The organism is Cellulomonas sp. P2_B4 (genome assembly GCF_056404795.1).
In genome coordinates this window covers 1-113793 of record NZ_JBFUDI010000009.1, presented here as the reverse complement: position 1 = coordinate 113793, position 113793 = coordinate 1, and the positions used below count along the sequence as shown (strand labels likewise).

Annotated in this window: 98 protein-coding genes and 3 tRNA genes; 46 read left to right on the top strand and 55 right to left on the bottom strand. The window is 71.2% G+C overall.

Annotation, left to right across the window (positions count from 1 at the left end; translation table 11 throughout):
- Positions 1 to 42 precede the first annotated feature (42 nt).
- From AC1DZC_RS15510 to AC1DZC_RS15500, 3 genes are all read right to left on the bottom strand, one after another.
- Positions 43 to 561 (bottom strand): amino-acid N-acetyltransferase, encoded by a 519-nt coding sequence (locus AC1DZC_RS15510; RefSeq protein WP_477040641.1) that lies wholly within the window; start codon positions 559 to 561, stop codon positions 43 to 45.
- Between the two features lie 19 nt (positions 562 to 580).
- Positions 581 to 1096, bottom strand: coding sequence for a MarR family winged helix-turn-helix transcriptional regulator (locus tag AC1DZC_RS15505; RefSeq protein ID WP_477040642.1), 516 nt, complete (start codon positions 1094 to 1096; stop codon positions 581 to 583).
- 194 nt (positions 1097 to 1290) lie between these two features.
- Positions 1291 to 2274, bottom strand: coding sequence for a sugar-binding transcriptional regulator (locus AC1DZC_RS15500; RefSeq protein WP_477040643.1), 984 nt, complete (start codon positions 2272 to 2274; stop codon positions 1291 to 1293).
- Between the two features lie 157 nt (positions 2275 to 2431).
- On the opposite strand from AC1DZC_RS15500, the gene AC1DZC_RS15495 reads away from it, so the two are divergent.
- The 9 genes from AC1DZC_RS15495 to AC1DZC_RS15455 all read left to right on the top strand — a co-directional run bounded on the left by AC1DZC_RS15495 (position 2432) and on the right by AC1DZC_RS15455 (position 13197).
- The gene (locus tag AC1DZC_RS15495; RefSeq protein WP_477043893.1) at positions 2432 to 4252 is read left to right on the top strand and encodes a glycerol-3-phosphate dehydrogenase/oxidase; all 1821 of its coding nucleotides are present in this window, start codon (positions 2432 to 2434) and stop codon (positions 4250 to 4252) included.
- 74 nt (positions 4253 to 4326) lie between these two features.
- Positions 4327 to 5052, top strand: coding sequence for an MIP/aquaporin family protein (locus tag AC1DZC_RS15490; protein ID WP_477040645.1), 726 nt, complete (start codon positions 4327 to 4329; stop codon positions 5050 to 5052).
- Positions 5053 to 5159: 107 nt separating this feature from the next.
- Positions 5160 to 6683 (top strand): glycerol kinase GlpK, encoded by a 1524-nt coding sequence (gene glpK, locus AC1DZC_RS15485; protein ID WP_477040646.1) that lies wholly within the window; start codon positions 5160 to 5162, stop codon positions 6681 to 6683.
- Positions 6684 to 6914: 231 nt separating this feature from the next.
- A complete protein-coding gene (locus AC1DZC_RS15480; RefSeq protein WP_477040647.1) occupies positions 6915 to 7532 on the top strand; it encodes a TetR/AcrR family transcriptional regulator in 618 nt (205 codons plus the stop codon).
- A 33-nt stretch (positions 7533 to 7565) separates the two neighbouring features.
- Positions 7566 to 8357 carry an exodeoxyribonuclease III gene (locus tag AC1DZC_RS15475; RefSeq protein ID WP_477043892.1) on the top strand — a complete coding sequence of 264 codons (792 nt, stop codon included), beginning with the start codon at positions 7566 to 7568 and terminating at the stop codon, positions 8355 to 8357.
- A gap of 66 nt (positions 8358 to 8423) precedes the next feature.
- The gene (locus AC1DZC_RS15470) at positions 8424 to 9641 is read left to right on the top strand and encodes a DUF4190 domain-containing protein (RefSeq protein WP_477043891.1); all 1218 of its coding nucleotides are present in this window, start codon (positions 8424 to 8426) and stop codon (positions 9639 to 9641) included.
- A 65-nt stretch (positions 9642 to 9706) separates the two neighbouring features.
- A complete protein-coding gene (locus AC1DZC_RS15465; protein WP_477043890.1) occupies positions 9707 to 10303 on the top strand; it encodes a DUF4190 domain-containing protein in 597 nt (198 codons plus the stop codon).
- An 84-nt stretch (positions 10304 to 10387) separates the two neighbouring features.
- The gene (locus tag AC1DZC_RS15460; RefSeq protein ID WP_477043889.1) at positions 10388 to 12613 is read left to right on the top strand and encodes an aryl-beta-d-glycosidase; all 2226 of its coding nucleotides are present in this window, start codon (positions 10388 to 10390) and stop codon (positions 12611 to 12613) included.
- Positions 12614 to 12639: 26 nt separating this feature from the next.
- On the top strand, positions 12640 to 13197 hold the full coding sequence (locus AC1DZC_RS15455) for a hypothetical protein (protein ID WP_477043888.1): 558 nt from the start codon (positions 12640 to 12642) through the stop codon (positions 13195 to 13197).
- A 7-nt stretch (positions 13198 to 13204) separates the two neighbouring features.
- On the opposite strand, the gene AC1DZC_RS15450 is transcribed toward AC1DZC_RS15455, so the two are convergent.
- The 4 genes from AC1DZC_RS15450 to AC1DZC_RS15435 all read right to left on the bottom strand — a co-directional run bounded on the left by AC1DZC_RS15450 (position 13205) and on the right by AC1DZC_RS15435 (position 17680).
- Positions 13205 to 13861, bottom strand: coding sequence for a TetR/AcrR family transcriptional regulator (locus AC1DZC_RS15450; protein ID WP_477043887.1), 657 nt, complete (start codon positions 13859 to 13861; stop codon positions 13205 to 13207).
- A 198-nt stretch (positions 13862 to 14059) separates the two neighbouring features.
- Positions 14060 to 16654, bottom strand: coding sequence for an ATP-dependent chaperone ClpB (gene clpB / locus AC1DZC_RS15445; RefSeq protein WP_477040654.1), 2595 nt, complete (start codon positions 16652 to 16654; stop codon positions 14060 to 14062).
- 76 nt (positions 16655 to 16730) lie between these two features.
- Positions 16731 to 17219, bottom strand: coding sequence for a hypothetical protein (locus AC1DZC_RS15440; RefSeq protein ID WP_477043886.1), 489 nt, complete (start codon positions 17217 to 17219; stop codon positions 16731 to 16733).
- Positions 17216 to 17680: an RNA polymerase sigma factor gene (locus AC1DZC_RS15435; protein ID WP_477043885.1), complete on the bottom strand. Its 465-nt coding sequence runs from the start codon at positions 17678 to 17680 to the stop codon at positions 17216 to 17218. Before AC1DZC_RS15435 ends, AC1DZC_RS15440 begins: the two co-directional genes overlap by 4 nt.
- A 100-nt stretch (positions 17681 to 17780) precedes the next feature.
- On the opposite strand from AC1DZC_RS15435, the gene AC1DZC_RS15430 reads away from it, so the two are divergent.
- Both AC1DZC_RS15430 and AC1DZC_RS15425 read left to right on the top strand, forming a co-directional pair.
- Positions 17781 to 18737 (top strand): alpha/beta hydrolase, encoded by a 957-nt coding sequence (locus tag AC1DZC_RS15430; protein WP_477040657.1) that lies wholly within the window; start codon positions 17781 to 17783, stop codon positions 18735 to 18737.
- Positions 18734 to 19681, top strand: coding sequence for a YhjD/YihY/BrkB family envelope integrity protein (locus tag AC1DZC_RS15425; RefSeq protein WP_477040658.1), 948 nt, complete (start codon positions 18734 to 18736; stop codon positions 19679 to 19681). Before AC1DZC_RS15430 ends, AC1DZC_RS15425 begins: the two co-directional genes overlap by 4 nt.
- On the opposite strand, the gene AC1DZC_RS15420 is transcribed toward AC1DZC_RS15425, so the two are convergent.
- From AC1DZC_RS15420 to AC1DZC_RS15405, 4 genes are all read right to left on the bottom strand, one after another.
- Positions 19638 to 20756, bottom strand: a complete 1119-nt coding sequence (locus AC1DZC_RS15420) for a hypothetical protein (RefSeq protein ID WP_477043884.1) — start codon at positions 20754 to 20756, stop codon at positions 19638 to 19640. The two genes, AC1DZC_RS15425 and AC1DZC_RS15420, sit on opposite strands and share 44 nt — an antisense overlap.
- 79 nt (positions 20757 to 20835) lie before the next feature.
- On the bottom strand, positions 20836 to 22116 hold the full coding sequence (locus AC1DZC_RS15415; protein WP_477040660.1) for an ion channel protein: 1281 nt from the start codon (positions 22114 to 22116) through the stop codon (positions 20836 to 20838).
- The gene (locus AC1DZC_RS15410; protein WP_477043883.1) at positions 22113 to 22553 is read right to left on the bottom strand and encodes a hypothetical protein; all 441 of its coding nucleotides are present in this window, start codon (positions 22551 to 22553) and stop codon (positions 22113 to 22115) included. Before AC1DZC_RS15410 ends, AC1DZC_RS15415 begins: the two co-directional genes overlap by 4 nt.
- Entirely contained in the window at positions 22550 to 23539 is a 990-nt protein-coding gene (locus AC1DZC_RS15405) for a cation diffusion facilitator family transporter (protein ID WP_477043882.1), read from the bottom strand. The genes AC1DZC_RS15410 and AC1DZC_RS15405 overlap by 4 nt, the downstream gene beginning before the upstream one ends.
- Before the next feature lie 76 nt (positions 23540 to 23615).
- Between AC1DZC_RS15405 and AC1DZC_RS15400 the strand changes: the two genes are divergently transcribed.
- From AC1DZC_RS15400 to AC1DZC_RS15390, 3 genes are read left to right on the top strand one after another with little or no spacing between them, the layout of a single operon-like run.
- Positions 23616 to 24392, top strand: a complete 777-nt coding sequence (locus tag AC1DZC_RS15400; protein WP_477043881.1) for a VOC family protein — start codon at positions 23616 to 23618, stop codon at positions 24390 to 24392.
- Positions 24393 to 24416: 24 nt separating this feature from the next.
- Positions 24417 to 25139, top strand: a complete 723-nt coding sequence (gene trmB, locus AC1DZC_RS15395; protein ID WP_477040664.1) for a tRNA (guanosine(46)-N7)-methyltransferase TrmB — start codon at positions 24417 to 24419, stop codon at positions 25137 to 25139.
- A complete protein-coding gene (locus AC1DZC_RS15390) occupies positions 25136 to 25858 on the top strand; it encodes a LysR substrate-binding domain-containing protein (RefSeq protein WP_477043880.1) in 723 nt (240 codons plus the stop codon). Before trmB ends, AC1DZC_RS15390 begins: the two co-directional genes overlap by 4 nt.
- Positions 25859 to 25874: 16 nt before the next feature.
- Here AC1DZC_RS15390 and AC1DZC_RS15385 read toward each other — a convergent pair whose 3' ends face one another.
- Positions 25875 to 26270, bottom strand: coding sequence for a DUF5997 family protein (locus tag AC1DZC_RS15385; protein WP_477040701.1), 396 nt, complete (start codon positions 26268 to 26270; stop codon positions 25875 to 25877).
- 86 nt (positions 26271 to 26356) lie between these two features.
- A complete protein-coding gene (locus AC1DZC_RS15380) occupies positions 26357 to 28828 on the bottom strand; it encodes a glycogen/starch/alpha-glucan phosphorylase (RefSeq protein WP_477040666.1) in 2472 nt (823 codons plus the stop codon).
- Between the two features lie 173 nt (positions 28829 to 29001).
- Here AC1DZC_RS15380 and AC1DZC_RS15375 point away from each other — a divergent pair, with 173 nt between their 5' ends.
- A complete protein-coding gene (locus AC1DZC_RS15375; protein WP_477043879.1) occupies positions 29002 to 29388 on the top strand; it encodes a phage holin family protein in 387 nt (128 codons plus the stop codon).
- On the opposite strand, the gene AC1DZC_RS15370 is transcribed toward AC1DZC_RS15375, so the two are convergent.
- Positions 29357 to 30409: a hypothetical protein gene (locus AC1DZC_RS15370; RefSeq protein WP_477043878.1), complete on the bottom strand. Its 1053-nt coding sequence runs from the start codon at positions 30407 to 30409 to the stop codon at positions 29357 to 29359. The two genes, AC1DZC_RS15375 and AC1DZC_RS15370, sit on opposite strands and share 32 nt — an antisense overlap.
- A gap of 115 nt (positions 30410 to 30524) precedes the next feature.
- On the bottom strand, positions 30525 to 31109 hold the full coding sequence (locus AC1DZC_RS15365) for a DoxX family protein (protein ID WP_477040669.1): 585 nt from the start codon (positions 31107 to 31109) through the stop codon (positions 30525 to 30527).
- Positions 31110 to 31352: 243 nt separating this feature from the next.
- Between AC1DZC_RS15365 and AC1DZC_RS15360 the strand changes: the two genes are divergently transcribed.
- On the top strand, positions 31353 to 32228 hold the full coding sequence (locus tag AC1DZC_RS15360; protein WP_477043877.1) for a universal stress protein: 876 nt from the start codon (positions 31353 to 31355) through the stop codon (positions 32226 to 32228).
- A gap of 2 nt (positions 32229 to 32230) precedes the next feature.
- On the opposite strand, the gene AC1DZC_RS15355 is transcribed toward AC1DZC_RS15360, so the two are convergent.
- A complete protein-coding gene (locus AC1DZC_RS15355; protein WP_477040671.1) occupies positions 32231 to 33763 on the bottom strand; it encodes a GAF domain-containing sensor histidine kinase in 1533 nt (510 codons plus the stop codon).
- Positions 33764 to 33856: 93 nt separating this feature from the next.
- Here AC1DZC_RS15355 and AC1DZC_RS15350 point away from each other — a divergent pair, with 93 nt between their 5' ends.
- Complete coding sequence (locus AC1DZC_RS15350) at positions 33857 to 34381, top strand: flavodoxin family protein (protein WP_477043876.1); 525 nt, start codon at positions 33857 to 33859, stop codon at positions 34379 to 34381.
- Here AC1DZC_RS15350 and AC1DZC_RS15345 read toward each other — a convergent pair.
- Together AC1DZC_RS15345 and lysX are read right to left on the bottom strand one after the other, a co-directional pair.
- Entirely contained in the window at positions 34347 to 34988 is a 642-nt protein-coding gene (locus AC1DZC_RS15345; RefSeq protein ID WP_477040673.1) for a response regulator, read from the bottom strand. The two genes, AC1DZC_RS15350 and AC1DZC_RS15345, sit on opposite strands and share 35 nt — an antisense overlap.
- Before the next feature lie 66 nt (positions 34989 to 35054).
- Positions 35055 to 38414: a bifunctional lysylphosphatidylglycerol synthetase/lysine--tRNA ligase LysX gene (gene lysX / locus AC1DZC_RS15340; RefSeq protein ID WP_477043875.1), complete on the bottom strand. Its 3360-nt coding sequence runs from the start codon at positions 38412 to 38414 to the stop codon at positions 35055 to 35057.
- Between the two features lie 234 nt (positions 38415 to 38648).
- Here lysX and AC1DZC_RS15335 point away from each other — a divergent pair, with 234 nt between their 5' ends.
- Complete coding sequence (locus tag AC1DZC_RS15335) at positions 38649 to 39104, top strand: DUF6325 family protein (protein WP_477040675.1); 456 nt, start codon at positions 38649 to 38651, stop codon at positions 39102 to 39104.
- A gap of 2 nt (positions 39105 to 39106) precedes the next feature.
- Positions 39107 to 39280, top strand: coding sequence for a hypothetical protein (locus AC1DZC_RS15330; RefSeq protein ID WP_196804642.1), 174 nt, complete (start codon positions 39107 to 39109; stop codon positions 39278 to 39280).
- 278 nt (positions 39281 to 39558) lie between these two features.
- On the opposite strand, the gene AC1DZC_RS15325 is transcribed toward AC1DZC_RS15330, so the two are convergent.
- A tRNA-Arg gene (locus AC1DZC_RS15325) sits at positions 39559 to 39631 on the bottom strand.
- Between the two features lie 79 nt (positions 39632 to 39710).
- Between AC1DZC_RS15325 and AC1DZC_RS15320 the strand changes: the two genes are divergently transcribed.
- Entirely contained in the window at positions 39711 to 40940 is a 1230-nt protein-coding gene (locus AC1DZC_RS15320) for a low temperature requirement protein A (protein ID WP_477043874.1), read from the top strand.
- A gap of 50 nt (positions 40941 to 40990) precedes the next feature.
- On the opposite strand, the gene AC1DZC_RS15315 is transcribed toward AC1DZC_RS15320, so the two are convergent.
- Positions 40991 to 41082, bottom strand: a tRNA-Ser gene (locus AC1DZC_RS15315).
- Between the two features lie 338 nt (positions 41083 to 41420).
- Between AC1DZC_RS15315 and AC1DZC_RS15310 the strand changes: the two genes are divergently transcribed.
- Entirely contained in the window at positions 41421 to 42962 is a 1542-nt protein-coding gene (locus tag AC1DZC_RS15310) for an MFS transporter (protein WP_477043873.1), read from the top strand.
- A gap of 71 nt (positions 42963 to 43033) precedes the next feature.
- Here the strand turns inward: AC1DZC_RS15310 and AC1DZC_RS15305 are convergent, their stop codons facing one another.
- From AC1DZC_RS15305 to AC1DZC_RS15290, 4 genes are read right to left on the bottom strand one after another with little or no spacing between them, the layout of a single operon-like run.
- On the bottom strand, positions 43034 to 43270 hold the full coding sequence (locus AC1DZC_RS15305) for a hypothetical protein (protein WP_477040678.1): 237 nt from the start codon (positions 43268 to 43270) through the stop codon (positions 43034 to 43036).
- Between the two features lie 42 nt (positions 43271 to 43312).
- Positions 43313 to 43897 carry a YdeI/OmpD-associated family protein gene (locus tag AC1DZC_RS15300; RefSeq protein ID WP_477043872.1) on the bottom strand — a complete coding sequence of 195 codons (585 nt, stop codon included), beginning with the start codon at positions 43895 to 43897 and terminating at the stop codon, positions 43313 to 43315.
- Complete coding sequence (locus AC1DZC_RS15295) at positions 43894 to 44898, bottom strand: hypothetical protein (RefSeq protein ID WP_477043871.1); 1005 nt, start codon at positions 44896 to 44898, stop codon at positions 43894 to 43896. Before AC1DZC_RS15295 ends, AC1DZC_RS15300 begins: the two co-directional genes overlap by 4 nt.
- Positions 44898 to 46364 carry an RNB domain-containing ribonuclease gene (locus tag AC1DZC_RS15290; RefSeq protein ID WP_477043870.1) on the bottom strand — a complete coding sequence of 489 codons (1467 nt, stop codon included), beginning with the start codon at positions 46362 to 46364 and terminating at the stop codon, positions 44898 to 44900. The genes AC1DZC_RS15295 and AC1DZC_RS15290 overlap by 1 nt, the downstream gene beginning before the upstream one ends.
- Positions 46365 to 46482: 118 nt before the next feature.
- On the opposite strand from AC1DZC_RS15290, the gene ppk2 reads away from it, so the two are divergent.
- The gene (gene ppk2, locus AC1DZC_RS15285) at positions 46483 to 47412 is read left to right on the top strand and encodes a polyphosphate kinase 2 (RefSeq protein ID WP_477040682.1); all 930 of its coding nucleotides are present in this window, start codon (positions 46483 to 46485) and stop codon (positions 47410 to 47412) included.
- Positions 47413 to 47453: 41 nt separating this feature from the next.
- The gene (locus AC1DZC_RS15280) at positions 47454 to 48353 is read left to right on the top strand and encodes a ketopantoate reductase family protein (protein WP_477043869.1); all 900 of its coding nucleotides are present in this window, start codon (positions 47454 to 47456) and stop codon (positions 48351 to 48353) included.
- Between the two features lie 17 nt (positions 48354 to 48370).
- Here AC1DZC_RS15280 and AC1DZC_RS15275 read toward each other — a convergent pair.
- From AC1DZC_RS15275 to AC1DZC_RS15245, 7 genes are all read right to left on the bottom strand, one after another.
- Positions 48371 to 48462, bottom strand: a tRNA-Ser gene (locus AC1DZC_RS15275).
- A gap of 59 nt (positions 48463 to 48521) precedes the next feature.
- The gene (locus tag AC1DZC_RS15270; RefSeq protein WP_477043868.1) at positions 48522 to 50000 is read right to left on the bottom strand and encodes a DUF2252 domain-containing protein; all 1479 of its coding nucleotides are present in this window, start codon (positions 49998 to 50000) and stop codon (positions 48522 to 48524) included.
- A 46-nt stretch (positions 50001 to 50046) separates the two neighbouring features.
- Positions 50047 to 50832: a type II toxin-antitoxin system VapC family toxin gene (locus AC1DZC_RS15265; protein WP_477043867.1), complete on the bottom strand. Its 786-nt coding sequence runs from the start codon at positions 50830 to 50832 to the stop codon at positions 50047 to 50049.
- A 104-nt stretch (positions 50833 to 50936) separates the two neighbouring features.
- On the bottom strand, positions 50937 to 51548 hold the full coding sequence (locus AC1DZC_RS15260; RefSeq protein WP_028046055.1) for a GTP-binding protein: 612 nt from the start codon (positions 51546 to 51548) through the stop codon (positions 50937 to 50939).
- A complete protein-coding gene (locus tag AC1DZC_RS15255; RefSeq protein ID WP_477040686.1) occupies positions 51529 to 51906 on the bottom strand; it encodes a DUF742 domain-containing protein in 378 nt (125 codons plus the stop codon). Before AC1DZC_RS15255 ends, AC1DZC_RS15260 begins: the two co-directional genes overlap by 20 nt.
- Before the next feature lie 18 nt (positions 51907 to 51924).
- Complete coding sequence (locus tag AC1DZC_RS15250; RefSeq protein ID WP_028051268.1) at positions 51925 to 52374, bottom strand: roadblock/LC7 domain-containing protein; 450 nt, start codon at positions 52372 to 52374, stop codon at positions 51925 to 51927.
- A 97-nt stretch (positions 52375 to 52471) separates the two neighbouring features.
- Positions 52472 to 57358, bottom strand: a complete 4887-nt coding sequence (locus AC1DZC_RS15245) for a HAMP domain-containing sensor histidine kinase (protein ID WP_477043866.1) — start codon at positions 57356 to 57358, stop codon at positions 52472 to 52474.
- A 319-nt stretch (positions 57359 to 57677) separates the two neighbouring features.
- Here AC1DZC_RS15245 and AC1DZC_RS15240 point away from each other — a divergent pair, with 319 nt between their 5' ends.
- Entirely contained in the window at positions 57678 to 58658 is a 981-nt protein-coding gene (locus AC1DZC_RS15240; protein ID WP_477043865.1) for an NAD(P)H-quinone oxidoreductase, read from the top strand.
- Positions 58659 to 58748: 90 nt separating this feature from the next.
- On the opposite strand, the gene AC1DZC_RS15235 is transcribed toward AC1DZC_RS15240, so the two are convergent.
- On the bottom strand, positions 58749 to 59978 hold the full coding sequence (locus tag AC1DZC_RS15235; protein ID WP_477043864.1) for an AGE family epimerase/isomerase: 1230 nt from the start codon (positions 59976 to 59978) through the stop codon (positions 58749 to 58751).
- A gap of 119 nt (positions 59979 to 60097) precedes the next feature.
- Here AC1DZC_RS15235 and AC1DZC_RS15230 point away from each other — a divergent pair, with 119 nt between their 5' ends.
- Positions 60098 to 60616: a bacterial proteasome activator family protein gene (locus AC1DZC_RS15230; protein WP_477040690.1), complete on the top strand. Its 519-nt coding sequence runs from the start codon at positions 60098 to 60100 to the stop codon at positions 60614 to 60616.
- A gap of 73 nt (positions 60617 to 60689) precedes the next feature.
- Here AC1DZC_RS15230 and AC1DZC_RS15225 read toward each other — a convergent pair whose 3' ends face one another.
- From AC1DZC_RS15225 to serS, 3 genes are all read right to left on the bottom strand, one after another.
- Positions 60690 to 61559, bottom strand: a complete 870-nt coding sequence (locus tag AC1DZC_RS15225; protein ID WP_477040691.1) for an EamA family transporter — start codon at positions 61557 to 61559, stop codon at positions 60690 to 60692.
- A gap of 71 nt (positions 61560 to 61630) precedes the next feature.
- The gene (locus AC1DZC_RS15220) at positions 61631 to 62440 is read right to left on the bottom strand and encodes an HAD family hydrolase (RefSeq protein WP_477043863.1); all 810 of its coding nucleotides are present in this window, start codon (positions 62438 to 62440) and stop codon (positions 61631 to 61633) included.
- Positions 62437 to 63720, bottom strand: coding sequence for a serine--tRNA ligase (gene serS / locus AC1DZC_RS15215; protein ID WP_477043862.1), 1284 nt, complete (start codon positions 63718 to 63720; stop codon positions 62437 to 62439). The genes AC1DZC_RS15220 and serS overlap by 4 nt, the downstream gene beginning before the upstream one ends.
- A 107-nt stretch (positions 63721 to 63827) precedes the next feature.
- Here serS and AC1DZC_RS15210 point away from each other — a divergent pair, with 107 nt between their 5' ends.
- Together AC1DZC_RS15210 and AC1DZC_RS15205 are read left to right on the top strand one after the other, a co-directional pair.
- Positions 63828 to 64970, top strand: coding sequence for a diacylglycerol/lipid kinase family protein (locus AC1DZC_RS15210; protein ID WP_477040694.1), 1143 nt, complete (start codon positions 63828 to 63830; stop codon positions 64968 to 64970).
- A 99-nt stretch (positions 64971 to 65069) separates the two neighbouring features.
- A complete protein-coding gene (locus AC1DZC_RS15205; protein ID WP_477043861.1) occupies positions 65070 to 66905 on the top strand; it encodes a M48 family metalloprotease in 1836 nt (611 codons plus the stop codon).
- Between the two features lie 2 nt (positions 66906 to 66907).
- Here AC1DZC_RS15205 and pheA read toward each other — a convergent pair whose 3' ends face one another.
- Positions 66908 to 67855, bottom strand: coding sequence for a prephenate dehydratase (pheA, locus tag AC1DZC_RS15200; RefSeq protein ID WP_477043860.1), 948 nt, complete (start codon positions 67853 to 67855; stop codon positions 66908 to 66910).
- Positions 67856 to 67980: 125 nt separating this feature from the next.
- On the opposite strand from pheA, the gene AC1DZC_RS15195 reads away from it, so the two are divergent.
- Positions 67981 to 70389 carry a hypothetical protein gene (locus tag AC1DZC_RS15195; RefSeq protein WP_477043859.1) on the top strand — a complete coding sequence of 803 codons (2409 nt, stop codon included), beginning with the start codon at positions 67981 to 67983 and terminating at the stop codon, positions 70387 to 70389.
- A gap of 185 nt (positions 70390 to 70574) precedes the next feature.
- Here the strand turns inward: AC1DZC_RS15195 and AC1DZC_RS15190 are convergent, their stop codons facing one another.
- Together AC1DZC_RS15190 and AC1DZC_RS15185 are read right to left on the bottom strand one after the other, a co-directional pair.
- Complete coding sequence (locus AC1DZC_RS15190) at positions 70575 to 71321, bottom strand: glycosyltransferase family 2 protein (protein WP_477040702.1); 747 nt, start codon at positions 71319 to 71321, stop codon at positions 70575 to 70577.
- A gap of 347 nt (positions 71322 to 71668) precedes the next feature.
- Complete coding sequence (locus AC1DZC_RS15185) at positions 71669 to 72493, bottom strand: DUF5926 family protein (protein ID WP_477040698.1); 825 nt, start codon at positions 72491 to 72493, stop codon at positions 71669 to 71671.
- Positions 72494 to 72746: 253 nt separating this feature from the next.
- On the opposite strand from AC1DZC_RS15185, the gene pgm reads away from it, so the two are divergent.
- The gene (gene pgm / locus AC1DZC_RS15180) at positions 72747 to 74420 is read left to right on the top strand and encodes a phosphoglucomutase (alpha-D-glucose-1,6-bisphosphate-dependent) (RefSeq protein ID WP_477043858.1); all 1674 of its coding nucleotides are present in this window, start codon (positions 72747 to 72749) and stop codon (positions 74418 to 74420) included.
- 158 nt (positions 74421 to 74578) lie between these two features.
- Here the strand turns inward: pgm and AC1DZC_RS15175 are convergent, their stop codons facing one another.
- The 4 genes from AC1DZC_RS15175 to AC1DZC_RS15160 form a co-directional block, all read right to left on the bottom strand.
- A complete protein-coding gene (locus tag AC1DZC_RS15175) occupies positions 74579 to 75913 on the bottom strand; it encodes a UDP-glucose dehydrogenase family protein (protein ID WP_477043930.1) in 1335 nt (444 codons plus the stop codon).
- A 224-nt stretch (positions 75914 to 76137) separates the two neighbouring features.
- Positions 76138 to 77865, bottom strand: a complete 1728-nt coding sequence (locus AC1DZC_RS15170; protein ID WP_477043857.1) for a glycoside hydrolase family 26 protein — start codon at positions 77863 to 77865, stop codon at positions 76138 to 76140.
- Entirely contained in the window at positions 77858 to 79348 is a 1491-nt protein-coding gene (locus tag AC1DZC_RS15165; RefSeq protein ID WP_477043856.1) for a glycosyltransferase family 2 protein, read from the bottom strand. Before AC1DZC_RS15165 ends, AC1DZC_RS15170 begins: the two co-directional genes overlap by 8 nt.
- Before the next feature lie 289 nt (positions 79349 to 79637).
- Positions 79638 to 79934, bottom strand: a complete 297-nt coding sequence (locus tag AC1DZC_RS15160) for a GNAT family N-acetyltransferase (protein ID WP_477043855.1) — start codon at positions 79932 to 79934, stop codon at positions 79638 to 79640.
- Between the two features lie 59 nt (positions 79935 to 79993).
- Between AC1DZC_RS15160 and AC1DZC_RS15155 the strand changes: the two genes are divergently transcribed.
- The 4 genes from AC1DZC_RS15155 to AC1DZC_RS15140 all read left to right on the top strand — a co-directional run bounded on the left by AC1DZC_RS15155 (position 79994) and on the right by AC1DZC_RS15140 (position 84561).
- Positions 79994 to 81313 carry an MFS transporter gene (locus tag AC1DZC_RS15155; RefSeq protein WP_477043854.1) on the top strand — a complete coding sequence of 440 codons (1320 nt, stop codon included), beginning with the start codon at positions 79994 to 79996 and terminating at the stop codon, positions 81311 to 81313.
- A 102-nt stretch (positions 81314 to 81415) separates the two neighbouring features.
- Positions 81416 to 83173 carry a pyruvate dehydrogenase gene (locus AC1DZC_RS15150; protein WP_477043853.1) on the top strand — a complete coding sequence of 586 codons (1758 nt, stop codon included), beginning with the start codon at positions 81416 to 81418 and terminating at the stop codon, positions 83171 to 83173.
- Between the two features lie 58 nt (positions 83174 to 83231).
- Positions 83232 to 83843 carry an ArsR/SmtB family transcription factor gene (locus AC1DZC_RS15145; RefSeq protein ID WP_477043852.1) on the top strand — a complete coding sequence of 204 codons (612 nt, stop codon included), beginning with the start codon at positions 83232 to 83234 and terminating at the stop codon, positions 83841 to 83843.
- 1 nt (position 83844) lies between these two features.
- The gene (locus tag AC1DZC_RS15140; protein WP_477043851.1) at positions 83845 to 84561 is read left to right on the top strand and encodes an SRPBCC family protein; all 717 of its coding nucleotides are present in this window, start codon (positions 83845 to 83847) and stop codon (positions 84559 to 84561) included.
- Between the two features lie 111 nt (positions 84562 to 84672).
- Here AC1DZC_RS15140 and AC1DZC_RS15135 read toward each other — a convergent pair whose 3' ends face one another.
- Positions 84673 to 85950: an MFS transporter gene (locus tag AC1DZC_RS15135; protein ID WP_477037847.1), complete on the bottom strand. Its 1278-nt coding sequence runs from the start codon at positions 85948 to 85950 to the stop codon at positions 84673 to 84675.
- Between the two features lie 91 nt (positions 85951 to 86041).
- Between AC1DZC_RS15135 and AC1DZC_RS15130 the strand changes: the two genes are divergently transcribed.
- The gene (locus AC1DZC_RS15130; RefSeq protein WP_477043850.1) at positions 86042 to 86554 is read left to right on the top strand and encodes a gluconokinase; all 513 of its coding nucleotides are present in this window, start codon (positions 86042 to 86044) and stop codon (positions 86552 to 86554) included.
- 61 nt (positions 86555 to 86615) lie between these two features.
- Here AC1DZC_RS15130 and AC1DZC_RS15125 read toward each other — a convergent pair whose 3' ends face one another.
- Genes AC1DZC_RS15125 through AC1DZC_RS15115 form a run of 3 tightly spaced genes read right to left on the bottom strand, consistent with a single transcriptional unit; the run spans position 86616 to position 88256 of the window.
- Positions 86616 to 87443 carry an ArsR/SmtB family transcription factor gene (locus tag AC1DZC_RS15125; protein ID WP_477043849.1) on the bottom strand — a complete coding sequence of 276 codons (828 nt, stop codon included), beginning with the start codon at positions 87441 to 87443 and terminating at the stop codon, positions 86616 to 86618.
- Positions 87444 to 87484: 41 nt separating this feature from the next.
- Positions 87485 to 87979, bottom strand: a complete 495-nt coding sequence (locus tag AC1DZC_RS15120; protein ID WP_477037845.1) for a DUF427 domain-containing protein — start codon at positions 87977 to 87979, stop codon at positions 87485 to 87487.
- Positions 87939 to 88256, bottom strand: a complete 318-nt coding sequence (locus AC1DZC_RS15115) for a YtxH domain-containing protein (protein WP_477037844.1) — start codon at positions 88254 to 88256, stop codon at positions 87939 to 87941. The genes AC1DZC_RS15120 and AC1DZC_RS15115 overlap by 41 nt, the downstream gene beginning before the upstream one ends.
- Before the next feature lie 145 nt (positions 88257 to 88401).
- Here AC1DZC_RS15115 and AC1DZC_RS15110 point away from each other — a divergent pair, with 145 nt between their 5' ends.
- The 9 genes from AC1DZC_RS15110 (at position 88402) to AC1DZC_RS15070 (ending at position 97996) form a co-directional block, all read left to right on the top strand.
- Positions 88402 to 89313: an NAD-dependent epimerase/dehydratase family protein gene (locus AC1DZC_RS15110; RefSeq protein WP_477043848.1), complete on the top strand. Its 912-nt coding sequence runs from the start codon at positions 88402 to 88404 to the stop codon at positions 89311 to 89313.
- Positions 89313 to 90242 (top strand): RNA polymerase sigma-70 factor, encoded by a 930-nt coding sequence (locus tag AC1DZC_RS15105; RefSeq protein WP_477037842.1) that lies wholly within the window; start codon positions 89313 to 89315, stop codon positions 90240 to 90242. Before AC1DZC_RS15110 ends, AC1DZC_RS15105 begins: the two co-directional genes overlap by 1 nt.
- Positions 90243 to 90355: 113 nt before the next feature.
- A complete protein-coding gene (locus AC1DZC_RS15100; RefSeq protein WP_477043847.1) occupies positions 90356 to 90964 on the top strand; it encodes a hypothetical protein in 609 nt (202 codons plus the stop codon).
- A gap of 22 nt (positions 90965 to 90986) precedes the next feature.
- Positions 90987 to 91814: an SDR family NAD(P)-dependent oxidoreductase gene (locus AC1DZC_RS15095; protein ID WP_477043846.1), complete on the top strand. Its 828-nt coding sequence runs from the start codon at positions 90987 to 90989 to the stop codon at positions 91812 to 91814.
- An 80-nt stretch (positions 91815 to 91894) separates the two neighbouring features.
- Positions 91895 to 92488 carry a M15 family metallopeptidase gene (locus AC1DZC_RS15090; RefSeq protein WP_477043845.1) on the top strand — a complete coding sequence of 198 codons (594 nt, stop codon included), beginning with the start codon at positions 91895 to 91897 and terminating at the stop codon, positions 92486 to 92488.
- 210 nt (positions 92489 to 92698) lie between these two features.
- Positions 92699 to 95443, top strand: a complete 2745-nt coding sequence (locus tag AC1DZC_RS15085; protein WP_477043844.1) for an ATP-binding protein — start codon at positions 92699 to 92701, stop codon at positions 95441 to 95443.
- Positions 95444 to 95495: 52 nt separating this feature from the next.
- Complete coding sequence (locus AC1DZC_RS15080) at positions 95496 to 96272, top strand: SDR family NAD(P)-dependent oxidoreductase (protein WP_477043843.1); 777 nt, start codon at positions 95496 to 95498, stop codon at positions 96270 to 96272.
- A 24-nt stretch (positions 96273 to 96296) separates the two neighbouring features.
- Complete coding sequence (locus AC1DZC_RS15075) at positions 96297 to 97109, top strand: alpha/beta fold hydrolase (RefSeq protein WP_477043842.1); 813 nt, start codon at positions 96297 to 96299, stop codon at positions 97107 to 97109.
- A 53-nt stretch (positions 97110 to 97162) separates the two neighbouring features.
- The gene (locus tag AC1DZC_RS15070; RefSeq protein ID WP_477043841.1) at positions 97163 to 97996 is read left to right on the top strand and encodes an alpha/beta hydrolase; all 834 of its coding nucleotides are present in this window, start codon (positions 97163 to 97165) and stop codon (positions 97994 to 97996) included.
- A 160-nt stretch (positions 97997 to 98156) separates the two neighbouring features.
- Here the strand turns inward: AC1DZC_RS15070 and AC1DZC_RS15065 are convergent, their stop codons facing one another.
- Complete coding sequence (locus AC1DZC_RS15065) at positions 98157 to 98918, bottom strand: carboxymuconolactone decarboxylase family protein (RefSeq protein WP_477037834.1); 762 nt, start codon at positions 98916 to 98918, stop codon at positions 98157 to 98159.
- 101 nt (positions 98919 to 99019) lie between these two features.
- On the opposite strand from AC1DZC_RS15065, the gene AC1DZC_RS15060 reads away from it, so the two are divergent.
- Complete coding sequence (locus AC1DZC_RS15060; protein WP_477043840.1) at positions 99020 to 99904, top strand: helix-turn-helix transcriptional regulator; 885 nt, start codon at positions 99020 to 99022, stop codon at positions 99902 to 99904.
- On the top strand, positions 99904 to 100305 hold the full coding sequence (locus tag AC1DZC_RS15055; RefSeq protein ID WP_477037832.1) for a (R)-mandelonitrile lyase: 402 nt from the start codon (positions 99904 to 99906) through the stop codon (positions 100303 to 100305). Before AC1DZC_RS15060 ends, AC1DZC_RS15055 begins: the two co-directional genes overlap by 1 nt.
- Positions 100306 to 100543: 238 nt before the next feature.
- Here AC1DZC_RS15055 and AC1DZC_RS15050 read toward each other — a convergent pair whose 3' ends face one another.
- The 5 genes from AC1DZC_RS15050 to AC1DZC_RS15030 are packed head-to-tail and all read right to left on the bottom strand — an operon-like array spanning position 100544 to position 107407.
- Positions 100544 to 101878, bottom strand: coding sequence for a TniQ family protein (locus AC1DZC_RS15050; protein WP_477043839.1), 1335 nt, complete (start codon positions 101876 to 101878; stop codon positions 100544 to 100546).
- Positions 101856 to 103391, bottom strand: coding sequence for a TniQ family protein (locus AC1DZC_RS15045; protein ID WP_477043838.1), 1536 nt, complete (start codon positions 103389 to 103391; stop codon positions 101856 to 101858). Before AC1DZC_RS15045 ends, AC1DZC_RS15050 begins: the two co-directional genes overlap by 23 nt.
- Positions 103384 to 104472, bottom strand: a complete 1089-nt coding sequence (locus AC1DZC_RS15040) for an AAA family ATPase (protein WP_477043837.1) — start codon at positions 104470 to 104472, stop codon at positions 103384 to 103386. Before AC1DZC_RS15040 ends, AC1DZC_RS15045 begins: the two co-directional genes overlap by 8 nt.
- On the bottom strand, positions 104463 to 106673 hold the full coding sequence (locus tag AC1DZC_RS15035; RefSeq protein ID WP_477043836.1) for a hypothetical protein: 2211 nt from the start codon (positions 106671 to 106673) through the stop codon (positions 104463 to 104465). The genes AC1DZC_RS15040 and AC1DZC_RS15035 overlap by 10 nt, the downstream gene beginning before the upstream one ends.
- Positions 106670 to 107407: a hypothetical protein gene (locus tag AC1DZC_RS15030; protein ID WP_477043835.1), complete on the bottom strand. Its 738-nt coding sequence runs from the start codon at positions 107405 to 107407 to the stop codon at positions 106670 to 106672. The genes AC1DZC_RS15035 and AC1DZC_RS15030 overlap by 4 nt, the downstream gene beginning before the upstream one ends.
- A 754-nt stretch (positions 107408 to 108161) precedes the next feature.
- On the opposite strand from AC1DZC_RS15030, the gene AC1DZC_RS15025 reads away from it, so the two are divergent.
- Complete coding sequence (locus AC1DZC_RS15025; RefSeq protein WP_477043834.1) at positions 108162 to 108554, top strand: hypothetical protein; 393 nt, start codon at positions 108162 to 108164, stop codon at positions 108552 to 108554.
- Between the two features lie 362 nt (positions 108555 to 108916).
- On the opposite strand, the gene brxL is transcribed toward AC1DZC_RS15025, so the two are convergent.
- The 3 genes from brxL to AC1DZC_RS15010 all read right to left on the bottom strand — a co-directional run.
- The gene (gene brxL / locus AC1DZC_RS15020; RefSeq protein WP_477043833.1) at positions 108917 to 111112 is read right to left on the bottom strand and encodes a BREX system Lon protease-like protein BrxL; all 2196 of its coding nucleotides are present in this window, start codon (positions 111110 to 111112) and stop codon (positions 108917 to 108919) included.
- A 12-nt stretch (positions 111113 to 111124) separates the two neighbouring features.
- Positions 111125 to 113620 carry a BREX-1 system phosphatase PglZ type A gene (pglZ, locus tag AC1DZC_RS15015; RefSeq protein ID WP_477043832.1) on the bottom strand — a complete coding sequence of 832 codons (2496 nt, stop codon included), beginning with the start codon at positions 113618 to 113620 and terminating at the stop codon, positions 111125 to 111127.
- The coding region (locus AC1DZC_RS15010) for a hypothetical protein (protein ID WP_477043831.1) at positions 113613 to 113793 on the bottom strand (181 nt) is incomplete at its 5' end. The genes AC1DZC_RS15010 and pglZ, both read right to left, overlap by 8 nt.

Genomic DNA, 113793 nt, shown 5'->3' with positions numbered 1-113793 from the left:
CGACGTCCGAGCGAAGCGCCCCCTGGCGTCGGCCGGCGAGCCTCAGAGCTCGATGAGCATCCGCGTGTTGCCGAGCGTGTTCGGCTTCACGCGCGCGAGGTCGAGGAACTCGGCGACGCCGTCGTCGTGCGACCGAAGCAGCTCGAGGTAGACCTCCGGGGTCACGGGCGTCCCCTCGATGACGTGGAAGCCGTGCGCCTCGAAGAACTCGACCTCGAACGTCAGGCAGAACACCCGGCGCAGACCCAGGTCGCGGGCGCGCTGCAGGAGCGCGTCGAGCAGCGCGTGCCCGACGCCCGCCCCGCGCCAGTCCCTGGAGGCGGCCAGGGTGCGGATCTCGGCCAGGTCCTGCCACATGACGTGCAGGGCCCCGCAGCCGACGACGGTCCCGGCGCCGGGCTCGGAGACCGCCTCGGCGACGAGGAACTCCTGCACCCCCTCGTAGTACCCGACCCACTCCTTGGCCAGCAGGATCCGCTGCTGCGCGTAGGGCTCGACCAGGTCGCGGATGTAGCGCACGTCGGCCGGCAGCGCCGGGCGGACGCGGATGTCGGAAGGCACGTGGGAGAGGGTAGACGCCTCAGGAGAGGGTCGACGGAGGCGCCGACCGCCACGCGGCGAACCGGCGGTCGAGGGCCAGACCGTCGCGGGTGCCGCGCAGGAAGTCGCGCAGCACGCCGGCGAGCAGCGCACGCTGCGACGGGTCGAGCCGGTCCGCGGTCAGGGCGTCCATCTCGCGCTCGATCTCGTGCAGCGTCGGCACCAGCGCGCGCGCCGCGGGCGTCAGGTCGAGCAGGACCGCACGCCGGTCGCGCGGGTCCGACTGCCGCTCGACCATCTCCCGCTGGACCAGGGCGTCGACCACACGGCTCGGGCTGCCGGCCTCGCAGACGATCATGCCGCCGAGGTCACGCAGGCTCAGCGGCCCGAACTCCGAGAGGACGACGAGGATCTCGGCCTGCGACGGGGTGAGTCCCGCATCCCCGAGCAGCCGGGCGAACACGCGGTTGCCCTCCCGCTGCGTCGCGAGGATCAAGTACCGCAGCTCGGTGGGCGCAAGGCCCGAAGTGGTGCCGGTCAGACTGTCCTCGGTCACGCGTCCCCATCGGTCGTCGGGGGTCGATCCGCGGCGGGGGACCCTCTTCTGACGGGTGCCCACGACGTCCGTCGGCACCCACGCCCCCTGCGTAGGCATTGATACTCCCTGATGTCGGCCTGACCAGGTAGTGCAAAGACTGACCTTTTTTCTCACAGGAGGGGGTAGGACCCTGTGCGATCTTCGGCGCCGGGTCAGCGCCGGACGCGGCGGCGGTGCGGAGGCTCGGCGGCCTCCAGCAGCCCGGTGGCCGTAATCTCGTCGACGACGAGGTCGGTGACCACCCCGGCGCGCAGGGCTGCGAGCAGCGGCGCGACCTTGTTGTCGCCCGCGACGACGCACACGCGACGTGGGATGCGCTGGAGCTCGACGGGCGTCGGCCCGGTCGCGCGCTCGTTCAGGTGCACGTCCTGCCAGGACCCGTCGGCCCGCAGGAAGACCGTGCACACGTCGCCGACGACGCCCTCGTCGTGCAGGTTCTTCACATCGGAGTCGTCGAGGTAGCCGGCCGAGTACACGTGCGACGGGACCGCCCCCGCGACCGCGCCCACCGAGAACACCGCGATGTCCGCGCGGCGCTGCATGTCGAGCACGCGCCGCACCGACCGCTCCCGCCACATCGCGGCCTTGGTGTCGGGGTAGTCGAAGAACGCGGGCACAGAGAAGTGGTGGACGGCGGCGGCGAACGCGGTGCCGAACGTCGAGATCAGGTCGCTGGCGTACTCGATGCCGCTGGTCCGCATGTTCGCGGCGCCGTTCAGCTGGACCACCGCGGAGCCGCGCGTGGGCTTCGGCGCCAGGTACCGGGAGACCGACGCCAGCGTGGTCCCCCACGCGACGCCGAGCACCATGTCGGAGTCGAACCACGACGACAGCAGACGTGCGGCGGTGATCGAGACCTGGTCCAGCCGCTCGATGTGGCTGGCGGAGTCGGGCACGGGGACCACATAGGTATCGATGCCGAACGTCGCGGCGATCGTCCGGCCGAGACCCGGTGCACGGGTGCTCGCCGGTCGGAGCGTGATCTCGACCAGACCGGACTCCCGGGCACGCTTGATCAGTCGGGACACCGTGGACCGCGAGGTGCCGAGGTGCCGCGCGATGACCTCCATCTTGATGTCCTGCAGGTAGTACATGGACGCGGCCCGGAGCACGTCCTGCTCCCGTTCGACGTACATCTGACCCCCGTCCCGCCCGATGACGCGGCGTGCACATATGTGCACCCAGGTTGCGCGTTCGTTCGCTCCGTGACGACGATAGCCAAGGGCCCGGTAACGGGCGAACGGGACGAAGTGGTCCACAGCAAGGAATCTGGCGACACGAGGGGCAAGGCATATGCGAACGGCGCCGTTGACGGCCCAGGCACGACAGGACGCGCTCGACGCTCTGCGATCGAGCGCCGAGCGCGGGAACGAGCTCGACGTCCTCGTGATCGGCGGCGGTGTCACCGGCGCAGGCATCGCGCTCGACGCGGTCAGCAGGGGCCTGTCGACGGCGATCGTCGAGGCGCAGGACTGGGCCAGCGGCACGTCGAGCCGGTCGAGCAAGCTCGTGCACGGCGGTCTGCGCTACCTGCAGATGCTCGACTTCCACCTGGTGCGCGAGGCGCTCACCGAGCGCGACCTGCTGATCAACAGCCTCGCCCCGCACCTGGTGAAGCCCGTCAGCTTCCTGTACCCGCTCGAGAACCGCGTGTGGGAGCGGGCCTATGTCGGCGCCGGCGTGGCGCTGTACGACACGCTCGCGTCGGTCAACGGTGGGAAGCGGGCGCTGCCCATCCACCGGCACCTGACGCGCAAGGGCATGGAGCGGCTCTTCCCCGACCTGCGCCACGACGCGGCGATCGGCGCGGTCCGGTACTGGGACGCGGCAGTCGACGACGCACGCCTGGTCGAGACCCTCGTCCGCACGGCCGTCTCCTACGGGGCGCGCGCCGCCAGCCGCACCCAGGTGCAGGACCTGCAGACGACCTCCGGCGGAGCCGTCACCGGTGCCGAGCTGGTGGACCTGGAGACGGGCGAGCACATCGACGTCCGCGCCCGGCACATCATCAACGCCACCGGAGTCTGGACCGAGCAGACCGAGTCGCTCGCCGGCTCCGAGGGTGGCCTGCGGGTGCTGGCCAGCAAGGGCATCCACATCGTCGTCCCGCGCAGCCGCATCGCCGGCGAGGTCGGGCTGATCCTGCAGACCGAGAAGTCGGTGCTGTTCATCATCCCGTGGTCCCGGTACTGGGTGATCGGCACCACCGACACCCCGTGGGTGCAGGAGCTGACGCACCCCGTCGCGACGAGCGCCGACATCGACTACGTGATCGAGCACGCCAACGCGGTCCTGTCCCGACCGCTCACCCGCGACGACATCATCGGCACGTGGGCCGGTCTGCGACCGCTGCTGCAGCCGCAGGTCAAGGCCGGCACCAGCTCGGCCAAGGTCTCCCGCGAGCACACCGTCGCCTCCCCGGCGCCGGGGTTCACCGTCATCGCGGGCGGCAAGCTGACCACCTACCGCGTGATGGCCAAGGACGCCGTCGACTTCGCGATCGGGTCACGCGCCACGACGCTGCCGTCGATCACGCACAACCTCCCGCTCGTCGGCGCCGAGGGCCTGCAGGTGTTCCAGCGGCAGTCGCGGGCGATCGCGCAGAAGTACGGCTGGAGCCGGCCGCGGATGGACCACCTGCTGCACCGGTACGGGTCGCTGCTCGGCGAGCTGATCGACCTGGTCGAGGCGGACCCGGCCCTGGCCGAGCCGCTGAAGAACGCCGACGCGTACATCGGCGCCGAGATCGTCTACGCCGCCAGCCACGAGGGCGCGCTGCACCTGGACGACGTGCTGATGCACCGGACGCGGCTCAACTACGAGCAGGCCGACAAGGGGGTCGGTGCGCTCGACGAGATCGCCGACCTCGTCGGACCCGTCCTGGGCTGGGACGACGCCACCCGCAGCAAGGAGATCGCGGCGTACGTCGCCCGCGCCGAGGCGGAGGACGCCGCGGCGCAGGAGACCGACGACTCGTCGGCCGAGAAGGTGCGCCTGCGTGCGGCAGACCTCGCGCCCATGCTCGGGGTCGACGACGCCAAGGAGAAGGTCGACGCCGGCACCAAGCCGCGCTCGCCCGCCGGGAGGGGCTCCTCCGGTCCTGTCGGGACCTAAGAACTCCTCGCGGTCCTCCGCGAGGTGAACGTGACAACGACGTCCGTCAGAAAGGGTCGACTGTGGACTACACAATGACAGATGCCTTCTGGTCCGAGGTGATGGGGACCGGGCTGCTCGTGCTGCTCGGTACAGGTGTCGTCGCGAACGTCATCCTGCCGAAGAACAAGGGCTTCAACGGTGGCTGGCTCCTCATCAACTTCGGATGGGGCTTCGCGGTCATGGCCGGTGTGTACGCCGCCTTCAAGTCCGGCGCACACCTCAACCCCGCGGTGACGATCGGCATCTGGGCCAGCGGTGCGGAGGAGTTCGCACCGGGCATTCCCGTCACGGCGGCCAACGGGTTCTACTACGTGACCGCACAGATGCTCGGCGCTGCGATAGGCGCCCTGATCTGCTTCCTCGCCTACAAGAAGCACTTCGACGAGGACGCCGACGGCGCCACCAAGCTCGCGGTCTTCTCGACCGGTCCGGCCATCCGGACCTACGGATGGAACTTCATCACTGAGGTCGTCGGCACCTTCGTCCTGGTGTTCGTCATCCTCTGCTTCGCCAAGAACCCCGCAGCCCTCGGGCCGCTACCCGTGGCGTTCCTCGTGGTCGGCATCGGTGCCAGCCTCGGTGGCCCGACGGGCTACGCCATCAACCCGGCCCGTGACCTCGGCCCGCGCATCGCGCACGCCCTCCTGCCCATCAAGGGCAAGGGCTCGAGCGACTGGTCCTACTCCTGGGTCCCCGTCCTCGGACCGCTCGTCGGCGGCGTCATCGGCGGTCTCGTCGCCGGTGCCTACGTCGTATGACGGCTCGCTGACTCAGCCCCCCAGCGTCCGGACGGCGCCACTGGCCCCCTGGTCGGCGTCGTCCGGACCTCGTATCGCACCGCACGACCTTCGGAGGAATTCGCACCATGCCCGACACCCAGTACATCCTTGCCATCGACCAGGGCACCACGAGCTCGCGCGCCATCGTCTTCGACCACTCCGGGCACATCGTCGAGTCCGGCCAGCTCGAGCACGAGCAGATCTTCCCGCGCGCAGGGTGGGTGGAGCACGACGCCGCGGAGATCTGGAAGAACACCCGCGAGGTCGTCGGCCTCGCCCTGACGCGCGCCAACCTCACCTACAAGGACATCGCCGCCGTCGGCATCACCAACCAGCGCGAGACGGCCGTCGTCTGGGACCGGACCACGGGCGAGCCGGTCTACAACGCGATCGTCTGGCAGGACACCCGCACGCAGAAGATCGCCGAGGAGCTGGGGGCGCTCGGCGGTGGGGCGGACCGCTACAAGGACAAGGTCGGCCTGCCGCTGGCCACATACTTCTCCGGCCCGAAGATCAAGTGGATCCTCGACAACGTCGAGGGCGCCCGCGCCAAGGCCGAGGCCGGCCAGCTCGCGTTCGGCAACACCGACTCGTGGGTGGTGTGGAACATGACCGGCGGCGTGGACGGCGGCGTGCACGTCACCGACCCGACCAACGCCTCGCGCACCATGCTGATGAACCTCGACACGCTCACGTGGAACGAGGACATCGCGAACGACATGGGCATCCCGCTGTCGATGCTGCCCGAGATCCGCTCCTCGTCCGAGGTGTACGGCACCGGCCGCGAGGGCGGCATGGTCCCCGGAGTGCCGATCGCGGGCATCCTCGGAGACCAGCAGGCCGCCACCTTCGGGCAGGCGTGCTTCGAGGTCGGCATGGCCAAGAACACCTACGGCACCGGCAACTTCATGCTCATCAACACGGGCACGTCGCCGGTCCCGTCGAAGAACGGCCTGCTCACCACCGTCTGCTACAAGATCGGCGACCAGCCGACCGTGTACGCGCTCGAGGGGTCGATCGCCGTCAGCGGCTCGCTGATCCAGTGGCTGCGCGACAACCTGGGGATCATCTCGACGGCACCGGAGATCGAGGAGCTCGCCAAGACGGTCGACGACAACGGTGGCGCGTACTTCGTGCCGGCGTTCTCCGGCCTGTTCGCCCCGTACTGGCGTTCCGACGCCCGCGGCGCGCTCGTCGGTCTGACGCGGTACGTCAACAAGGGCCACATCGCCCGCGCCGCCCTGGAGGCCACCGCCTTCCAGACGCGCGAGGTGCTGGACGCCATGAACGCGGACTCGGGCGTGAACCTGACCGAGCTCAAGGTGGACGGCGGCATGGTCCAGGACGAGCTGCTCATGCAGTTCCAGGCGGACATCCTCGGCGTCCCCGTGGTGCGTCCGCAGGTCGCCGAGACCACCGCGCTGGGCGCCGCGTACGCGGCCGGCATCGCGGTCGGCTACTGGAACGGCGAGCAGGACGTCATCGACAACTGGGCCGAGGACAAGCGCTGGGAGCCGAGCATGGCCGACGACGAGCGCGACCGTCAGTACCGCCTCTGGAAGAAGGCCGTCACCAAGACCTTCGACTGGGTGGACGACGACGTGGTCTGAGCAAGCGGCTGAGCTGCGGCCGTGTGCGGGAGCACGGCTACAGCAGGGGGACGGAGCTGGGCGGCGGTCTGCGCCGCGAGCCCGCCCGTCACACACGAGACCCGGGCCGTCGGAGGGGGCGACCCGGGTCTCGTCATGCCTGCGTCCGAGGTCGTCGGGCATCGTCGCCATCTTCGACGTTTCGGCATGTGGACTGAACCCGACAGGCGTTGCGTAGCTACAGTGGGGCGCATGACGGGCAATGACGGCCGTGTGCGGGTGGACCCGCGGGTGCTGCGCACGCGCCGGCTCCTGCAGGACGCCCTGCTGTCGCTGGCCCACGAGAAGACGCTCACGGACATCACCGTCGCCGACGTCACGGACCGCGCGACGGTCAACCGGAGCACGTTCTACCAGCACTACCCGGACACGGACACGCTGCTGGCCGACGCCCTGGACACCCAGGCGTCGCAGTTCGGCATGGAGACCGTCTCGGTCGATGCCGCCCGGCCCTCGGACGAGCCACCGGTCACCCTGGTGCGGTACGCGCGCCTGATCGCGGAGAACGTGGACCTCTACCGCGACGCGCTCGGCTCGCACGGGTCCCTCGTCGCGATGAACCGGCTGCACGAACGGTTCAAGCGGCTCGCCGTCGACACGATGCGAGCGAACGGTTCCGAGCCGATCACCGAGATGCCGCTCGACGTCTTCGCCGCCGGGATCTCCGGCTCGGTGATCGCCGTCTACAGCGCCTGGCTGCGGATGGACCCGCTCCCGCCGCCGGAGGACGTGGCGCGGTGGGCGTGGTCGCTGGTCGTGGGACGCACGACGCCCGCCCCCGTGGACCACGCGCACGACGCGTACGGCTAGGCGAACCGTCGGCGCCCGGTAACGTCTCGCCCCATGCGTCTGGCCACCTGGAACATCAACTCGATCCGCGCGCGCACCGATCGTGCCCTCGCCTTCCTGGAGCGCACCGGGGTCGAGGTGCTCGCCCTGCAGGAGACCAAGTGCAAGGACGACCAGTTCCCGCGCGAGGCGTTCGAGGCCCTCGGCTACGAGGTCGTGACCAGCGGCTTCAGCCAGTGGAACGGGGTCGCGATCGTCTCCAAGGTGGGGATCGAGGACGTGGAGGTCGGGTTCCCCGGCATGCCGACGTGGGGGGACCCCGCGGTCGCGGAGGCGCGTGCGCTCGGGGCGACGTGCGGCGGCGTCCGGCTGTGGAGCCTGTACGTGCCGAACGGCCGCGAGGTGGACGACCCGCACTTCGCCTACAAGCTCGACTGGCTCGCCCGGCTGCGGGACGCCGCCCGAGGGTGGCTCGAGGCCGACCCGCAGGCGCAGGTCGCGCTCGTCGGCGACTGGAACATCGCGCCGCTCGACACCGACGTCTGGGACATGGCCTGGTTCGCCGGCCGCACGCACGTCACCCCGGCGGAGCGTGACGCCTTCCGGGCGATCGCGGAGGTCGGCTACACGGAGGTGTCGCGTACGCACCAGCCCGCCGAGCACACCTACACGTACTGGGACTACCAGCAGCTGCGGTTCCCCCGGAACGAGGGCATGCGCATCGACCTCACGTACGCCACGCCCGCGCTGGCCGCCCGCGTGACCGGTGTGCAGATCGATCGGAACGAGCGCAAGGGCAAGGCACCGTCGGACCACGTCCCCGTGATCCTGCAGATCGCCGACTGAACCGCATGCGGGTGATCTGACGGAGCGGTCGATGACGCCCGGCGCCCGCTGCACTAGGTTGCGCGCATGAGCAACGAGCCTGGGGGGCCGGCTCCGCTGCCCGACCCGTACACCGTGCCCGGTGGCTACGAGAGCGACCGCGGACCTGTACCTCCACCGCCGAGCGGCTACGAGGCCGTCCTGCCGCCGCCCGCGCCGTACGCGGCACCGGCCCGCCCCGACGCCGCGCCGACGGCGCCGCTCAGCCCGGCCGTCGAGGCGAGCAACCCGTTCTCCCCGCCCCCCGCGGGTGGCACGCCCCTGTACGGGACCCCGCCCCAGGCGTCCTACGGCCCTCCGCCGACCGGTACGCCCTACGGTCAGCCGACTCCCTACGGTCAGCCGTCGCCGTACGGCCAGCCGTCGCCGTACGGGCCGGCCCCGGCGTACGGCCAGGCAGCGGGCTGCGGGCAGGCACCGGGCTACGGGCAGGCACCGCCGCCCTTCGGCGCACCCAACGGCACGGCCTACGGACCGTCGCCCTACGGACCCGGGTACTACGCGCCGCAACCGGCCTCCAACGAGCCGCTGGCGATCGCGTCGATGGTGACCGGACTGGCGGGCCTCGTCGTGCTCAGCGGCCTGCCCGGGCCTGTCGCGCTCGGGCTCGGGATCGCGGCGCTGCGGCGGATCCGCAGGAACGGCAAGAACGGCCGCGGCATGGCGATCGCCGGGGTCGTCCTCGGCTCGGTGGGCATCGTCTACATGCTCGCCGTGGTCGGGTTCATCGTCGCGCTGGTGACGAGCGACACCGGAGAGCCCTACGCCGCCGACCCGTACGACTACGGGAGCGGGGACGGCTCGACGGACAGCGGCGGCGACGAGTACGCCGCCGACCCCTTGCCGGACTACACGCTGCGCACCGACCTCCAGCTGGGCGACTGCCTCGACGTCTACGCCTACTCCTACGACATGAGCGACACGTCCGTGGTCGACTGCGGCACCACGCACGAGGGCGAGGTCGTGGCGATGTCGTACCTGGTCGAGCCGACGAGCAGCGACCTGAGCGCCGACGACCCGGTGTGGACCAACGCCTGGGACCAGTGCGTCGCCGATGCCGAGACGATCCTCCCGGACGGGTACCAGGACCACGGCGAGCTCGTGCTGTTCACCCCGCACCCCGACGACTTCGACTCGCTCGACGGCGGCACCGGGTACTGCACGTTCTTCACCTACGACGACGAGCCCATCACCGGATCGGCGGTCCAGCACACGCTCACGTTCACCGCCGGGAGCCTCACCTGAGCACCGACGCCTACCGCAACCCGGAGCCGTACTACGCGGCGGGCTGGCCGACGCCGCGCGCACGCGTGGAGCCGCTGGCCGTCTGGTCGCTGGTCACGGGCATCCTGCTGCTCGGACCGGTGGCGCTCGTGCTCGCGGTCCTGGCGCTGCGCCGCATCGCCCGCGGAGGCACGCGCGGCAAGGGGATGGCGATCGCCGGTGCCGTGCTCGGGGTCGTCGGCACCCTGGCCCTCGTCGCCGCGGTCACGGCCGGGGTGCTCACGGCGGTCGCGACGCGGCCCCTGCCTGCGGACGTCTCGTCGGCCCGGACCGCGCACGCCCAGCAGCTCGTCACCGGCAACTGCCTGCAGACCCTCCCGGCGGACGGGCGCGTCGACATCGTCCGGGTGGTGCCGTGCGTCGACCCGCACGAGGCCCAGGTCGTCACGGTGTACGAGTTCTCCGGCGACGCCGTCTGGCCGGGACAACGGGTCGCCGATTCGCGCGTCGCCCGCTCGTGCGTGCTCGACCAGGCCGAGCTGGACGCCGGCGTCACCCCCGTCACCTGGGCGCCGACCGAGCGGTCGTGGGCCCGCGGCGACCGGGTGGGGCTGTGCCTGGCCGTCGTCGCGGGCGGCGGGGTCACGGGCTCCTTCCTGGACGACTCGGCACAGCTTCCCTAAGACTCTTACCACTTGGTAGGGAATGGGCTACTGTCGGTGCGTACGGTTCTGTACCGATAAACCCGCACAAGGAGATTGCCCGCGATGACGCAGGTCTTCGATGTCGAGCGCGTCCTGGCTCAGCTCACCCTCGAGGAGAAGGCGTCGCTGACGTCCGGCTCCGACTTCTGGCACACGCAGCCGGTCGAGCGCGCGGGAGTCCCCGCGATCATGGTCACCGACGGCCCGCACGGCCTGCGCAAGCAGGCCGAGGAGGCGGACCACCTGGGCATCGGCAACTCCGTGCCGGCCACCTGCTTCCCGCCCGCGGCCGCGCTGGGCTCGTCGTGGGACGTCGACCTCCTGCACCGCGTCGGGGAGGCGCTCGGCCGCGAGACGCGCGCCAACGACGTCGCCGTGCTGCTGGGCCCGGGCGTGAACATCAAGCGCACCCCGCTGTGCGGCCGCAACTTCGAGTACGTCTCCGAGGACCCGGTGGTCGCGGGGACGCTCGCCGCCGCGCTGGTCGAGGGCATCCAGAGCCAGGGCGTCGGCACCTCGCTCAAGCACTTCGCGGCGAACAACCAGGAGACCGACCGCATGCGCGTCTCCGCGGACGTCGACGAGCGCACGCTGCGCGAGATCTACCTGCCGGCCTTCGAGCGCGTGGTCAACCAGGCCCAGCCGTGGACCGTGATGTGCGCCTACAACAAGCTCAACGGCACCTACGCCTCCGAGCACCACTGGCTGCTGACGGAGCTGCTGCGCGACGAGTGGGCGTTCGAGGGGCTCGTCGTGTCCGACTGGGGCGCCGTGCACGACCGCGTGCCGTCCCTCGCAGCCGGGCTGGACCTGCAGATGCCCGCCTCCGGTGCGGGTTCCGACGAGGCCGTCGTGGCCGCGGTCCGCGACGGCTCGCTCGACGAGTCCGTGCTCGACGTGGCCGTCCGCCGCGTGCTGCGCCTGGTCGAGCGCTCCCTGCCGGGGCTGTCCGAGGAGGTGACCTTCGAGGTCGACACCCACCACGCGCTCGCTCGGGAGGCCGCCGCCGACGGGTCGGTCCTGCTGAAGAACGAGCCGGTCGACGGCGCGCCCCTTCTGCCGCTGGCCGGGTCTTTCGCCGTGATCGGCGAGTTCGCGCGGACGCCGCGCTACCAGGGGGCGGGCTCCTCGCAGGTCAACCCGACGCGGCTCGACGACGCGCTCACGTCGCTCGGCTCCGACGTCACGTTCGCCCCCGGCTTCACCATCGCCGGCGGCCCCGAGGGCGACGACGAGGCGCTGCGCGCCGGCGCCGTCGAGGTGGCCCGCACCGCCGAGACCGTCGTCGTGTTCCTCGGCCTGCCCGGCCCGGACGAGTCCGAGGGCTACGACCGCCCCCGCCTCGGCCTGCCCGACAACCAGGTGGCGGCGCTGCGCGCGATCGCCGCGGTCAACCCGCGGGTGGTCGTCGTGCTGGCCAACGGCTCCGCCGTGGCGGTCAGCGACTGGCAGGACCTCGCGCCGGCGATCCTCGAGACGTGGCTGGGCGGCCAGGCGGGCGGCTCGGCCGTCGCCGAGCTGCTGCGCGGCGAGCGCACCCCGTCGGGCAAGCTCACCGAGACCATCCCGCACCGCATCGAGGACACCCCCGCGTTCGGCAACTTCCCCGGCGAGCTCGGGCACGTGCGCTACGGCGAGGGCGTGCTGGTGGGCTACCGCTGGTACGACACCCGCGCGGCGGACGTGGCGTTCCCCTTCGGGCACGGCCTGTCGTACACGACGTTCTCCTACGGCGACGTCACGGCGACGGAGTCCTCGGCAACCGTGACGGTCACCAACACGGGATCGGTGGCCGGTGCCGAGGTGGTCCAGGTCTACGTCCGCGACCCCGAGGCCTCCGTGCTGCGGCCCACCCGCGAGCTCAAGGCCTTCGGCAAGGTCTCGCTGGCGCCCGGCGAGTCCCGCACCCTGACGTTCGAGCTCACTCGTCGCGACCTCTCCTACTGGCACCCCGGGCTGCACCGGTGGGTCGTCGAGGGCGGCGAGTTCGTCATCGAGGTCGGCGCCTCGTCGCGCGACATCCGCGGGTCCGTCTCGATCGAGGTGGAGGGCGACCCCCTGTGGGGCGAGCTCACCGCGATGTCGACGATCGGCGAGTGGTTCGCGCACCCCGTCGGCGGACCGCTCATGCAGGGCGCGCTGACCATGCCGGCGGACATGCCGCCGATGGACGAGTCGATGCAGGCGATGCTCGCGCAGATGCCCGCCAAGGTGCTGGTGACGTTCGGCATGACCAGCTTCACGCTGGCCGACCTGGACACCCTCGTCGCCAAGGTGGCCGCCGGCTGACCCACAGGTGCGGGGACACTGGGCGCATGGGTGTGGTGACCGAGACGCTGCTCGACGACCTGTACGACGCCGGCGTCGTCTTCGAGGACGGGTTGACCGACGACGAGCTGCGCGACGTCGAGCGACGGCTCGGCATCGCCTTCGGGGCCGACCACCGCGACCTGCTCAGCCGGGTGCTGCCCGTGGGCCGCGGCTGGCCGGACTGGCTCGCCGACGACGACGAGCTGCGCACCCTCCTCGCGGCGCCGGTGGAACGGGTCGTGTCCGACGCGCTCGACGACGGGTTCTGGCCCGCGTCGTGGGGCACGGCGCGCGGGGACGAGGCCGTCGCGCGCGCCCACCTCGCACGCGTGCCGGTGCTGGTGCCGGTGTTCGGGCACCGGTACCAGGCAGCGGGCGCGGCCGCGGGTGCTCCGGTCCTGTCGGCCTACGGCAGGGACGTCATCTACTACGGCGCGGACCTGGCCGACTACCTGGGCCGCGAGTTCCTCGGCACGGTCTCACCGGTCCCGCCCGTCGACGGCGACCGGCGGGTCCCGTTCTGGTCGGACCTCGCCGACGGGACCGACCCGATCCACATGTGACGGACGGTCAGGGCCGGGGCGGTGCGTCCGGGCTGACCATCGCGGTGATCTGCTGGCGGAGGGCGGCCGCCATGTCGACGCGCGTCTGCGGGGTCTCGCTCTCCAGCAGGAACTGGACCTGCAGGCCGTCCATCACCGCCACCATCAGCCGCGCGGCCGTCCCGGGGTCGACGCCTTCGTGCAGCCGGCCCTCGTCGCGCCACCGCTCGAAGCCCTCGACCGCGTCGGCGACGATCTGCCGGTAGCGCTCCTGGAAATACGCGTGCGCGGGGTGGTCGGGCGACGTGGCCTCGGCCGAGAGGGTGGCGAAGAGCTCGACGATCCCCGGGCGGGCGGCGTTGCGCTCCACGATCCGGACCAGCGCGTCGAAGAAGTCGACGCCGGCGTCCAGGTCGGCCTGGAACGCGGCGCCGTCGATCTCGTCGCGACGGACGAGCACGGCCTCCAGCAGCGCCGCCTTGCTGGGGAAGTGGTGCAGCAGCCCGGGGTGCGAGATGCCGACGCGCGCGGAGACCTCCCGCAGCGAGGCGGTGTTGTACCCGACCTCGCCGAACAGCTGCATCGCCGAGTCCAGGATCTCCTCGCGCGTTGCACGGCCCTTGGCGTAGCCGCCGCGGGGCCGGGTCGAAGCAGCAGAGCCGCTGGTGGCAGCCGTCGTCGTCATCTTCAGAGGATGTCATCTTTCCCGAATCCCGACCAGGTGGTAACTTCCGCTACCACCTGGGCAGGATTAAGTGCAGTGCCGACCCGCTGTTCCGGTTCGGGCACGGCCTGACGACCTGAAGGCGCTGGCGAGGCCCGGTCGGTCCTCCGGACGAGAGAAGGGGCCCGCACGTCACCCGTGCGGGCCCCAACTCCCTGCTCAGTGGTGCGACGAGACGACGAGCCCCTGCTCGCCGCGCTCCACGACGACGGTGTCGCCGTCGGCGACCTCGCCGGCGAGCAGCCGCTTGGCCAGCCGGTCGCCGATCTCGCGCTGCACCAGCCGGCGCAGCGGACGCGCGCCGTAGGCCGGGTCGTACCCCTCGAGCGCCAGCCACTCGGCCGCGGCCGGGGAGACCTCGAGCGTGAGCCGACGGTCCGCGAGCCGCTTGGCCAGCGACTCCACCTGCAGGCCGACGATGTGCCCGATCTCGTCCAGCGACAGCGGGTCGAACAGCACCACGTCGTCGAGCCGGTTGAGCAGCTCGGGCTTGAACGCCGACCGCACGGCACCCATCACCGCGTCGCGCTTGTCGCGGTCCGACAGCAGCGGGTCGACGAGGAACTGCGAGCCGAGGTTCGACGTCATCACGAGGATGACGTTGCGGAAGTCGACCGTGCGGCCCTGGCCGTCGGTCAGGCGGCCGTCGTCGAGCACCTGCAGCAGGAGGTCGAAGACCTCGGGGTGGGCCTTCTCGACCTCGTCGAGAAGCACGACGGAGTACGGCCGACGGCGGACGGCCTCCGTGAGCTGGCCGCCCTCCTCGTACCCGACGTAGCCGGGAGGGGCGCCGACGAGCCGGGCCACCGAGTGCTTCTCGGAGTACTCCGACATGTCGATGCGCACCATGGCGCGCTCGTCGTCGAACAGGAAGTCCGCGAGCGCCTTGGCCAGCTCGGTCTTGCCGACGCCGGTGGGGCCGAGGAACAGGAACGAGCCCGTGGGCCGGTCCGGGTCGGAGATGCCCGCGCGGGCGCGACGGACCGCGTCCGACACGGCGGCGACGGCCTTCTTCTGGCCGATCAGCCGCTCGCCCAGCACGTCCTCCATGCGCAGCAGCTTGGCCTGCTCGGCCTCGAGCAGCCGCCCGGCGGGGATGCCGGTCCACTGCGCGACGACGTCCGCGACCTCATCGGGACCCACGCGGTCGGCGATCATCGGCGGGCCCTGGTCGACGAGCTCCTCGGACGCCTCAGACTCCTCGGCCTCGCTGATCTGCTCCTGGAGTGCCGGGATCTCGCCGTACTGGATGCGCGCGGCACCGGACAGGTCGCCCTCGCGCAGCAGCCGCTCGGCGTCGGAGCGCAGGCCGTCGAGGCGGGCCTTGAGGTCGCCGACGAGGTTGTGGCCGGCCTTCTCCTTCTCCCACCGGGCCGTCAGGGACGCCAGGTCCTCGCGCCGGTCGGCGAGGTCCTTGCGCAGCCGCGCCAGCCGGTCCTTCGACGCGGGGTCGTCGGACTCGCTGAGCACGACCTCCTCCATCTCCAGACGCGTCACGGCGCGCTGCAGCTCGTCCACCTCGATCGGCGACGAGTCCAGCTCCATCCGCAGGCGCGACGCGGCCTCGTCGACGAGGTCGATGGCCTTGTCGGGCAGCTGGCGACCCGTGATGTACCGGTCGGAGAGGGCGGCTGCCGCGACGAGCGCGGAGTCGGCGATGGTGACCTTGTGGTGTGCCTCGTAGCGCTCCTTGAGCCCGCGCAGGATCGCGACGGTGTCCTCCACGGACGGCTCGCCGACGAAGACCTGCTGGAACCGGCGCTCCAGGGCGGGGTCCTTCTCGATGCGCTCGCGGTACTCGTCGAGCGTCGTCGCGCCGACCAGCCGCAGCTCGCCGCGGGCCAGCATGGGCTTGAGCATGTTGCCCGCGTCCATCGCACCCTCGCCGCCGGCACCCGCGCCGACGACCGTGTGGATCTCGTCGATGAACGTGACGACCTCGCCGTTCGAGCCGGTGATCTCCTCGAGGACGGCCTTGAGCCGCTCCTCGAACTCGCCGCGGTACTTGGCGCCGGCCACCATCGCGGCCAGGTCGAGCGAGACCAGCTTCTTGCCGCGCAGGCTCTCGGGCACGTCCCCGGCGACGATGCGCTGGGCCAGCCCCTCGACGACGGCCGTCTTGCCGACGCCGGGCTCGCCGATGAGGACGGGGTTGTTCTTGGTGCGACGGGACAGCACCTGCACGACGCGGCGGATCTCGGAGTCGCGGCCGATGACCGGGTCGAGCTTGCCGTCGCGCGCGAGCTGCGTCAGGTCGACGCCGTACTTCTCGAGGGCCTTGTAGGTGCCCTCCGGGTTCGGGGTGGTGACGCGTGCGGAGCCGCGCACCGTCGGCAGCGCGGCGGCCAGCGCCTCGCGCGACGCCCCCTGGGCACGGAGCGCGTCGGCGATGCCGGACTGTCCGGCGGCCAGGCCGAGCAGCAGGTGCTCGGTGGAGACGAAGTCGTCGCCGAGGGCTCGGGCCTCGGACGAGGCGGCCTCCAGCGCGGTGGACATGGCGCGCGAGGCCGAGGGCTGCGCCATGGACGCGCCGCTGGCGGTCGGCAGGCCGACGAGCATGCCGCGCACGGAACGGCCGAGCGCGCTGCGGTCGGCGCCGACCGCGTCGAGCAGCCCGTTGGCCACGCCGCCCTGCTGCTCGAGCAGCGCAGCGAGCAGGTGCACGGGCTCGAGCTGCGGGTTGCCAGCGGCGGAGGCGGCCTGGATGGCGTCGCCCAGGGCCTCCTGGGAACGAGTGGTGAACTTGGCGTCCACATGACCTCCTGATGCGTCGGAACGTCTCGTGCAACCACGATCAGAGTTGAGTCTATTCCGCTCAACTCTGCGAGGGCTACGGGTGGACCGTCCCCCACCTCTCGACATCCTGGCCGTCCGCCTTGGCCTTCTGCCACGCGAGGTAGTCCGCCGAGTAGGCGTCGAGCTCCTCAAGGGTGTCGAAGGCGCGCGTGGCGTGCAGGTCCCGCTCGGTGTCGACGTCGCTCACCGTGAAGGTGCCGAAGCCGTCCTTCGTGAGCGCCACCAGGTCATCCTGCGTGATCCGCTCCCCGCGGTAGAGGACGTCGAGCATGTCGGCGTCGACGACCACCGCCTCCGAGCTGCTGCGCTCGGCAGCGGTGACCGTGATCGCGGCTGCCGCGGACAAGCCCGCGAGGACCAGCAGGGACACGAGCAGGGAGCCGACGACGAGCGGGCGGGTCCGGCGCGGGGTCGTGCGCGTCTCGTCCAGTGGCGGGTCGGCGAGCATGGTGGTCAGGAGGTCCTGGCGTACGGCCAGCACCTGCTCTGGGGTCAGGTCGCGGGGTCCGGGCAGGTCGATCATGCCGAGATCACCGGCTCCTCGAGCGGCCCGCGCGTGCGGTCCAGCGACCAGCGCACCGAGGCGACCTGGAGGCCGAGCTCGTGCGCGATCTGCTCGTCGGACAACCCACCGAAGGCGTGCAGCTCGAGGATCTCGCGGTGCCGCCCCTTCACGTGCGCGATCCGGTGCAGCACGTCGCGCATCGCGACCTCGCCGGCGTCGGAGGCCGAGCGCTGCGTCGGGATCAACCGGCGGCCCCGCGGCACGGACAGCGTCGCCAGGTGCAGCAACAGGGGCAGCGCGCCGTCGTCGGAGGGCGTCAGGTCACCCCGGCGTCGCCACGCCTGCAGGAACGTCTCGGTCAGCAGTTCCTGGGCCGCGGCCCACGACCCGGTCAGCCGGAAGCAGTAGAGGTGGACGGCCTGGTGGTGCCGGTCGAAGAGCGTCCCGAACGCGGGCGCGTCGTCTCGATCCTCTGACAACCAGAGGTCTCGATCGGTGCGCGCGTCCACACCGTTCTGATCGGCACGGACGGGCGCTGTTCTGAGCCTGTTCCGGGGACCGACGTGGCACGATCACGCCATGACCCCGGCGCAGGAGCACCCCGACGTCCTCGGCCCTGGCTGGACGGCCCGCACGCTGACGCTCCGCCCCGACGGCACGACGCCCGGGCCGGTCGCCACGCTGGTGCACCACACCTCCGACGGGCCCGCGTCCCGGCGCGCGGTGCTGTACGTCCACGGGTTCGTCGACTACTTCTTCCACACCGTCTTCGCCCACGCCCTCCAGGACGCGGGGTACGACCTGTACGCGCTCGACCTGCGTGACTTCGGGCGGTCCATCCAGGAAGGTCGACCGGCCAACTTCACGACGAGCCTGGCCACCTACGCCGAGGAGATCGACGCCGCCATCGCCCTGCTGCGCCAGGACCACGACCACGTCGCGCTGCTGGCCCACTCGATGGGCGGGCTGATCACGTCGCTGTGGGCCGATGCCCGCGCCGGCACCGGCAAGATCGACGCGCTCGTCCTCAACAGCCCGTGGCTGGAGCTGCGCGGGAACTGGTTCGAGCGGACGATCCTCACGGCGGTCCTGGACGTCGTCGGACGGATCGCCCCGAGGCTGACGGTGGGCCACGTGGGCCGGTTCTACGGCGAGGCCCTGCACCAGGACACCGGCGGCGAGTGGGTGTACGACCTGACCTGGAAGCCGCACCGTGGGTTCCCCGCCCGCGCCGGCCTGGTCCGCACCGTCCGGCGCGGGCACAAGCGTGTCGCGCGCGGCCTGGGCATCGACGTGCCCGTGCTCGTCCTCGCGTCCGACCGGTCGGGGCCCGACGCCACGTGGCACCCGGACCTGGTCACCACCGACTCGGTGCTCGACGTCGCCGAGATCAAGGCCCGGGCACCGCTGCTCGGGTCCGACGTCACCTTCGTCGAGATCCCGGGCGGTGCTCACGACCTCGCGCTGTCGCCCGGACCCGCCCGCAGCCTCTACACGGCCCAGGTCATCGCCTTCCTCGACGAACGGCTGCGATGAAGGAGCGGTACGCGCGCTGGAGGCTGCGCGCCATTCGGACCGCCGCCCGGCTGAAGATCCGCGGGACCCGCATCTGGGAGGGCATGCGCGGGACGCCGCTGGGCATCCTGATCGAGCGGGTCATCAACGGCTTCACCGCCATCGAGCCGTTCGACCGGGCCATGACGCTCGCCGCGCAGGCCTTCGTCTCGATCGTGCCGATCATGATCGTCGCCGCTGCGATCCGGCCCAACAAGGAGAGCTTCGGCGCGTCCATGGGCGACGCGATGGGGCTGTCCGACTCCGTCCAGGCGACGCTCGCCGGGAGCATCCCCAGCTCGGCAGCCGTGGCGAGCGGCGTCGGGTTCTTCGGGTTCCTCGTGGCGTTCTTCAGTGCGACCTCCTACTCGCGGGCGCTGGAGCGGATGTTCCTCAAGGTGTGGGAGGTGCCCAAGCCGCCGCTGCGCACGGCCTGGCGGTGGATCGCGACGATCCTCGCCGTCCTGGTCGCGCTCTCGCTGCTGGCGTTCACAGCCTCGCTCCTCGGCGACAACCCGCTCGACAATCTCGTCGAGGACGTCGTCCGGTTCGTCGTCTGGACCGTCGTGTGGACCTACGTGCCCTGGGTGCTGATGCGCACCGAGATCTCCTTGCGGGCGCTCGCCTTCACGGGGGCCGTGATCTCGCTCGCGCTGACCGTCCTGGGGCTCGTCGGCACGATCTACCTGCCGATCGTCCTGACCACGGGAGCCGAGGAGTTCGGGGTGCTCGGCCTCGTCTTCGCCTACATCTCGTGGGTGTTCGTGCTCAGCTTCGCGATCGTCGTCGGGACGGTCGTCGGGCGCGCCTGCGCGCAGGACGAGGGGATCCTCGGCCGGCTCGTGCGCGGACCGTCCCCGGAGGACGCCAACGTGCCGAACCTCAGCGCCGATGCCTGGCGACGCTGGGGCGGGTTGGACGGCTGACGAGCACGAACGCCGTCCCGGCGAGCAGGGTGACGAGGATCGTCAGCCGAAGCGCTCCCTGGTCGGTCCCGGTCGCGGCGAGCTCGTCGGCGCTGACCGCGATCGGCGCCCACGCGATCAGGGTGCCCGTCACCGAGTAGGCCGCCACGCTGTGCCCGCCCGCGGTCAGGTCGGTCGGCAGCGTGGTCGACGCCGTCGCCTGCGCCGAGAGCGTGTGGACGCCCAGGCTGCGGGGGGTCGAGAACACGACGATCTCCACCTGCTCCCCGGCGTGGCCCGGCACCGTCACCAGGATCTCGCCGCCCGGTCGCAGGTCGCCCGTGATCGTGGCCTTGCCCTGGGCCTCGGGCACGAGGTCCGCCGACGACTTCGGTGGCGTCGTCGTCGAGGTCTGCAGCGCGACCGGGGTGGGAGGGCCGGTCGGCGAGGGGCTCGGGCTGGGCGGCGGTGCGAGCCCGAACGAGTGCGTGACGCAGCCCGCGGTGGCCGAGTGGATGACCGCGTCGCCGATCGCGCCGGACCCCAGCGAGAACCCGATCGCACGGACCCGGACGTCGGTGACGTTGTTCGCGGCGTACGCGGCGACCACCTCGTCGAGCGTGCCGTAGGCCAGCTGGTAGCTCGGGTTGGGCCCGGCCGGCAGGCCCGCGATCGGCTTGTTGATCCACCAGTCGGCGAACAGCGGCTCGTGGACCAGGTTGCCCTTCCAGACGCCGTCGACGTAGATCGTCAGGTTGATGCCCGGGGCGGCGCCGCTGCTCTGGGTGACGTCGAGGTCCACGCTGCCGGCGTCGGCCAGCGCGAAGTCGGTGGCCACGTAGCCCGCCGACTTCGCCTTCGACAGGTCCGCACCGTCGGTCCACACCCGCAGGCCGCCGGCGACGTACTCGTGGTGGCCGCCGGTGCGCGACTCGGAGAAGTCCCACCCTGCCGCGTCGAGCTCGGTCGACACCGGCGCGGGAGAGCACGCGGCGGTGGCCTGCGCACCCGTCGGCGCGGCCAGGACGAGCCCGAGCACGCTCAGGGCGATCACGGCGCCGAGGTGGCGGCGCGACGTGGGCAGAGGACGGCTCATACGAACGCATCGACTGCCGGGAGCGATTGCTGAGGACTCGTTCGGGGGCAGTTTCTCCACCGGCCACCCGGACGAGTGATCAGGTGGGTGCTACCACCTGCTCGGGAGCCTTCGGTGCGATGAGCTGCGGCCGGTTGGTCACGAGCAGCCACGCGACGAGGGTCGCGAGGATGAACGCCGGCAGCAGGATCATCTGCGGCACCACCGCGACCGCCATGAAGATGCTCAGCCACCCGCTGCGCGTCGCGGCCACGAGGATGCCGACGCACGCGCTCCCGACGGCGAGCGGCAGCGGGACGACGTCCGGCCACGCCTGGTGGATCGCGAACCCGAGCGTCACGCCGATGAAGAGCGTCGGGAAGATGCGCCCGCCGCGGAAGCCCGACGTGGCGGCGACCAGCAGCGCGAACAGCTTGACCACGCCGAACACCAGGAAGCCGACCGCGGTGGTCGTCGCGGCCAGACCCGGCAGCTCCTGCATCTGCTTGAGACCCTTGAACAGGGTCACCTCGCCGCCGATCGCGCCCAGGATGCCCAGCAGCAGACCGCCGACCGTCAGCATGATGACCGGGTGCCGGAGCTTCTGGAACGCGCTGTGGAACGGCACGAAGAGGTACACCGCGATCAGCCCGAAGGCGGCGGTGGCGAGCGAGATGACGATGGCCAGCCCCAGGTCCTTCAGACCTCCGGCGACGTAGGTGCCCACGTCGACCGAGAGGTTGAGGTCGGCCAGCTGCATCGTCGTCAACGCACCGGCGGTGGCCGCGACGAGCGGGGCGAACAGCCTGTCCCAGAGCGGGATGCGCTTGTCGCCGGCGTTCAGCTCCGACAGGAGCAGCGCGGCCGCGACGGGCGTGCCGAACATGGCGCCGATGGTCCCGGCGACCGCGATCGCGAGCCAGATCGGCGCGTTGACACGCGGGAAGAGCTTCAGCCCGACCCAGACGATGATCCCGACGTTGATGCCGATGATCGGGTTCTCCGGACCGAGGCTGACGCCGCCCGCGAGCATGAGGATGAGGGCGACGGCCAGGCCCGGCAGGACGAACGGCTTGAGCGGCGCCGCGACGAGCTCGAGGGTCGCCGGGTCCGGGCCCGCGTGGCCCGGCATGTACCGCACGACGAGCCCGATCAGGAAGCCCGTGACCGTGAGCATGATGATCGTCCACGCGTTGCCGTGGGCCTCGAAGCCGAAGGACGCCGAGACGTCGTCCCACAGCCAGTCCGACAGGTGCTCCGCGATCTCGCTGAGCGAGATCAGCGAGACCGAGCAGAAGATTCCCATCACGGCCGCCGGCAGGGCGAGCTTGATCAGGTCCCCGACCGGGACGTGGAACGGGGCGTCGTCGACGGTGCTCATGTCCGTGCTCCTCGGTCGTCATGGTCGGCCACCCACTGCTCGCCGCGGGCCACGGCTTCCTCCAGCGCTTCCAGCACGACCGGCGACGACACCCCGCTGAGCAGCAGCAGGTTGTCGCGCTCGCCCAGACGCTTCGGCTGCGACACCACCGCCTTCACGAAGGTCGCCGACGGGACGTCCGAGACCGTGCGCACGCTCAGCACCAGGGCCGCGCCCCGAGTCTCGTCGGTCCGGGGCCAGGACTCGTCGAGGCGCGCCACCGCGGCGAAGAACCCGAGACCCTCGTCGGCGAGCGCGGTCACGGCGTGCGACGGCACGCTCTCGGGCAGGTCCGCGACCAGCCAGCGCCCGTCGTCGCGACGTCGCCACGTGGCCCGCGGCCCCGTGACGAGACCCGAGACGACGTCCTTGCCGGTGGGCCTGCCCCACCCCTTCACGAGGCGTTCCTCGGCACCAATGAGACATCCTCAGGTTCGGAGAGCGAGAGCAGGGCGCCGACGATGTGCGGGTTGCCGGCGATCCTGCGCTCCAGCGACGCGAGCACGTGCGACGCCTCATCCTCGGGCAGGTTGCCGACGAGGTCCACAGCCCCGGTCAGGAACAGCATCCGTGCGCCGACGAACTCCAGGCGCAGCTCGGTGACGCGGGCGACCTCGCTGAGCCTGAGCAGCTCGCGCAGGGCCGCGTCCTGCAGGTGCGGGTCGGCGCTCTCGCCGACGAGGAACCGCCGGTTGCGGTCGATGAGCACGATCGCGACGATGCCCAGCAGCACGCCGACGAGGATCGACCCGATCGCGTCCGGCGTCGCCGAGCCCGTGAGCTGGTGCAGCCCGATCCCGGCGAACGCGATCGCGATGCCGACGAGCGCGGCACCGTCCTCGAAGAACACCGCCCGGACGGTCGGGTCGCTGGTCTCCAGCACGTGCTCCAGCACGTCGCGGTCGCGCCGGGCGGCTGCGGCCTTGGCCTGCCGGGACGCCTGGAAGAACGACGCACCCTCGAGCAGCGCGCTGATGGCCAGGACGGCGTAGGCGATGCCGAAGTCGCTCGCAGGCTCCGGATGGGCCAGCTCCTGGATGCCGTGCGTGATCGAGACGCCGGCGCCGACGGCGAACAGGCCGATGGCCGCGAACAGCGACCACACGTAGACCTCGCGGCCGTGGCCCAGCGGGTGGGCGGGGTCGGCCGGCTTGGCCGCCCGTCGCTGCGCGATGAGCAGGAACACCTCGTTGCCCGTGTCCGCCCAGGAGTGCGCCGCCTCGGCGAGCATCGACGCCGACCCGGTGACCACCGCGGCGAACGACTTGGCCACCGCGATGAGGATGTTCGCGACGAACGCGACGACGACCGTCAGAACGCTCTCGTCGCCCGGCGACTCGTCGTCGACCGGAACCACCGGCACGCTCGGTTCGCTCGACGACATGTGCCCTGGGTAGCACACCGGCGCGGCGACTGTCTCCTGACCTGCGCCTGAGCCTGCCCGGGTGTTGGGTGGACGCATGACGACCCACCGCGACGCATGGCCGGCAGGCTCGCCGGCGTGGGCCGACATCACCGTCCCGTCGCTGGCCACCGCCCGGGACTTCTACGGCGCGCTGTTCGGGTGGACGTTCGAGGTGGGCGGCCCCGAGACCGGCGGCTACACGCAGGCCTTCCTCGACGGCCGGCGCGTGGTCGGGCTGACCGAGCCCATGGGTCCCCCGTCGCCACCCGCGTGGTGCGTCTACCTGGCGACCGACGACCTGCTCACGACCGCCGAGTCCGTGCTCGCCCACGGTGGGTCGGTGGTGCTCGCACCGATGGGGATCCTCGGCTTCGGCACGATGGGCCTGTACGCCGATCCCACGGGCGCGGTGTTCGGGCTGTGGCAGGCCGGCACCCACACCGGCTGGGACGTCGACGAGGAGCCCGGATCGGTCACCTGGACCGAGGTCATGGTGCACGACCAGCCGCAGGCGCTGTCCTTCTACCGGGACGTGTTCGGGTACGCCGTCGACGACCTCAGCGCACCCGGTTTCACGTACGCGTCGCTGTCGCTGGGCGCCGGCCCGCTCGCCGGCGTCGGCCAGTACAGCCCGTCCGCGGGCGCCTCCGCCCCGCCCGCCTGGACGCTCTACTTCGCCGTGTCCGACACCGACGCGGCGGCCTCGGCCGTCACGGAGCTCGGCGGGACGGTGGTCAGCCCGCCCACCGACACACCCTTCGGCCGCATGGCGATCGCCGCCGGGCCGTTCGGCGAGGTGTTCGCCGTGATGGGGCCGCGGCTCGCTTCCTGACCGCAGCCGCCTACGCTGGCGAGCGTGAGCCTCCCGTCCGACGCGTTCCGCCTCGAAGCCGCGCGTCCGCACGAGCCGCTGCGCACGTACCACCCGCGCCGCTCGTCGCTCGGCCCCGAGCGCGAGGAGGACCTGCGGGTCCAGTTCCCGCGGTTCGGCTTCTCGGTGCACGACGAGACCCGGTCGGGCTCCCTGGACACCGTGGCCCTGTTCGGTCGGTCCGCTCCCCTGGTGCTCGAGATCGGCTCGGGCATGGGCGAGACGACCGCCGCGATGGCCGCCGCCGACCCCGCTCGTGACTACCTCGCCGTCGAGGCGCACCTGCCGGGCGTCGCCTCGTTGCTCGGGCTCGTCGCACGCGGCGGTCTCACCAACGTCCGCGTCGGCCACGGTGACGCGCTCGACCTGGTCCGTCGCGCGCTGCCGACCGAGTCCCTCGACGCCGTGCACGTGTTCTTCCCGGACCCCTGGCCCAAGGCCCGCCACCACAAGCGCCGGCTCGTTCAGCCGTCGCACGTGGCGCTGCTACGGTCGCGGCTGCGCGTCGGCGGCGTGCTGCATTGCGCGACCGACTGGGTGGACTACGCCGACGCGATGCTGGAGGCCCTGACGGCGGACCCGTTCCTGTCGAACGTGGCCGACGGCTTCGTGCCCAGGCCCGCGTCGCGACCGGTCACCAAGTTCGAGCAGCGGGGCCTCGACCTGGGCCACGAGGTCCGGGACCTGATCTTCCGGAGGGTCAGATGACGGCCGAGACCGTGTTCCGCGTCGCGCTGGTGCCCGGCGTGAACCCCGACCGGTGGCTGCGCGTCTGGCAGGAGCGGCTGGCCGACGTCCCCGTGCAGCTCGTGCACTCCACGCCCGCCGAGGCGGTCGAAGCGCTGCGCGACGGGTCGGCCGACGTGGCCCTCGTGCGCCTGCCGGTCGCCGGCGACGAGCTCTCGGTCATCCCGCTGTACACGGAGGCCACGGTCGTCGTCGTGCCCAAGGACCACCTCGTCACGGCCGCCGACGACGAGATCGACGCCCTCGACCTCGCCGACGAGACCCTGATCGTCCCCCTCGACGACACCCTGGGCTGGGTCGATCCCCCCGGGTCGGCCTTCGTCGGCGGCGTCGTCGAGACGACCTCGGACGCGGTCGACCTGGTGGCCGCGGGCGTCGGGGTGCTGGTCGTCCCGCAGTCGATCGGCCGGCTGCACCAGCGCCGCGGCCTGACCGTGCGCACCGTCCGGGAGGCGCCCGGTTCGTCGATCGGCCTCGCGTGGGTGACCGACCGCTACGACGACCTCACCGAGGAGTTCATCGGCATCGTCCGCGGGCGCACGGCCACCTCGAGCCGCGGCCGCGGCGCACCGGCGCCGGAGCCCGCGCCGAAGGCGAAGAAGCCGCAGCAGCCGCGCACGAAGGCGGCCAAGCCCCGCCCGATGACGAAGAGCCGCCCCAAACCGCGCCGGACCCGCTGACGCGACGCGGCTGCGGTCAGGCCTTCGGCTTCTCGGCGGCGGCCGCCGATGCGGCTGCGGCGCGGCGGTCGGCCTCGCGGGACTCCTGGCGACGCTCCTCGCGCCGGACCTCGGCGGCGATCTCACGCTCGCGGACCAGCCACGACGGCGGGTCGGCCTGCAGGGCCTCGATCTCGGCGGTCGTCAGCGGGTCGGTGACGCCGCCACGCGCGAGCCCGGAGATCGAGATGCGCAGACGGCCGGCGATCACGGAGCGCGGGTGCGGTCCGTCGCGGCGCAGGTCGACCAGCCACTGCGGCGGGTTGCGCTGGAGCTCGGTCAGCTCGTCGCGCGTCACCGACGACTCCTGGAACTCCGCAGGCGTGGCCGGCAGGTACACGTCGAGCTTGGCGGCGGCGGTCGACGCCTTCATCTCCTGGGACTTCTTGGGCGGTGGTGTCACAGAGCCAAGGGTAGGCCCGGGCCTGACGAACACAGACCCGGGCCTACCCAGGGGCCTCAGCTCGCGGGCGCCACCGGGTCGGTGTGCCAGATGCGGTCGATGTAGTCGCGCATGCTCCGGTCGGAGGAGAAGAACCCGGACCGCGCGACGTTGAGCACCGCCGACCGCGTCCAGCCCTCGGTGTCGGCGTAGGCCACGTCGACCCGGGCCTGCGCGTCGATGTACGCCTGGTAGTCGGCGAGCACCAGGAACCGGTCCTCGTTCAGCAGGTTGGACACGATCGGCTCGAAGACCGCGCGGTCGCCGCCCGAGAAGTGCCCCGACGCGATGAGGTCCAGGGCGTGCCGCAGGGAGCGGTTCGACTCGTAGTAGGACGTCGGGTGGTAGCCGCTGTCGACGATGTCGGCCACCTCGGGCTCCAGGAGCCCGAAGAGGAAGAAGTTGTCGTCGCCGACGAGCTCGCGGATCTCGACGTTCGCGCCGTCGTCCGTACCGATCGTCAGCGCACCGTTGAGCGCGAATTTCATGTTGCCCGTGCCGGAGGCCTCCTTGCCGGCGAGCGAGATCTGCTCGGACAGGTCGGCCGCGGGGATGAGCTTCTCCGCGAGCGTGACGTTGTAGTTGGCCGGGAACGCGATGCTCAGGCGGCCCTTGAGCTCGGGGTCGGCGTTGATGGTCCGCCCGACGGCGTTGATCAGGCCGATCGTCTGCTTGGCCATCCGGTACCCGGGTGCCGCCTTGGCGCCGAACGCGAACGTGCGTGGCGTGACGTCCTCGATGGAGACCTGCCCCGAGCGCACCTGGTCGTACAGCGTCACCACGTGCAGGAGCTTCAGGGTCTGGCGCTTGTACTCGTGCAGGCGCTTGACCATGACGTCGAGCATCGTGTCCGGGTCCACCGTGATGCCGTCGCGCTCGGCCAGCACGTCGACCAGCCGGAGCTTGTTGGCGCGCTTGACCTGGCGGAACGCGGCGCGGAAGTCGGCGTCCTCCGCCAGCGGCTCGAGCTCGCGCAGTCGCTCCAGGTCCGTGACCCAGCCGTCGCCGATCGCCGACGTGATCAGCCCCGACAGCCCCGGGTTGGCCAGCCGGACGAACCGGCGGGGTGTGATGCCGTTGGTGACGTTGGTGAACTTGTCGGGGTAGTGGTCCGAGAAGTCGTGCAGCACCTTGTCGCGCAGCAGCTGCGAGTGCAGGGCCGCGACGCCGTTGACCTTGGACCCGGCCACCGTCGCCAGGTACGCCATGCGGACGGCGCGCTCGGGGTACTCGGCGATGATCGACATGCGCCGCACGCGCAGCTCGTCGTCCGGGTACGCGACCCGCAGCTCGGCCATGAACTCCTCGTTGATCTTGTAGATGATCTCGAGGTGGCGCGGCAGGAGCTTGCCCAGGAGCTCGGTCGACCAGACCTCGAGCGCCTCGGGCAGCAGCGTGTGGCAGGTGTACGCGAAGCACTTCTGCGTGACCTCCCACGCGTCCGCCCAGGTCCACTTCTTCTCGTCGACGAGGATCCGCATGAGCTCGGGGATCGCGATGACGGGGTGGGTGTCGTTGAGCTGGAAGATGATCCGCTCGGGCAGGTTGCGCAGGTTGAAGTCCGACGGGAGAACCTGGTCGAGGAAGTCGCGCAGCGAGCACGCGACGAAGAAGTACTGCTGCTGCAGACGCAGCTCCTTGCCCTGCGGCGTCGAGTCCTCGGGGTAGAGGACCTTGGAGATGTTCTCCGCGAAGGTCTGCGCGCGCACGGCCTGCGCGTAGTCGCCGGCGTTGAAGATCTCGAGGTCGAACGCTCGGGTCGCGCGGGCGCTCCAGAGGCGCAGCGTGTTGACGCGGCCGTTCTCGAAGCCCGGGACCATGTAGTTGTAGGGGACGCCGAGGACGCTCCAGCCCGGCACCCACCGCGAGCGCGTCACGCCCGCGTCGTCGTACGTCTCGGTGTGGCCGCCGAAGTCGACGGTCACAGCCGACTCGGGGTGCGGGAACTCCCACGGCGAGCCGAGGGCCAGCCAGTTGTCGGGCTTCTCCACCTGCCAGCCGTCGACGAACGTCTGGCGGAAGATGCCGTACTCGTAACGGATGCCGTAGCCGATGCAGGGCACGTTCATCGTCGCGAGGGAGTCGATGAAGCACGCGGCGAGACGGCCGAGGCCACCGTTGCCGAGGCCAGGCTCCACCTCGGCGTCACGCAGCTCGGCGAGGTCGATGCCCAGCGAGGCCAGCCCCTCCTCGACGATGCCCTCGAGGTCGGAGGCGAGCAGCGCGTTGTCGAGCTGGCGGCCCAGCAGGAACTCGGCGGACAGGTACGCGACCGACTTGGCCTGGAGCTGGTACTGCCGGCGCAGCGTGGCCAGCCAGCGGACCATGAGGTAGTGCCGCACCGTGCGGGCCATGGCGAGGTACTTGTCGTTCACCGACGCCTTGGTGAGGTCGGTGCCCTGCCCGAAGTTCAGCTCGCGCAGGAACTCACGGACGAAGCCCTCGACGGTGTGCTCTGGGGTCGCGATGGGGGTCGTTGTATCCGTCACCCGTGCCACGCTAGCGCCCCTGTGTTAACAGTTCATTCGGCTGCGACCACTCGTAACAAACGAACTGGTCACAGCCGATTCGCCGGGGGATTCCCTGCGCACCTGCGAGTCCCTAGGGTGAGCGCAGAGGCAGGGTCGCCTGTCTCACCCCTCACGAGGAGACCCGACCGGCCATGATTCGCTTCCTCATCCGCACCGTGATCTTCCTCGGCTCCGCGGCCCTCGGCCTGTGGATCACCTCGCTCATCGTCGACGGCTTCGAGATCCACACGAACGGCTTCATCGTCGCCGTGCTGATCTTCGCCGTCCTGCAGAGCATCCTGTCGCCGTTCATCTTCAAGACGACGACCAAGAACGCGAGTGCGCTGACGGGCGCGGTCGGGCTGATCTCGACGTTCATCGCGCTGGTGGTCGCGAACCTGGTCAGCGACGGTCTGGAGATCTCCGGCACGTCGGCGTGGTTCTTCGGCACGATCCTCGTCTGGATCATCACGATGCTCGGCACGCTCCTGCTGCCGCTCGTGCTGATCAAGAAGACCGTGGAGGAGCGCCGGGCCTGAGGTCCTCGCCGGCGACCCGCGAGCGCAGCAGCACCCCGACCACGGCGTAGACGACCATGCTGATCGCGAACTGGGTCAGTGCGCCGAGCTGCTGCTGACCGAACTCGATCACGAGCGTGAACGTCAGCGAGATGAACAGGCCCGCGCGCAGGAACTTCAGGCCGGCGGTGCGGCGACGGAGCAGCAGGAGCAGCAGCCCGATCGCGAGGGGGATGCCCTGCGCGCTCAGCGCGAGGATCTCGACCTTGTCGGTGTCGGAGATCGCGGTCGCCGCCTCGGGGTCCGAGCTGAGGCTCACGAAGATCACGGCGGCGGTGCCGATCGCGCCGCCCAGCACCTGGATCGCCAGGTAGGCCCAGATCAGACCGCGGACCAGGCGCCGGGCCGCGAGCCACGCGACCACGCCCCGGCTCTCGCGCAGCACGACGGCGAAAGTGTCGTCCGGGCTGAACCGGCGGCTCGGCGCACCGTGGTCGAGCAGCCCTTCGTACCGAGCGACGGTCTCGGGGGTGGTGTGCCTGGCGAGGGTCGCGACGACCTCGTCGCGACGCACCGGCGACAGCTCCCCCAGCGCGGCGTCCGCGACGGCCTGCGCGGCGACCGCCCGCACGTGGCGCTCGGTGGGCGGACGCCGGCTGATGACCTCGCGCCCGACCACGTAGATCACGACGAGCACGCCGTACATGACCGCGAACGTCGGCCGGTAGAAGTAGTCGTTGTCGCGGGTGAGGAACTTGCCGATCTCGTCGACGAACAGGCCGAAGCCGATGCCGCCGACGAGGCTCGCCCACGCCTTGCCCACCGAGCCGACGCTCGTCGACGCGATCGTCAGGCCGATGGCCAGCAGCAGCCCGCCCGGCAGCACGTGCGCGATGTGCAGGCTGCCGCCGACCTGCGGGAAGCCCGTCGCGGTCAGGTAGGCGCGCACGACGAGGACCGTCGCGGCGGTCACGACGAGGAAGAGGTCGAACCGGCGCAGCGCGCGCGAGTCGACGACCTCACGGCCCAACGTCTGCTCCACGATCGCGCACCTCGCGTCGGGTCCGGCTCGCGGGACCGGCTGAGCCGAGACTAGAAGGCACGACGAAAGCGCGACACCCAGGGGAGAGTGTCGCGCCTTCTGCCTGGAGCTCCGATCAGCGCAGCCAGCCCCAGCGCTGCACGATCGGGAGCCTGGCCCACCGGCGGCCGAGGCCCCAGGTGTCACCGGCCAGCAGGACCGCGCTGAGGATCAGCACCAGCGCGTAGATGATGTGGTAGTCAACGAGCGGGTTGGTCGAGCCCTGGATCAGCGGCCACTCGGCTGCCCACATCATGACCATGATGAGCGAGCCGGCCACGGCCGAGACCCGCAGGCCGATGCCGAGCATGACCGCGAGGCCCACACCGAGCATGCCGAGCATGAACAGCCAGTCCGTGCCGACGCCCGAGATCGAGTTGAAGAAGCCCTTGAACGGGCCCTGCGCGGCGAAGGTCAGGAAGCCCTGGCTCGGCGTCCCGCCGTTGATCCACGAGAGGCTCGGGTCGCCCTCGGCGACAGCGGCCCCCGTGCTGTAGTGCAGACCGAACGTCTTGTCGAGGAACGCCCAGAGGAAGATGAATCCCGTGGCCAGCCGGGCGACGGCCAGCACACGGCGGCCGGCCGACGAGGTGACGAGGTCGTCCTCGACCATCGTTGCCGGATGGACCGACGTCGTGATCTCGGGGTGGGTGGCGGCCATGGTCTGCTCCTAGGTGCGGGGGTTTCTGTGAAGGAACCCGTCAGGTTGTGTTCTGGTGCTTCACACACTCCTCCGCGGGTCAGGGACCTCCCCAGGGCCGAACGTCCCGCGTTCACGGGCTCCTGCGGCCCGGATCAGGGCCAGAGGTCCCGGGACAGCGGCCGGTCGCGGGCGCAGGGTGGGAGGAGCGGGACGCGTCGACGACGACCGTCGATCGCCCCCGCCGGACCGAGGAGGCTCCTCATGCGTACCGACGGACCTGTCGTCATCGCCCTGGACGGGACCGCGCACAGCGCGAGCACGCTGTCCTGGGGCATCGCCGAGGCGGTCCGACGACGTTCCCGCGTGGTGCTCACCCAGGTCGTCGACAGTCCCTGGATGTCCAGCTTCTGGGGCACCTACCCGGTCGTCGACGTGCAGGACGCCGGCGTCGAGGCCAAGGGCTACCTGTCGCGGCTGCGCGACCGCGAGGCCGCCCGCCACCCGAGCCTGGACGTCTCCCTCGACGTGCGGCACGGGTCGGCGGTGCCCGAGCTGCGCGAGCTGAGCACCGACGCCCAGCTCGTCGTCGTCGGGGCGGGCCTGCCGTCCGCCCGCGGCCGCACGGGCGTGCTCGCGGCGCACCTGGCGGCGCACGCCCGGTGCCCGGTGGCCGTCGTCCGGCACGACCCGGACAGCCCCACCCCGCCCGAGGCCCCGATCGTGGTCGGCGTCGACGGCTCCCCCGCATCGCTCGAGGCGGCGCGCGTGGCGGCCCGCGAGGCGTGGATGCGCGGCCGCTCTCTCGTCGTCGTGCACGCCCGGCCCACCATCCCGGACCCGTTCGGGGAGGGGAGCGTGCCTCCGCTGGCCACGCAGGACGTCGAGGACCGCACGCACCAGGCGGCGCTGCGCGTCCGGCGCTCGCTGCTCGAGGAGAACCCCGGGCTGGACGTCCGGGTCGAGCTCATCGACGACGAACCGGCGCACGGCCTGGTCGGGCTCGCACGCGACGCCGCGCTGCTCGTGGTGGGGACGCGCGGGCTGGGGAGCTTCCGCGGGATGCTGCTCGGTTCGGTCAGCTCCGACGTGGTCCGGTCCGCCTCGTGCCCCGTGCTCGTGGTGCACGACAACGGCTGAGGTCAGCCTGTCGTCAGCGGGACCACCCAGGCCAGCAGCGTGCCGCCGTCGTCCACGGGGTCGACGCGCATCGACCCACCGCGCCGGCGTGCCCGCTCCTCGAGGTTGCCCAGACCGCTGCGGCGCGTCACACCGGGCGCGATCCCGACCCCGTCGTCCTGCACCTCGACCAGCAGGTCGGCGCCGATGAACACCCGCACCACGACCTCGCGGGCGCGCGCGTGCCGGGCGACGTTGGCCAGGGCCTCCCGGACGACCGCGACCGCGTCGGCGCTGACCTCGTCGGGAACCGTCGCCGTGACCCCCTCGATCCGCAGCCGCGGGAGGAAGCCGAGCCCCTGCCGCGCGCGGACCACCTCGGCGTCGATGGGGTGCCGGAGGCCGGAGGTCGAGCCGCCGCGGGCGCCGAGCCGGAAGATCGTCGTACGGACGTCCTTGATCGTCTCGTCGAGGTCGTCCACGGCGCCCTCGAGCCGCCGCGCGACGTCGGTGCTGACGGCGTCCTGGGCGGCACCCTGGACGTCGAGGCCGATCGCGAACAGCCGCTGGATCACCATGTCGTGCAGGTCGCGGGCGATGCGCTCGCGCTCCTCGAGGACCGCCAGACGGGCGCGGTCGGCCTGCGCCTCGGCGACGTCGAGCGACAACGCGAGCTGCTCGGCGAACCCCGCGATGCTGGTCAGGTCGAGCTGTGGACCGGTGTCGCCGACGGGCCCGGGCCAGCAGACGGTCAGCGCAGCCACCCAGCGGTCGCCGCTACGCAGCGGGACGGCGAGCGCCCAGACCGGGCCCGCGAGGCCCAGGTCCGTCCCGTCGTGGAGGCGGCGCAGGACGGGCATGTTCCCCGTGAGCTCGTCGGCGAGCTCGGCGGGCACGTCGTCGTGGATCATCACCGCCGAGGCCTCCGCGACCGCGCCCACCCGTGCCCGGACCAGGTCGAGCGCGTCCGGCCGGGGGATGCCGCTGGTCAACGCCTCGCTGCACGCCGCGGCAGCCTCGAGCCAGAGCTCGTGCTCGCGGGTTCGGCGGTAGGCCCGGGCATGCCCCACGGAGATGCCGGCCGCCGACGCGAGCGCGATCGCCACCTGTTCATCGCGGGCCGTGAAGTCCTGCGGAGCACCGAGGGCGTCGTGCTTCTCGGTCAGGTACAGGTTGCCGAACACCTCGTCGCGGGCCCGGACGGGGACCCCGAGGAACGAGTGCATCGGCGGGTGGTGGGCGGGGAAGCCGACCGATGCCGGGTGCTCGCTGATCTCGTGCAGCCGGATCGCGTGCGGGCTCACGCTCAGGTGGCCGAGCACACCGCGGCCCGTGGGCAGCGGGCCGATCGCCGCGGCCGTCTCGTCGTCGATCCCCCTGTGCACGAACTCGACGAGACCGCCGAGCTCGCCGATCACGCCGAGCGCGCCGTAGCGCGCGCCGGTCAGGCGACAGCCCGCCTCGACCAGGCGCCTGAGGACCGTGGCCGTGTCGAGCGTCGAGGACAACGACGCGACCGCGCTCATCAGCTCCTCGAGACGGTCGTCGTGCTCCATGGTCGGAGCATAGGCGGCCGATCAGGGCCGTTCGGCCCTGTGGTCCTCCCGGCACGCGTCGAACACTGGAGGAGACACAAGGAGGTGGGGACGATGCGGGCACTGGTCGTGTACGAGTCGTCGTTCGGCAACACGGGGATGGTCGCGGAGGCCGTCTGGCACGGCCTGGCGGACCACGTCGAGGATGCGGCGCTGCGTCGGGTCGACGTCGCTCCCACGACGCTGCCCCGCACGGTCGAGCTGCTGGTCGTCGGCGGTCCGACGCAGGCGTTCGGCATGAGCCGGCCGTCCACGCGGGCGGACGCGCAGGCCAAGGCCGGACTGCCCGCGACGAGCCAGTCCACGGGCGTGCGCGAGTGGCTGCACCAGCTGGAACCTCCGGGGCGACCGGTCTACTCGGCCACGTTCGACACGCGCATCCACAGCCCGCACGTGCCCGGGTCCGCGGCGGCGGGCGCCTGGCGCCTGCTCAGCCGGAACGGCTTCGAGCTGACGGCCGAGGCCGAGAGCTTCTGGGTCGAGGGTCTCAAGGGACCGCTGCGCGAGGGCGAGCTGGAGCGTGCCTACGAGTGGGGCGTCAGCCTCAGCGGCCTTCTGATCGGTGCTGCTCGGCGATGAACAGAGCCGCCTGCGTGCGGCCGCGGACGCCGAGCTTGGCCAGCAGGCTCGAGATGTAGTTCTTGACCGTCTTCTCGGCCAGGAACATCCGGCCGGCGATCTCGCGGTTGGTCAGGCCCTCGCCGATGAGGTCCAGCACCGCGCTCTCCTGGGGCGTGAGCAGGTCGAGGCGGGCGTCGTGGCCCTGCGACTCGCGGACGCGCTCCAGCACCCGCGCCTTGGTGGCGGGGTCGATCAGCGACCGGCCCGCCGCGACCGCGCGGATCGAGTCCAGCAGCTGCGGCCCGCGGATCTCCTTGAGCACGTACCCGGCCGCCCCCGCGGTGATCGCCGCCAGCAGGGCCTCGTCGTCCTCGTAGGAGGTGAGCATCAGGCACCTCAGGCCGCTGTCCGACGAGGACAGCTCCCGGCACACCTCGACCCCGCTGCCGTCGGGCAGCCGGACGTCGAGGAGCGCGACGTCGGCCTTCGCGACGGGCGCGCGGACCAGCGCCTCGGCCACCGTGGACGCCTCGCCGACGACGGTCATGTCGGGGTCCGCGTCGATCAGGCGCAGCAGCCCCTGGCGGACCACCTCGTGGTCGTCGAGAAGAAAGACGCGGATCATCCCCCCATCCTCGCGCATGTGGACGACGTTCCGGTCAGGCGTCGACCGGGCGGGTGAACGCGCAGGTCAGGAGCTCGGGCGAACCAGGGGAAACAGGATCGTGTCGCGGATGCTCAGACCCGTCAGGTTCATCACGAGCCGGTCGATGCCCATGCCCATGCCGCCCGTCGGGGGCATGCCGTACTCGAGCGCCGTGAGGAAGTCCTCGTCCACCTGCATGGCCTCGGCGTCGCCCGCGGCGGCGAGCAGCGACTGCTCGACGAGCCGGCGGCGCTGGTCCATGGGGTCCACGAGCTCGGAGTAGGCGGTGCCCTGCTCGGCGGCGAAGATCACCAGGTCCCACTTCTCGGCCAGCCGCGGGTCCACGCGGTGCTGGCGGGTCAGCGGCGAGTTCTCCTTCGGGAAGTCCGTGTAGAACACGGGCGTCGTCGTGGTGCTCTCGCAGAGCTCGCCGTAGATCTCCTCGAGCACCACGGCCCACGACGCGTCCTGGTCGAGCTCGAGCCCGATCGCCTCGGCGTGCCGCTGCAGCACGTGCACGGGCGTGTCCGCGGTGATCTCGTCGCCCAGCTTCTCGGAGACCGCCTCGCAGATCGTCTTCACGGGCCACTGGCCCGAGAGGTCGAACTCCTGGACCTTGCCCTCGGCGTCCGTGCGACGGGCGACGGGCGACCCGTACACCGCGGTCGCGGCCTCCTGGATGAGCTCCTGCGTCAGCACGCGCATGGTGTTGTAGTCGCCGTACGTCTCGTAGAGCTCGAGCGACGTGAACTCCGGGTTGTGCTTGAAGTCGGCGCCCTCGTTGCGGAACTGGCGGCCGATCTCGAACACCTTCTCCATGCCGCCGACGAGCAGCCGCTTGAGGTGGAGCTCGGTGGCGATGCGCAGGTAGAGGTCCATGTCGTACGCGTTGATGTGCGTCTCGAACGGTCGCGCGTTGGCGCCGCCGTGGATCACCTGCAGGATCGGCGTCTCCACCTCGGTGAACCCACGGGCGTGCAGGGAGTCGCGCACGCTGCGCACCACCGTGGCGCGGGTGTAGGCGATGTCGCGGGCGGCGGGCCGGACGATGAGGTCGACGTACCGCGCCCGGATGCGGGCCTCGGGGTCCGTCAGGCCGTGGTGCTTGTCGGGCAGCGGGCGCAGCGACTTGCTGGTCATGGCCAGGCTCGAGGCGCGTACGGAGAGCTCGCCACGGCGGGTGGTGATGACCTCGCCCGTGACACCGATGTGGTCGCCCAGGTCGACGTCGTGCCGCCACAGCTCCAGGTCCTCGGCGCTCACCTCGTGCGCGTCGACCATCACCTGCAGGTCGCCGCTGCCGTCGCGCAGCGTGCCGAAGCCCAGCCGTCCGCCGTCGCGCTTGCGGATCACGCGCGCGGTGACGCTCACGACGGCACCCGTCGCGGTGTCCGGCGGGAGGTCGGGATGCTGCGCGACGACCTCCGCGAGCGTGTGCGTGCGGGGGTAGGTGACCGGGTACGGGTCGATGCCGCGGGCGCGCAGCCGCTCGGCCTTGTCGCGCCGGACCCGCTGCTGCTCGGGCAGGTGGTCGGCCGCGAGCGCGGCCTCGACGGGGTCCGGCGCCTCAGGGATCTGCGCCTCCACCTGCGCGGCGTACTCGGCCGCGGCCCGCTCGAGCTCGCCCGCTCCGGCGGCCTTGCCACGCCGATTCAGCAGCCCGAGGCTGGGGCGCGTGAGGAAGCCCTCCGCGCTGCCCGCGGCGGTACCGATCCGCGGCAGGTCCGAGGTGTACTCGAAGCAGATGAACCGCGGCTGCCACTCGGGCTGGTACTTGGCGTTCGACCGGTAGAGCGACTCGAGCTGCCAGTTCCGGCTGGCCAGCACGAGCGACGACCGCCAGAGGCGCGCGATCGGACCGGCCCCCACCTCCGCGCCCCGCTCGAACGCCTCCCGGAACATGGCAAAGTTCAGCGAGAGCCGGCCGGCGCCGAACGCCGTGCCCCGCTCGGCGAGCGAGGAAACCATGAGCTCGACCAGGCCGTTGTCGGCGGTGGGGTCGCGGCGCATCAGGTCCAGCGACACCCCGTTGCGACCCCACGGGACGAAGCTGAGGAACCCGCGCAGCCGCCCTTCCTCGTCGTGCGCCTCGACCAGCACGCAGTCGCCGTCGAGCTCGTCGCCGAGCCGTCCCAGCGCCATCGAGAAGCCGCGCTCGTCGCCGCCGTCCCCGCGCCACCGCGCGGCCGCAGAGTCGAGCGCCGCGAAGCGTTCCGCGTCGAGCGCGGAGTGGCGTTCCACGTGGGTCGTGTAGCCCCGTCGCTGCAGGCGGGCCACCGACTGACGCACCGCCTTCATGCCCGGTCCGGCCAGGGAGAACGTCCGCAGGTCGAGGATCGCCTCGTCGCCGATCTCCCACGCCTTGAGTCCCGCACCGGTGTACGCGACGGCGCCGTTGGTGCCCGCGCCCATCACCGCGAGCGACCAGCCGTTGGTCCGCGCCTGCCGCCGCCACGCCTCGATGGCGTCGGGCCAGCGCAGCGGGTCCCCGACCGGGTTGCCGCTGGCCAGGCTGACCGACCCGACGACGCGGTAGGAGATGCCCGCCCGCGCCGTGCTCGCCGAACCCGAGTCCCAGACGACGGACTTGTCGCGACGGGTCGCGAAGTAGCCCAGCGAGTCCTCGCCGCCGAAGTCGCGCAGCAGCGTGCGGACGCGGGCCTCGTCCGCTGCGTCGAGCGTGTGGGTGTACCGCGGGGTACGGAACAGCAGGTAGGCGGATCCGAGGACGACGGCCGCGCCGACCAGGTCGATCACGCCCCGGACCCACAGCGGCGCCGTCGCAGAGCTCGCCTGGTCCACCAGGCCCAGGTCGCCCAGCATGTTGTCCCAGACGAAGTAGACCGCCGAGCCCGCGCCGTCGCTCGTCCCGAACCGGGTGACCAACCAGCTCCCGGCGAGCAGGATCACCACCCCGCCGACGAGGAAGAACCCGAGCGCGGCCCAGAACGAGCCTCGGCGCGTTCGGGCGCTGAACTGGCGTCGGCACCGCCACAGCTGGACCAGCACGGCCGTCATGACGACCAGGCCGACCGCGTTCCACCACGAGCCGCCGTCGGCGAGCTCGTAGATCCGGCCGAGCTGCGGAAGGACGACCCACCAGATGACCAGCAGCCACCACGCCGAGCGCAGGCGCCGGTTCAGGGCTACCCCGATGCTCGCCAGGAGCGCCGCGTAGACGAAGTTCGGGATGATCGGGATGAAGACCAGAGAGACGATGTCGTCGTCGCGCATGAAGTACTGCCGCAGCGGCGGGACCACGGCCGAGACCAGCACCAGCGCGAGCGCGACGAACATCGCGGCCGCGATCCGGTCCGGCCACCGGTCGTCGATCGGGTGGACCTCGGCGCTCGTCTTCCTGACCTGCGTCTCGGGGCTCGTCGGCACGACCTCGGTACTGACCACGTGCGGTTCCGATCCCTCGAGCGGGGTCTCGGGCTCGTGCCGCGGACCCGTGGGGCGGACCGTCTGACCAGCCCTTCTGCCCTCGTCGGACCCTAGCCTCAGGGGCGCGGACCGGTCCACAGAACGGGTGGCGAAGACCCTGGTCCGCGACGCCCCGTCGTGCGAAGGTGAGCGTGCACGATACGCACCGTCTGCCCTGGTCAGGGCAATGCCATCCACTCGGAGGAACGCACGATGACAGAGACATCGCTCGACGAGCTAGGCCCCGTGGACTACGTCGTGGTCGAGTTCCCGGCGGGAGCGCAGAACTTCACCGGGGAGATGGTCGAGGAGCTGCTCGCCCTCGTCGAGGCCGGCACCATCCGCGTGATCGACGTCCTGATCCTGACCAAGAACGAGGACGGCTCCGTCGACGCGGCCGAGCTGTCCGACATCCCCGAGCTGGGCGAGCTGGAGGCGATCGAGGCCGAGCTGGCCGAGCTGCTCGCCGCGGACGACGTCGAGAACCTGGCCGCCGCCATGGACCCGGGCAGCGTCGCTGGGGTCCTGATCTACGAGAACCTGTGGGCGGCGCCGTTCGCGTCCGCCGCGCGCCGCGCCGGTGGTCAGCTGATCGCCGACGGACGCATCCCGATCCAGGCGATCATCGCCTCGATCGCCGCCGACGAAACCCTCATCGAAGGAGCCTGACCATGCCGCTTCGCCCCGCACGCATCGGACGGGTCGGCGTGATCGGCCACCCGGTCGCCAAGACCGCCGCCGTCGCCGCCGTCGTCTCGTCCCCCGGCCCCGCGCCGATCGCCAAGACCGCGGTGGTCGCCGCCGCCGTCACGCCCGGCCGCGGCATCGGCCGTCGCCGCATCTGACACCCGGACCAAGCACGAAGGCCCGCCGCTCTCGCGGCGGGCCTTCGCTTGGTCAGAGCACGGTTCACCTAGCTGTGACCACTGTGCGAGCCGCTCCCTGACCGCGTCCGGCGAGATTCACACCTCGCCACGGCCGCCCCCTGCCGACTTGGACAGATGTTCAGATCGCAGGCTGGGGAGGATGTTAAGGGTTCCACCTGTGAATTGACGAACCTGCTGGTGACGTCGCCGGAGACGACGAACGAGGCCCGCCGCAGATGCGACGGGCCTCGATGGTGTGCGCCCGAAGGGACTCGAACCCCCAACCTTCTGATCCGTAGTCAGATGCTCTATCCATTGAGCTACGGGCGCGTGGCCCCGCAGGACCGGAGATGACGATACAGGCCGGGAGGCCGTCCGCCCAAACCAAGGGTCTGGCAGGATCGCGCGCATGACGACGGGGACCGTGCGGATCGGGACTGGCGGCGGCCGGTGGGGCATGCGTGCCGACGTGCTGCGGCACGGGTCCGGGCACGACGGCAGCCGGGTCGGCTACGTCGAGCTGTTCTTCGACCTGGTGTTCGTCTTCGCGGTCACGCAGATGTCGCACATGCTCATCCACCACACCGACGGGCGGACGCTCGTCGAGACGCTGGTGCTCGGCTGGGCGGTGTGGTGGCTGTGGATCGACACCACGTGGGTGACCAACTGGCTGGACCCCGACAAGATCCCGGTGCGCACCATGCTGCTGGTGCTCATGCTCCTCGGGCTGCTCATGTCGTCGGCGATCCCCGAGGCCTTCGGCGACAAGGCACTGCTGTTCGCGATCCCGTTCGTGCTCATCCAGCTCGGGCGCACCGGCTTCACCATCTGGGCGATGGGCCGGCACTGGCCGGAGAACGCCGTCAACTTCCAGCGGATCCTGGTGTGGCTCGCGGTGTCGGGCGGGTTCTGGATCGCCGGCGCCCTCGTGGAGGGGAACGAGCGGCTCGTCCTGTGGGTCGTCGCGGCCCTGATCGACGTCGTCGGGCCGCGCGCCCTGTTCTGGGTGCCGTTCATGGGTCCGACGGATCCCAGCACGTGGGCCGTGAACGGCACGCACATGGCCGAGCGGGTCTCGCTGTTCCTGATCATCAGCCTGGGCGAGTCGATCATCGTCACCGGCAGCGCGTTCTCGGAGACCGAGGTCTCGGTCACGACGGTGCTCGCGTTCCTCGCGGCGTTCGTCAGCACCGTCCTGATGTGGCTGCTCTTCTTCGCGCGGTCCGAGCGGCGAGCCACCGAGTTCTTCGCCGCGCAGGAGAACCCCGGGATGACCGCGCAGACCGCGTACACCTACGTGCCCTACCTGCTGATCATCGGCATCGTGCTCACCGCCGTCGCCGACGAGCTCGTCCTGGCGCACCCGCTCGGGCACGAGGGGTCGACGGACGCCTGGACAGCGGGGCTGATCTGCGGCGCCACCGCCGTGTACCTGCTGGGCAACGCGCTGTTCCGACGGACGACGGGTGGCCGGTGGTCCGTCACGCACCTGGTCGGTGTCGTCGTGGTGCTCGCGGCGTTCGGGCTGCAGTCGTTCGTGACGCCCCTGACCCTGAACTGGGTGTCGAACCTGGTGCTCGCAGCGGTGATCGTCACAGACGTGGTGCTCGCACGACGCGCCGCTCTGCGCGCCACCTGAACGACGAAGGCCCGATCCTGGTCGGACCGGGCCTGTATCGAACTGCATTCTGGCGGAGACGGTGGGATTTGAACCCACGGAAGGCTTGCGCCTTCACGACCTTAGCAGGGTCGCGCACTAGACCGGGCTATGCGACGTCTCCAGGACCAGCACAGGCTACCCGTGCGAGCGCCGGTCCTCCAAAGCGGGCGCTGACCTGCCCCTTCACTAGGTGTTTCAGCCCAGCCGACACGGAATGTTCGGGCATCCGACGGTGTTCGGGCCCTACGAGCGACCGCGCGGAGCGGGTGTGCGAAGCCCCTGAGAGGAGCCTGAGAGAATTCGCTCCGAGCGAAGACAAATTCCTTGACCGGCGCAGGTATCGGCTGATGCACTGACGTTGCGCCCGGGTGAGGAATATCGGGTCTGCTCCTCCGGACCGCCGTAGCGGTCCACTCCTCCGGCGACGCCGCCACCCCTTCTCTCCCCCCGGAGTTTGCTGTGTCCGAACCTGCCCTGACGACCGCCGAAGCGGTCGATTCTCCCCAAGACGAAGCGGCCCTCGCGGCCGCCGCCCACGACCGTCGCCGCTGGGTGATCCTCGGTGTCGTCGCCATCGCGCAGCTCATGATCGTGCTCGACTCCGCGATCATGAACATCGCGCTGCCGTCCGCCGCGACCGAGCTCGAGATCCCCGCGCAGGACATCTCCTGGGCCATCACGGCCTACACGCTCGCCTTCGGCGGTCTGCTGCTGCTGGGTGGTCGGATCGCCGACTACATCGGCCGCAGGCGTGCCCTGATCATCGGCCTCGTCGGCTTCGCCGTCGCGTCCGGCCTCGGCGGCGCGGCCCAGTCCGAGTCCCTGCTGTTCGCTGCTCGTGCGCTGCAGGGTGCCTTCGGCGCGCTGCTCGCTCCCGCGTCGCTCGCCATCATCACCGTGACCTTCACCGAGGGTCGCGACCGGGCCCGGGCGTTCGGCGTGTTCGGCGCCATCTCCGGCGGTGGCGCGGCCATCGGCCTCATCCTCGGCGGCGTCCTGACCGAGTGGCTCGGCTGGCGCTGGTGCCTCTACGTGAACCTGCCGATCGCGCTGATCACGGTCATCCTCGCGCTCCGGTACGTGGTGGAGTCGAAGGCTCCGGGCGACCGGCACCTGGACATCCCCGGCGCCGTGCTCTCGAGCCTGGGCCTGGCCCTGCTCGTGTACGGCTTCACCGAGGCCTCCAAGCAGCAGGCCGACGGCAGCGGCACGGTGGGCTGGGGCGACCCGACCGTCGTGACGCTCCTGGCGATCTCCGTCGCGCTGCTGGTCGCGTTCGTGATCGTCGAGACCCGGGTCAAGAACCCGCTGCTCCCCATGCGCATCGTGCTCGACCGCAACCGCGGTGGCTCCTACATCGTCTTCCTGATGATCGGCGCCGGGCTGTTCTCGATGTTCCTGTTCATGACGCTCTACCTGCAGAACATCCTCGGCTACACGCCGCTCAAGGCCGGGTTCGCGTTCCTGCCCTTCAGCATCGGCATCATCATCGGCGCCGGAATCGTGTCGCAGATCCTGCCCCGCGTCGGGCCGCGGCCGCTGATGCTGGTCGGCATCTCGCTGGCGATCGCCGGCATGCTGCTGCTCCTGCGGACCACGCCCGACTCGTCGTACGTGTCCACCGTGCTCCCGGCCATCACGGTCATGAGCCTCGGCATGGCGGCCGTGTTCATCCCCGCGTCGAGCACCGCGCTCGTCGGCGTGGGCAAGCACGACGCCGGCGTCGCGAGCGCCCTGCTCAACACGTCCCAGCAGGTGGGTGGCTCCCTGGGCCTCGCCCTGCTGAGCACGTTCGCGATCAGCGCGACCGCCTCGAAGCTCACGGACCTAGCCGGCGGGTCCGAGCCGACGCAGGCCATGCTCGCGACCGCCCAGGTGGCCGGCTACCACGTCGCCTACCTCGGCGGCGCGGTGCTGATGTTCGTCGGCCTGGCCGCGGCGGCCACCCTGATCTCCGCGAAGAAGGACGACCTGCCGACGGAGGGTGCGGTCGCGGTCTGACCGACTCCCCCAGGGCACGACAGAGCCGCACGGTCCCTCGTCGGACCGTGCGGCTCTGTCGTGCGTCGGGGTCAGTCGTCCTTGTCGTCGCCGATGAACAGGAACTTCACCGCAAGGGTGGCGAAGAAGATCAGGCCGAAGACGAGGCCGACGAAGAAGAGGTAGTCCAGGCCGGGATGGTTCTCCCCGTCGAACGTGGCGACGCCCCGGACGACCACCACCACCAGGAAGATGACGAGGATCGCGATGGAGATGTAGCCCAGGCCCTTGGTGTTCTGGACGGGCTTCTCAGGTTTGGTCGAGTTCACCTCGGAAGTGGACCACAAAAGGTGCGTCCCGACCAGGGTTTCCTAGCGACGAACCTGCTGGTGGGCGGCGATTCCCTGCTCCGCCAGGTCCGCGGTCTCCTCGATCCGTGCCGTGCGCGTGACGTCCCGCCTGGCGTCCACGATCCAGCGCAGGATGCCGCGGCGGACCGCCTCGCTGAACGTCTCCCAGTGCTCGCGCGCTCGCGGGCGCTGGTCGAACGCGTCGAGGAGGTCCTGCGGCAGGACGAGGTTGTCGGCGTCGTCGAACCGGCTGTAGGACCCGTCCGCCTGGGCGGCGTCGATCACCGCGCGGCCGACCGGCGTCATGCGGCCGTCCGCCTCGACCCGCGCCACGCGCTGCTTGGACAGGACGCTCCACCCGCTGCCGGGACGTCGGCGGGTCAGCCAGAGCGCGGTGCGGTCGGCGTCGAGCGTCTGCGCCTGGCCGTCGATCCAGCCGAAGCAGAGGGCCTCCTCGATCGCCTCCTCGTAGGTCACCTGGGGCTTCCCGCTCGCCGCGCGCCACGTGACGAGCCAGATTCCCGACGACGTCGCGTGGTTCTCGGCCAGCCACTCGCGCCACTGCTGCGGCGACTCGACGAGGACCTGCTCGGCGTCGTCCTTCACAGCTCGTCCCTCCTGGTCGCCGCCGCGTCCCTGGCGCGCTCGGCCCGCTGCAGCTCGCGCTCGGTCGTCGTCGCCTCCTTCTCGTCGTGCCGGAGGTTCGCCTGGGCCTGGCCGACGTCCTTGTCCGCGATCGTCGCGGCCTTGCCCGCGGCCGCCAGCTTGCGACGAACCTCCGCCAGCGCCTTGACCAGGTCGTCCTCCTCGTCGTGGGCGTCCTGCGCGGCGCGTTCCGCGCGGTCGAGCAGGGCGGCGCTCTCGTCGCGGACCTGCCGGGCGGCGTCGTGCTTGCGCTGGGCCTCGGCGAGCGCCTGGTCCGCCGCGTCGAGAGCCTTGTCGGCCTCGTCGATCGCGCGCTGGCGGCGCTCCTCCGCGCGGGCACGCCGAGCCTCCTCCGGGTCGACCGCCGGCTTGACGAGGGTCAGCTTGGGTCGCTTCGGGGGCTCCTCGTCCTCCTTCGGCGCCGATGGCTTCGGCCTCGGGGTCGGCGTCGTCCGCGCGCCCGTCGTCGTCGTGGCGGTCGTGTCCGCGCTGCCGAAGCCGGACCACTCGCGCGAGGCCGTGAGCCGCCCCGAGGTGACCTCGCGCGCGACCGCAGGGTCGGCGAGCGCCGCGGTGAGCGTCGCGTCGAGCTCCTGCGTGACCGAGTCGCCGATGCGCTGGCCCGCGGGCTGTGCGAGCTTGCGGGCACGCGCGGTCAGGGAGCGGACGAGCGCCCGTCGCTGGGTGCTGAGCTCGCGCAGCGCGGGTCCGTCGAGGGACCGCTCGGCATCGCGCAGGCCCTCGCCGAGGGCGACTACCTGGTCCGCGAAGCCGGGGTCGTCGCGGACGAGCAGGTTCATCAGCCACGCGGAGACGGTCGGCTTGCGCAGCTCGGTGATCTGCTTTGCCAGCTCCCGGTCCCCGTCGGCCCGCGCGGCCTTGGCGGCGGCGTCGCGGTGCTCGATGAAGACGCTGGGCGGCCCGCCGTACAGCTCGTCGGCGATGTCGTCGAGCTCGGACATCACGACGCCCCGGGCTCGGGCCGGGCCAGCTCGAACCGAACGGTGCGCGTGGCCGTGTCCGCCTCCGTGAGCCGGACCTGCACGTCCGTCCCGAGCGGCAGGTCCGCACCCTCGATGCGGCCGCGCACCGCGGGGTCGCGCAGCTGCACGACCCCGGCGTCGCGGTCGGCGCGCACGTCGACGATCGCTCCGTCGAAGACCTCGCCGACCCGCCCGGTCAGCAGCGCCGCCTCGACGAGGTCGATGCAGCCGCGCTCGTACTCGCCCGCGTGCTTGTCGCCGCTCGCCATGAGCCCGGGCAGCTCCGGCAGGGCGTCGCGGGCCCATCCCGGCACCGGCGTGCCAGCGCTCAGCGCGACGCAGACCTCGCCGACGAACCGGTCGACGAGACGCCGCAGCGGTGCCGTCGTGTGGGCGTAGGGCGCGGCGATCGCCGCGTGCATCGTGTACGGCGGTACCTCCCCGTCGAACGCGACGTAGGCGGCTCCGCGCAGCAGGCTCGTCGCGTCGGTCAGCAGGGCGGCGTGCGCCGGGTCGGACGCGTCGAGGTTGCGGATGACGTCGCCCGGGGTCGCGCCCGCGGGCCAGTCGATCTTCAGCGCGTGCGCGGAGCGCTTCAGGCGCTCGACGTCGCGGGGGTCCGCCTCCGGGAGCGTGCGCAGGATGCCGATGCGCCCGTCGAGCATGAGCCGGGCCGCGCTCATCCCGGTGAGCAGCGAGATCTGCGCGTTCCACTCCTCCACCGGCAGGGTCGCGCGACTGCCCAGCGTCCAGGTGCCGTCGGGCTGCTGCTCGACCACCTGCTCGGGCGTGGGCAGCGTGATGCCGCCGCGCCGCTCCTCCGCCGCCCGCCGCAGCGTCCCGACGACCTTCAGGAGCTTCAGCGTCTCGTCCGCCGTGCCGTCGTCGATCGACTGCTGCGCACCGTTGTACGTCAGCTGGGCACGACTCTGTACACGCTTGCGCTCGACCGTCGTCCGGATGGGCTCTCCCCGCTCGTCGAGCTCGATCGTCCACAGCAGCGCGGGCGTCGTCTGGCCCGGGAGTAGGCTCGCGCGGCCCTCGCTGAGCTCCGGCGGGTGCAGCGGGGTCCGGCCGTCGGGGGCGTACAACGTCTCCACGCGGACCCGGGCCTCGTCGTCGATGGCTCCGCCGGGCACCACCCAGGCCGCGACGTCCGCGATGGCGTAGTGCACCCGGAAGCCGTCGGCGGTGCGCTCGATGTGCACCGCCTGGTCGAGGTCCATCGAGCCCTCGGGGTCGATGGTGACGAACGGGAGGTCGCTGATCTCGCCGGAGGTGTCGGCGGTCGTCGCCTCGGCCTCGGCGACCACGGCCGGCGGGAACGCCGCGGGTATGTCGAGCTCGTGGCGCAGCGCCGCGAGACCGTCCCGGACGAGCACGTCCACCGCGGGGGCGTCGGGACGTTGCTGACCGGCCTGCAGCTGGACGTGGCGTCGGGGCACATCGAGAGCCTAGGCCGCGACCGCGGTCCGCGCGGGGGCACGCCCGTGCCGGCCAGCACGCACGGCCCTGGAGATGCGGCATACAGTCGCAGGCGGGAAGGCACCTCAGGAGGTTGCGATGGACTCGACGCTCGATATGCACGGCTACCAGCCGGATGCCGAGGACAGCCTGCGCGAGTACATCGACCGGCTCGTCGCCGAGGGCTACACCGTCTTCGGAGGCCAGGGCGCCGACCCGGTGCTCATCGACCCGGGCGGCAAGGCCGTCGAGACCTGGCGCGAGGACTACCCGTACGAGACGTTGATGGATCGCGAGGAGTACGAGGAGGCCAAGTACCGCCTGCAGATCGAGCTGCTCAAGCTGCAGTACTGGGCGGAGGACAACGGCGAGCGGCACGTCGTCGTGTTCGAGGGCCGCGACGCGGCCGGCAAGGGCGGAACGATCAAGCGGTTCATGGAGCACCTGAACCCCCGCGCGGCCCGCGTCGTGGCGCTGACGAAGCCCACGACCACCGAGCAGGGCCAGTGGTACTTCCAGCGCTACATCGAGCACTTCCCGACCTCGGGCGAGATCGTGCTGTTCGACCGGTCCTGGTACAACCGCGGGGGCGTCGAGCGCGTCATGGGCTTCTGCTCGGACGACGAGTACGCGGCGTTCATGCGCCAGACCCCGGAGTTCGAGCGACTGATCGTCGACGAGGGCATCCACCTGACCAAGTTCTGGTTCTCGGTGACCCGCCGCGAGCAGCGCACCCGCTTCGCGATCCGCCAGATCGACCCCGTCCGGCGCTGGAAGCTGTCGCCGATGGACCTCGAGTCCCTCGGCCGGTGGGACCTGTACTCCGCGGCGAAGGAGGCGATGTTCGTCGGGACGGACACCGACCACGCGCCGTGGATCACGGTCCGCAGCAACGACAAGAAGCGCGCCCGGCTCAACGCCATGCGCTACTTCCTCGGCCAGTTCTCCTACGAGGGCAAGGACGAGACGGTCGTCGGCAAGGTCGACCCGCTCATCGTGCAGCGGGCGCGCGACGCTGTCGGCGACTGAGCGGCGCGGCGGGGAGCGGTCACCGTGGCAGAGTCGTCGCCATGCCCACCACCTCGCCGCGCGCGACGATCGCGATCCTGGGACCGGGAGGGGTCGGCGGTCTCGTCGGCGCCCTGGCAGCGCGGGCCGGTCATCGGGTCGTCTTCGTCGCCAGGGACTCGACCGTCCAGGTGCTCCGCTCGGACGGGATCAGCGTCCGGAGCGGTCTCTTCGGTGACTTCTCGGTCGAGGTCGAGGCCGACACGCGACTGCGTGAGCCGGTCGACCTCTGCGTCGTCGCGATCAAGCACACGTCGCTGACGGACGCACTCGACCGGGTGCCCGCCGACCTGGTCACCGACGGGCTCGTCGTCCCGCTCCTCAACGGCGTCGAGCACGTCGAGCTCCTGCGGGACCGGTTCGCGCCGGAGTCCGTCGCCGCCGGGGTCATCCGCGTCGAGTCCACGCGGACGGGACCCGGCCGGATCGTGCACGGCAGCCCGTTCGCCGACGTCGGCATCGCGAGCCGCACCGCACCGCGCGACCGGCTCGAGTCGGCCGCCGCGCTGCTCCAGGGGGCGGGGCTGAGCACGCGGGTCCTCGACGACGAGCGGGAGATGCTCTGGGGAAAGCTCGCCGTCCTCGCGCCGTTCGCCCTCCTGACCACCCGGTACGGCGCGACCATCGGCGAGATCCGCACCACACGTCACGACGAGCTCGACGAGCTGGTCACCGAGGTCGCGGCGGTGAGCCGGGCGAGCGGCGGTCCGGACACGCCCCCGGAGACGGCCCTGCGGTTCTACGACGCTTTCGAGCGCGACGCGAAGTCGTCGATGCAGCGCGACGCCGAGGCGGGACGGCCGCTCGAGCTGGACGCCATCGGCGGCGCCGTCCTGCGGGCAGGACGGCTGCACGGTGTGCCGACACCCGCGACCGAGCGGCTGGTCGCCGAGCTCACCTGACGCCGGCGGCTCCGGGGCGGAGGGCGTGGGATTCGAACCCACGAGAACGGGGTTGTCCCGCTCCAACGGTTTTCAAGACCGTCTCTTTCGGCCGCTCAGACAGCCCTCCCGCGCGAGCCGACCCGACGGGGCCGTCCGCAGCGCGCACGAGTCTCCCACAAGCGCGCGTCAGACTCCGTGGATGGCCTCGACCCGGCCGGTGGCGATGGCCTCGAGCAGCACGGCGTGGTCCTGCTCGGTGCGGTCCGCGTACTCCTCGGCAAAGGTCGCGAACGCCTCGTCGGCGGTCTTCGAGGTGCCCAGGTAGGCCGCGATCGCGATGCGGTCGCCCGAGCGGGCGTGCGCGCGGGCCAGGGTCCACGCGCAGAGCTCGGAGTAGCGGGCCATCCCGGTCGGCAGCATCGTCTCGATCACCACCGAGCCCTTCCAGTCGCGCAGCTGGCGCAGGTAGAAGTCGCGCTGCACGCCGTCGATCCCCTGCGTGCGCTGCCAGCCGAGCATGGTGTCGCTCGCCGCCTGCATCAGCCGCTGGCCCTCGACCACCCGCTGCCCGGACTGGGTGTACTCGCTCGCGCCCAGGAACTGCTCGAGCACGGACGGCTGCGCCTCCTTGGCCTGCAGGATCAGCAGGTCGTTCTCGTCGATCCCCTGCAGGAGCAGGATCCAGGCGCGTGTGCCGACGCTGCCCACGCCGACCACCTTGCGGGCCATGTCGATGACCCGGTACTGCTCGAGCAGGTGGCGCCGATCCGGCTGCAGGGTCGCGCGGTAGGAGCGGACCAGCTTGGCCAGGCGCTCGGCGAAGTCCTTGGCCCCCTCGGCACCGAGCAGCTCCTCGAGGGTGGTGACCAGGGGCGGGTCGGAGATCAGCCGACGCTGCCCGTCGACGACCTCGGTCAGCTTGTTGACCGACTGGAGGTGGTCGCGGGTGCGCGCCTTCGCGATCATCGACTGCGTCCGCTTGGCCTGGGTCTTGCCGAGCTGCGAGAGGTACTCGCCCATGAAGTCGTCCACGTCGATCCGGGCGTACCAGACCTCGAGCTCGGTCTTCGTCGCGAACTCGCGCATGGTCTCGCGGTACTTGCGTGCGGCGCCGACGACCATCGCGCGGCGCTCCTTGCGCGGGATGCCGTTCGCCCGCGCGGCCACCTCGATGGACGCCACCAGGCGCTTGACGTCCCACTCGAACGGGCCGGGCAGCGTCTCGTCGAAGTCGTTCAGGTCGAAGAGCAGGCGCCGCTCGGGCGTGCCGTACAGACCGAAGTTCGACATGTGCGCGTCACCGCACAGCTGGACCTCCAGGCCGGTGTTCGGGGTCGACGCCAGGTCCGATGCCATGATCAGCGCGGCACCGCGGTAGAACGCGAACGCGGAGGTCGCCATCCGGCCGTACCGCAGCGGGACGAGCTCGGGGACCCGGCTGGTGCCCTGGCCGATCAGCAGGTCGACCGGATCGGGTCGCTTGTCACCGCCGGTTGCCAGGGCAAGCGAGGTGCGCGGCGTCAGGACGCGTGCAGCGGCGCCGCGCGCCCTGCGCTCGTCGCGCGTGAGGTGGTCGACGTGGTCAGTCGCCCGGCGGCGGGAGGGGCGCAGCGGAGGGGCGGGGCGCACGGCGCCGGCGTCGAGCGGCTGCGGGGTTGCGGTCATAGGGGCAACCTAGGCGCGAACCTGCACGTCACGGAAGGGCCGCGCCTCAGTCGCCGGTCTCCCACCAGAACGGCGCCAGCCCTGGCGAGACGACGAGATAGCCGTGCAGGGCCGCGACCCGCGCCAGCTGAGTCTCGTAGGTGGCCACCGCGACGATCTCCGGGTGCGCGAGAGCGGCCCCGATGTGCAGCGCCGTGAACGGCGGCAGCACACCCGACACCTTCGTCGCCGCCCGCAGCGTCTGGTCGGAGAACCGGACCACCGTCACGCGCTCCTCGACCTCCCGCGCGACCCCGCGGGCCTCCACGCCGCCCGGGAGGGCGAACCGGCGTAGCTCCGTCAGGCCCAGCGGCGTCGTGACCAGCTCGTCCTCGTGGTCGTGAGCCCACGCGAGCCAGTCGTCGTGGCTCGACGAGCCCACCACGTACTGCGCGAGCGCGGAACCGTCCGCGTACACGCGGCGGGCGGGCAGGGCTGGGGTGGACGGAGGATTGGGTCCGACCACGGCACGCAGGCTGGGCTCGTCGTCGGGCGCCGGCCGCGGGTCCCCGACGAGGGACGGCGGCGGGCTCGGCTCGTCGTCCAGCGGCGGGCGCGGGGTGGCGAGGGGACCCGGTGCCGGCTCCTCGACGGGTGCCGGTCCGTCGCCGTCCTCGTCGCGTGGAGCGTCAGCCTCGGGCGTGGCTTCGTCGCCCGCGTCCTGCGCGTCCTCGTCGACGGGAGCGGGCGGCGTGGGATCGGGCGGGTCCGACGCAGCGCGCGGCTGCGGGAGCAGGGTGCCCTCGTCGTCGTCACCGCCGGAGCGCGGTGAGGGGACGGGATCGGGGGGCATCGTCACATGATTCCCTACGTGCTCGCCGGGTACCGCTGCCCGGGCACGACTGCGGCCGACCCCCCTGCAGGGGTCGGCCGCGGTCGTGGTGGAACCTCAGCGGTTCACCGGCTGCGCAGACGCTCCATCGCGAGCTGCACGAGCGAGATCAGCGCCTGCTTGGTGGCGGCACGCGACCGTGCGTCGGTGTAGAGCACCGGCACGTGCGCCGGGATCGCCAGGGCGTCACGGACGTCGTCCAGCTGGTGCTTGGCGACGCCGTCGAAGCAGTTCACGCCGACGACGAACGGGATGCCGCGGCTCTCGAAGTAGTCGACGGCCGGGAAGCACTGGTCGAGCCGGTCGGTGTCGACCAGGACGACGGCGCCGATGGCACCGCGGACCAGGTCGTCCCACATGAACAGGAACCGGTCCTGGCCAGGGGTACCGAACAGGTAGAGCCAGAGCGACCCCGGCAGGGCGATGCGACCGAAGTCCATCGCCACCGTCGTGGTGGTCTTGCGGTCCGACACACCGCCGGCGTCGTCGACGCCGACCGAGTGCTCGGTCATCGCGGCCTCGGTGTTGAGGGGCTCGATGTCCGAGATGGAACCGATGAAGGTCGTCTTGCCGACGGCGAAGCCGCCCGCGACGACGATCTTGACGACTGTGGGTGCGACGCTTCCTGCCGTGCCCGCCGGAGCGGCCACAGCGGCGTCAGAGGGCGGAAATGCCATTGAGAACACTCTCCAGCACGCTGAGGGACAGGGCAGGCGATTCACCGGTGTTGACCTCGACCGGCTGAGAGGTGTGCACACGCACGACTTGCTGCTCGGCGAGGTCGGACACGAGGATCCGGATCACGCCCAGGGGCAGGTGGAGCAGGGCCGACAGCTCGGCGACCGAGATGTAGTTCGACGCTGCGTGTTGCAGGATCGCCCGCTTCTCGGGCGGCAGACCCTGGCTGGCGACTGCGCCAGGCATCGCCTCGACCAGTGCCTCGAGAGGCAGGTCGGAGCGCGCCGAGCGCACGCGGCCACCGGTCACGGCATAGGGCCGGACCGTTCTGGCCTCGTACTCGATGTGCTCACTCATCGTCGGGGATCCGTCGGCTCAGGCCACGGGAGCGCGCGTGGCGCCGTCGACGGGGAGCTGTCCACGCATCTCGGAGATGAGCTGCGGGGTGAGCGTGGCTTCGGTACGGGACACGAGCATCGCCATCTCGTAGCCGATGAGTCCCACGTCGCAGGACGACTCGGCGACAACGGCGAGGACGGAGCCGTTCGAGACGCTCATGAGGAAGAGGAACAAGTTGTCCATCTCGATGATCGCCTGACGCACCTCCCCCGCACGAAGCTGGCGCGCTGCGCCACGGGTAAGGCTCGACATTCCCGAGACGATGGCCGCGAGCTGGTCGCCGCTGGTGCGGTCGAGCTGCTCGGACATCGCCATGAGAAGACCGTCCGCAGACACCACGAGTGTGTGGCGAGTGCCGGGCACGGTCCGGACGAAGTTGTCCAGGAGCCAGCCGAAGTTGGCTGCCTCGGTGCTGAGCGCGGTCACACTTCCTCCTTGCTGGTGCAGTCGATGACTGCGGGGTCAGACGTCACCAGGGCTGGGACGACGGTTGAGGGGGATGTTGAGAGAAAAACGTCTGTCATCAGCTCTCGCCGTTCTGGCTGGAGGGATCCTCCGAGGCCTGGCGGCCCCGGCTCGTCCCGGACTGGAAGCTCGACAGGCGCGAGCGGAGCTGGTCCGCGTCTCGCTGCACGGGCTTCCCTTCGTCCTCGGCGATCGTCGACGCCGGGACAGCTTGGGCGACACGCTTGGTCAGTCGCTCGGCGGAGCCACCCGACGCGGACGGCCGGTAGGCCGACAGCTGGGAGAGCTCGGAGAGCGCCTGCTCCTGGATGTCCGAGCGCAGCGCGAGCATCGCGGCCACCTCGTCGTCCAGCGTGCCGACCCGCGGGGCGACCGACGGCGGCAGCGCAGGCTGCGGGACCGTCGAGTGCGGTGCGGGGTTCGGGCGGGAGTTCCAGTCCGGCGGCGACCAGGAGCCGGCCGACGGGTGCTCGGGGACGACCGGGGCGACGGGCGCGACCGGCGCAGGCGCCGCCTCTGCCTCGGGGAAGGCGGTCTGGACGGGGGCGGGAGCCGACCACTGGTTGGTCGACGCCATCCACGTCTGCGGCTCGGGCTGCGCGGCCGGGGCCGGAGCCTCCGCCGTCCAGGCCGACGTGCGGACCGGGGCGACCTGGCTGACCGGGACCTCGAAGGCGGCCGGGGCCGGCGCGACCGGAGCGACGGGTGCTGCTGCTGCCGGCTGGTCGGCCTTCTTGCGGCCGAACAGACCCCAGCGACGACGACCCTTCGAGTCCTCGGTGGCGGGCTGGACCAGCTCGCCGAAGGCGGTCTGCGGTGCCGGGGCGGCCACGGCGGCGAGCGCCTCGGGGGCCCAGGCGGGAGCCTCGGCGACCGGGGCGGCCTCGGCGACGGGCACCGGCTGCTGCTGGTCGAACGACGGTGCGTACGGCTGCTCGTAGGTCGGCGCGAAGGAGGACGGCTCGAAGGCCTGCTCGTCGGCCGTGACGGCCGCCTCGGCCTCGATCGGCGTGAAGAGCTGCGTCGGCTGCTCGACCTCCGGGTGCACCTCCTCGAACGTCGGCCACGCCGGGGCGTCGGCCTCGGGTGCGGCCCAGGCGGGCGTCCCCTCGGCGACGGGTGCCTCGGCGACCTCGGCCTCGGCCGGGGTCCAGACGGGCTCCTCGACATCGGCGACGACGTCGAACACGACGGGCTCCGGCAGGACGAACGCCTCGGCGTCGACCGGCGCTGCGGCCTCTTCCCAGGAGGGCGTCGGCCAGGCGGCGTCCACGGCGGGAGTCTCGGGCTCGACCTCCGCGACGGGCTCGACCTCGGCGACAGGCTCGACCTCGGCGACCGGCTCCGGCACGACGGGCATCGACCCGGTGTGCCAGGCCCGCGCCTCGTCGAGCGTCCGCTCGAACGGCACGTACGCGGCGGGCGTCTCGGCTGCCGGGGCAGCCCAGCCGGCGTAGCCGCTGTAGCTCGTGAAGGACTGGACGGGGGCGACCGGGGCGGCCTCCGCGACGGTCTCGACCTCGGCGACCGGGACGGCCTCGGGCTCGGGCTCGACGACAGACTCGACGGGCTCTGCGCTGACCGGCTCGAAGGCGGCCGGCTCGAAGGCCGCCGGCTCGAACGCGGCAGGTTCGAACGCAGCCGGCTCGAAGGCGGCCGGCTCGGCGACGGCCTCGGCCGGGGCCGAGAGCTCGGACGCGACGATCGGCGACCAGGCCGGCGACTCGGCGACGGCGAGGTTCCAGGCGTCGGTGTCGACGACGGGCGCCTCCCAGGCCGGGGTCTCCTCGGACAGTGCCTCGGCGGCCGGCCGGACCTCGAGCGCCGGAGCGGACTCGGTGGTGACCTCGGTGGAGGCCGGGAGATCCCACGCGGGGGTCGGCTCCCAGACCGCGGTGTCCTCGACGGCGGCCTCGGTCTCGACGACCGACTCGGCGACGGGGGCTGCCCAGGCGGGCGTGGGCTCCCAGACGGCCTCGTCGGCAACGGGTGCCTCATCGGCGACCGGTGCGTCCTCGGCGACGGGCGCCTCCCACACGGGAGCGATCTCGTCGTCCGCTGCGGGGGCGTCCCAGGCGGGAGCGTCCTCGGCGACGGGGGTCTCCCACGACGGGGTCTCCTCGGCGACGGGGGCGTCCCACGACGGGGCGTCCTCGGCGACCGGGGTGTCCTCGGCGACCGGCGCCTCCTCGACGACCGGGGCCTCCCACGCGACGGCGTCCTCGACGGCGGGCGGTGCCCAGGCGGCAGCGTCCTCGGCGACCGGGGCCTCCCACGTCGGGGCGTCGACGGCCTCGGCGGCGGGGCTCTCCCACGCGGGGGTGGGCTCCCAGACGGGGGCGTCCTCCGCGCTCGGCGGGGCCCACGAGGGGTCGGGCTCGAAGACGGCGACGTCCTCGCCCTGCGTCAGGTGCTCGGCGATCACGATCTCGGCGGCAGCCTCCATCGAGGCGGCCTCACGGTGCTCGGCCTCCTGCGCCTCCCACGAGTCGTCCTCGTCGTCGGCGAGCGAGGGGATGACCATGGGCTCGACGGGAGCTGCGTGCGCACCGGCGGACATCCACGGGGCGCGGACGTTCGAGGTCGACTCGGCCTCGCCCTCGCCTGCGGCGATCTGCTCGGCGGTGCGACCACGGAAGCCGGAGAACAGGCCGGCACGTGCGGCGGGCGCCGGGGCGGCCGCGCTGCTCGTCGTGGTCGGCTCCTCGGGCGTGGCCCAGGCGGGGGTCGAGGCGCGGCTGCGGCTCGGCAGGCCACCGCCCGCGGGGGCGGCGGTCGGCGGGGTCCAGTCGGAGCCCAGCGCGGCCGCGGAGATCTCGGGCGCGATGTGGCCGTCGGGTGCCTCGGGCAGGACGAGGTTGTCCTCGTCGAACGTCTTCTTGGAGCGCGACGGCAGCGTGGCAGCCGGCTGGATCTCGGTGACCGGGATCGGGCCCTCGTCGACCGACGCGTCGTCGTCGCGGCTGCGGCGCTTCGGCAGGCCGAGCGGCGTCTGGCCGTCGGTGAGCGCCGCGAGGTCGACCTCTTCGACGAGCGGGGCCTCGATCTGGGGCAGGCCCGGGTCGACGCGGGGGGCGGCGAGCGCGGCCGGGGCCCCGTTGCCGTACAGCGCGGTCTCGGTCGCGACGAACAGCGTCGCGGGGAAGCGCACGATCGTCTCGGTGCCGGTGCCGTGCGAGGCCTTGAGCAGCTTGACGTCAGCACCGAGGCGCTGGGCGATGCGGCCGACGACGAAGAGGCCGAGGCGCTGGTTGCCCAGGGAGTCGCTGGCGGACGTGGACTCGATCTTCGAGTTGGCGGCCTCGAGCTCGATCTCGCTCATGCCCAGACCGTGGTCGAGGATGCGGACGACGACGTACTGGCCCGAGACACCGGTGGTGACCGTGACGGGCGTCTCCGGCTCGGAGAAGATCGTCGCGTTCTCGAGGAGCTCGGCGAGCATGTGCGCCGCGCCCAGGGCGTTGAAGCCGTGCATGTGCGGGTCGACCTGCAGGTCGAGCTCGATGCGGTCGTACTGCTCGATCTCCGAGGAGGCCGTACGCACGACGTCGGACAGCGGCATGGCGTCGCGCAGACGACGGCCGGTGTCGATGCCGGCGAGCACGAGGAGGGACTCCGCGTTACGACGCATGCGGGTGGCGAGGTGGTCGAGGCGGAAGAGGTTGGCCAGCGTGCTGGGGTCCTCCTCGGCGCGCTCGAGGGAGTCGATGAACGACAGCTGCCGGTTCAGGAGGACCTGGTCGCGGCGGGCGACGTTGACGAACATCTCAGCGATGGAGCCACGCAGAGCGGCCTGCTCCTGGGCGACCTGCACGGTCGTCTGGTTGACCGAGTTGAACGCGCGGGCCAGCTGGCCCACCTCGTCGCGGGACGTGACGGGGATGGGCTCGAGCGTGATCTCGGGGCCCTCACCGGGGACGGCCACCTGCTCGACGAGACGCGGCAGCTGCTCCTGGACCTCACCGGCGGCCACCGTCAGGCGTCGCAGCGGGACGACGATGGCGCGAGCGACGACGAGGGCGAAGAACAGGGACACCAGAGCGGCGGCGATGGCCAGACCGATCGTGATGAGCGCCTGGCTGCGGGCGTCGGTGGCGGCCTGCTTGGCCACGACCTCGGCCTGGTTCAGGATCTCCTCGTTGAGGTTCGACAGGTTCGTCGTCTGGTCCTGGATCTCCTTGACCCAGATGTTCGGGTCGACCTGGCCGAACGTCGAGCCGTCACCGCTGGCGAGGATGGCCCGCATACGCGTGAAGTTGGAGGTCGGGTCCTTCGTCGGCAGCGCGAGGCCGGGCTGCGCGAGCGAGTCGACCTCGTTGCGGGCACGGGTACGGGCCAGCTCGGTGGCCGCGGCCTGGTTGCCGTACCCACGGACCATCGCCTGGTTGGCACCGCCGCTGGCGAGCACCGACACACCGTCGATGAGCTCGGTGACCAGGTTGTCCGAGACGTCGCCGACCTCGCGGTACGAGGTGATGTACGCCGCGAGGCCACGGTCCTTGAGGCTGTTGGAGACCTGCTCCATGAGCGCGATCTGGCCCGTGATGATGTCCGAGTAGTCGCGCATGATGACGGCGCGCTGCGACTTGATGTCGACGAGCGTGCGGACGGCGGGCAGCAGCGTGTTGTGCGCGAGCTGGACGTCCTGGAACTCGGTGACGACCGCGTCGGGGAACTCGTCGAAGTCGAGCGCCGCGGTCAGCGGCTTCACGGCGGCGAGCGCGGAGTCCGTGGCCTTGCGGGCCTCGGCGATCTGCTCCGGGGAGCCACCGGTGAGCGACAGCGTGCGCTCCGTCTCGAGCGAGGAGGCCAGCGGCGCGTAGGCCTGCAGGGTGTCGACGACACCCACGGCGGCGTTCGCGTAGCGCAGCTCCTGGAGCGCGACGTACGAGATGTATGCACCCGTGCCGAAGATCACGAGCATGGGGACGGCAAGGACAGCCATCACTTTGGCGCGAATGCCGAGCCGTCGCAGCATGTCGTTCCTTTCCGTCTTCCGACAACGGGTGTTGCCACCAGGTCGATCCGGTCCAGCGTCTGTCGACCCACGAGGAGTCCCGTTCGCAGTCATCGGCTCTTGGGCGTCTGACCATTAGCCCGCGGCCAGAGTTTGCCACGGACGTCACCCGCTGGGATACGAGAAGTTGCTCCCGGCGTGCGGGTCACCTGTGCTAACGGGGGGTTGGTCCAGGGTCCGAGACGATCGGAACCTACCGTTCGGTACCTCGAAATGCGCGCATCTGGTCGAGAGTTACTGTGCGGTCGTGCGTGCGGTCGTGATCAGCGAACCCGGCGGCCCGGAGGTCCTGGCCGTCGCGGAGGTGCCCGAGCCCGAGCCCGGCCCCGACGATCTGACCGTCGAGGTCGCCGCCGCGGGGGTCAACCGCGCCGACCTCCTCCAACGTCTCGGGCAGTACCCACCGCCCGCCGGCGCTCCCGCGTGGCCCGGGCTGGAGGTCTCCGGCACGGTCGTCGCGGTCGGTCCCGGTGTGGCCGACGACGGCTGGCAGGTCGGCGACCAGGTGGCCGCCCTGCTGCCCGGCGGCGGGTACGCCGAGCGCGTCGTCGTCCCCGCCGGTCTGGTCCTGCGGGTTCCCGACGGGGTCTCGACGATCGACGCCGCCGCGCTCCCCGAGGGGGTCGCGACCGTCTGGTCCAACCTCCGGGCCGCCCGCCTCTCGCCCGGCGAGACGCTGCTGGTGCGCGGAGGCTCCGGCGGGATCGGTTCGCTGGCCGTCCAGATCGCGCACGCCCTCGGCACCACGGTCCTCGCGACCGCCGGCGGCCCGCAGCGCACGGCTCGCCTCGGAGCGCTCGGTGCGGCGTCGTCGTTCGACCACCGCCTGCCCGGCCTGCCCGACCGCGTCCTCGCCGCGACCGACACCCACGGGGTCGACGTCATCCTCGACGTGCTCGGCGCGGGAGGGCTCGCGGAGAACCTCGCGATGCTCGCCGACGACGGCCGCCTCGTCGTCATCGGGCTGCAGAAGGGTCGTCGCGGCGAGATCGACCTGTCGGCGCTGATGGCCAAGAGGGCCGCGGTCCTGGGCACGACGCTGCGGTCGCGGCCGCTGGATCAGAAGGTCGCGATCATGGACGGGGTCCGGCGGCACGTCTGGCCGTTCGTCGAGGACGGTTCCGTGCACCCCGTCGTGCACGCGCGCGTCCCGTTCGACGAGGCCCCCGAGGCCCACCGCCTCCTCGAGTCCGGCGAGGCCTTCGGCAAGGTCCTCCTGATCCCCTGACGCACGACGCGTCATCGCCCACGCCAGGAGAGACAGCGACGTCCGCACTCGTGTGGGCCATGGGCCCCGCGAGTGCGGACGTCGCGGAGGTCAGTCCAGGAGGCCGGCCGCGAGGGCCGGGACGATGACCGGGGTCAGCGGCAGGCGCGGGATGAGCGTGGCCTGGACCGCGTGGTAGAGGTCGGCCTTGCCGGCCCAGACCGTCCGGGACACCTCGTTCGTCGTGCCGAGCTCGTGCCACCACGACCCGCCGACGCGGTCGAGGTGGTGCGCACCGATGTACTCCCACCACTGCGTGTACGCGTCGTCGAACCGCTGCTCGCCGGTCGCCGCGTGCAGGGCGGCGGCGGCGCCGACGGCCTCGGCCGCGACCCAGTGCATGCGCTCGCGCACGACGGGCTCGCCGGACCAGTCGACCGTGTAGACGAACCCGGGGGCACCGTCGACGTCCCAGCCCTCGGCCACCGCGGCGTCGAACAGGGCGGTGGCGTCGGTCAGCATCCACGCCGGGGCCACGTCGCCGGCGGCGGTCACGGCCGCGCGGGCGTGGAGCGTCAGGCGCGACCACTCGAGCCAGTGCCCGATCGTCGCGCCGTAGGGACGGAACGGGTGCGCGGGCTCGTCGATGTTGTAGTCGAGGTCGGCGGTCCAGGCGGAGTCGAAGTGCTCCGGGATGCGCCACTGGTTCTCGGCCGCGTAGCGGTGCACCACGGTCGTGATGATGCGCAGCGCGCGGTCGAGCCAGATGCGGTCGCCCGTGACATCGGCCGCGGCGAGGTACGCCTCGACGGTGTGCATGTTGGCGTTGACGCCGCGGTAGCCGTCGAGGTCGGAGAACGTGCGGTCCCACTCCTCGACCGACATGCCGGCCTCGTCGTCCCAGAAGTGCTTCTCGGAGACGGCCAGCGCCTCGTCCAGGAGCTCGCGCGCACCCGGGCGGCCGGCCGCGGTCGCGGACGATGTCGCGAGGATGACGAACGCGTGCGGGTAGGCGGCCTTGGCGGTGTCGACCGGCGTGCCGTCGCGCGAGACCTCGGCGAACCAGCCGCCGAACTCGACGTCGTGAAAAGCACCGCGCAGCGCGTCCAGCCCGTGGTCGACCACCGCGGCGGAGCCGGGGCGGCCCAGCAGGTGCCCGATCGCGTAGACGTGCGTCATCCGGCACGCGATCCACAGCTCGAGCGGTCCGTCGACGGGCTCGCCCACCTCGTCCTGCCGGGCGAAGCCGCCGGGGACGACGCTGCGCCGTCCGAAGTCGAGGAGCCGGTCGGTCTCACCTTCGAGCCAACGGGCATGGGCGGGGGTTGTCAGCCAGGCCATGCGGCCCACCCTAACGAGATTGGACGAATTGTTCCGACGACGACCAACGGGCGGGCACGGGCCGCATCGGCACGCCGCGAGCGGTGGGCGGATCCAGGTTCGTCGGACAGAATGCCCAGATGAGCGAGAGCGAGCCCCAGACCCCGCGCGTCGTCGTCGTGAGCCCGTCGGACGGGCCAGAGCCCGAGGATGCCCCCGAGGACATCGGCTCGCTGGTCGAGCAGCCCGCCAAGGTCATGCGGATCGGCACGATGATCAAGCAGCTTCTCGACGAGGTCCGCAGCGCCCCGCTGGACGACGCCGCCCGGATCCGGCTGGCCGAGATCCACGAGCGGTCGCTGCACGAGCTCGAGGAGGGGCTGTCGCCGGAGCTGGTCGACGAGCTGCACCGCATCACGCTCCCGTTCGTCGAGGACCAGGCGCCGTCGGACGCCGAGCTGCGGATCGCCCAGGCCCAGCTGGTCGGCTGGCTCGAGGGGCTGTTCCACGGGATCCAGACCGCGCTCGTGGTGCAGCAGATGGGCAACCAGGTCCAGGTGGGCGGCCCGCGTCGGCAGCTCCCCCCGGGCTCCCGCCCGCCGGGCATGCCGCTGGCGACGGAGGACGACCCGCAGCGCTCGACGGGCCAGTACCTCTAGAACTGTCCGTGCGTCCGGGCGCTCGCTGGCCCGGACGTTCGTGTCCGAGCGCCGGGTCGCCACGGTGTCGTGGTCAGGCGGGCGGCGGGGCCTCTTCGGAGGGGTCGTCCTCGCGGTCCAGCCCCGTCAGGACGATCGCGCCGCTCACCAGCAGCAGCCCGACCACCTCGAGCCCGTGCGGCACCTGCTGCAGGGCGACGGCACCGACCAGGGCCGCCATCGCGGGGAGCATCGCGAGCAGCACCGCGAAGGTCGCCGCGCGCACGCGGCGCAGGACCAGCTGCTCGATCGCGTAGGGGATCACCGACGAGCAGACCGCGATCGCGACGATGAGCAGCGCCAGCTGCCAGTCGTGCAGCACGGGCACGGCGCCGGCGGACAGGAACGGCGCGAAGACGACCGCGCCGGCCGCCATCGCGACGGACAGGCCCGTCACTCCCCCGGCCCGGCCGCGCGCGACCCGCCGTCCGAGCAGGATGTAGGCCGCCCAGCAGGCCGCCGCCAGGAAGATCGCGACGAGCCCGACCACGGCGTCCGAGCCGCCGGTCAGCGAGATGCCCGCCAGCAGGACCACCCCGAGCGCCGCGATCGCGATGCCGACGCGGTCGCGCCAGCCGTGGCCCGTGAACGCCGCGACGGCCACCGGGCCGAGGAACTCGATGGCGACCGCCGTGCCCAGAGGCAGGTGGTCGATCGCGATGTAGAAGGTCACGTTCATCGCCGCGAGCACGATGCCGAAGACGATCGCGGTGCGCAGCGCGGGCCACGTCCACAGACCTCGCGTCGACCACGGCCGGCGCCACAGCAGGAGGACGATCGCGGCCACGGAGACCCGGAGCCAGGCGACGGTGGCGGGGGTCAGCGTGCCGAACACGCGCACGGCCACCGCGGCGCCCAGGTACTGCGTCAGCCCGGACAGGGCGAACAGCAGCGGGGCGGGCACGGGGAAAGGCTAGGTCAGGCGGTCAAACCCGAGGGTCCGACGAGGGCCCGGAGGGATCGCGTCCGGCGTCGTCAGGCCACCAGGCTGCGCAGGACCGCGAGCGCGCCGTCGTCCTCGATGCTCCCGGTGACCTCGTCGGCGGCCAGGCGCGTGGTCTCGGGCGCATGACCCATGGCGACGCCGCGCGCCGCCCACCGCAGCATCTGGATGTCGTTGCTGCCGTCGCCGATCGCGACGGTCGAGTGGGGCTCGACGCCGAGCTCGCGCCGGATCTCCTCGAGCGCGCTGGCCTTGGAGACGCCGCCCGGCGTCAGGTCCAGCCACGCGCTCCAGCCGACCGCGTACTCGACCTCGTGCAGGCCGACCCGCGCGACGACCGCGTGGAAATCGTCGGGACTGCTGTTGGGGGCGCGGATGATGACGCGGGTCGCGGGCGTGTCGGTGAGCTCCTCGAACGAGACCCGCTCCAGCTCGCCCGACAGCTCGCCCTCGGGGAAGTCGCCGGAGACCCGGAACCCGACGCCGAGGTCCTCGACCGCGTAGAGCGCGTCGGGCAGCTCCATGACGATCGCGCGCAGGGCGGGGCCGGGGTCGAACGTGACCGTGCGCGTCACCTCGTAGCCGTGTGCGGTCGACGGGTCGATCCGCGCCGTCACCGCTCCGTTGGAGCAGACGACCCAGCCGTGCGAGAGCCCGAGCTCCGTCGCGACCGGGACGGCCGAGTGCACCCCGCGCCCGGTGGCCAGGACGATGTGCACCCCCGCGTCACGCAGGCGCCCGACCTCGTCGACGACGTCCGCGGAGATCACGCCGTCGTAGGTCATGAGCGTGCCGTCGACGTCGAGCGCTACGAGGCCGGTCGGCGTCGAGCGGGGCGTCATCGCACCGGCTCCAGCACCTCGAGGCCTCCGAGGTACGGCCGCAGCCCCACCGGGACGCGCACCGAGCCGTCCTCCAGCTGGTGGTTCTCCAGCAGGGCGACGAGCCAGCGGGTCGTCGCGAGCGTGCCGTTGAGGGTGGCGACGGGGCGCATCGACCCGTCGGCCGTGCGCTCGCGGACGCCCAGGCGGCGGGCCTGGAACGTCGTGCAGTTGGAGGTCGACGTGAGCTCCAGGAACCGCTGCTGGCTGGGCAGCCAGGCCTCGCAGTCGAACTTGCGCGCGGCGCTGGAGCCGAGGTCTCCGGCCGCGGTGTCGATCACGCGGTAGGGCAGCTCGGCCAGCGCGAGCATCTCCTCCTCCCACGCGAGGATGCGGCGGTGCTCGTCGGCGGCGTCCTCGATCGTCGTGTAGCTGAAGGCCTCGACCTTGTGGAACTGGTGGACGCGGATGATCCCGCGGGTGTCCTTGCCGTAGGACCCCGCCTCGCGCCGGTAGCAGGCCGACCAGCCCGCGTACCGCTTGGGGCCGTTCGACAGGTCCAGGATCTCGCCCGAGTGGTAGCCGGCCAGGGCGACCTCGCTGGTTCCGACGAGGTACAGGTCGTCGGCCTCCAGGTGGTAGATCTCGTCGGCGTGGGCGCCCAGGAACCCGGTGCCGGCCATGATCTCGGGCTTGACCAGCGTCGGGGTGATCACGGGCGTGAACCCGGCGCTCAGCGCCTTGTCGACCGCCGCGTTCAGCAGCGCCAGCTCGAGCCGCGCACCGATCCCGGTCAGGTAGTAGAACCGCGCGCCGGACACCTTGGCGCCCCGGACGGTGTCGATGGCCTGGAGCCCCTCGCCCAGCGACAGGTGGTCCTGGACGACGAAGTCGGGTCCGTACTCGGCGGCGAAGTCGCGGCCCTCGCCGACGTGCTTGAGCACGACGTAGTCGTCCTCACCACCGACGGGGACGCCCTCCTCGACGACGTTCGAGATCTTCCGGCTCAGCTCGGTGGCCAAGGCCTCGGCGGTGTCGGCGTCGGCCTGCAGCGCCTTGACCTGCTCGGCGAGCTGCTTGCCGCGCGAGAGCAGCGCCTGCTTCTCGTCGCCCTGGGACTGCGCGACCTGCTTGCCGAGGGACTTCTGCTCGGCGCGCAGCGTCTCGAACTCGGTGAGCGCGGAGCGTCGTCGCGCGTCGGCGTCGAGCACCTGGTCGACCAGGTGGGGGTCGTCGCCACGCGCCGCCTGGCTCGCCCGGACGACGTCAGGATCCTCCCGCAGGAGCCTCAGATCGATCACCCCCCGACCCTACCGACCCTCGGCGGAAGCCCCCGACCGCATTCCACAGAGGGGCCGCGCCGGGTATCCGCTGATGCATCCGGCCTGCGGGGCCGTAGATTCTGCCCATGACATGGCAGGCCTGGGTCGGGGTGAGCCTGGGCATCGCCGTGCTCGCGGCGCTGCTCCTCGTCCTGGCGCTCTGGCTGCGCAAGAAGGAGCTGCGCCGACGGATCGAGTCGCCCCGCGCGAGCGCCCACCGACGAGCCCTCCAGCTCGCCCGTGACGTCGAGGCGAAGGGCCAGCTCGTGGCCTTCGTCGCCAATCCGTCCAAACCCGACGTGGCACTGCTCAAGGCGGCGATCGAGCGCAGCCGCCGCGAGCGGAACCTGCAGGAGCCGCTCTGGTACGAGACGACGATCGCCGACCCGGGCATCGGGCAGGCCCGCAAGGCCGTGGCCGAGGGCGCGGACGTCGTCGTCGCGATCGGCGGCGACGGGACCGTGCGCGCGGTCGCCGAGGGCCTGGTCGGCACGGGGATCCCGATGGGCCTGATGCCGCTGGGCACCGGGAACCTGCTGGCCCGCAACCTCGACCTGCCGCTCAGCGACCCCCTCGAGGCCATGCGGATCGCCCTCGACGGCCGCGACCGGACCATCGACGTCGGCTGGCTCAAGGTGATCACCTGGGAGTCCGAGGTCGACGGCGGCACCGCGAACCCGGAGACCGAGGCGCTGCGCGACTACCTGTTCCTCGTCATCGCCGGCCTGGGCTTCGACGCCGCGATGGTGGCCGACACCGACGAGCAGCTCAAGCGTCGCGTCGGCTGGATCGCGTACTTCGTCGCCGGCTTCAAGCACCTCCACGGCCGGCGGACCCGCATGCACCTGCGGCTCGACGACCAGCCCATGTCGTCCGCCCGCCTGCGCAGCCTGCTGATCGGCAACTGCGGCAAGCTGCCCGGCGGCATCACGCTCCTGCCCGACGCGGTCCTCGACGACGGCTGGCTCGACATCGCCGCGATCGACACGCGCGCGGGCATCGCCGGATGGGCGCAGCTGTGGGGCGAGGTCATGATGCAGGGCGTGGGCGTCCGCAACGACCTGCCCGCCAAGATCGGCCGCATCGACCACACCCGTGCGCAGGAGGTGCGGCTCGTGGTCCAGGGCGGCGAGCACGTGCAGGTGGACGGCGACGTGGTCGGACGCGTGGCCGAGCTCAGCGCCCGTGTCGACCCTGGGGCGCTCGTCGTGCGGGTGGCGTCGATCTAGAGGCGGTCACCCGACCGGCCGATGGTCCCGGGTCGGCGTGTGTCGCTACGCTCCGCCGCACAGGTCCGCGCACAGCGGCCGATCAGGGGGGCACTCTTCATGACCACGACGCTGCGCGCCGCGACCGCGGTCGTCATGCTCGCCGGCTTCTACCTCGTCGCGTTCGGCCTGCTCGGCCTGATGGTCTGGTGGAGCCTGTGGTTCTTCCGGAACGACGAGGAGGTCAACGGCTCCAAGCTGGCGATCGCCGCGGTGTTCGTCGCGATCTCGATCGTCATCGCGCTCTGGAAGGTGGCCCGCGCACGCCCCGAGGCACCGACGGGCCCGACGCTCTCGGAGTCAGACGCCCCGACGCTCTGGGCCACCGTGCGCGAGCTCGCCACCGTCGCCGACACGCGCGTCCCCGACGAGATCCGCCTCGCGCCCGACGTGAACGCCGCGGTGTCGGAGGAGACCCGCCTCCTGGGCCTCGTCGGCGGACGGAGAACGCTCTACCTCGGCATCCCGCTCGTCCAGGTCCTCGACGTCGGGCAGCTGCGGTCGGTCATCGCGCACGAGCTCGGGCACTACTCGCGCAGCCACACGCGCCTCGGCCCGCTCACGTACCGAGGACGGCAGGCCATCGGCGCCACGGTCGAGCAGCTCGAGGGCAACCTCGTCGGCATCGTCCTGAAGCAGTACGCCAAGCTCTACCTGGTCGTCGGGGCGGCGGTGAACCGTCGCCAGGAGCTCGAGGCGGACCAGCTCTCCGTGCAGGTGGCGGGCCGGGCGACGGCCCAGAGCGCCCTGCGCGAGATCCCGTTGGCCGACGCCGCATGGAACTTCTACCTCGGCAGCTACGTCGACATGGGCTGGGAGACGGGGTACGCGCCGACGGCAGAGGCGTTCTTCGGCGGCTTCGGCGAGCTCCTCGTCGGCCGCGCCGACGAGCTCGAGACCATGCGCGCCGACGCACCGCCCGCAGAGCAGTCCCGCTGGGACTCCCACCCGTCGATCGCGGCGCGCGTCGCGGCGATGGAGACCATGCCGGATCCCGCACCGCTGCGGGACTCCCGGCCCGCCACGGCGCTGGTCGACAACTTCGACCGGCACGCGGCGGCGGTCGCGCAGCACGTGCTCAAGGTCGAGAACCGCACCCAGCTCGAGTGGTCCGAGCTCACGGCCCGCGCGCTCGCCGAGGAGCGCCAGCGGACGGTCGACGTCGTCTTCCGTGGTGCCGCGCGCGTCGCGGGTGAGCCACGGGGCAGCCTCGCCACGCTCCTCGACGTCGTCGAGTCCGGGCAGCAGGTCGCCCTGGGCGCGGAGATCGGCGTCGACGACCTGACGGACGCGCTGCGGGTCGCGATCAGCGGCTCGCTGGTGACCTCAGGTGCCGCGCACTGGCAGCACTCGTGGAGCGGCCCCGCGACACTCGCGGACGCCGCCGGTGCGGAGATCGACGTCGCCCCGCTGGTCGCCCTGGCCGCCGACCCCGCCACCGTGCCGACGGCTCGGACGCGGCTGGGCGAGCTCGGAGTCGACGTCGACTCCGTGGTCCAGGTGGCCGAGAAGGCGACCGCCCACGGCGGCGAGGTCGTCGGCGGCATCGCGAGCATGAAGGTGGACGGAGCAAAGCTGGACGTTCTGGTGCTCGACAACGGCCTGCTCCTGGTGCCCATCCCCGCCGGCAAGTCAGGGTCGGGCAAGGACCGCATGATCACGGTGCTGCGGTCGGGCTCCGTCGTGCAGCTCGCTGCGTACCACCGGTTCGTGCCGTTCGACGAGCTCGCGACGGCGGTCGTGCACAAGGAGATTCCGGTGAAGCTGAGTCTCGAGTTCCGTGACGGCAGCACCATGGAGCTCCAGGAGGCGTGGACCGGCGACACGCTCAGCAAGGACAGCGGCAAGCAGCTCATCGCCCACGTGCGGGCCTACGCAGCCCGACCCGTCGGCTGACCTCAGGTCGTCGTGCCCTCCCGCAGGGCGTTCAGCCAGGCGCGGGCGCCGACGAAGTCCTCGTCGGCGGTGCCCAGGTGCACGGTCGGCGCGACGGCGTCCGCGCGCGGGTAGGAGCCGAGGAACAGCACGTACGGGCACCGACGACGCAGCCCCATGACGGCCTCGCCGACGCGCTCGTCGGTGATGTGACCTTCCGCGTCGATGGAGAACGAGTACCGGCCGAGCGAGTCGCCGATCGGGCGCGACTCGATCCGGGAGAGGTTCACGCCCCGGACCGCGAACTGCTCGAGCATCGCGAGCAGGGCGCCGGCCTCGTTGTCGGGCAGGTGCACGACGAGCGTCGTCTTGTCGGCACCCGTGGGCGGCGGCACCGTCCCGGGACGTCCGACGACGACGAACCGGGTCTGCGCGGACGGGTTGTCGGCGATGTGCTCAGCCAGCGGCACCAGGCCGTACGAGTCGACGGCTGCCGGAGGCACCAGGGCGGCGTCGAAGCTCAGCGACGTCTCGCCCGACGCGATCAGGGCCGCGGGCGCGGTGTTGGAGGTCGCCGGTACGTGCACGACGCCCGGCAGGTGTGCGGCGAGCCAGTGCCGGGTCTGGACCCAGGCGTGCGGGTGCGCGGAGATCCGGCGCACGTCCGCGAGCGCGACGCCCGGCGCGGCCGCGAGCGTGAACTGCACCGGGACCAGCACCTCGCGCAGGATCACCAGCGGGGTGCCGGCCGCCAGGCTGTCGAGAGTGGCGGTGACCCCGCCCTCGACCGTGCTCTCGATCGCCACGACGGCGAAGTCGGCGGCGCCCGTGCGTACGGCCTCGATCGCGGAGGCGACGTCGGACACCGGCAGGTCGATGCACTCGTCGGCGGCGACCACCTGGCGCAGGGCGGCCTCGGTGAACGTGCCGGCCGGCCCGAGGTAGGCGTACCGCGGCAGCGCGTCCGTCATGAGTCGTCCTCCGTCTTCGTCGGCGCATGTCGACGCATGTCGACGCCGTGCAGATGTGGTGCACGCTGCATCGATACGACACGGCTGCGCCCGGGTCGAGGGTAGTGCGCCCGTAGGCTGGAACGGTGCCGACCCCTGTCCTCCTGCGCGCGCCGCTGTGGCGTCGACTCACGGGTCGGCTGCTGCCCGCACTGGTGCTCGTCCTTGTCGCCGGTGTCGCCGCCCTGACGTTCGCGACGCCCGCGCAGGCGGCCCCGGCACCGTCGGCACCCGCCACCGAGCCCGCCGCCCCCGTCCTGCTCGTGGGCGTGACCGGCCTGCGCTGGGACGACGTCACCACGCTGACGACGCCCGCGCTGTGGAACCTGTCGCGCGAGGGGGCCATCGGGCTGGTGGCCGCCCGGAGCGTGGCCGCGAGGTCCTGCCCCGTCGACGGGTGGCTCGTCGTCTCGACCGGCACGCGCGCCGCGGACGCACCCGCTGCCGACCGCACCTGCCGCACGCTGCGCGGCCCGGCCGCCGACGGCGTCGTGCCCGGCTGGACGGACTACGTCGACGCCGCCGCGAACGAGTCGTACGGCGCCGAGCCCGGGATGCTCGGCGACGTCCTGTCCGCCGCCGGCACGCCGGTCACGGGCCTGGGTCCGGGCGCCGCGATCGCGCTGGCCGACAGCACGGGTCACGTCGTGGGTACCCACGCGGGCGTCCCCACGACCGCGTCAGGGATCACCCGGGCGGTCCGCGACGCGCTGTCGGCCTCCACCCTCGTCGTCCTGGACGGCGGCTCGATCCGGGACCCTGGCTTCGCCACGACCAGCCGGCCGGAGCCCGCGGCCACGGAGCAGCCGATGCCCGAGCTGCCCGGCGTCGTCGAGCCCGAGCCCGAGGTCACCGGTCCCGACGCGATCACCGAGCCCACGCGCGCGTCGCAGGTGCAGGCGATGGACGACCGGATCGGCGCCGCGCTGATCGGTGCGCGCAAGTCCGGGGCGACGGTGCTCGTCGTGTCGCTGGCGGACTCCGGCCGCGCGACGCTCCAGCTCGCCGCCGCCACGGGCACCGCGCCGAACGGCGCCGAGTACTCCGAGGACCTGCTGACCTCGGGCTCCACCCGGCAGAAGGGACTCGTGCAGTCCGTCGACGTCACCCCGACGCTCCTCGACGGCATCGGGCTCGACGACGCCGCGGCCGCCCTGACCGGCGCCGAGATGCTGCCCACGTCCGGCCCGGCCACCGCGACCGGCCGGCTCGCGTACCTCATCGACATGCAGCGGCACGCGTCCCTCATCGGCCGGCTGAGCGCCGCGTACTCGACCCGACTCGTGCTGGTCCAGGCGGTCCTGTTCCTCGCCGCGGCCGTGATCCTGACCCGCAAGGGCCGGTCGGACAAGGCACCGCTGCGCCCCGCGCTGCGGGTGCTCTGGGTCGGCGCGGTGGCCCTCGCCGCCGCGCCCGTCGCATCGTTCCTGACCAACGTGGTGCCCTGGTGGCGCTCCGACCGACCCGTCACCTCGTTCTGGTGGACGCTGATCGGCTGGATCGCGCTGATCACCGTCGCGGCCCTCGTCGGACCCTGGCGCAAGAATCTCCTGGGCCCCGCGGGTCTCGTCTCCGGCGTCACGGTCGCAGTGCTCGTGATCGACGCCTGCACGGGGTCGACGCTCGTCATCGACTCACCGATGGGCGCGCACCGGCTGCTCGCCGCGCGGTTCTACGGGATGAGCAACCAGGCGTTCGCGCTGCTCACGGCCGGCGGGCTGCTGCTGGCGGTCGCGGTCGCGGACCCGCTGCTGAGGCGTGGCCGGCGACGGCTCGCCACGTGGTTCGTCGCGCTGCTGGGTCTGCTGCTCGTCGTCGTCGACGGAACGCCCGGCCTGGGCAGCGACTTCGGCGGCCCGCCCGCGCTGATCCTCGCCTTCGCGATGCTGACGATCGTCGTCAGCGGCCGGAAGGTGAACTGGAAGACGCTGGCCCTGATCGCCGTGGTCGGCGTCGCGGTCGTCGCCGGCTTCGCGGTCCTCGACTGGCTGCGGCCGCCCGAGGCCCGCACGCACCTCGGCCGGTTCTTCGCCACGGTGCTCGACGGCGGGCTCTGGGACGTCGTCGGCCGCAAGATCTCCGTCAACCTGCGCGTGCTGACGTCGTGGCGCTACCTCGTGCTGGCGATCGGCGGCGTGGCCCTGACCTGGCTCGTGATCGCCGGCGGGCGCCCGCGTCGCGGTTCGCTGATGGGTACCGGCGGCTCCATGGCCGGGCTGCGTCAGGCCGTCCCGTTGCTGCGGCCCGCGGTCGCCGCGATCGCTGCCGCCCTGGGCGTCGGGTTCCTCATGAACGACTCCGGCATCGTCGTCCCGGCCACCGGCATCGCGCTCGCGGTGCCCTGCCTCGTCGCCGCCGCGGCCCAGTGGCGGCTGGGCGCTCCGGAGGGCACGGTTCCCGACGAGGTCACGGCGCCACCCTCGGAGCCCGCGCCACCGGAGCCGACGCCCGCCGATCCGGCACCCGTCGCGCCGGCACCCGCGCCCGCACCCTGACCCGACGTCCGCACCTCTACGTGCGGACGCTCACTTCCCCCAACGTCCGCGTCTGTGTGCCCTATGGCAACCACATGTGCGGACGTTGAGCTCGCTTCCCAGCAACGTCCGCGCACGTGTGGCCTGTAGCGGCCACGTGTGCGGACGTTGCGGGTCTCGTGGGCCGGTGGCCCGCTCCGCGCGGGTCAGCGGTGGGTCTGCGGGGGGCGCGGGCTCGGGGTGACGGTGCGCTTCACGGCACCGGCGGCGCGGCGTACCCGACGCGCGTTCACGGCGAGCTGGACGTCGCGGTACTGCGCGGCGCGGTGCACCTGACCCTTGAAGTCGCTCCCCGACGGTCGGTGCCGCAGCTCGCACGGCACCTCGATGACGCGGAAGCCCGCGCGCAGCAGGTCGATCGTCATGCCGGTCTCGACGCCCCACCCGCGGGCCAGCGGCGTCGCCGCCTCGAACGCCGCGCGGGTCAGGCAACGCATGCCCGACAGGGGCTGCGTCGGGGTCCACCCCGTCATCGACGCGATAGCGCGCCTCGCGGCACCGACGACGATCCCCTTGCCGCCTGCGCCCGGCTGCGGGGGCAGCAGCGCGATCGCCAGGTCGGCGTGACCCTCGAACACCGGCGGGACCAGCGGCGCCGTGTTGACGGCCGTCTCGCCCAGGTCGCCGTCGATGAAGAGCAGGATGCGCGGCTGGCGGTCGGGGGCGTCCCGCATCGCGACGACCGCCGCGCCCGTCTCCATGGCCGCCGCCTTGCCGCGGTTGTGCGAGTGCCGGACGACCACCGCACCGGCCTCACGGGCCACGTGCTGGGTGTCGTCCTCCGAGCCGTCGTCGACGACGAGGACCAGGTCGACGTGCGGGATCGCGCGCGCCGAGCGGACCGTCGCGGCGATCCGTCGCGACTCGTCCTTCGCCGGGATGATCACCGCCACGCGCTGGCGAGCCTTGTGCGCCGCCGCCTTGCGCGCGTCGGTCGCGGCCTTACGGGCGTCGCTGACGGGCGGCGAGGTGGGCTGCGTGGGCGCGTCGGCGGAGACGTCGATGGTTGCGTCGGCCGGGGTTTCCTGGGGTACGTCGGCCGAGGTCACCGGAGCGTCTGGCTCGCCGTCGGCGGCTGCACCTATCGCGGCCTCGGCCGTTGTCTCGGCCCGCACGGCGTCTTCCGCCTTTGCTTCAGCGGAGCTACCGCCCTTGCGCGTCACACGCCTCACCCTATCCACCGTTGCCGGTCGGGGCCGGACCCTGGGCGCCGGGTCGGGCGCCCGTTCACTCGCTGGAGTCAGCGCAGCGTGACCTGGCGGGCGACGAGGCCGGCGCGGGCCCGGCGCGCGTTCGCGTCCAGGGGCGTGGTGTCGGCGATCGCGGCCAGGAACTTGTCCTTGAACGCCGCCAGCGGCGCCTCGACGTCCTCGGCCTCGGAGCCCTTGGCCAGCTCCCACACCGGGACGACGAGCCCGCTGGAGCGGAAGTAGCCGACGAACTTGGCACCCTCGAACCCGGACTCGCGGGCGCCGTGCAGACGCGCGAGACCGTCCAGGACCACCTGCTCCTCGAGCGGCTGCGCCCAGCGCAGGAACTCGCGGGCGCCCATCCGGCACCAGTACGCGGCCTCGGCGGCATCGAGCTTCTTGGTGTCGATGATGCCGGCGTCGGCCTCCTCGATCGCGGCCACCAGGTCCGGCGTGCGCTCGGTCTCGGGGTCGAGCCAGTAGCCGAACGACTCCTCGATGGTGACGACGAACGGCACGGAGAGGTCGAGCACGTCCTGCAGACGCGGGCCGGGCTCGGGCAGACCGATCGTCTCGACGGCCGTGCCGGGCTCGGAGTCGATGGCCTCGAGCAGCGCGTGCGCCAGGTCGCGGCTGGTGTCGCCCGAGCTGCTGACGGTCTGCAGGGCCAGCAGGATCGTGCCGTCGGCGCGGTGCAGCGCCGGCCAGCTCGTGGGCAGGACCGTCGTGATCAGCACGTCGACGGCGCCGTGCTCCTTGGTGGTGCGCGCGGTGGCGGTCGCCGCCGGGACGAGCTCCTTCAGCGCGACCCAGTCGGGCTCACCGGGGAGCCCCTCGAACGGGCGCAGCACGAAGTTCGTCGAGTTCTTGACCATGCGCACCAGGCTACCGGCGCCGTCCGTGTCGACCGAACGGTCGCCGCCGGCCTCGTCGTCCCGGACGTCCGAGCAGATGTCGGTCAGGACCCACTTCTGCTCGGACGCTGCAGCATGCCGTCGCGACGTCCGCGCCGATGTGGGTCGGGGACGACTTCTGCTCGGACGGCTGGACGGGTGTCGAGCGGTCCATCGCCGACGAAATCGCAGGTCGAGGGGTGCGCACGCCCCGCGCGTGGGGGAGTATCGGGGCATGGACCCGCGCGCCGGAACACTCGCCCAGCCGTCCGACCTCGTCGACCTGGACGCCCTCGTCGGCGCGTACTACGACCGAGAGCCCGACCTGGACGATCCGGCCCAGCGCGTGGCGTTCGGCACGAGCGGGCACCGGGGCTCGGCGCTGGACACCGCGTTCAACGAGGCGCACATCGTCGCGATCACGGCGGCGATCGTCGAGTACCGGCGCGGCCAGGGCACCGACGGCCCGCTTTTCATCGGCCGCGACACGCACGCCCTGTCCGCGCCCGCGTGGAAGTCGGCGCTCGAGGTGCTCGCGGCCGCAGGCGTCGAGGTGCACATCGACGCGCGCGACTCCTTCACGCCGACGCCCGCGGTCTCCCACGCGATCCTGCGGCACAACGGCGCGGGCACGTCCGAGGGCGTACGGACCCAGGGGCCTGGGCTGGCCGACGGCATCGTCGTGACCCCGTCGCACAACCCGCCCCGCGACGGCGGCTTCAAGTACAACCCTCCGCACGGCGGACCGGCCGGCTCCGACGCGACCGGCTGGATCGCGGACCGCGCCAACGAGATCCTCAGCACGGGGTACCGCAACGTCCGGCGTGTCTCGATCAGCCAGGCGCTCGCGGCCGACACCACGCTGCGGCACGACTTCCTCTCGTCGTACGTCGCGGACCTGGCCAACGTCATCGACGTCGAGGCGATCCGGACCTCGGGCGTGCGGATCGGCGCGGACCCGCTGGGCGGTGCGTCGGTGGAGTACTGGGGCGCGATCGGCGAGCACTACGGCCTGGACCTGACGGTCGTGAACCCGACCGTCGACCCGCGCTGGGCGTTCATGACGCTCGACTGGGACGGCAAGATCCGGATGGACTGCTCGTCGCCGTACGCGATGGCCTCGCTGGTCACGCGGATGGCGGGMGACCCGGCGCCGTTCGACATCGCGACCGGCAACGACGCCGACTCCGACCGGCACGGCATCGTCACGGCCGACGGGCTGATGAACCCGAACCACTACCTCGCGGTGGCCATCAACTACCTCTACGGCGGCGCGCGCCCCGGCTGGCAGACCGGCACCGCGATCGGCAAGACCCTCGTCTCGTCGAGCCTGATCGACCGGGTCGCGGGCAAGCTCGGCGCGCGGCTGCTCGAGGTCCCCGTCGGGTTCAAGTGGTTCGTGCCCGGCCTTGTCGACGGGTCCGTCGGGTTCGGCGGCGAGGAGTCCGCGGGTGCGTCGTTCCTGCGCACGGACGGCACCGTGTGGACCACCGACAAGGACGGCATGCTGCCCGCGCTGCTGGCCTCGGAGATCCTCGCGACGACCGGTCGCTCCCCCTCCGAGCACCACCGCGACCTCGTCGCCGAGTTCGGCGAGTCCTGGTACGCCCGGGTCGACGCCGTCGCGTCCCGTGAGGAGAAGGCCACCCTGGCGGCCCTCACCCCGTCGCAGGTCACCGCGACCACGCTGGCCGGCGAGGAGATCACGGCCCGGCTGACCGAGGCGCCGGGCAACGGCGCGTCCATCGGCGGCCTGAAGGTCACGACGCAGAACGCGTGGTTCGCCGCCCGGCCGTCCGGCACCGAGGACGTCTACAAGATCTACGCCGAGTCGTTCGTCTCCGCCGAGCACCTGGCACAGGTCCAGGCCGAGGCGAAGGACGTGGTCTCGGCGGCCCTCGGCGCGTAGCCCGTCGTCGAGATCGAACCCGCGCCGCGAGATCGGCACGTCACGCACGCGATCTCGCGGCACAGGGTCGATCTCGTGGAGCGTGCGAACGCGGCAGCTGGTCTCGGAGGCAGCAGCTCCTGCTGCCGCGTGGGTGACGAGCTGCCGCGTTCGCGCGCTCAGGCCGCCGCGGGCACCGCCGCGCGGCCGAGGCCCGTGAACGACCAGCCGGCCGCGCGCCAGGCAGATGCCGAGAGCCGGCCGCGGGCGTCGATCATGCGCGGCGCCGCCGTCAGAGCGGCCAGGTGGGCCGGGTCGGCCCGGAGGAACTCGTCCCACTCGGTCAGGACGAGGACGACGTCCGTGCCCTCGACCGCCTCCTCCACGCTCGTCGCGTAGGCGAGGGTCGGGAACGACGAGCGGGCGGTGTCGCCGGCCTGCGGGTCGTAGACGGTGACCTGGGCTCCGCGCAGGTGCAGAGCGGCGGCGACGTTCAGGGCCGGCGAGTCGCGGACGTCGTCGGTGTGCGGCTTGAAGGCGGCACCGAGGACGCCGATGCGGTGGTTGAGCACCGACCCGCCGCACGCCTGGACGGCCAGGTCGACGACGCGCTCACGCTGGCCCATGTTGATCTCGTCGACCTGCTGGAGGAGCGCGGACGCCCGGCCGGCGCCGAGCTCGTTGGCGCGGAACATCAGCGCACGGATGTCCTTGGGCAGGCAGCCTCCGCCGAACCCGAGCCCCGCGTCGAGGAACTGCCGGCCGATACGGGTGTCGTGCCCGAGGGCGTCGGCCAGCACCGTGACGTCCGCGCCTGCCGCCTCGCACACGGACGCGATCGCGTTGATGAACGAGATCTTCGTGGCGAGGAAGGCGTTGGCACTGACCTTCACCAGCTCGGCCGTGGGCAGGTCGCAGACGACCACGGGCGAGCCCTCCGCGATCGGGCCCGCGTAGACGCGCCGGAGCAGGGCCTCGGCCGGCTCGGACGTTCCGCCCATGACGATCCGGTCCGGGTGCAGCGTGTCCTGGACCGCCTTGCCCTCGCGGAGGAACTCGGGGTTCCAGACGAGCTCGGCCCGGACGCCGGACGGGGCTTCGGCCGCGACGAGCGACCGCAGCCGGGCGCCGGTCCCGACCGGGACGGTCGACTTGCCGACGATCAGGCCGTCGTGCGTGAGGTGCTTGGCGATCGCCGCGGTCGCCGCCTCGACGTAGCGCAGGTCGGCGGCGTGGCTGGTCTTGGACTGCGGGGTGCCGACGCAGACGAAGTGCACGTCGGCCCAGCCGACCGCCTCGGCCACGTCGGTGGTGAACCGCAGGCGGCCCGTGGCGAGGGTCTCGGTGAGCAGCTCGGGCAGCCCGGGCTCGTAGAACGGGACCTTGCCGGCCGTGAGCATCTCGACCTTGTGGGGGTCGGTGTCGACGCCGACCACCTCCATGCCGAGCTGGGCCATGGCGACCGCGTGGGTCGCGCCGAGGTAGCCGGTGCCGAGGACCGCGATCCGGGGCATGGGGGCGTCCGGGTCGAACGGGTGGCGGGCGGGCTCGGAGTCGGGGGCGGGGACCTTGGCGGCACGCGTGCCGGTGGCTGGCGTCATGGCGGTGTCTCCTGGGTGGGTCGGTCGGGTGGTCGGTCGGGTGGTCGGTCGGGTGGTCGGTCGGGTGGTCGGACCCGTGGTCGGGCTGGACGACGGGCTGAGGGTCGGGCCGGCGACGGGACGCGGCGGGTGGCCGGTCACGGCGTCGGGCTCGGGGTCGGTTCGGGGGCCGCGGTCTCGGTCGCAGTGGGCTCCGGGGTCGCCGTCGGTGCCGTCTCGCGGGTGGCCTCCGCGGTCTGCGACGGGGTCGGGGACGGCGTGGGCGTCGGCTCCGGGGTGGGGGTTGGCGTCGGGGTGGGGGTCGGTGTCGGTTCGGGCGCCGGCGCGGCCAGGGCTGCGACCGGTGGTCCGTCGACGAACCCCGCGGCCGGGTTGGTGATGCCGTCGATGAACGCCTGCGTCGAGTCCCGTCGGGAGTTGATCCGCCAGTCGTTCGTGACGCGTTGGCCGCCGGAGATCGTCGTGACGGTCTGGTTGAACCAGGCGAACCCGATGACGTCCGCGTTCTCCGGCCGCGCCAGGCCCGCGAAGAGGTCACGCACCCAGGCGGGCTTCTGACCACCCACCTCGGACGCGCCGATCTCGGCCAGCAGGATCGGTTTGTGCGTGATCGAGCGCAGCTGCTTGAGCGACGGGCCGTAGGTGTAGTCGAAGGTCGGCGTCTGGTCGGCCCTGTAGGGCGGCCGGTAGTAGCCGGACAGACCGACCCAGTCGACGTAGTCGTCGCCGGGGTACAGCGAGCGCATGTACCAGGACGAGTTCTTGGCCCAGTCGGGCAGGGCGTTCACGATGTTCGGCGCCCACACCCAGATGACGTAGGCGTTGGCGCCCTCGGCCTCGAAGATGTCGTGCACGTGGCGCCACATCTTCGCGTAGTCGCCCTTGCCGTTGCCGTTGAGCGAGTTGCCGCCCCACTGACGCTCGCCCCACGGGTACCAGCTGCCGTTCATCTCGTGGTCGAGGCGGATGGCGAGCGGGAGCCCGAGGGCGGCGACGTCCCGCGCGTACTGGTGCAGGTAGTCGTCGTAGGTGCCGTTGATGATCTTCGGCAGCGAGTAGTCCGGGTCGACGGCCTGGTCGTTGCCTGCCTTGAGGGGGCGGGACTCCCAGGTGAGCAGCGGCATCATGCCCTTGGTCCACGACCGTTCGACGGCGTCCGCGCGGAACGGTCCGTCCCAGCCCTGGAAGTAGCCGCTGATCGTGGGCTTGACCCCGACCGTCGAGGCGACGTTGTCGAACTCCGCCCAGTTGAACGGCGACTGCGTGGTGTAGAGCCCGAACTGGCGCTTGGTCGGCGCGAGCAACGAGGCCAGCGAGGGTGCGGTGATGGTCGACGGCGCGGGCGGGGGTGCCGACGACGCCGTGGAGCTGGATGCCGCGGCGGCCCTGGCGGCGGACGCCGCAGCCGCGGCCTTCGCTGCGGCAGCGCGCGCCTCGGCGGCCTTGGCCTTCCCGACCGCCGCAGCCGCGGTCCGCTCGGCCTTCGCCTTGGCCTGACCGCCGAAGGCGGCCTTGGCGCGTTCGGCGGCGGCCTTCGCCTGCCCGCGAGCGACGGCTTCCTCGCGCTCGATCTGCGCCTTCTGCTTGCCTGCCGCCGCACCCGCTGCGCGTTCGGCGGCAGCCTTCTCCTGCGAGCTCGTCAGGTTGTCGACCTCGTCGGTACGGGCGGCCAGGGCGGCCTTGAGCTCGGCGTTCTCCTGCTCGAGCGCGATCTGCTGCGCGCTCTTGGCGGGAGCCGCGGACGGCTCGGCGGTCGACGGTGAGAGCCAGACGACGGCCGAGACCGCGAGCAGCGCGAGGGCGACCGCGAAGGCGGCGAGACGGGCGCGACGGGACGGGTGAAGGATCCGGTGGGCGTCAGACATAGGCCAGTGCCTCCAGAGCGAGCAGGGCGAACGCGATCCCGTAGGGGACGGCCGCGAGCGGGTTCAGCCGACGACGGGTCGGTGCGGGGACGGTGGCGGTGGTGGCGGTGGCGGTACGGCGGCGACGCGCGACGGCGGTGCCGGCGGTCCCGTCGACGGACGGGGTGCCGCTCGGCGGCGTCATGGGGGCTCCCCGGTCGACGAGGTCGACGGGCGCTCCGTCGCCGACGGACTCGAGCTCGGCCATGAGGTCGTCGTTCTCGGCCCCGCCCTCGTAGGCGCCGGAGCGGGTGCCCCAGCCGCTGGCGTGGGCCATCCGCAGGAACCCGAGGATGCGGATCGGCATGAGGAAGAACGTCGAGACGATGATGAACACGGGCAGCCGCAGGAAGTCCGAGGGCTTCTCCTGCAGGTGCCGGATCTGCCGGATGGACATCGAGAGCACCGACGACACGATCATCAGAGTGACCACCCAGAACCAGCCGCTCAGGCCGGTGTACGTGGTCAGCACGGCCTCGTAGAGGTTGGCGCCCGTGTTCGTCGCGGACCTGTAGATCCAGCCGAGGATCGTGCCGAGCAGCAGGAACGGCAGGAAGATGTCGGTGACGAAGAAGATCGCCAGCACGGGGGCGTGGCCGGCCATCCAGGGCAGCATGCGCAGGGTGTTGTACTGGCTGCCGCGCGCCCAGCGCAGCTGCTGCTTGGCCAGCTTCTTCACCTTCAGCGGGGCGTCCGTGTAGACGAGGCTCGAGTACTGGTAGACGGTGCGGTATCCCGCCTTGAGCGTCAGGTTGGTCAGCGTCCGGTCGTCGGAGACCTCGAGGAACACCCCCAGGAACTTCTCGGACATGAACGCGTCCATGACCTGCATCAGGATGCGTCGTCGGAACGCGATGGTCCGTCCCGGCAGGCACCCGACCTGGCCCAGCGCCGACTGCGCAGGCATCGAGTAGAGGGCCCGGGTGTTCTCCAGCCAGTCGGCCCAGCGCGTGATCCAGGACCGTTCCGGCTCGAGGATCCGCTGCCGGGTGGTGACGCCGCCGACCGAGGCGTCGGCGAACGGCTTGACCAGCTCGGGCAGCGTCCGGTCGGTCCAGATCGTGTCCGAGTCGACGAGAACGGTGATCTCGCCGACCGACATCCGGGTGCCGATCATCACCGCGTTGCGCTTGCCCGGGATCGGCGTGTGCACCCAGCGGACCAGCGGCGCGAACTCGTCGCAGACCTGCTCGAGGTCCGGGTTCACGGCGCCGTTGATGACGACGATCACCTCGTCGGGACGCTGCGCGACGATCCGTTGCAGCACCTCCCGGAAGAGGTCGAGCGGCTCGTCGACCACTGGGATCACGACGCTCGTGGTGATGTCGTACGGCGCCGTGACGGGGCGGTACCGGCGGCTCAGCACGACCTTGAGCAGCCACAACGCCCAGACGAGCGTGGAGAAGACGGCGAACAGGTAGATCTCGGACTGACCGGCGAACATGTGGCGTAGCTGAAGGACGAAGACGAACACAGGGCACCCCAAAGGCCGTTCGGGCACAGGACGACTGACCGACCTCATCGACGATGCAGCGAGGACGTCAGGGGCGTCGTCCGCGGGTGCGGCCGGGTCTACCTGTCCGTCGGATGGTCGTCGCGGCTAGTGGTTCAACCGGCGACGACGGCTGCGAGATGTCACCACTGTGCGTGTCGTCGGCCGTCTGGCCAAGCGGTGCAGGAAAACTCTGTGTAAACGGATGTAACGGATGTAACGGGTTTCGAAACTCGAGCCGTCAGCTCTGGACGTGCCGCACCAGATCTTGATAATCCGCGTGACGCGCGAGCCACGCCTTCACGTACGGGCAGAACGCGACGACGTCGCGGCCGCTCTCCCGCACCATGTCGAGGGCCGCCTTGACCAGGGTGCTCGCGATGCCGTGCCCCTCGAACCGCGGATCCACCTCGGTGTGCGTGAAGACGACCGTCCGGCCGATCGTGTCGTACATCGCGAACCCGACGACGACACCCTCGGGCGACAGCGCCTCGAACCGGTGCTCGTCCGGCGCGTCCCTGACCTGCACATCCATCATGCCCTCGATGGTGCGGCATCGAGGAGGCCGCGCGATAGGGGTGATGCGACACTGACCCCATGCTCTCGCCCTACCGTGACGTACTGACGCGTCCCGGGGCACTCGCCTTCTCCGCATCCGGCGTCCTCGCACGCCTGCCCATGTCGATGGTCGGCATCGGGATCGTGCTGATGGTCTCGTCCCTGTACGGCTCCTACGGCCTGGCCGGTGCGGTCTCCGCGGTGTACGTCGTCGCTCAGGCCCTGTGCTCGCCGCAGCTGTCCCGGCTCGTCGACCGGCACGGTCAGGCCCGGGTCATGAGCCCGGCCGTCGCGATCGCCGCCTTCGGCCTGGTCTGGCTGATCACGGCGGCACTGCTCGAGGCGCCAGCCGGGTTCCTGTTCGTCGGCGCGGTGATCACCGGCGCCGCGATCGGGTCGTTCGGCGCGCTGGTCCGGGCGCGCTGGACCGCCCTGCTCGGCGACGACCCCCACCGCACCCACACCGCGTACTCGCTGGAGTCCGCGCTCGACGAGCTCGTGTTCGTCGTCGGCCCCGTCCTCGCGACCGTGCTGGCCACCGGCGTCGCCCCGACCGCGGGGCTGATCGTCCCGCTCGTCGCGATGATGGCCGGCGGCTACTGGTTCCTCTCGCTGCGGTCCACCGAGCCCGCGTCGGCGCCCGTCGGCTCCCCGCGTCCGCGCGGCTCCGTGCTGGCCCGGCCCGGCATGGCGGTGCTGTCGATCGTCTTCGTCGCGATGGGCGCGATCTTCGGCGCCACCGACGTCTCCACGGTCGCCTTCGCCGACGAGTCCGGGTCGAAGGGTCTGGCCGGCGTCATCCTCGCGGTCTTCGCGCTCGGCTCGCTGATCTCCGGGCTGCTCTACGGCACGCGCCAGTGGAAGCGGCCCCTGTACCTGCGGTTCGCGAACGGGATGGTCCTGCTGGCCGTCGGCGTCTGCGCGTTCTTCTTCGTGCAGTCGCTCGTCGCGCTCGCGGCCGTCATGTTCGTCGTCGGGTTCGCCATCGCGCCGACCCTGATCAACGGCAACGGCCTGGTGCAGGAGCTGGTGCCCCGCGAGCGCCTCACCGAGGGGCTCACCTGGGTGGGGACGTCCCTCGGCGTCGGCGTCTCGGTCGGGTCCTCCGTCGCCGGCGCCCGCATCGACGCCGCCGGGTCGCATGCCGGGTTCCTCGTCGTGGTCGTCGCGGCGGCGTCCGCCGTCATCGCGACCCTCGCCGCGCTGCGCACCCTGCGCGGGGACGTCTCCGAGCACGTGCACGACTCGGTCGAGCCGGGCTCGCCGTCGTCGACGGGCGGTGCCGCCGTCGCCGCCTGCGAGATCGCCGAGTCGGTCGACCCGTCGAAGCCGCGCACGCCGGACCCGCGCGCGTCCTGATCGACGGCACCGGCGCGCGCGGTCGAGCGCGTCGACAGCGGTCCAGGTGCGGGCGCGGGGGTGTCGGATGACGATGGGGCTTCCCGCACCTCGGAGGTCCCCGTGGCTCGACGTCGCACGCTCGCCGACCAGCTCGTCGCCCAGATCGTCGCCGCCGGCGCGCGTCACGTCTACGGGATCGTCGGCGACAGCCTGAACCCGGTCGTCGACGCGGTCCGACGAGCGCGCGACGAGGGCGTCGACATCGCCTGGATCCACGTGCGGCACGAGGAGGCGGGCGCGTTCGCGGCGGCGGCCGAGGCCGCGATCACCGGGAGGCTGGCGGTCTGCGCCGGCTCCTGCGGGCCAGGCAACCTGCACCTGATCAACGGGCTCTACGACGCCAACCGCTCGCGCGTCCCCGTGCTGGCGATCGCGTCGCACATCCCGAGCGCGCAGATCGGGACGCAGTACTTCCAGGAGACGCACCCCGACCGGCTGTTCCTCGAGTGCTCGGTGTTCTCGGAGATGATCTCGTCGGCAGCACAGGCCCCCCGCGTGATCCGGTCCGCGATCCACCACGCATACGGTGCGCCCGGTGTCGCCGTCCTGACCCTGCCCGGGGACGTCGCGGACCTCGAGGCCGCCGACGACGGCGTCGACACCCTGCTGCCGCCGCCCGCACCCCGGGTGGTCCCGGACGAGTCGTCGGTGCGGGCGCTGGCCGACGCGATCGACGCCGCGGGCAAGGTCACGATCTTCGCCGGGGCGGGCACCGCCGGGTACCGCGACGAGGTCGTCGAGCTGGCGCGGGTGCTGAACGCGCCCGTCGGCCACTCGTTGCGGGGCAAGGAGCACGTCCAGGTCGACAACCCGTTCGACGTCGGGATGTCGGGGCTGCTGGGGTACGGCGCGTGCCAGGCCGCGATGGAGGGCGCCGACCTCCTCCTCCTGCTGGGCACCGACTTCCCCTACGACCAGTTCCTGCCCTCCAAGGTCCGCACCGCGCAGGTCGACGTCGAGCCCACGCGCCTCGGCCGGCGCACGCGCAACGACCTCGTGGTGCTCGGCGACGTCGGCGAGACAGTCCGGGCGCTGCTGGGGACGGTGACGCCCAAGAAGAACCACCGGTTCCTCGACCAGATGCTCAAGAAGCACGAGCGCGCCATGGGCGGCGTGGTCGGCGCGTACACCAGGGACGTCGAGCACACCGCGCCGATCCACCCCGAGTACGCCGCGGTCCTGCTCGACGAGGAGGCGCCCGACGACGCCGTCTTCACCGTCGACACGGGCATGTGCAACGTCTGGGCGGCCCGGTACATCACGCCGAACGGCCGTCGACGGGTGATCGGGTCGTTCCTGCACGGGTCGATGGCCAACGCCCTGCCGCACGCCCTCGGTGCCGCCCTGGCCTCCCCCGGCCGGCACGTCGTCGCCATGGCCGGCGACGGTGGGCTCTCGATGCTGCTGGGCGAGCTCATCACGCTCAAGGTGCTGGACCTGCCGGTGAAGGTCGTCGTGTTCGACAACGCGACCCTCGGCATGGTCCGGCTCGAGATGCTCGTCGACGGCCTGCCCTCCTACGCCACCGACACCCCGCCGGTCGACTACGCCGCGATCGCCTCCGCGATCGGCATCCCGTCGGTCCGGGTCGAGGACCCGTCGCAGATCCGGGCCGCCCTGCGCGCGGCGTTCTCGCACGACGGTCCCGCGCTCGTCGACCTCGTCACCGACCCGCGCGCACTGTCGCTGCCGCCCAAGATCACGCGCGCCCAGGTCTCCGGGTTCACGGCCGCAATGAGCAAGGAGGTGCTGGGCGGCGGCCTCGGCGAGGTGATGGCGATGGCCCGCTCGAACCTCCGCAACGTCCCGCGCCCATGAGGGTACGGACAACAACTCGTTTCTTGACACGGGTTGTTTTCGGTGAGACGGTCTCTCCATGTTGGACGTCACCGTCATCGAGGATCCCGCCGTCGCCGAGGCGGCGCTGGACCCGACCCGCGCGCGCATCCTCGGCGCCCTGGCCACCCCCGGGTCCGCGACCTCGCTGTCCGGGCCTCTCGGGCTGTCCCGGCAGCAGATCAACTACCACCTGCGCACGCTCGAGAACCACGGGCTGCTCGTGCTCGTGGAGGAGCGGCGCAAGGGCAACATGACCGAGCGGGTGCTCCAGGCCACCGCCGCGTCGTACGTCATCTCGCCGGTGGCGCTGCCCGCCGTCGCACCGGACCCCGACCGCCTGCGCGACCAGCTCTCGGCGCAGTGGATGCTCGCGCTGGGCGCCCGCATGGTGCACGAGGTGGGCACGCTTCTCGCCGGCGCCCAGCAGGCCGGCCAGCGACTGGCCACCTACGCGGTGGACGGCACGGTCCGGTTCTCGTCGGCCGCGTCGCGCGCCTCGTTCGCCGACGAGCTCTCCGTCGCGCTCGGTGACCTCGTCGAGAAGTACGACGACGTCACCGCCCCCGGCGGCCGCGAGCACCGGCTCGTCGTCGCCCTGCACCCCGCCCTCAAGCCCTCCGTCAGCACCATCGAGACCAAGGAGAACTGACATGTCCCGCGAGTTCGAGATCGTCCGCGAGCACGACGTCGACGCGTCCCCGGAGGAGGTCTGGGACGCCCTCACCACCGGCATCGGCGGCTGGCTCTGGCCCATGGAGTACGAGCCGCGGACCGGCGGCAGGGCGCCCTTCGACGGAGTCGTCGCCGCCTGGGAGCCGCCGCACCACCTCGTCGGCCGCAACGACGGACCCGACGGCTGGTTCAACCAGGTCGAGGAGGTGCTCACCCGGCTGCCCGACGGCCGCACCCACCTGCGGTACGTGCACTCCGGCGTCTTCGTCGACGACTGGGACAACCAGTACGACGGCGCCGGCGCGCACACGGACTTCTACCTGGCGACGATGCGCTCGTACATCGCGCACTTCTCGCGCCGCCCCGTGACGTACTCCTCGACGGACGCGCCGGCCGCCTCCAACACCGTCGGCGGGTTCTCCGTCCTGCGCGCCGCGCTCGGGCTCTCCGACGACGTCACGGAGGGCACGGCCGCGACCGTCAGCCTGCCGGGCGGCGACACCGCGGTCGTCGTCGACTACGCCGCACCGAACTTCCTCGGCCTGCGCACCGACACCGCGCTGGTCCGGCTGTTCGGCCGCAACGCCTATGGCGCACCCGTCGGCATCGCGGTCCACGACTTCGCGCCCGACGCCGCGCCGAGCGAGACGACGACGGCCGACTGGTCGGAGTGGCTGGAGAAGGTCTACGCCTGACGCACCCCCGGTCGACGGCACCCCGCGCTCGCGACGGCGCCCCCAGCAGCGGGCGCCGTCGCCGGCAACGGGAGCCGTCGGACGGCCGTGGAAACGGGCGGCGGCAGCCCGCTACGGCACCGGGTGCCGGGCGTCGTAGTCCCAGAAGGAGCGCTGCGAGCGGACCAGCAGCGTCAGCAGGACCACGCAGAGGCACCCGCCGATCACCGCGGCCCAGCCCTCGCCGATGTGGGTCGCGGCACCGCCGAGCATCGCGTCGCCCAGTCGCGGGCCACCCGCGACGACGACGATGAACACGCCCTGCAGCCGACCGCGCATGTCGTCCGGGGTGGCGGTCTGCAGGATCGTCTGCCGGAACACCGCGCTGACCGCGTCGCTGCCGCCGGCGATCACCAGCATGAGCACCGCGAGGGCCAGCGCGACCCACAGCACGTGCGTCGGGTGGGTCCCGCCGCTGAGCACGAGAACCGCCCCGAACCCCGCGACCGCGAGTCCCCACACGACGATCGCGACGCTGATGATCCGGCCCTGCCAGCGGATCCTGGTCAGGCGACCGGACAGCAGCGCGGCCAGCATCACGCCGACCGCCGCCGCCGCGGTCATCACGCCGGTCGTCGTCGCGCCCCCACCGAGGTAGACCAGCCCGACCGCGGGGAACAGGACGCGGGGCGACGAGGTGAGCATCGCGACGAGGTCGACGGCGAACGTCATCCGCACGTTCTTCTGCGTGCCCAGGTAGCGGAAACCGTCGATCACCGAGCTGAGGCCCGCGCGGCCCTTGCGCTCGCCGAGCGGCGGCTGGGCGGGCAGCCGGAACATCGCGACGAGCGCCGCGGTGAACAGGACGGCGTCGACCGCGTACGCGGTGGCATAGCTGTACACGGCGACGAGCAGGGCACCCAGCAGCGGTCCGATGGTGAACGCGACGCTGTTGCCGAGCGTCTGCAGGGCGTTGGCGGCGGCCATGAGCCGGGCGTCGAGGAGCCGCGGGATGATCGCCGACCGCGCGGGTGCGTTGACCGCGAATGCCCCCGACTGGATCGCCACGAGCACGAACAGCACCCAGACCTGCTGCACCCCCGCCCACGCCTGCACGGCGAGCAGGAGCGTGACCGACCAGGTGACGAACGCCGAGACCAGCGCGACCCGACGCCGGTCGTAGTGGTCGACGATCGCGCCTCCGTACAACCCGAAGATCACCAGAGGTACAAGTGCGCAGAGGCCGAGCAGGCCGACCGACCCCGTCGATCCGGTCAGGTGGTACACCTCGAGCCCGACCGCCACGACGGTCAGCTGGGCCCCGAGGTTCGAGATGGTGAGCCCGAGCCACAGCCGCCGGAAGGCGGGGCTGACGCGCAGCGGCGTCAGGTCCATGGCGAGGGAGGGCACCGCGGGAGTGTAGTTGCCCTGGGCTGCATCCCTCGGGTCGGGGCCGGGCGTCGTCTCAGCCCGCGAGCGCTCGGCGTGGAAGGGTGGCGGCGTGGAGCATCTCGTCGTCATGGGCGTGTCCGGGACCGGGAAGTCGACGGTCGGCGCGCTGCTCGCCGCCCGGCTCGGTCGTCCGCTCATCGAGGGCGACGACCTGCACCCGCCGGAGAACAAGGCCAAGATGCACGCGGGCCTCCCGCTGACCGACGAGGACCGCGGCCCCTGGCTGCGCGCGGTCCGGGATGCGATGGACGCCGCGGGGCGGCCGACGGTCGTCGCGTGCTCGGCGCTACGCCGCTCCTACCGCGACATCCTGCGGACCGCCGACGGTCGCGTCCGCTTCCTGCACCTCGTCGCGAAGCCCGAGGACCTGGCCGCCCGGATGGCCGCGCGGACGCACCACTTCATGCCGCCGAGCCTCCTGGCCAGCCAGCTGGCCACCCTGGAACCCCTCCAGCCCGACGAGGACGGCCTGACCCTCGAGCTCGGCCCGACCCCGGAAGCGACGACGTCCGCCCTCGTGAGCGCCATAGGCCCCACGAGTGCGGACGCAGCGGAAGGCTGACCGACGACGTCCGCACTCGTGGGCGCTCTGGGCACCACGAGTGCGGACGTTGCGGAGGGGGTCAGGCCTCGAGGGTCGAGCCCGTCTCCAGGAGGGTCTTGAGGTCGGAGAGGATCTGCGGCCAGCCGCCCCCGAACTGCGGCATGTCGCCGGAGAGCAGGGCAGCGCTGCGCGGGGCGCCCGTGACGTCGTGCGTCAGGGTCAGCTGCGTGAGGTTGTCGCCGCGCGGCTCGAGCTCGTAGGTGAGGCGCTGGAAGCCCTCGGCGCGCGCCTCCTCGTCCCAGAGCGTGCGCCAGGTCTGCACCAGACGCTCGTTCTCGACGACCTCGATCACCTCGCCGTCGATGATCGGCTGGTCGAGCGGCAGGCCCATGACCTCGGACGGGAACGTCTGGAACGATCCGCCGGGCACGAGGTCGTAGTGCGACGGCGACCCGTAGCCGTAGCGGGCGTTCCACTCCGGCGAGGTGATCGCCTTCCAGACGGTGGCGGCGTCGGCCTTGATCCAGATGCGGTGGACGAGAACGGTCGAGAGGGCCGTGTCAGCGGGCGTGCTCATGGTGGACTCCAGTGCGTGCTTGAGGTCGGTGAGGGCGTGCAGGCGCTCGCTCCCCAGGAGGTCGTACTTGTCGATCCACCGCTCGTGGATCAGCTGGATCGGGACGGCGTTGAGGAAGTGCAGCTTCTCCCGCCCCGACTTTCGGGTGACGACGAGGCCCGCCTCCTCCAGCACCGACAGGTGCTTCATGACCCCGAACCGGGTCATGTCGAGGCCCTCCAGGAGCTCCGTCAGCGTGCGGCCGTCACGCGTGAAGAGCTGGTCCAGGAGGTGCCGGCGGGTGGCGTCGGCCAGTGCCTTGAACACCTGGTCGTCGCGGTCCTCGTCCATACCGACGACAATAGGTGACCGTTTGGTCACATGTCAAGGGATCACCAGCCGCGGGTGCCCGGCGCTCCCTTGAACGGTCCGACGACCCGGGACGTGATCCAGCCGCCGTAGAACCCACCCGGCTGCGGCTCCACGAGCTCGCCGTCGACGGTGCAGGTCAGCTCGGTGGCGTACAGCGCGATGCGGTCGACCAGCACCTCGTACCCGGGCAGCGGCTCGGGGTAGGTCCACCCGACCCGCGCGAGCAGTCGGTCGCCGACCCGCACCGAGACGTAGGACGCGACGCCCTTGAACTCGCACACCGACGAGCCCGCCGAGGGTTCGAGGACCCCGGGCTCGAAGGACGACCGCGGGAGGTAGTACGCGGGCGGGTGGCTGGTCTCGAGGACCCGGACGCTCTGGCGGGTCGACGCGACGAGCACGCCGCCGAGCCGCACGACGACGTGCTCGTCGGACGGCTCGACGCGCGGGGGCCTGGGGTAGTCCCAGACCGACTCAGCGGGCGTTGGCGGTACCGGGGTTCGCGTCGTCGGCATCCATCAAGGGCTCGACGATGGTGTCCGAGTCGTACTTCGTCGTCGATCCCGACACTGCACCTTTCGCGGTGTCGACGGCCTTCTCCCACAGGGCCGTGCCCTGCTGCTTGGCGAACGCGGCGGCCTGCGCCTCGTACTCCTGCACGTAGCCCTGCACGCGCGGGTCGGCCCAGACGTCCTGCGCCCACACCCGTGCCTTGTCCAGCTGCCGACGTCCCGACGGGGTGCCGACGAGGTACCCGACGGCGACGCCGATCACGAACACGATCCTCTTCATGGGCGGTCCTCCAGCTCATCGGTCCAAGGGTCCGAGCGTAGGCACCGAACGTGCACGCCGCGCGACGGGCGTGTCACAGACGGGCGGCCTGTCTCGTCTCGGGGACACGAGCGTGACGACGAGCAGGACGACGGAAGGAACGACCATGCGGGTGTTCGTGGCAGGCGGTACAGGGGTCGTCGGGCGGCGGCTGGTGCCGCAGCTGGTGGCACGAGGGCACGAGGTGGTGGCGACGACCACCGACGCCGGACGGCTGGCCGACCTGAAGGAGCTCGGCGCCGAGGCGGTCGTCATGGACGGCCTGGACGCCGCGTCGGTGGGCCAGGCGGTCGCGGCCGCGGCGCCCGACGTCGTCGTCCACCAGATGACCGCGATCAGCGGCAAGCCGGACATGAAGCACATGGACCGGTGGTTCGCGGTGACCAACCGGCTGCGTACCGAGGGCACGGACCACCTGATCGCGGCGGCACAGGCGGCGGGCGCCCGCGTGGTGGCCCAGAGCTACGGGTCCTGGAACGGGATCCGCGAGGGTGGCTGGGTCAAGACCGAGGAGGACCCGCTGGACCCGGGGGTCGCCAGCGCGCAGCCGAACTTCGACGCGATCCTGTACCTCGAGAAGGCCGTCACGGCCGCGGGCGGTGCGGTCCTGCGCTACGGCTCGCTCTACGGTCCGGGCAGCACCGACGACCAGGTCGAGATGCTCAGGAAGCGCCAGTTCCCCCTCGTCGGGAAGGCTCAGGGGTACACGTCCTTCCTGCACACGGACGACGCCGCGAGCGCGACGGTGCTCGCCATCGAGCAGGGGGTGAGCGGGACGTTCAACATCGTCGACGACGAACCCGTCCAGGCGAACGTGTGGCTGCCGTACCTCGCGGCGTGCGCCGGGGCGAAGCCACCGGTGCGCGTGCCGGTCTGGCTCGCGCGGATGCTGGCCGGCGACGTGGCGGTGACGATGATGACCGAGGGCCGGGCCTTCTCGAACGCGAAGGCACGTCGCGAGCTGGGCTGGGAGCCGCGGTACCCGTCGTGGCGGCAGGGCTTCAAGGAGGGCATCTGATGGGTCGGGCCGACGATTTCGAGGAGCTGCGGCCGCTGCTGTTCGCGATCGCCTACCGCATCCTCGGCAGCGTCAGCGAGGCGGAGGACGCGGTCCAGGACACCTGGCTGCGGTTCCAGGAGTACCCGACCGAGCCGGCGTCGACGAAGGCGTTCCTCTCGGCCGTCGTCACGCGCATCTCGATCGACGTGCTGCGCTCGGCCCGGGTCCGACGAGAGCAGTACGTGGGCGACTGGCTGCCCGAGCCGCTGCTCGTCGACCCCTACGAGGACCCCGCCCGGGCCGCCGAGCTGTCGGACTCCGTCTCGACCGCCGCCCTCCTGCTGCTCGAGCGCCTGAGCCCGCTGGAGCGAGCGGTGTTCGTGCTGCGGGAGGTGTTCGGGTTCGACTACCCGTCGATCGCGAACGTGGTCGGCCGCTCCGAGGCGGCCTGCCGGCAGCTCGCCGGCCGGGCGCGGACGCACATGGAGGAGGGCCGCCCGCGGTTCGAGGCCGACCGGCGCGCGCAGGACGAGCTGGCCGGGCGGTTCTTCGACGCGCTCCTCGAGGGCGACATGGACGGCCTGCGCGAGCTGCTGGCCGCCGACGTGCAGATGGTCGGCGACGCGGGCGGCAAGGCTCCGGCGTGGCCCAACCGCATCTACGGACCGGACAACGTGGCGCGCCTGCTCGTCTCGACCCTGACGCTCCTGGGCAGCATCGGCGTCACGATGGAGCGGCACGAGGTGAACGGCCAGCCCGGCGCGATCCTGCGCGACCGCGACGGGCGGGTGTTCAACATCGTCGCGCTCGACGTGCTCGACGGCCGCGTCCAGCAGGTCCGATCGGTCATCAACCCCGACAAGCTCGGCCACGTGGGACCGGTCGCGGACGCGTACGCGCTCCTGCGGGAGGCCAACGAGTTCCGCCGCCCGCCCGCGCGACCGTGACGCGCGTCGCGGTGACGCACAGGTGACGACGACGGCTGAGCCGAACGGGCGACGCCCGGGCAACGGCGCTCCGTGCGGTCGTACGCTCCTCGCGACGTGCAGGGGAGGTCGTCATGCGCCACAGGACCGTCGCCGTCACGTTCACGGCCGCGCTCGTCGCGGGCGCGGCGACCGCGATGCTCGTGCTCTGGCAGCGCACTCCGCCCGGAGCGGACCCCTCGCACTGGCCGATCGACACGCTGGCCGTCGACGCCACAGTCGCGCTGCCTCAAGTGGTCCCGGTGGCGCCGAAGTACTTGCGGCCCGGCGAGGACGCCTACCAGATGCATGAGTGCCCCGGGTTCTCCATGAGGTCTCCCGTGAGCGACAACGCCCGGATGCCCACGACCGGCACCGTGACGCTCGGCGAGGAGCAGCACGTGCTCGGGGTGTGCCTCGGCACCATGGAGGAGACCGGCGGCGCTCGGGCGTTCGTCGCGAACTCGATCGGCCGGCGCGACGACGTGACGAGCGCCGATGCAACGCTCGTCCACAGCCCGCTCGGCGAGCTCGTCCGCGTCGACCGCAGGTTCGAGTCGGTCTCCGGGCTCGCGCTGACCGACTGGATCATCGACCACGACGGCTACACATATGGCTTCGGCTACCTGCACCCGACTGCCGACGCGTCGTTCTACCCCACGGCCGAGGCGATGATCGCGTCGGTCGCCTGGGACCAGCCATAGCCGACTCGCCTACGGTGTCCCGGTGACAGGCTCCCGAACCGTCGTGCTCACCGGTGCCTCCGACGGCATCGGTGCGGCAGCCGCCCGCCTGCTGGCCACCGAGGGACACCGCCTTCTGCTCGTCGGACGCTCGCCGGAGAAGACCGCTGCGGTGGCCGCAGAGGTGGGGGCGCAGGCCTTCGTCGCGGACTTCGCCCGGCTCGACGACGTGCGCCGGCTCGCCGACGAGATCCGCGCGACCACCGACCACGTCGACGTGCTGGCCAACAACGCCGGCGGCATCTTCGGGCGTCGCGAGCTCACCGTCGACGGTCTGGAGAAGACGCTCCAGGTCAACCACCTCGCGCCGTTCCTGCTGACGCACCTGCTGCTCGACCGGCTCTCCGGGGGCACGGTCGTCAACACGTCGAGCTCGGCCGCGCGCCGCTTCGGCTCGCTCGACGTCGACGACTTGCAGAACGAGCGGTCCTACAGCCCGAGTCGCGCCTACGGCGACGCCAAGCTGGCGAACATCCTGTTCACGCGGGGCCTCCAGGCCCGGGGCACCACCTCGGTCGCGTTCGACCCGGGCAACGTCCGCACCAACTTCGCGGCCGACTCCCGCAGCATCGTCCGGTTCGTGTACCGCACGCCGTTGAAGCACCTGATGCTCATCTCGCCCGAGCAGGGCGGCGCCAACCTCGCGTTCTTCGTCGACGGCACGTCCGGCACCACCTGGGAGCCCGGCGGCTTCTACACGCAGACGACGCCCGCGACCCCGGGCCAGACCAATCCGCGGATCTTCGACGACGAGCTGGTGGACGCGCTGTGGGAGCGCAGCACCGACCTCGTGGGACTGCCCGTCGTCTGACCGCGTACCCCCACGGTCGGACGCCCGACGGGTCTCCGGGCTGATGTGCGACGCAGCGCGCGCCGCGCAGCCTGGTGGGCATGACGCTCTACGCCGTCCCCCACCGACTGACGCACCGCGGACGCTACCTCGCGGTCGTGCTGGCCGTCGCGCTCGCGGCCGGTGCGGTCTTCGTCGCGACGCTCGTGTCGCGCCCCCTCGACGCGGCTGCCGGACCGCCCGGACCGCCGCCGCTGGCGGCGGGAGAAGACGCGCTGGCGGCGGGAGAAGACGCCCCCGCGGCCGCTGCGCCGACCGCCGACGGGATCGACGCCGAGCTCGCCGCGCGGTTCGCCGCCGCCCAGGAGGCCGCAGCGGCGGAAGGCGTCAGCCTGACGATCACGTCCGGCAAGCGGTCGGCGCAGGAGCAGCGCAAGCTCGTCGACGAGGCGATCGAGAAGTACGGCTCGGTGCAGGAGGCGCACCGGTGGGTGCTGCCGCCGGAGTCGTCGGCCCATGTGCAGGGACTGGCGCTCGACGTCGGCCCGACCGACGGTGCGCTCTGGCTCGGGCAGCACGGGCTCGAGTTCGGCCTGTGCCGCGTGTACGCCAACGAGGTCTGGCACTTCGAGAAGCTCCCCGACGGGCTCACCGAGTGCCCTGCGATGCACCCGGACTCGTCGTCGGGCTGGTGACGAGCGCCGGCGGCCCGGCTCGACGACCGGATCGCCGCGGCCAGAGGTGCGCGTCGAGCTGCGTCCGCGATCAGCTCCGGCCGAGCCATCTCCGCACGTCAGGGGCTGTTCCGGTGCCCCTCGGCGCGGTACGTTCACCGCTGTGTCGGGACACCCGCCCGGGTCGGGTGCCGCGTGCGCGCGATGCAGAGAGCGAGCGAGGGCCGACCCATGGCCGTAGGGCGAGTGACCAGGCCGGACGCCGGCCTGATGGTCGGCCGCGAGGTCGAGACCGCCACCCTCCGGTCGCTCGTCGCCGAGGCCTCGGACGGGGTCGGCCGGTCGGTCGTCGTCGTCGGCGAAGCCGGGATCGGCAAGAGCCGGCTGCTGCAGGACCTGGTCGACGCGGCGCCAGGGACGCGGACGATCCGGGTGTCCGGGTCCGAGCCGGAGCGGAAGATGAGCTACGCCGGGCTGCACCGGATCCTCCGGCCGCTCGCCGAGGAGGTCGCGAGCCTGCCCCTGCCGCAGCGGTCGGCGCTGGAGGTCACGTTCGGCGAGGCTGCCGGTCCGGCGCCGAGCAAGTTCCTCGTCGGGCTCGCGACGCTGACCGTCCTCGGCGCCGCGGCTCAGGCACAGCCGGTGCTGTGCGTCGTCGACGATGCGCACTGGCTCGACCGTGAGTCGATCGACGCGCTGGCGTTCGTGGCGCGGCGCCTGGAGCGCGAGCACGTCGCCCTGGTCCTGGCGTCGCGCGACGACGCCGCGACCCTGGCTGCGCTCGACGGGCTGGACCGCATCGAGCTCACCGGGCTGTCGACGACCGCCGCCACGACGATGCTCGCCGCGCGCGTGCCCGGCCGGATGCAGGCGGCGGTCGTCGAGAGCATCGTCGAGCACAGCAACGGCAACCCGCTGGCGGTCCTGGCCCTGGCGCGGTCGCTGAGCCCGCAGCAACGGGCCGGCACGGCCGAGCTGCCCGACCCGCTCCCGCTCGCCAGCGGGATCCAGGAGTACTTCCTGCGCGCCGTCGCCGCGCTGCCCCCCGGGACGCAGGAGTTCGTGCTCGTCGCCGCCTGCGCCTCGGCGGACGACCCCCAGACGGTCTGGCGGGCCGCACGCGCGCTCGGTCTGACGACGAAGGACGCGGATCCCGCGGCCGTCGCGGACATCTGCGCGGTCCGCGACGAGGTGCGGTTCAGCCACCCCCTGGTGCGCTCCGCGATCTACGGTTCGGCGGAGCCCGCCGACCGGCGGGCGGCGCACGCCGCCCTCGCCGAGGCGACGTCAGTGGCGGAGCCCGACCGCCGCGCGTGGCACCTGGCGCAGGCGGCGGGCGCCCCCGACGACGCCGTCGCCGCCGAGCTGGAGCTCTCGGCCGAGCGTGCCCGGGCCCGCGGCGGGTACGCGGCCCAGGCCTCGTTCCTGCGTCGTGCAGCCGAGCTGACCACCGATCCCGTGAGAGCGCTCCAGCGCACCCTGGAGGCCGCCGACGCCTACGTCCAGTCCGGCGAGCTGGAGACCGCGAGCGTGCTGGTGCAGCGGATCTCGCCGTCGTCGACCGGCCCGCAGCGGGCCCGGGCGCTGCAGATCTCCGCGGTCATCGACGTCGCTCGGGCGCAGCCGGCCAACGCCACCGTGGCCCTCATGCGCGCCGTCGCCGAGGCCGCCCCGGGCGACACCGACTTCGTCCGCGAGTGCCTGTTCGACGCGCTCCTGTCCGCGATCATGGCCGGGCGCTACCTCAGCGGCACAACGCTGCGCGGGGTCGCGGCCTCGACGTTGTCCACCGCGGCACGCCGGCCGCATGCCGAGGCGCTCGACCACCTTCTCGACGCGTTCGCGACGCGGATCGGCTCCGGGTACGGCGCCGCGGTCCGCCCGATGCGCGAGGCCCTCGACGCCCTGACCGCGGACGCCGGCAACCTCGGGCGCAACACGGTCAGCGCGGTCCTGCTGGCGATGATGGCGTGCGACGACCTCTGGGACGAGGAGGCCCGCAGCGAGCTGTTCGGACGCCTGGAGCTGCCGCTTCGCCAGGAGGGCGCGCTCATCGCCCTGTCGGTCACGCTCTCCGCGCGCGGCGCCGGCCTGGTCCGCGAGGGCCGGTTCGCCGACGCGACCGTCCTGTACGCCGAGAGCCAGGACGTCACCGCCGCGTACGGCGTGCGCAGCGAGGTCCCGTGGATCCTGCTCTATGCCTGGCAGGGCCGCACGGACGAGGCGCGGGAGCTGGCCGACCAGATGCGCGGCCAGCAGGTCCTCGGCCTGTGGACGTCCTTCGCCGCCCACTGCCTGGGCATCCTCGCGCTGGGCCGGCAGGAGTACGCCGCCGCCCGCGACCTGCTCCTGGAGATCTACGACGACGACACCCCGGGCATCTCGACCACGTCGCTGCCGGACCTCGTCGAGGCGGCGGTGCGCTCGGGCGACGACACGGCTGCGCACCGTGCCCTCGACCGGCTGACCGAACGTGCGCTCGCGGCGTCGACGCCGTGGGCCCTCGGCCTGCTCGCCCGGTCGCGCGCGCTGCTCGCCGAGGACGCCGAGCCTCAGTTCAAGGAGGCCCTTGAGCTGCTGCTGTCGACGAACGTCGCGACCGACGTCGCGCGCGCACACCTCCTGTACGGGGAGTGGCTTCGCCGGTCCGGTCGCCGCGTCGACGCCCGGGTGCAGCTGCGTCGGGCCCACGACCTCTTCTCGACGATGGGCGCCGACGCGTTCGCCGAGCGCGCCCGCTCGGCCTTGCTGGCCACGGGCGAGCGCGCCTCCGCGTCGGTCCGGTCGCGGGGCGACGCGACGCTCACGCCCCAGGAGGCACGCATCGCCGCCCTCGCCGCGAGGGGTCTGACCAACTCCGAGATCGCGTCGAGCCTGTTCGTCACGGCGTCGACGGTCGAGTTCCACATGACGAAGATCCTGCGCAAGACGGGCGCGACCTCACGCCGCGAGCTCCGGGGCCTCCTGGGGAGCTGACTGGGGTCTTTCCCGGGTGCGGACGAATCGGGCGGGGTGGTCCGGTGGAGGCATGGACCAGGAGCTGACCGGCAAGGTCGTCGTCGTCACCGGTGCGAGCCGCGGGATCGGTCTCGCGATCGTCCAGGCGTGCGTCGCGGAGGGCGCCCTGGTGGTCGCCGGGGTGCGGTCGTCGAACGCCGCGCTGGAGGCGCTGCCCGTGCTCGTCGTCACCGGCGACCTGTCCACCGCCGAGGGCCCGGTGGCGCTGATCGACGCCGCCGTCGCGGCTCACGGCCGCGTCGACGTGCTGGTCAACAACATCGGCGGCGTCCGCCCTCGTCTGGACGGCTTCGCCGCGGTCACCGACGAGGACTGGCTGTGGGCCTTCGCGACGAACGTCATGCCGGCCGTCCGGGCGACGCGGGCCGCCCTGCCGCACCTGCTGACCAGTGCTCCATCGTCGATCGTGACGATCAGCTCGGTCAACGCGGTCCTCGCCGACCCTGCCGTCATCGACTACAGCTCCGCCAAGGCCGCGCTGTCGAACTTCAGCAAGTCCCTGTCGCGCGAGGTCGGTCCTCAGGGGGTCCGCGTCAACACGATCAGCCCCGGCCCGGTCGCCACCGACCTGTGGCTCGGCGGGGGCGGCGTCGCCGAGACCATCGCGGCCCGCACCGGGCACACCGCCGCGGAGGTCGCCGCGGGTGCGGCCGCCGACTCCGCGACCGGCCGGTTCACGCGTCCCGACGAGGTCGCCGACCTGGTCGTCATGCTCGCCGGGTCCCGCGCCTGGAACGCGACCGGCATCGACATCCGCATCGACGGCGGGCTCGTCACCACCCTCTGACCTCCACCCACCAAGGAGCCCGACATGCCCGCTCGCACCCGCGTCCTCGTCCGCTCGCTCGCCACCGCCCTCCTGCTCTGCCTGGCGGCGGCGTTCACCATGGGCAGCGCCAGCGCGCACCGCCCGGACACCCCCAAGCCCACGATCGTGCTGGTGCACGGCGCGTTCGCGGACGCGTCGAGCTGGGCCAAGGTGACCGAGCGGCTGCAGCGCAAGGGCTACACCGTCTACGCCCCGGCCAACCCGCTGCGCGGCATCGCTCCCGACGCCGACTACCTGCGCTCGTTCCTGGCGACGATCCCGGGCCCGATCGTGCTCGTCGGCCACTCCTACGGCGGTGCCGTGATCACCAACGCCGCGACGGGCAACGCCAGCGTCCAGGCCCTCGTCTACGTCGCGGCCTATGCGCTCGACGAGGGCGAGAGCATCGGCGCGGCCAACGCACTCGGCGGCGGCACGGCCCTGCTCGGCCAGCACATCGTGGTCCGTCCGACGGCGGGTGCCTCGCCGGGCGACGTCGACGCCTACGTCGATCCGGCGTACTTCCGCGACGTCTTCGCGGCGGACCTGTCGGCCTCCGACGCCGCCGTGCTCGCGGCCGGGCAGCGCCCGCTGCTGGCCTCCGCGCTCGGTACCCCGTCCGGCGTGCCCGCCTGGCGCACCATCCCGTCCTGGTACGTCGTCGCGACGAAGGACCACGCCATCCCGCCGGAGGCCGAGCGCGCCATGGCCGCCCGCGCCGGCTCCCGCACCGTCGAGCTGAACACCTCGCACGTCCCGATGCTCAGCCGTCCCGACGCGGTCGTCCAGGTGATCCTCGCCGCCGCCGGCCGATAGGGCCGCTCTCGTCGCCCCTCGCACGTCGCCCACCCCATCGAAGGAGCAGTCCCATGAGCGAGACCCCGCCCGTCGTCCTCATCCACGGCCTCTGGATCCACGCGTCCGCCTGGGCACCCTGGATCGACCTGCTCGCCACCCGCGGCTTCTCCGCGACGGCCCCGGGCTGGCCGGGCGAGGCGTCCACGGTGGCCGACACCCGCGCCCACCCCGAGGCCCAGAACGACGTCGGCATCACGGCGATCTGCGAGCACTACGCCGGCATCTTCGAGGCGTCGGGGATCAAGCCCATCGTCATCGGGCACTCCTTCGGCGGCCTGATCGCCCAGGAGCTGCTCGCCCACGACCTCGCCGTCGCGGCCGTCGCCATCGACCCGGCACCGATCAAGGGCGTCAAGGCCCTGCCGTTCTCCCAGCTCAAGTCCGGCCTGCCCGTGCTCGGCAACCCCGCGAACAAGAAGCGCACGGTCGCCCTGACCGCCAAGGAGTTCAGGTACAGCTTCGGCAACGCGCTGAGCCAGGAGGAGTCCGACGCGCTCTGGGAGGCGTTCACGATCCCCGGGCCGGGCCGCCCGCTCTTCGAGGACGCCGCCGCCAACTTCTCGAAGCACTCCCCCGCGCAGGTGGACACGCACACCGCCGTCCGCGGGCCGCTCCTGCTCACCTCCGGCTCGGTCGACCACACCGTCCCCGCCAAGGTCACGCGCGAGGTGTTCAGCCTCTACTCCGACAACGCCGCCTCGTCGACCGCGTACCACGAGTTCGAGGGCAAGGGTCACTCGCTGACCATCGACGCCGGCTGGTCCGACGTCGCCGAGGTCGTCCTCGACTGGCTGGCCGCGAAGGGCTTCGGCGTCCCGGCACCGGCGGCGGCCTCCGCGAGCTGACCCGGTCGGCGGCCGGCCTCGGCCTGAGGGGACCGAGGCCGGCCGTGCGGGTCAGTCGTCGCTCGTCCTGTCCACGCGCGGTACAGCCCGAACGTCATGGCGCCGAGGCACAGCGGGCTCACGTCGACGCCTGTGCGGCCGAGCGGTCGGTACTGCTCCTTCAGTCGTGGTGGGGCGCGACCGCGTCGATCGCGGCGAGGGCGTTGAGGGTGCGCGGGTAGCCGACGAACGGCAGGAGCTGCGTGACCACGTCGATCAGCATCTGCCGACCGTTCCCGACCCGCACGTTCGCCGCGACGTGCCCGCGCACCTGCGGGTCGGCGCCGCCGAGGCCGACGAGCATCGCGAGGGTCAGCAGCTCGCGCGTCGGCACGTCGATGCCCGTGCGGGTGTAGTGGTCGCCGAAGCAGTTCGCGGACAGCCACCGCTGCAGGTGCCGCTCGTCGTCGGGAGCGTTCGCGTACATCGCGGCGACGTTCTCCGCACCGACGATCCGCTCCTGCACCGCGCGACCGTCCGCCGCGCGCGTCTGCGGTGTCGTCGTGGACTGCCCGGGCAGCGGCAGCTCGACGCCCCGGTCGGTGAGCAGGTCGTTCGTCGCGTGCAGGAAGTCGAGCGCGCGCCCGATCCCGACGTACGGGACCGCCTGGTAGACGACCTCCTTGAGCTCGACCGGTGTCACGCCGACGGTCAGCGCCGCGCCGGCCATCACGCGGAACTCGGTGACGGCGCCGACCGCGATCAGCGCCGCGACCTGGGTCATGAGGCGCGTGCGCGGGTCGAGGTTGCCGTGCGCGAGGACCTCGTCGAACGCGAAGCTGTCGAAGTACTCGATCAGCTCGGGGTCCGTGCGGGCCAGCGTGGACTCGTGGTCCGGGAACAGGGCGTCGTGGTTCGCCTGCGCCCGCGGGTTGGGTGTCATGCGTCCCACTCAACCGCCGGCCGCGCACCCGCGGGAGTCACCGCCCTTCCCGGTAGTGCCAGTACCTCCCACCGGCCCGCCGGGGGACCTACCGTCGAGGCATGGACCTGAGAACCGAGACGAGTGAGTTCCTCACCACGCGTCGAGGTCGGATCACCCCCGAGCGGGCCGGCCTGCCCGCGTACGGCGGGAACCGGCGCGTGCCGGGGCTGCGCCGCGAGGAGGTGGCGATGCTCGCCGGCGTGAGCGTCGACTACTACATCCGGCTCGAGCGCGGGAACCTGGGCGGGGTGTCCGAGGAGGTTCTCGAGACCCTCGCCGAGGCCCTGCAGCTCGACGAGGCCGAGCGCGGCCACCTGTTCGACCTCGCCCGCGCGGCCAACGCGTCGGGGGTCGCCCGCACACGCGCGCGCCGCGCCAAGCCCGGCGTGCTGCGTCCCGCGGTGCAGCGCATCGTCGACGCGCTCGAGCACGCCCCGGCGTTCGTGCGGAACGGGCGGCTCGACGTCCTGGGCGCCAACCGGCTCGGCCGCGCGCTCTACTCGCCGCTCTACGAGTCCCTGGGACCTGGGCAGGTCAACACCGCTCGGTTCCAGTTCCTCGACCCGGCGGGCGCCCGCGCGTTCTGGGGGGAGAAGGCCGACCGGATGGCCCACGATGCCGTCGCGATCCTGCGTGCTGAGGCCGGCCGCAACCCTTACGACACCCAGCTGACCGCGCTCGTCGGCGAGCTCTCCACGCGGAGCGAGGAATTCCGGCGGCTCTGGGCGTCGCACGACGTCCGCTACCACCGCAGCGGCACCAAGGTGTTCCACCACCCCGCCGTCGGCCTGCTCGAGCTGGACTACGAGGCGCTCCTGCTGCCCGCCGACCCCGGCCTGCAGCTCAACGTCTACACGGCCCAGCCCGGGTCACCGTCCGACGACGGGCTCAAGCTGCTCGAGTCGTGGGCGGCCACCTTCTCCGACGAGAGCGTGAGTTCCTGATGCGCAGGATCCCGAAGCCGCCGACGGCCAAGAACCCGCCCGATCGCTTCACCGGCGACGTGTGGGTCGACCTCATCGCGACCCCGCAGGAGGGCGACCAGCGGATGGTCGTCGGGCTGGTCCGGTTCGCGCCCGGCGCCCGGACGGCCTGGCACCGGCACGCCCGCGGTCAGACCCTGCACGTGCTGTCCGGCGTCGCGCTCACCCAGTCGCGAGGCGGGGAGGTCCTCGTCGTCCGTCCCGGCGAGACCGTCTACTGCGCGCCCGGCGTGGAGCACTGGCACGGCGCGACGCCCGACGACTTCATGGAGCACCTCGCCATGTCCGAGGGTGCCGACGACCCGTCGCAGAGCACGGTCTGGCTGTCGCACGTCACCGACCAGGAGTACTCCGCGCGCTGACCGGGACACCGCCTACCGGCCCGACGTGCCGCCTCGCGCGTCGAAGAAGTGAGTTGACGACGAGGTAGTGACCTGCTGCTCACGACCTCGTCGACGACTCACTACTTCGCGGGGACCGGGTACCCGGGGTGAGCGCGTCTGCGTAACTTGAGAATCTGGACCCTAAGTTGAGAATCGGCGAGCCGAAGCTGCGCCGATGAGGGGCTCGACGCGGCGGATGGTTCCGGGTGGCGCCCTCTCAGGCTTTCGTGGATGTCGCGAAGGATGCGAGCGCTGCGAACGAGTCGATCGGTGGGTCGGCGACCAGTGCAGGACGGTGACGGCCTCGGGTTAGTTCGATTGCTGCTGCCGTGAGTTGCGATGCAGCTTCAGAGCCCATGCGGCTGATGACGTACCGCGTGATCCGTGGGGCGTACGTCGCGGTGACACCGACGTAGGCCGCGGCGTCGGCCCAAGTTCCAGCGCCGCCGAGGCGTGCCGCGGCAAGTGAGACCGCACAGCGGCGTAGCAAGATGTGCGGCGCCCCGGGTCGACGCCAGTCGTCGGACAACACGGCGACGGGCGCGAGGGTTGGTAGTGCTTGGCCTTGCAGGCGGATGAGGTCAAAGGCGCCTTGTTGGTGGGTGTGTGTCAGGCGGGTGGCGACGCGTGCACGGGACAGCTGCCAGCGGGCGACGACCGGGTTCAAGGGCGAGCTAGCGGGGAGCCGATCTCGTAGTCGGTTCGTGATCGCGGCATCGTCGGAGCGGAACACTGCACGAAACTCGTTCGCGGCGTCGTCAACCGTGGGAGCGGTGACTATGCGTGAGGCCGACGCGAAGGCGGCGCGGGTGACCTCCGGTGTGGGTGGGCTGAGCCAAGGTCGTGGAGCCCACCGGGGCACCGCGTCCGTCCCAGCGAGGACGGCCGACGCTGCACGCCAGATGTCCAACGCGTCGATGCTGGGGATCGTCATTGACCACACAGACGTGCTCGGCGCGTGAACAACAGCGTCCAGGTCACGCTGCAGGTCGACGTCCGCGGCCGACGCGGCGACTGCTGTCGCGTGCTTCCACAGTGCGCCGCACGCGCATCGTTCGTCGGTGGTGTTGTTGTCTGCGTTGACGAGCAGACGCGCGGGTCGGTTGCACGAGCCGCACGACTGTCGCAGCACTACCTCGTGGTCGACGCAGACGAACGACCACGGGTGAAGCCACGAGACAAGCCACGTCGATGTCGCCGACAGGCACCACGGGCAGAAGCGGTCACCGTTGAACTGCCACCAATGGATCCGCTGCTGCTCCAAGACGTTGGGTCTCGAATGCACCTCGACCATGCCCGGGAGGCCGCTAAACGCGGCGTACCGCGCCAACGTCATGTTCGTCACGGCGTCCACATCCACGGGCAGGTGCGGTGTCAGGCTCGCGGCTTCTCGCAAACTCAGGAACGCAAAGCTCAGGACGCTGCGCCGGCGCCTCGCACCCGGATGAACCTGCCGGACCAGCTCTGGTAGATCAAGGCGGACCGCCCGCGAGACTCTCCACAGGTAGCCGGCGAGGGCCTCGTCGGCTCTAGGCGGACCGGTCGGCAGCATCCGCTCGCCCCAACAGGAGTTCGTCAAGCTGGCGCGTCCACGCCGTCGTGCCGGTCAACGAAGCGTCGAGCTCGTCAAAGGAGCGCGGTTGGACTCTGACTCGTCGAAGTTCGTTCGTGCTCACGTAACGCGCAGACATGCCGGCCCACCGATCGAGAAGCCATCGGCGGACGTCCACCGCCGTGCAGTCGAACGTGGAAGCCGCTTCGCGGATATAGCCACGGTCAAGGTGATTCGGGTTCAGGACGCGGTTCACACGGGTCGCGAAGTTGATCTGCGCTGCAGCGAGCTGTTGCCGGATCAGCTGGGCGGCGTCCCAGAACGGTTCGCCGCGCCCTGCGGCCTCGATCTCCTCGATCGCAGTGCGGGCGCGCTGCACCGTGTTGGGGCCAAGCCGCAACGCGGTGCCGGCTGGACTCCACGAGTGCGATCCAGCCGGTTGGGCGATGGCAACGGCGGTGAATGTTCGTGCCACGTCAAGGTCGATGTCGTCGAAGGCGTCGGCGAGGTCGAGCTCGAACAGAGACAACGGGACTGTCGTCGGAAGCATGTCGATGTTGCCGGCGAATCCCGGCCCTGGGACGGTGACTCCGACGCGGGTGGCTCGATACATGGCCGCCGCGCGCCAGAAGACGGACGTGACGCGGTCCTCGCCCTTTACCAAAGCCGTGGGCGCCGACGGGATGGGCAAAGGTCCCCGGTGGCGCCGAACTGATTCGCGGGCGATCCGGCCAACCTCTGGGTGCGTGACCGCATCGGCGAAGTCCCCTGTCGCGACGGCCACTGCGGCCTGGAGGTCCGACATGTGGTGCTCGTCAACTGCGGTTCGCTTGTCCGACGCCGACCCGACATGTCGGCTGTGGCGCGACGCCACGAGCACGCGAAGGACGTCGATGGCGTACATATCGTCGCCGGGCTTGTCGACGGTGCCGAGGAGGTTGGATGCCGTCTCGCTCGCGTGAACGAAACCCACGGCCGGCCGGCCCGAAGCGCCTCGGAGCGAGCACGAGTGGTCAGCTCGCCCGTGGACGAACCTGTCGTCGATGCTAAGTCCGTTTCGCCGAACACCATCGATCGTGATCGGTTCGCCGCAGGCCGTGCAACGTCTGAGGAGCTGCACCCGGTGGGTAGCACACACCGACAGCAGGCCGGTGTACCAGAGCAAGTCCCAGACACCTACGCGCACGCATTGAGCGCAGACAGGGGTGACCTGCAGAGCAGGGGTCTGCTCCCGGAGTTGGCGAATGTCACCGTGCGCGAAGTGGTCAAGCGTCATGTCGGCGACTTCACGTCTGGTCAGTCCGAACACTTCGATGATTGCGTCGCGTTCCCGGTCGCTCACCGCAAGCGTGATGCGTTCGAGCACGGTGCCGGAGGATGCAATCCCAAGCTCGCGGAGCACCTGGCCGAGACCCAGGTGATTCTTCGCCCCGGCACGCCACAGATACGCCCCGAGTGGCTCTCGCATGAGTGGCAACGGCCCGATGGGAAGCCGTGCCCACCGTTCACCCACGCCGCCGCCCCCGACTCTGTCCTAGTGCCTTCTTCCGTTCGAGGCGCCGATCACGTTCGAGTCGTGCGAGGCCGATGCGCACCGCGAGCGCCTCCTTGAAGTCCTGTCCAGTGTCGAACACATCGTCGACGGCGAGGTCGATGACGGAGGCGGCACCGCCGATGGCGGCCCCGGTTGCCGCGCCCATCGCGAAGCACGTCTCCCTGCTTGTGAAGACGTCTGAGGCTTCGCTGCCGTCAGGCAGGTGGACTTGCGCGCTCAGTGTTCTCAGCAGCCACCGCCACTTCGCGGGCGAGAACTGGTAGTCCCGGCCGTGGACCCAATCTGCACGCTCGAGGATCTGCTCGTCGGCGAAGTAACCGCGATGCGGCGGGTTGTTCAGGACGGGCGCCTCTTCGAGGTGCACACCCGCTACGACGAGCGTCGTGGGCGAGAGTTCCGCCATGAGGTTCCGGATCGTGTTCGTGACGTCCGCGACGCGTGGGCCCGCGGTCATGTGCAAGTCGTCGAGAACGATTACTTGTGTCTCCGTCAGCCGGGCCATCGCTGCGATCCACGTGATGAAGGAGTCCACGGTGCCCGACGGATCAGTTCTTCCGTACCCGGCCATGATTGCCTTCATCAGGTCGGCGGGCCCGCTCGTTGACCCGAGGCGCACGTACACCACGGGTCTACGCATCGTCTCCTCATCGACGTACGTTCCGGCCTGCCACCCACTGTCGGCTCTGCGAAGGATGGACCTCTCGAGCGCGGTCGACTTCCCGGTGTTTGGCTCGGAGTCGATCAACGTGATCCGTTCCGCGCGTGGCTTGTCGAGGTTCTGCCCGCGGGACCGGGTGATCGTGCTGTCGACCGCCAGGGCGAACTCTGTGGGGAGCCACATCTCCCGCTTCGAGCACGCCTTCATCTGTTTCGGCGACGGCCGCTCGCCTGCGATGCAGCGGTCCGCGTGCACCGCCGGACCTTTGGGGTTGTAGTACTGCTCGTCGATCTCGGCAATACGACGCGGCCAAGTTTCGATGTGCTGCAGGTCTTCGTCTCGCGCCGCACCGTCGTCCTTACCCCTGCGACCTACCGCCATGGGATGTCCTGGGGTCTGTACTCCTCGTCAAAGTCGTCGGCGGCGGATGCGCCAACAGCAACGAGGGCGCCTTCCTTCCTGAGTCGCGCTTCGTCGATGCTGACGACGTTGTCGGAGTCCGGAACGGAGTGGAGGTAGCCGGCGAGCGCGGGGTCGGCGTTCGCCGCGCGCTCGCGGGCATCAGCGATACGGGCGTCCCGTGCGCGCTGCTGCTTCGTGGCGCCGTCAGCTGCCGCCATCTCCTCAGCTGCTTGAGCGAGCATCGCCGTGTAGTCGTTCCGCAGTATCCCGAGCTCGAGCGAGCTCTCGTTGCGGGACATGGCGAAGTCCGTCCGTTCGCCGGCCGCGCGACGGTCCGCAAGCGCGTGCGCCACGTCGTATCGCCCCGGGGTCTGAATGTCGTTATACCGCTTGTCCCGCGGAACTGAGATCCACTCATTCCGAACGGTGTGATAAACGAGAATCCACCGCGGGTTGTAGGGGTCGACACGCGCCTCCAGGTCCGGCGAGCGAGTACCACGCCCCTTGTCCTCGTCGCGCACGCCATCCAGTTCGTCGCTCTGATAAAACGCGCCGTCGCATTCGATGCCGGCATAGGACGCACGCACCGGAACCGGGAACAGGAACTGAACGACGAAGTCCTCGTCCATCGGGACTGCGACCTCACGGAACGCTGAGACGTGGTTCATGAAGCAGTCGATGGGGCAGATTCTGCGCCGTGGGTCGATCGGGTCGCGAAGGTTCTCGTGCTTCTTCAGGTGGTAGACGCGCAGAACATACTCGCGCAGGAAGTACTCCACCTGAGCGAGCGTCGGCCCGGGTGCCGCGCCAGTCTGGTCGCCCTTGTGGTGCGGCGAAGACCCCTTGTCGCCCGGCATCCCCTGCATGATCTTCGCGAAGTGCTTGAGGAAAGACTCGACGATCCCCTTCGCAGTCCCGCTTCGCGTCGGCGTCATGTTGAGGTCAGCGCCCTGCTGCTGCAACGTCTCCATCGTGACGTAACTTTCCATCTGCGGGCCGCGGTCCATCTTGAATCCCTTTATCACCGGACGCATTCCCTCCGGGATGCACATGGTGTCGGGAACTCCCATCCACAGGAGGTCGCTCTTGATCTTCCATTCCCGGCGAAACCTGCCCGACAGCACGTCGAAGAAAAGCAGCCTCACGTCGCGCGAAGCCATTCCCTTCGCCACGACACGCAGACCCACGATCATGCGCGTTGACGCGTCAATGGCGACGAGCACTTCGCCATCGATCGGCTCACCTGCCTCGTCCCTGCAGAACGCGTTGATCGGCGTGCCGTCGATCTCGATGACACGACCAGGTGCAACCACGTCCTGGTGCCCGTACGGGTGCTTGGGGCTGGCCGCCTTGCTCGTTCGAGTCGACCCCACGTCCTCGAGGAAGGCGCCGGCCGTCGCCGCAGCGAGAAGGTCGCGCTGCAGCTCGCGGCCCAGCTCCTCGTGGTTGACACCGTGTCGCTGGAGCGCGGCACGGAAGTCCGCCTCCCGCTGCTCCCACTCCAACGTGCCGACGCCCGGCGCGGTGTGACGTTCGGCGACCTCTTCGAGTGCCGCGTAGACGTCCGGGGTGAGTTTCTGCAGCGTCCTCAGCTTCGAGTGCGTTCGCTTGTCCCACAAGATCGCAATGCCTCGTTCACCACCGTCGAGGACGTGCTGCATCTTGTCGTATAGGCGCGGGACGCTCCACCCAGAGCCCCAGTTGGCGGTGAGCCACTTCGACTTGTTCTCGACTCTCACGCCGGCGCTAACCAGTTCAGGGTCGTAGTCCTTGTCGTACACACCCTTGTCTTCACGGAAGTTCGGCCGGGCTCCGGAGAAGCTGCCGTTGAAGTCGCCGTGGCGTGCCTGGCACATGTGCGCGATCGCCATCGTGGCGTAGATGTGATCGGTCGGGCTGAGCATCCGCAGCAACATCCGCGTGCGCACGTCGTACGCGAGCGGCTCGCTTGACTCGCCATCGTTGGCCAGCGAGCTCGACACGCGCTGCGCCAGCAAGTTCCAACTGATCTTGAGGCGTTCCGTGGGTGTCTCGACGATGGCCAGCACCTTGCTGGAGTTCTCCTTGTTGCGGAACCCAACGATCCGGAACGTCGACCCGTCCTTGAGGACGTATTCCTCGGCCAGCTTGATGCGGCGCCTGCGCCCACGGATCTTCTTCTGCGTGCGCGCGCGGCTCACGACATCACCCATGAGCGACGAGGGGTACGCGGCACGCCCGCGAGCAGGCACGTGCTGTCGAGCGACTCGCGCATGTCGATGAAGTACTCCCGCTGCCACAGCGCGCGAAGCGCGCGCGTGTTACCCGCCGCACCGCCGCCGTACGCACTCGCCAGACCGGACAGGGACAGCGGTGTGCGCAGCACCCGCGGAACAGGCGGGTGCTCGGACGCGAGCTCGATGAAGGCCAGGTTGGCGCGCCGGACTTCGGGCAGACGTCTTTCGGTGCCGACTTCGTAGTTCCACCCGAACGTGTTCGCCGTGAGCATCGTCAGGTCGAACGAGCGCCGCTTCTTGTCGTCCAGAAGGTCCTCGGCGGTGACGTCGAAGAGGGTGAACTGGCCGTCGCGACGGTACGCGGCGTCGGGGTCGTGGTGCTCGACGGTCCCGTCGGGCCAGTGCCAGTAGATCCGCATGAACTGCGTGTTGAGCTCGTCGAAGCCTTCCCACGCGAGCTCGAGGTAGTGGTCGTACTCCAGATCCGACCAGTACCAGCCGTGGAAGGTACCGCGCGCGTGCGGGATGGACACCTTCCCCGTGAAGTTCCGCTGCGTGCGCCAAGTCGATGGTCGGGTGATCTCGGCAAGCTCGTACAAGTCGAGCGCGTCGATGTCGTTGGCCGTCAGCATTCGGGTGTGCCCCCGGGGCCTGGCCGCGATCCGCACGACGCCGGGCTGGTTGAGCGCGTCGATCATCTGCGGGGTGATTGCGCTCCGTCGGGCGTGCGGTGTCGGCCGCGGCAGATTCCCGTCCAGAAAGCACAACCGTCGGCCCCTCTTGAACCCGGGAGTGCTGCGCCGCTCGTACGGACGGCGCCAGATTCCGTCCTGCGACCGCCACAGCCCCTCGGGTGGCGGCAGCGCGGCGAGCGCGGTGAGCGTCATCGCGGACCGCTCGCGACGTCTAGGCAGACGCCGGGCCAACGCGGAGGCCGGCTCTCGAGTGAGCGCCGCTGACGCTCCCGCGCACGTCTGGCGATGGGCCGCGCCGGTCTTGCGTCGTTGGGGGTGGTGCGCGTGTCAGGGGTCTCTGGGACCATCAGGTCACGTCCAGACGTCCGGTTGATGCTGGTGATGGACGGGCGAGTTCTCTCGCCGGGCCGGCCGCCCCCTTGCCCGGGACGGCCGGCCCTTCAACGTGCTGGCGAGTTCTCGACCGATGCGCCCGATGGTGCGGGTGCGGTGCGGCGGGGCGCCCCCGTCGCGATCGTGAGTGCTATGCGGCCATGATCGTCCGCTACCGCCGGCCGCGCAACCACGTCGTCTCTAAGTCGAGACGTCCACGCCCTTCGTAGAGAGTCGACCTCCCAAGGGGATGTCTATACATGCAGGTATAGTGGCCGCCAAGGCCCCAGATCAGATGGGGCTCTCGCCAGGGTATCGATCGGGTTTCTCTAAGTAGAGAGGGATTCTGTTGACAGAGATGAGCGCTCCTAGCGAGGCTTCGACAGTGACCTCAACGCCGGCCAGCAAGATCCCCGACTCGCCATCCCCACGAAGCGTCGGTGCACCCATCGAGTACTTCAGCGCGGACCAGTGGCCGTTCGGCATCCCACGCTGCGACGCGCCACGCGCCGTCTTGTACGCCGCGGAGTTCGCCTGCTTCCTGCATCTCCAGGTCGGCAAGTACGGCGGGACGCTCAACCACGGCTTGCGCCAGCTGGAGAAAAGCACGGGCCTGTCCCCCAAGACGCTACGACCTATCGCGGACGGCGTCAGATGGCCCGGGCTGGCACTCGTCGCCCAGGTCGAGGAGATCTTCGCGGCGGAGACGACCGGGTACGGCGCCGTGCTACGCCGCATCGACCACCAACGCCGCAAGCAAGACTCAGAGCCGGCCTGAACGGGGCCCTTCATCGCGCAGGCAGACAGAGATGAACGCAACACAACGAGGACCAAGCGTCCGTCTCCGGGCACGGAATGCGAGCTCCGCCCGCCGCCTCCGCCTGCACCTGCCGACTCGATGGCCATGGGCCGATGCCTGGACCGACCTGTTACACCACGCCTGCGGACCACCAACGTCGGCGTCCTGACCACCAGCGCCGACAGGCACGCACCATCGAACCGCGGAACGACCCGGCAGCGAGGCCGGACACGATCTCCGGTCCCGAAGCCAAACCACCGCCTCGAGCTCCGTCACCGCCGACCACACACCGAACTATCGGTGGATCGAGGCTTAGCCAGGCACGCTGGCGGGGCCCACTGTTACGTCAGGGCAGCGGCACCGCCGTCGGTGCCAGCGGTTTCCCGCCCCAACGCGGATGACAGGTGCGTGACGTCGAGTTCTCGCAGATAGGTCACACCGAAGGCCTTGACCTCCCGGTACTTCTGGTACTTCGTGGCGAGATCGAACGGGCTGTCGGACATGCGCTGGAAGACGTCGAGGCCGCGCCCGAGCAGAATCTTCCAACCAGTGTCGGTCGTGATCGAACGGTCGTGGATCGCTTGCGGTTCGACGAACTCGACCTCGACGACGATGCCCAGCACGGCCGCACTCTTCTTGATCTGCAGCAGGTACTCGTACTGCTTCTGCAACTTCTCCGGGCCGTCCTGGTTCTCGACCGTGACGAGTTTCAGGGTGACTTCGTCGGCCGGGTCCTTGCCGCGCGCGATCCCCTCGACCAGCTCCATGAGGTTCCTGGCCTGGTGGAACATGCGCACGTACGGGTCCACGATGGTGATCTGCGACGCGCCTCGCAGGTACGGGATGAGCAGCGAGTCGAACGAGACGCCCCGCTGACCCTCGCGGTAGTCCCGGTGCCCCTGGAACAGCTCGGCTTCCGGCTCCTCCGTCCTGCCGGCGCTCCCGACGGCGGTCGACGTCGCGCCACCGCCGAGCGGATCGGATGCGGTGGGCGTACCCTCCGTCTCGGTCTCCTGCGTTCGCCCGCGGTGGTAGTAGGCGGGGTACTCCTCTTCTTCCAGCGTCGCGACGGCGTGCCAATCGCCAGCCGGGTCGACATAGCCGAACTTGACCTCAGCCATCGTGGAGTCGATGCGAACGATCTGGTCCTTGACACGCTTGCGACCCTCGATCGCGAACCGCAGGATCTCCTCGACCTCCTCCCGGGTCGCCTCGCCGCCCGGGTAGAGGATCTTCATCAATCCGGAGAAGGTCTTGTGGATCCCATCCCGGTCGCGCGTCGAGATGTCCGACGAGAGCGTGAAGTGCTGCTGGTACCGGTCTGAGTAGTCCTTCGAGCGCATCGACTTAAGGACCTCGGCGATGTAGTCGACGACGAAGCCGTAGCCGTCGGAGAACATCTCGCCCCGGATGATGTCGACTTCCCAGCCCGGTACGTAGTGATGCAGGCGGTCGAGGAAGGCGGGGTCGTGGTAGGCCTCCGGAAGCTCATCGAACAGGTCCGAGTGCTTGAGCATGTACGGCACGGTGTGCGAAGTGTTACCGACGAAGACCATCGAGGCTTCGGCGCCAATCGTCTCGACGCCACGGGAGAACGTCTTGTTCGCCATGTAGTTCTTCATGATGTCGACGAGTGCCTTGTCAGTGCGCTTCTTCTTGCCGGCGAACTCGTCGAAGGCGACGACGTCCCAGTACCCGACTAGCCCGAGGCGACCGTTGGAGTTGTTGACGAACAGCTTGGGGACGGTGACCTCCCCACCGGAGATCAGCATCCCGTGCGGCGAGAACTCCGAGAAGATGTGGGACTTGCCGGTGCCCTTCGGTCCGAGCTCGACCAGGTTGTAGTTCCGCTCAACGAACGGGATGAGGCGCACCAGCTGGAAGAACTTGGCTCGCTTGCTGAACAGCTCGGGGTTGAACCCGATGGACTGCATGAGTAGGTCGATCCACTCGTCAGTCGTGAACCCGCGGCGAGCCTCGAGGTAGTGCTCGGAGTCGAACTTCGACAGCTGGATCGGCTTGATCGAGCCAAGGATCCACGGCACGACGCGCTGGTCGTCACCGTGGAGGTACTCGATGTCGCAGATACACCAGACGCCACCGACCAGAAGCTTGGGGTGGGCCTTGATGGTCGGGGACTCGACGATCACACCCTTGATGCCAAGGTTCGCGAACTCGGCCTCGTAGACGTCGGCCTTCTCATTGAGGGTGACGGCGACCTTGTCGATGATCCGGTGGCGGCCGCGTTCCTTGATAGTCGACTTGACGAGCTCGGACTCGCTGCGGTGCACGTAGTGCTCGGCGAGGATCTGGCGCACGGTGTCGATGCCGGCCTGGATGGTGGCTTCGTCGTCGGAGGCCGCGTACTGCCCCAACAGGTACTCCAGGACGTAGGACGGCACGATCGCGTTGCCCTTTACGGCCTTGACCAGGTCCTTGCGGACGACGACGCCGGGAAACAGGCGGTTGATCTTGACGTCGAGGTCGCTCTGCGGCGGCGTGCCGGCGTTGGGCGCCTCGATCTCGGTCTGGCTCATCGCCGCTCCAGGCTAGAAGTCGAAGTCCGACGCGAACGAACGCTTCAGCGTGTAGACCGCCTTGGCGTAGACGCGCCACTGGTTGGTGTTGGTAATGCGCTCTTCAAGCCGGAACTCCACGCCACGATTGTTGTAGTCGTTGGCGTCCTGGGTAAGCAGCATCCGCGCACTCTGATAGCGGTCGCGCTTGTCGACCGAGGTCTGGTCGAACGTCAGGTCCACGAGGTTCGAGATCAGCGTCTCTCCGACATAGAGGCCAGCACGCAGGGCACGCGGCTGGACCTTTTCGCTGACCGGCTCGGACTGGAACAGGCGGACGACGACCTGTCCGGTCGTGATCTTGTCCGACTCCGGCCACACCTCGACGTTGACCAGCCGGGTGTCGCTCTTTCGTTTCTTGTTGACTGCAAGCACCGGCACGACGATCTCCTGCAACGTCGCCCCGCCATGAACAAAGCGTGATCCGCTCCCTGCCAGGCGCAGGCGGTGGATCGACTTGGGGATCTGAACCTCCAGCTCGCTCTCTAACCCGAGCTGGGCAGCCTCGAAGGTGACGAACGCAGGATCGACCTTGAGGCCCGTGCCGAGCACGAATCGCTTGTTGACGTACTTGAGATCGTCGCCCTGCGGCTTCGTCGACAAGAAGAACTGCTCTGCGAGCACATCGTCCTGGAACAGAAAGCCGTGGTCGGCCGTGACGAAGATGTTGGTGGCGTTGGCACTCGCCAGCTTCTTCACCAAGTCGACGATGTCTCGCAGGGTGTCATCAACCGCTTCAAAGACCTGACGCTCGGTGGTGAGCTCCTCACCCCTGGCGTCTATCCGGTTGTGGTAGACGTACAGGACCTGGTTGTCCTTGAACAACTCGCGCCGCTTGTCGGCGGTCAGATCCTTGAAGGCCTCAGCCTGGATCGCCACTCCACCGACCGCCTCCAAGATCTTGGACCGGAAGACGGTGCTGTTGGTTGGGCGGGCGTCGGCCAGCACGGTCTTAGCGTCGGCCGAGTGCTTCAGCGTGGAGTGCGGCAGGAGCGCGGCCATGCCGAGCTGCGTGTAGCTCGGCAGCACCCCGAGCAACGCATCCAACGTGGCATCGAAGCGGTCCTCCTGCCGGATGAGCGAGCCGAGCTCGTCGGCCACCTCGTACCGCATGGCATCGGAGATGATGACGACGGCTTTCTTGTCGCCGTCACGCACCAGAGGCTCGACGTAGCGGGCGTAGAAGGCCGACTGGGAGCGCAGCGCTGTCGAGCGCCATTTCTCGATCTGGTCGACCTGCTGCTGCCAGGCATTGCCCAGCTCGTAGACGTACTTGTTGGTATAGCGTTTCTCTACCTGCTCGCGCAGCGCTTCGAGGGGTTTGGGGTACTCAGCCATGCGGGCGGCAAAGACGAACTGGCGGTAGAGCTGGTCGATGCGAAACCACTCGCGCCGGTAGCGCTCCAGGCCATCGTCGAACGACTGCATGACCACGTTAAGCGAGGCGAGCTCGGCCAGCAGCTCCGAGGCGCTCGCCACCGCGGTGTAAAGCTGCCGGTAGTTGTCGATCCAGACACTGCTCTGCCGCGCCCGGACCACCTCGGCGACGTCACGCGACGTGACAGTTTGTTCTGCGACGGCTCGAGCCAAGTCGCTGATGATCTTTTGGTCGGTCTCCTCGAACAGGTCGACGCTGACCAAGTCTCTGAAGCTGGCGTCCTCGATCTTCGATTTGTAGTCCAGGTCGCCGGCTGCCCGCTTGGCGAGCGCTGCCATGGCGTCCTGGCTACGCCGGTCGTTGCGCAGGCTGGCGAAGTCGAGCTGGATGTTCTGCAACCCACCCGGGCGGTCCGAGGTGAAGCCCTCGATGGCCCGCTGGAAGATCCACAGCACCAGGTCGTCGATGCTCGGCGTGGACGCCTCGTAGCCGTAGATGCGAGACACGCCCTGCCAGTAGAAGCCGTCAAGACCGTAGTCGGCAAGGGCGTCGTACTTGGCACGCACTCCGTTCGCGTTCTCAGTCAGGAGGGTGCGCGTGATCTCCAGCAGGCTGTGCTCGCGCTGACCGAGCACCACGGCGCTGAGTTTGGCTCGCAGTCGGGCGGCGTCGTCGTCCGGACTCAGCAGCGCCTTGAGGCTCTGGACCCGCTTGATGGCGTTGAAGAACTTCTCGTGCGCCAGGACAACCTCGTCGACGCCCTTGCCCACCAGGCCGAGATCCTGCGCGACGAGGGCGGTCCGGTCGGCTGTGAAGACGCCGTAAGCGAGCTCCAGGTCGAGCAGCCAGTCGCCGATACCACCAGGCACCTGGCCCGAGCGGTAGACGAGGAACTTGCCCTCCGGTTCGTCGTGCAATAGCCGGTTCTTGACGGCGAACTCATCGTTGGCGACCCGGATGGTCTGGATCCCCGGAAGGTCGAGGCTGTCGAGATCCGCGGCGTACTGGCCCTCCGGGTCATGCCAGAAGACCACTCGGCGACTCTCGAACCACCGCAGCAAGTGTGGGCGGACGGTGATGGTGTCACTCATCTGCGACCTCAAGTCCGGGGATCTTCCTCATGGCAGCACCGAACTTCGGGTAGTTGGCTTTTACGCCGTCGTCGAGGTCGATGTTGAGCTGACGCGAGGCCAGCGGGTAGAGCACGTCGTGCTCGTACTCCTCCAGCTCCAGAAGCACCGTGCGCAGCAGGTCGGCCTCCTTC

Bases quoted from the DNA above. Each gene is read 5' to 3' on its own strand.
- AC1DZC_RS15365 (WP_477040669.1), bottom strand. From the start codon at position 31,109: ATGGCCGCCACCCACCCCGAGATCACGACGTCGGTCCATCCGGCAACG.
- AC1DZC_RS15255 (WP_477040686.1), bottom strand. From the start codon at position 51,906: ATGAGTGAGCACATCGAGTACGAGGCCAGAACGGTCCGGCCCTATGCC.
- AC1DZC_RS15420 (WP_477043884.1), bottom strand. From the start codon at position 20,756: ATGAGCCGTCCTCTGCCCACGTCGCGCCGCCACCTCGGCGCCGTGATC.
- pheA (WP_477043860.1), bottom strand. From the start codon at position 67,855: ATGACGGACGCGCTGCCGCGGTACGCCTACCTCGGGCCGGCCGGCACG.
- AC1DZC_RS15455 (WP_477043888.1), top strand. From the start codon at position 12,640: ATGGGTGTGGTGACCGAGACGCTGCTCGACGACCTGTACGACGCCGGC.
- AC1DZC_RS15385 (WP_477040701.1), bottom strand. From the start codon at position 26,270: ATGAAGGCGTCGACCGCCGCCGCCAAGCTCGACGTGTACCTGCCGGCC.
- AC1DZC_RS15450 (WP_477043887.1), bottom strand. From the start codon at position 13,861: ATGACGACGACGGCTGCCACCAGCGGCTCTGCTGCTTCGACCCGGCCC.
- AC1DZC_RS15405 (WP_477043882.1), bottom strand. From the start codon at position 23,539: ATGTCGTCGAGCGAACCGAGCGTGCCGGTGGTTCCGGTCGACGACGAG.
- AC1DZC_RS15110 (WP_477043848.1), top strand. From the start codon at position 88,402: ATGCGGGTGTTCGTGGCAGGCGGTACAGGGGTCGTCGGGCGGCGGCTG.
- AC1DZC_RS15060 (WP_477043840.1), top strand. From the start codon at position 99,020: ATGGACCTGAGAACCGAGACGAGTGAGTTCCTCACCACGCGTCGAGGT.
- AC1DZC_RS15160 (WP_477043855.1), bottom strand. From the start codon at position 79,934: ATGATGGATGTGCAGGTCAGGGACGCGCCGGACGAGCACCGGTTCGAG.
- AC1DZC_RS15070 (WP_477043841.1), top strand. From the start codon at position 97,163: ATGAGCGAGACCCCGCCCGTCGTCCTCATCCACGGCCTCTGGATCCAC.
- AC1DZC_RS15165 (WP_477043856.1), bottom strand. From the start codon at position 79,348: ATGTTCGCCGGTCAGTCCGAGATCTACCTGTTCGCCGTCTTCTCCACG.
- AC1DZC_RS15050 (WP_477043839.1), bottom strand. From the start codon at position 101,878: ATGCTGCCGACCGGTCCGCCTAGAGCCGACGAGGCCCTCGCCGGCTAC.
- AC1DZC_RS15350 (WP_477043876.1), top strand. From the start codon at position 33,857: ATGCGGGCACTGGTCGTGTACGAGTCGTCGTTCGGCAACACGGGGATG.
- AC1DZC_RS15090 (WP_477043845.1), top strand. From the start codon at position 91,895: ATGACGCTCTACGCCGTCCCCCACCGACTGACGCACCGCGGACGCTAC.
- AC1DZC_RS15230 (WP_477040690.1), top strand. From the start codon at position 60,098: ATGAGCGAGAGCGAGCCCCAGACCCCGCGCGTCGTCGTCGTGAGCCCG.
- AC1DZC_RS15115 (WP_477037844.1), bottom strand. From the start codon at position 88,256: ATGAAGAGGATCGTGTTCGTGATCGGCGTCGCCGTCGGGTACCTCGTC.
- AC1DZC_RS15495 (WP_477043893.1), top strand. From the start codon at position 2,432: ATGCGAACGGCGCCGTTGACGGCCCAGGCACGACAGGACGCGCTCGAC.
- AC1DZC_RS15155 (WP_477043854.1), top strand. From the start codon at position 79,994: ATGCTCTCGCCCTACCGTGACGTACTGACGCGTCCCGGGGCACTCGCC.
- AC1DZC_RS15100 (WP_477043847.1), top strand. From the start codon at position 90,356: ATGCGCCACAGGACCGTCGCCGTCACGTTCACGGCCGCGCTCGTCGCG.
- AC1DZC_RS15065 (WP_477037834.1), bottom strand. From the start codon at position 98,918: ATGACACCCAACCCGCGGGCGCAGGCGAACCACGACGCCCTGTTCCCG.
- AC1DZC_RS15270 (WP_477043868.1), bottom strand. From the start codon at position 50,000: ATGACCGCAACCCCGCAGCCGCTCGACGCCGGCGCCGTGCGCCCCGCC.
- AC1DZC_RS15500 (WP_477040643.1), bottom strand. From the start codon at position 2,274: ATGTACGTCGAACGGGAGCAGGACGTGCTCCGGGCCGCGTCCATGTAC.
- AC1DZC_RS15430 (WP_477040657.1), top strand. From the start codon at position 17,781: ATGACCCCGGCGCAGGAGCACCCCGACGTCCTCGGCCCTGGCTGGACG.
- AC1DZC_RS15280 (WP_477043869.1), top strand. From the start codon at position 47,454: ATGCCCACCACCTCGCCGCGCGCGACGATCGCGATCCTGGGACCGGGA.
- glpK (WP_477040646.1), top strand. From the start codon at position 5,160: ATGCCCGACACCCAGTACATCCTTGCCATCGACCAGGGCACCACGAGC.
- AC1DZC_RS15055 (WP_477037832.1), top strand. From the start codon at position 99,904: ATGCGCAGGATCCCGAAGCCGCCGACGGCCAAGAACCCGCCCGATCGC.
- AC1DZC_RS15125 (WP_477043849.1), bottom strand. From the start codon at position 87,443: ATGGACGAGGACCGCGACGACCAGGTGTTCAAGGCACTGGCCGACGCC.
- AC1DZC_RS15400 (WP_477043881.1), top strand. From the start codon at position 23,616: ATGACGACCCACCGCGACGCATGGCCGGCAGGCTCGCCGGCGTGGGCC.
- AC1DZC_RS15330 (WP_196804642.1), top strand. From the start codon at position 39,107: ATGCCGCTTCGCCCCGCACGCATCGGACGGGTCGGCGTGATCGGCCAC.
- AC1DZC_RS15030 (WP_477043835.1), bottom strand. From the start codon at position 107,407: ATGATCGACGCGCTCAACCAGCCCGGCGTCGTGCGGATCGCGGCCAGG.
- AC1DZC_RS15295 (WP_477043871.1), bottom strand. From the start codon at position 44,898: ATGTCCGAGCTCGACGACATCGCCGACGAGCTGTACGGCGGGCCGCCC.
- ppk2 (WP_477040682.1), top strand. From the start codon at position 46,483: ATGGACTCGACGCTCGATATGCACGGCTACCAGCCGGATGCCGAGGAC.
- AC1DZC_RS15080 (WP_477043843.1), top strand. From the start codon at position 95,496: ATGGACCAGGAGCTGACCGGCAAGGTCGTCGTCGTCACCGGTGCGAGC.
- AC1DZC_RS15105 (WP_477037842.1), top strand. From the start codon at position 89,313: ATGGGTCGGGCCGACGATTTCGAGGAGCTGCGGCCGCTGCTGTTCGCG.
- AC1DZC_RS15360 (WP_477043877.1), top strand. From the start codon at position 31,353: ATGCGTACCGACGGACCTGTCGTCATCGCCCTGGACGGGACCGCGCAC.
- AC1DZC_RS15375 (WP_477043879.1), top strand. From the start codon at position 29,002: ATGATTCGCTTCCTCATCCGCACCGTGATCTTCCTCGGCTCCGCGGCC.
- AC1DZC_RS15460 (WP_477043889.1), top strand. From the start codon at position 10,388: ATGACGCAGGTCTTCGATGTCGAGCGCGTCCTGGCTCAGCTCACCCTC.
- AC1DZC_RS15425 (WP_477040658.1), top strand. From the start codon at position 18,734: ATGAAGGAGCGGTACGCGCGCTGGAGGCTGCGCGCCATTCGGACCGCC.
- AC1DZC_RS15145 (WP_477043852.1), top strand. From the start codon at position 83,232: ATGTTGGACGTCACCGTCATCGAGGATCCCGCCGTCGCCGAGGCGGCG.
- AC1DZC_RS15140 (WP_477043851.1), top strand. From the start codon at position 83,845: ATGTCCCGCGAGTTCGAGATCGTCCGCGAGCACGACGTCGACGCGTCC.
- AC1DZC_RS15440 (WP_477043886.1), bottom strand. From the start codon at position 17,219: ATGATCGACCTGCCCGGACCCCGCGACCTGACCCCAGAGCAGGTGCTG.
- AC1DZC_RS15320 (WP_477043874.1), top strand. From the start codon at position 39,711: ATGACGACGGGGACCGTGCGGATCGGGACTGGCGGCGGCCGGTGGGGC.
- AC1DZC_RS15185 (WP_477040698.1), bottom strand. From the start codon at position 72,493: ATGGTCAAGAACTCGACGAACTTCGTGCTGCGCCCGTTCGAGGGGCTC.
- AC1DZC_RS15260 (WP_028046055.1), bottom strand. From the start codon at position 51,548: ATGGCATTTCCGCCCTCTGACGCCGCTGTGGCCGCTCCGGCGGGCACG.
- AC1DZC_RS15470 (WP_477043891.1), top strand. From the start codon at position 8,424: ATGAGCAACGAGCCTGGGGGGCCGGCTCCGCTGCCCGACCCGTACACC.
- AC1DZC_RS15475 (WP_477043892.1), top strand. From the start codon at position 7,566: ATGCGTCTGGCCACCTGGAACATCAACTCGATCCGCGCGCGCACCGAT.
- AC1DZC_RS15345 (WP_477040673.1), bottom strand. From the start codon at position 34,988: ATGATCCGCGTCTTTCTTCTCGACGACCACGAGGTGGTCCGCCAGGGG.
- AC1DZC_RS15390 (WP_477043880.1), top strand. From the start codon at position 25,136: ATGACGGCCGAGACCGTGTTCCGCGTCGCGCTGGTGCCCGGCGTGAAC.
- AC1DZC_RS15120 (WP_477037845.1), bottom strand. From the start codon at position 87,979: ATGCCGACGACGCGAACCCCGGTACCGCCAACGCCCGCTGAGTCGGTC.
- AC1DZC_RS15335 (WP_477040675.1), top strand. From the start codon at position 38,649: ATGACAGAGACATCGCTCGACGAGCTAGGCCCCGTGGACTACGTCGTG.
- AC1DZC_RS15235 (WP_477043864.1), bottom strand. From the start codon at position 59,978: ATGGCCTGGCTGACAACCCCCGCCCATGCCCGTTGGCTCGAAGGTGAG.
- brxL (WP_477043833.1), bottom strand. From the start codon at position 111,112: ATGAGCCAGACCGAGATCGAGGCGCCCAACGCCGGCACGCCGCCGCAG.
- AC1DZC_RS15220 (WP_477043863.1), bottom strand. From the start codon at position 62,440: ATGACGCCCCGCTCGACGCCGACCGGCCTCGTAGCGCTCGACGTCGAC.
- AC1DZC_RS15490 (WP_477040645.1), top strand. From the start codon at position 4,327: ATGACAGATGCCTTCTGGTCCGAGGTGATGGGGACCGGGCTGCTCGTG.
- AC1DZC_RS15265 (WP_477043867.1), bottom strand. From the start codon at position 50,832: ATGCCCCCCGATCCCGTCCCCTCACCGCGCTCCGGCGGTGACGACGAC.
- AC1DZC_RS15075 (WP_477043842.1), top strand. From the start codon at position 96,297: ATGCCCGCTCGCACCCGCGTCCTCGTCCGCTCGCTCGCCACCGCCCTC.
- AC1DZC_RS15210 (WP_477040694.1), top strand. From the start codon at position 63,828: ATGACATGGCAGGCCTGGGTCGGGGTGAGCCTGGGCATCGCCGTGCTC.
- AC1DZC_RS15205 (WP_477043861.1), top strand. From the start codon at position 65,070: ATGACCACGACGCTGCGCGCCGCGACCGCGGTCGTCATGCTCGCCGGC.
- AC1DZC_RS15245 (WP_477043866.1), bottom strand. From the start codon at position 57,358: ATGGCTGTCCTTGCCGTCCCCATGCTCGTGATCTTCGGCACGGGTGCA.
- pglZ (WP_477043832.1), bottom strand. From the start codon at position 113,620: ATGAGTGACACCATCACCGTCCGCCCACACTTGCTGCGGTGGTTCGAG.
- AC1DZC_RS15480 (WP_477040647.1), top strand. From the start codon at position 6,915: ATGACGGGCAATGACGGCCGTGTGCGGGTGGACCCGCGGGTGCTGCGC.
- AC1DZC_RS15415 (WP_477040660.1), bottom strand. From the start codon at position 22,116: ATGAGCACCGTCGACGACGCCCCGTTCCACGTCCCGGTCGGGGACCTG.
- AC1DZC_RS15040 (WP_477043837.1), bottom strand. From the start codon at position 104,472: ATGGCGGTAGGTCGCAGGGGTAAGGACGACGGTGCGGCGCGAGACGAA.
- AC1DZC_RS15355 (WP_477040671.1), bottom strand. From the start codon at position 33,763: ATGGAGCACGACGACCGTCTCGAGGAGCTGATGAGCGCGGTCGCGTCG.
- AC1DZC_RS15175 (WP_477043930.1), bottom strand. From the start codon at position 75,913: ATGCCCCGGATCGCGGTCCTCGGCACCGGCTACCTCGGCGCGACCCAC.
- AC1DZC_RS15170 (WP_477043857.1), bottom strand. From the start codon at position 77,865: ATGTCTGACGCCCACCGGATCCTTCACCCGTCCCGTCGCGCCCGTCTC.
- AC1DZC_RS15085 (WP_477043844.1), top strand. From the start codon at position 92,699: ATGGCCGTAGGGCGAGTGACCAGGCCGGACGCCGGCCTGATGGTCGGC.